This is a genomic window from Micromonospora lacuserhaii (genome assembly GCF_036902735.1).
In the GTDB taxonomy this organism is placed as follows: Bacteria; Actinomycetota; Actinomycetes; order Mycobacteriales; family Micromonosporaceae; genus Micromonospora.
The window spans coordinates 111,032-207,534 of the sequence record NZ_JBAKHO010000006.1 but is presented as its reverse complement, the minus strand read 5'-3'; the positions used below and the strand labels follow the sequence as shown (position 1 = coordinate 207,534).

Here is a 96,503-nt window from a genome sequence, read left to right as displayed (position 1 = left end):
TGGCGGCCAGCGCCGGCCAGCGGCCCGCGCCGAGCCGTACCCGGGCGGCGGGACGGCGGGCGCCGCCGAGCCGGGCGTACCGGGCGCCGCGCCGGCGGGTGGCGGTCTCGCCGGACAGCAGCAGCACGGTGAGCACCACCAGCACGCTGGAGAGCACCAGGGCGCCGGTGCGGTCGAAGCCCAGGTCGAAGGCCACGAAGATGGCCCGGGTGAAGGTGTCGGCGCGCAGGATGGAGACGGCGCCGAAGTCGGCCAGCACGTATAGCGCGACCAGCAGCGCCCCAGCGGCGGTGGCCGGGCGGATCTGGCGCAACGTCACGTCGGTGAAGGTCCGCCAGCCACCCCGCCCCAACGAGCGGGAGACCTCCTCCTGCGCCGGGTCCGCGCCGCGCAGCGCGGCCGCGACGGGCAGGAAGACGTACGGGTACGAGCAGAGGGTGAGCACCAGGGCGGCCGGCCAGAACCCCTCCAGCCGGTCGAGGGTGGACACCCAGGCGAACGCGGCGATGTAGGTCGGCACCGCCAGGGGCAGCGCGGCGAGCACCGCGAAGACCCGCCGGCCGGGCAGGTCGGTGCGGGTGACCAGCCACGCGGCGCCCACCCCGAGCAGCACGCAGGAGACGGTGACCACGGCGGCCAGCCCGAGGCTGCGGACGGCGAGCAGCCCGACCCGCTCGGTCCACAGTTCCGCGGCGATCCGGTCAGCGCCCGCCTCGGCGGTGCGGACCGCGAGGTAGACCAGCGGGATCAGGGCCACGGCGACCGCGACGGTCGAGGCCGCGAGCAGCGCCGGGCGCGGGGCCAGCCGGCGCACCGACCCGGGTACGCCGAAGCGGGCCGGCCCGCGGGGGGCCGACCCGACGTCGGGGGTGGTGGTCGTCATGCTCAGGGGACGAGCCCCGAGTCCTTGATCAGGGTGATCGTGGCGTCCAGGGTGTCCAGGTCGTTGAGGTCGATGTCCGGGGCGTCCAGCTCGGCCAGTGGCGGGACGCCGGCCGGGGCGGCGACGCCGGCCACCACGGGGTACTCGAAGGTCTGCTCGGCGAAGTACCGCTGCGACTCGGGGTTGAGCAGAAAGTCCACGAAGGCCTTCGTGTCCGGGTCCTCGGCGGAGCGCTTGAGCACCCCGACGCCCGCGACGTTGACCAGGGCGCCGGTGTCGCCGCCGGGGAAGAAGTGCAGCTTGGCCTTGAGCCCGTCCGGGGTGGTGCCCTTCTCCTTGGCCACCTCGCCGAGGTAGTAGTGGTTCACCAGGCCGACCGGGATGGCGCCCCGGTCCACGTCCTCGACGATCCGGACGTTGTTGTCCCGGATCTGCGGCTCGTTGGCCTTGAGCCCGGCGAGGAAGTCCTTCGCCTTCTGCTCGCCGTGCTGCACCCGGATCGCCGTGACGAACGCCTGGAAGGAGGCGTTGGTCGGGGCGACGCCGATCTTGCCCTTCCACTTCGGGTCGGTCAGGTCGAAGACCGACTTCGGCAGCTCGGCGGCGGACACCGTGTCGGCGTTGTAGGCGAGCACCCGGGAGCGGGCGCTGACGCCGATCCACTGGCCTTTGCCGGACCGGTACGCCTGCGGCACCTTCGCCAGGTCGGCGGCGGGCAGCGGGGCGAACATGTCGCGCTTGGCGACCGCGCCGAGGGCGCCGGCGTCCTGGGCGAAGAAGGTGTCGGCCGGCGACTTGCCGCCCTCCTCGACCAGCTGGGCGGCGAGCTGGGCGGTGGTGGCGTACCGGGCCTTGACGGTGATCCCGGTCTGCTGGGTGAACTTCTCCAGCAGCGGCTTGACCAGGGTCTCGTTCCGGCCGCTGTAGACGGTGATGGTCTTGTCGCCGGGCTTGCCCGGGTCCGCGGCGTCGTCCTCGCCGGCGCCGCAGGCGACCAGGCCGAGGGAGAGCAGGCCGGCGGCGGTGACGGCCGCGAGGGATCTGCGGGCGGGGACGGGCACGGCGGCGCTCCTTGTCGTCGGTCGACGGCCGTCCGTCGACGGGACAGAAGTTAGCACAGCCTAACCTCAGTGAACCTGTGGGGTTCCGGCCCGGGGAGTCGGCGCGTCCGGACGCGGGGCGCCGGGCAGGATGGGGCCATGACGCTGTCGCTGCCCATCGACCCCGAGGCCAACCGGCTGCTGGAGCGCAACCCCCTGGCGCTGCTCATCGGCATGGTGCTCGACCAGCAGATCCCCATGGAGAAGGCGTTCTCCTCGCCGTACGTGCTGGCCCAGCGGCTGGGCCACAAGCCCGATGCCCGCGAGCTGGCCGGCTACGACCCGGAGGCGCTGGTCGAGGTCTTCGCCCGCCCGCCGGCCCTGCACCGGTTTCCGAAGGCGATGGCGGGCCGGGTCCAGGAGGTCTGCCGGGCGCTGGTCGACCGGTACGACGGCGACGCCGCCGGCCTCTGGACCGACGTGGCCGACGGCCGGGAACTGCTGCGCCGCGTCGGTGACCTGCCCGGCTTCGGCAGGCAGAAAACGCAGATCTTCGTCGCCCTGCTCGGCAAGCGCTACGACGTGCGCCCGGACGGCTGGCGGGAGGCGGCCGGCGACTACGGCGACGCCGCCGCGTACCGGTCGGTCGCCGACATCACCGACCCGGAGTCGCTGCGCCGGGTCCGCGAGTTCAAGCAGGCGGCGAAGGCGGCGGCGAAGGCCGCGAAGGGCTGACGCAACCCGGCCGTACGCCCGCTCGTTGTGATCCGCGACAGCGGCGACGGGCGGGCGATGGCGGACGAGCGGGGCGGGGCGCTGCTACGCGGCGGAATGAGCTCACCCCGGGCCACCTTCCTGGAGCTCTTCTTCGACCTGGTCTTCGTCTTCGCGCTGACCCGGGTCTCGCAACGACTGACCGACGACCTGACGGCCCACGGCCGCGACGTGTTCCGCGAGACCGCCCAGACGGTGGTGCTCTTCCTCGCGCTCTGGATGGTCTGGACGCTGACCGCCTGGGTGACCAGCCGGTACGAGCCGGAGCGGATGGCGATCCAGTTCGTGGTGGTCGCCTCGATGTTCGCCAGCCTGGTGATGGCCGTCGCGATCCCCCGGGCGTTCGCCGAGCGGGCGCTGCCGTTCGCGCTGGGGTACGTCGCGATCCAGGTCGGCCGACCGCTCTTCCTCACCCTGGCCCTGCGCGGGCACCCACGTCGTTCGGTCACCGCCCGGATCCTGTTCTGGACCGCCGTCGGAGCGGTGCCCTGGCTGGTCGGCGCGCTGCTGCCGGAGTGGCGGCCGGTGCTCTGGGTGGCGGCGCTGGCCTGGGATTACACGGGGCTCGCGCTGGGCTGGCCACTGCCCCGGCGCGGTTCGGCGCGGGCCTCCGGCTGGGCGGTAATGGGGGAGCACCTGGTCGAGCGGTACCAGCAGTTCTTCATCATCGCGCTCGGCGAGAACATCCTGGTCATCGGGGTGACCTTCAGCGGCGGCGGCTACTCCGCCGGGGGCGCGCTCGCGTTCACGCTCTCCTTCGTGACCACGGCGCTGCTGTGGCGGATCTACTTCCACCGGGCCGGGCACGTGCTGGTGCAGGCGATCCGGGCGGCCCGCCGGCCGGGCCTGCTCGGCGAGTCGGCCAGCTGGACCCACCTGGTCATCGTGGCCGGCGTGCTGCTCACCGGGGTCGGCTACGAGCTGGTCATCGCCCACCCGTACGGACGGGCGGCGCAGGGGTGGCCGTTCTTCGTGATGGGTGGCCCCGCCCTCTTCCTCGCCGCCCGGGCCCGCTTCGAGTACGAGATCTTCGGCCGGATCTCCCGGACCCGGGTGGCCGGGGTGGCGCTGCTGCTGGCGCTGGTCCCGGTGTCGTCGCGGCTGCCGCCGGTCGCCGCGCTGGCGCTGAGCGCGGTGGTGCTCGCCGGGATCGCGGTCGGCGACGCGGTGCGGGCCCGGGGTCGCCCGCTCGAGCAGCCGGCCTCGCCGCTGTAGCCCGGCGGGTGCACGGGGCCGGCCGGCTCGGTCAGGCGGCCGTCGGGCGGGAGAGCGAGGCCAGCGCCCGGCGCACGTCGGCGAGCGAGACGGTGGCGGAGTCGTCCAGGTCGGCCAGGCCGGCCTCGATCCACTGCCGCATCAGCGTGGTGACGCCGATGCCCCGCGCCTCGGCCGCGGCGCGGACCCGCTCGTAGGTCTCCAGGGGCAGCCGCACCGAACGGCTGACCATCGGCACGTCGGTGTCGGGGGTGGGCAGCTCCAGCGGCTGACTCTCGTCGATCAGCTCGGCGAGCGAGTCGTCGCCGTGGAACCGCTTGGTCGCCTCGTCGTGGTTCATCGCCGGTCGCCTCCTCATCGGCGTGTTCTCCGTACGGCCTCGTCGTAGCGCTTGGCCTCGACGTCGCTCAGCTCGCGGGCGGAGAGGATGTCCCAGTCGTGGTCGATGCCGTCCGCCTCGGCGAGCAGCACGGCCAGCCGTCGGCCGCGACGGTTCGCGGCGTAGACGACCATCACGTCGTCGCCCAGGTGCCGGATCACCCGACGGGTGCTGTGCAGGGCCTCCCAGACTTCCCCGGGCGTGACGTCGTAGACCCGCAGGTTGCCCAACGCCTCGTCGGTGAAGCTGAAACGGCTGCCCACGCGCGCAGCGTACCACGTATGTAACACGTCACCGGTACGCGTCGATTCTCGCTGATCACACCCGAGCAGTGACAGGATGGGGGCAATCCCCTCGAGGAGGTCCGTGGTGAAGCGTCAGGCGTACGAGCCGATTCTGATCACCGACGCCTCGCGCAGCCAGGACGACCAGCTCACCAGCCGGCAGAAGCGTTACGTGCTGATGATGGGCATTCGGGTGGCCTGCGTGATCGTCGGCGCGATCCTGGTTGGCACGAAGGCTCCCCTGCTCTGGCTCTGGCTGCCCATGGTCGGCCTCGGCATGATCCTCATCCCCTGGCTAGCCGTGCTGCTGGCCAACGACCGTCCGCCCAAGGAAGAGCACCGGCTCTCCGGCCGGTTCCAGCCGCGCGCCCGGGACGAGTCACCGCCGATGAGCCTCACCGCCGAGGAGCGCCCGCACAAGGTCATCGACGCCGAACCCTGACCGGCCCCGTTGGCCGGGAGCTGTGGGCTCCCGGCCGACGTCCGCTCAGCCCGCCGGTCGGGCGCCCACCGTCGAGACCGCCAGCGCCCCCAGGTCACCCGCCCGGGTCAGCGCCGCCCGCGGGTCGGCCCCGGCGACCCAGGCCGTCAGCAGCCCCGCCGCGAACGCGTCACCGGCGCCGGTGACGTCCACCACCGCCACCCGCCGCCGCGGCGCCACCCCGACCGTCGCGCTCCGGTCCACCCAGATCGCGCCGGCCTCGCCGCGCTTGACCACCACCCGCCGCGCCGAGGCCGACAGCGCCCGCGCCTGCGCCGCCGGGTCCAGCCCACCGGCCAGCACGGCCGCCTCATCGGCGTTGACCAGCAGCAGGTCGACGTCGCGTACCCAGGACAGGAAGGCCGCCGCGCCGGCCCGCCGCAGCGGCGCCGCGGAGGCCGCGTCGACGCTGGTGGTGAGCCCGCGCTCGCGCGCCACGGCGAGCGCCCGCAGCCCGGCCGGTCGCGACGCGGCGTCCAGCAGGGGGTACGCGGACAGGTGCAGATGGGTCGCGTCGGGCGCCGCCGCGACGGCCCGCTCGACGTGCCCGGCGGTCAGTCGCAGGTTGGCGCCCCGCTCGGTGACCATCGTCCGTTCCCCGTCGGTGGCGAGCACGATCACGGTGCCGGTGGTGGTCCCCGGATGCCGCTCGACCACGCAGTCCACGCCGGCGCGTTCCAGCTCGGCCACCCGGTCGCCGGCCGCGCCGTCGTCGCCGACCGCGCCGACCAAGGTCACGGGCACCTTCTGCGCGGCGATCCAGGCGGCGGTGTTGGCGGCCTGACCGCCGCCGCAGACCTGGATGGTCGCCGGGGTGTCCGAGCCGGTGGCCAGCGGCCCGGCCAGCACCGCCACCACGTCGGTGATCAGATCACCGACGACGATCAGCCGGGACGGCGCGGTCATGCCGGCCGGTCGGTACGTCGGGCGGCCGCCGCGACCGCGATCCGGGCCGCCAGGTCGGCGTTGCGCAGGATGATCCGCACGTTCACCGCCAGGCTCGCCCCCTCGGTGGCCGAGTGGAAGTGGGCCAGCAGGAACGGCGTCACCGCCTTGCCGGTCACCCCGTCGCGGGCCAGCAGGGCCAGCCCGGCCGCGAGGGTCCGGTCGTGCAGCTCCGGGTCGAGCTGCTCGTCGACCGGGAGCGGATTGGCCACGATCAGCCCGCCGCCGTGCACGCCCTGCTGCTCCCGGGCGGCCAGCACGTCCGCCACCTGCTCCGCGGTGTCCACCGACCAGTCCAGGTCGAAGCCGGCGTCGCTGAGATAGAAGCCGGGGAAGCGGCGGGTGCGGTAGCCGACCACGCCGACCCCGAGGGTCTCCAGCCGCTCCAGGGTGGCGCCCACGTCGAGGATCGACTTGACCCCGGCGCAGACCACCGCGATCGGCGTCCGGGCCAGGGTGACCAGGTCGGCCGACTCGTCGAAGGTCTGCGCCGCCTCCCGGTGCACCCCGCCGAGCCCACCGGTGGCGAAGACCCCGATCCCGGCGGCGGCGGCCACCGCGCTGGTCGCGGCGACCGTGGTGGCGCCGTCCGCGCCGGTCGCGGCGGCCACGGCCAGGTCGCGGACGGAGAGCTTGCTCACCCCGTCGACCGTGGCGAGCCGGGTCAGCTCGGCGTCGTCCAGGCCGACGACGAGCTCGCCGCCGACCATGCCGATGGTGGCCGGGACGGCGCCCGCGGCGCGTACCGTCTGCTCGATCTCGCGGGCCACCCGCAGGTTGTCGGGTCGGGGCAGGCCGTGCGAGACGATGGTGCTCTCCAGGGCGACGACGGGACGGCCGTCGCGGAGGGCGTCGGCGACCTCGGCGCCGGGACGGATGTGAAAGTTGGTCACCTCGGTTACCGTACGTCCCGCCGTCGGGCAGGGCTGCGGTGGACCCGGCCCGCCCGACCTGCCAGACTGGAAAGTTGGAGGTGGAGAAGTGAGCACAGAGGTTCTCGAGCGCCCGGAGCTGAAGGACGCCGACACCGGTCCGGAGATGTTCCACTACGTCCGCAAGGAGAAGATCGCCGAGAGTGCCGTCATGGGCACCTACGTCGTGGCGCTCTGCGGCGAGACGTTCCCGGTGACCAAGGCCGCCAAGCCCGGCTCGCCGGTCTGCCCGAAGTGCAAGGAGATCTACGACTCGTACCGCGACTGAGTCGGGGCGGTCGGGTCGGCCGCCCACGTAATCTTCGGCGGTGTGAACACCTCCACCGCCCTGCTCTTCGCCGATCTGACCGGAGTGGCCGTCTTCGCCGCCTCCGGGGCCTCCGCGGCGGTGGCCAAACGGCTCGACCTCTTCGGCGTCGTGTTCGTCGGCTTCGTGGCCGCGCTCGGCGGCGGCATCTTCCGGGACGTGGTCATCGACGAGGTCCCACCGTTGGCCTTCGGTGACTGGCGGTACGCCACCACCGCCGCGGTCACCGCCGCCGCCGTCTTCTGGCTGCACCCGCAGCTCGCCCGCCTGCGCACCACCGTGCTGGTGCTCGACGCGGCGGGGCTGGGACTGTTCACCGTCACCGGCACGCTCAAGGCGCTCGACGCCGGCATGCCACCGGTCGGCGCGATCGTGATCGGCATGCTCACCGCGATCGGCGGCGGGCTCGGCCGGGACCTGCTCACCGCCGAGATCCCGGTGGTGCTGCGCCGGGAGATCTACGCGGTGGCCGCGCTGGTCGGATCGATCATGGTGGTGCTGCTGGAGGCCATCGGTCGCGCCGGGGCTGCCGGCCTGACCGCGGCGGCTGCGCTGGTCTTCGTACTCCGGCTGGTGGCGCTGCGACGGCGCTGGTCGGCCCCGGTCGCCACGCTGCGCCCGCCGAAGACCGGGGTCCGCGGGCCGCAGGGCTGACCCGGCGAAGGTGGTCACGACGCCCGCGCCGGTGACCCGGCGGGGGTGGCGGATGTGACCAGCGTGGCGTCGAGTGGGGCGACGGGCCCGGGCTGGTTATGCTGAGTCGGCCTTCGCGGCAGCTTCTGCGCGGAGGCGTTTTCATGGGCGGCGGTACCGTGGCCCTCGGCCCCGGTCCGCCGTCGTGCGGTCGGAGAGGAGCCTTCGCGTGGCAGCCCGGACGCCGGCGCTCGAGACGTTCCCACCCCTGCGCGCGTGGCAACGCAAGGCGTTGGTGGAGTACCTGCGTCGTCGGTCCGAGGACTTCACCGCGGTCGCCACCCCGGGCGCGGGCAAGACCACCTTCGCCCTGCGGATCGCCGCCGAGCTGCTCGCCGACGGCACCGTCGAGGCGGTCACCGTGGTGGCCCCGACCGAGCACCTGAAGACCCAGTGGTCCCAGGCGGCGGCCCGGGTCGGCATCCAGCTCGACGCCGCCTTCCGCAACGCCGACGTGCACTCCTCGGCCGACTTCCACGGCGCGGTCGTCACCTACGCCCAGGTCGGCATGGCCCCGCAGGTGCACCGGCGGCGCACCATGACCCGGCGCACCCTGGTCATCCTCGACGAGATCCACCACGCCGGTGACTCCCGCACCTGGGGAGACGGGGTCAAGGCGGCCTTCGAGCCCGCCGTACGCCGGCTGATGCTGACCGGCACGCCGTTCCGCTCCGACGACAACCCCATCCCGTTCGTCAGCTACGAGCGGGGCGGGGACGGGCTGCTGCGCTCCCGCGCCGACTCGGTCTACGGATACTCCGACGCGCTGCGCGACGGCGTCGTCCGCCCGGTGCTCTTCCTGGCGTACTCGGGGGAGACCCGGTGGCGCACCAGCGCCGGGGACGAGCTGGCGGCGCGGCTGGGCGAGCCGATGACCCAGGACCTCGTCGCGCAGGCCTGGCGGACCGCCCTGGACCCGGCCGGCGACTGGATGCCGCAGGTGCTGCGCGCCGCCGACGCCCGCCTCACCGTGCTGCGCAACGCCGGGATGGCCGACGCGGGCGGCCTGGTGATCGCCAGCGACCAGCAGAACGCCCGCTCGTACGCCAAGCTGATCGAGCAGGCGACCGGCGAGAAGGCCGCCGTGGTGCTCTCCGACGACCAGGGCGCCTCGGCCCGGATCGCGACGTTCGCGGTGTCCGAGCAGCGGTGGCTGGTCGCGGTCCGGATGGTCTCCGAGGGCGTGGACATCCCCCGGCTGGCGGTCGGCGTGTACGCCACCAGCGCCAGCACCCCGCTCTACTTCGCCCAGGCCATCGGCCGGTTCGTCCGGGCCCGCCGGCCGGGGGAGACCGCCTCGGTCTTCGTGCCGAGCGTGCCGCACCTGCTCGGGCTCGCCAGCGAGATGGAGGCCGAGCGGGACCACGTGCTCGGCAAGCCCAAGGACCGTGAGGGCTTCGACGACGACCTGCTGGAGCGCGCCCAGCGCGACGAGCAGGCCAGCGGCGAGCTGGAGAAGCGGTTCACCGCGCTCTCCGCCACCGCCGAGCTGGATCAGGTGATCTTCGACGGCACCTCCTTCGGCACCGCTGCCCAGTCGGGCACGCCCGAGGAGGAGGAGTACCTCGGCCTGCCGGGTCTGCTCACCGCCGACCAGGTCTCCCTGCTGCTCACCAAGCGGCAGGCCGAGCAGCTGGCGGCCCAGCGCCGCCGGACGGCCGACAAGGCCACTGAGCCGGCCGCTGCGGCGACGCAAGCTCCGCCGGCACCGATGAGCGCGGCCCAGCGCCGGGTGGCGCTACGGCGGCAGCTGAACGCCCTGGTGGCCGCCCGGCACCACCGCACCGGCCAGCCCCACGGCAAGATCCACGCCGAGCTGCGCCGGCTCTGCGGCGGGCCGCCCAGCGCCCAGGCGACCATCGAGCAGCTCGAGGAACGCATCGCCACCGTGCAGACCCTCTGACCCGACCGTCCCACCGGCCCCGGCGGACGTCTGCGTCGAGATCGCGGGCACTGGGGGGCGCAAAAAAGTCGACCGGAGGGACCCGTTGGGTCCCTCCGGTCGACTATGTCGTCGGCTTACGGTTGCGGAATCAGTTCGCCATCAGATCGGCGCCACGCCAGCTGAACTCCGGGTCCGTCGCGTACCGCACGGTGATCTTGACGAGATCCTCCGCGTACTTGTTCGCGTGGTGCCCACAGAACACCAGCTCGCTCCCACCCGCCAGAGTGATCCGGAGCTTGCCGGCAGCATTGCAGCGGTCGCACCGTTCATCGGCGGCTGGGGGGGCCACCGTCTCGGGCGGCGGCGTGAGGGTCGGGGTCATCGCCTTCCTCCTCTGGTCGTCACCGATGAACAATCTCTTCGGTCGTTGCTCACCTATCGTCTAACACCCTTGTCGGGCCCTGCCTTCCCCGTGTGCCCGCGGGGGACCGAGGTCACACCTGACAGGGGGACAGTGTGCCGTGCACCAAGGGTGCCACGTCAACGATCACAAACGAGCAACCGACCGATCACCTTTGAGTGTTCTACGGCTGGTGATCAAACCGACACGCTTGGTTGACGTGACGGGTCAGTCCAGGTAGTCGCGGAGCACCTGGGAGCGCGACGGGTGCCGCAGCTTGGACATGGTCTTCGACTCGATCTGCCGGATCCGCTCCCGGGTCACCCCGTAGACCTGGCCGATCTCGTCGAGGGTACGCGGCTGACCGTCGGTGAGGCCGAAGCGCAGGCGTACCACGCCCGCCTCACGCTCGGAGAGCGTCTGCAGCACCTGCTGGAGCTGATCCTGCAGCAGCGAGAAGGAGACCGCGTCGACCGCGACGACGGCTTCCGAGTCCTCGATGAAGTCACCGAGCTGGCTGTCGCCCTCGTCGCCGATGGTCTGGTCCAGCGAGATGGGCTCCCGGGCGTACTGCTGGATCTCCAGCACCTTCTCGGGTGTGATGTCCATCTCCTTGGCCAGCTCCTCCGGGGTGGGCTCGCGGCCCAGGTCCTGGAGCAGCTCGCGCTGGATGCGGCCGAGCTTGTTGATGACCTCGACCATGTGCACCGGGATGCGGATGGTGCGGGCCTGGTCGGCCATCGCCCGGGTGATCGCCTGCCGGATCCACCAGGTGGCGTAGGTGGAGAACTTGTAGCCCTTGGTGTAGTCGAACTTCTCGACCGCCCGGATCAGGCCGAGGTTGCCCTCCTGGATCAGGTCGAGGAAGGCCATGCCGCGGCCGGTGTAGCGCTTGGCCAGCGAGACGACCAGCCGGAGGTTGGCCTCCAGCAGGTGGTTCTTGGCGCGCTCGCCGTCACGGGAGATCCAGCCCAGGTCCCGCTGCATCTCGCGGGTGAGCTTCTCCTCACCCTCCTCGGCCGCGCGCAGCCGCTCGGCGGCGTAGAGCCCGGCCTCGATCCGCTTGGCGAGCTCCACCTCCTGCTCGGCGTTGAGCAGCGGGACCTTGCCGATCTGCTTGAGGTAGGCCCGGACCGAGTCGGCAGAAGCGGTCAGCTCGGCGTCCCGGCGCGCTTGCTTGAGCGCCTCGGACTCCTCGTCGTCCCACTCGAAGTCGTTGTCGGTCGCGGAGGCGGCGGCGTCGGTCGCGGCGGCCTGGGCCAGCTCGGCCGGCTCCTCGACCACCACGTCCTCGATCGTGGCGGCGAGCTCCTCGGGGTCGATCTCGCCCTCGGCGCCCTCGCCCTTGGCCTTGCCGGCCGCGGTCTTGGTCGCACCGGCGGCGGCCACGGTCGCCTTGGTTGCCCGGGTCGACTTGGTCGCCTTGGCGGCCGGCGCGGCGGCCTTGGCGGCCACCCCGGCGGTCGTGGCGGCGGCCTTGCGCGGGGCCGCCTTGCGCGGGGCGGGTGCCGGAGCCTCGTCGGCGGCGGGCGCCTGCTTCGGCGCCGGCGCGGCGGCCTTCTTGGTGGTCTTGGCGGTGGTGGCCCGGGAGGCCGGGGTGGCGGACCGGGCGGCGGCGACCCGACGGCGGGTGCTGGCCGAGCCGTCCACGACCACCGTCACTCCCGCTTCGGAGAGCGCCCGGAGGATCTTCTTGGCCTGGGCCGGGGTCACCTCAGCGGACTCGACGGTGCGCGCGAGCTGGGCCGACGTCAACTGACCGCCGGCGCTCTGCGCGTGCGCGATCAGGGTGTCGGTGAGCGAGCGAACGTCGGCGCCGTTCTGGCGGGGTTCTGTCACGAATGACCTTCCGGAGGCGAAGAGCGAGCACGGGCCGGGTCGTCCGACGCAGCGCGGGGCACCGTGCCGGGCGATGTCGTTGAGGGGACCCCCGTGTCCCCGGTCCGGCCGTTCGGCGGTCCGTGGCGCGTGGGCAGGGTGAATTGTAACGCCGTCCGCGCCGATCATCCTGCGGCGCACGGGGCACCGGCGGGCGGGGACCGCCAATTGGCCGCAGTTGTGGACTTTGTAAGGATGATACCCGCGCGCGGCCCCGGAGGTACCAGTCGTGCGGGAAGGGGACGAACCAGATGACTCGGTACGCGCCGACGCCGGAGGAACTGCTCGAGATCGCCACCGGTGTCGCCCGGGACGCGGCGGCCACGGCGTACCGGATGCGGGCCGAGGGCGTAGCGGTCGCCGCGACCAAGAGCACGGTCACCGACGTGGTCACCGCCGCCGACCGGGCCGTCGAGCGGCAGGTCCTCGAGGCCCTGGCCAAGCTCCGCCCGGACGACGCGGTGCTCGGCGAGGAGTACGGCGCCGGGGAGCCCACGGCGGCGGCCAGCGGGGTGCGGTGGGTCCTCGACCCGATCGACGGGACGGTCAACTACCTCTACGGCCTGCCGCACTGCGCGGTGTCGCTGGCCGCCGAGGTGGACGGCGAGGTGGTCGCCGGAGTGGTGCGCAACCTGGTCACCGGCGAGGAGTGGACCGCCACCGCCGGGGGCGGCGCCTGGCGCGACGGGCAGCGGCTGCGCTGCTCGGACGAGTCCGACCTGGGGCAGGCGCTGGTGGCCACCGGGTTCGGCTACGACGCCGCGCGCCGCGCCCACCAGGCCCGGGTGGTCGCCGAGTTGATCCCGCACGTACGGGACATCCGCCGGTTCGGGGCCGCCGCGCTGGACCTCTGCCTGGCCGCCGAGGGGCGGGTCGACGCCTACTACGAGAAGGGGCTGGCCGCCTGGGACCAGGCCGCGGGCGGGCTGGTCGCCGCCGAGGCGGGCCTGCGGGTCACCGGCCTGCGCGGCCGACCGGCCGGCCCGGACCTGGTGCTCGCCGCCCCACCGGCGCTGTTCCAGGCGCTGCACGACCGGCTCGCCGACCTGGACGCCTCCGGCGGCCCGTGAGCGAGAAGGGCGGTGCCCCCGGCTCGGGGACACCGCCCTTTCGGCGACGAGAACCGGCGCTTCGTCGCGCCGAGTGGTCCGGACGGGTGACTACTTCACCGGCATCGGGCAGGAGCCTTCCGGTGCGGTCGGCGCGCCCAGGTCACCGAGGGACTGGTTGACCTCGGTGGTGGTGGCCAGCTGCTGGAAGCCGTTGCCGAGCACGACGTCGACCGTGTCGTCCTTGCGCTTCGGGTCGTAGTCCCGGTCGGCGTTGTTGAGGAAGTACGCCCGCAGCAGATGCGCCGAGCCCGCACCCCTCGGGCCGAAGCGCAGCACCGCGACGCCGTCGACGCGCTTGGGGGCGTTGCCCTCCTTTTTCACCTGGAACTTGCGGTTGCGGAAGTCGTCCGCGACGTTGCCGGCCAGGCCGGGCTGGTTGGTCGCGTTGTAGACGTTGATCTTCACGTCCTTGGTCTCGCGCAGCCTGACGTCGGCGAGCGGCCAGCCGTCCGGGCAGCCCCCGGCCGTGCCGGCCTTGCCCTGGGTGTCCTTCACCAGCGCGACGACCACGAAGACCAGGGCGACGACCGCCAGAAGACCGACGACAACGAGTGCTCGCACTCGCGCAAAACTCATCTGGGCGCTCCCGGACAGAGGGTGGTGGTGGCGGCCGTTGGCGGTCGGGCCGCCCCGTCGGCCGTCGAGTACGCCGCTGAGGTTAACGGTTGTCCGACGGTCGCGTGGAAACAGTCCGACATGCCGGCGCGCCATCCGGGAACCGGGTAGTACTACCCCTATCTTCGTGTCGCCTGAGTCACATTGGGAACAACTCAGGGCGCAGGGGCGTACATCTCTGCCGCGAGGGCGGTATACATGCCTCGCCCGGGAGGGGGGTAAGGTACCGCGCTCGCTGGGGGAGTTTCCCTGGCGGTGCCGGCCCGAACGGCCGTCGGGTCGGGTGACCGACAGAAATGGTGGCCGGCCAGTGGGAACCGAAACAACGTCGTCCGGCGTTACCACCGGAAGCGACAATATCGATATGGGAGAGTGAAACCGATGGCCACCGACTACGACGCCCCGCGTCGCGACGAGGTCGACCTCGGCGAGGACAGCCTGGAAGAGCTCAAGGCCCGGCGGGTCGACTCACAGTCGGGCGCCGTGGACGTCGACGAGGCCGAGGTGGCCGAGAGCTTCGAGCTGCCCGGCGCCGACCTCGCCGACGAGGAGCTGACCGTCAAGGTCCTCCCGATGCAGCAGGACGAGTTCCGGTGCGGCCGGTGCTTCCTGGTCCACCACCGCAGCCAGCTGGCGGTCGAGCGCAACGGCGACCTGATCTGCCGCGAGTGCGTCTGACGCACCAACCCACCGGCGGCGGCCTCCTCCGTGGGGTCGCCGCTGCCCGAGCTGCCGTGCGGGTGCGGCGCGGAGCTGCTTGACTCGTAACACGCAGTTTCCACGCCGACGCAGGCACGGGAGGTCGGGCGCATGAACGAGCACGGCGAACGGAGCGACGGGTCCGGGGGGACCGTTCCGCACACCGGTGCCGGGCCGTACTCCGGTGTCCGTCCGGACGCGTCCGCGCGTCCGGACGCCGCCGGCGGGCCGGAGGTTCCGGCGCGCCCCCAGGCGGGGCACCACGACCCGGCCAGCGGCGCCCACCCGGCCGGGGCGGCGATCGTCGGGGGTGACCCCGCCGACCGGGCCGGCGACGAGCTGGGCGAGACCGTGGCGGCGCTGACCGCCGACGACATCGAACCGGCCCGCCGGCGGCAGCTGCTCACCCGGCTGGCCGGGCAGGCCCGCGCCCGTGGGCTGGGCGGCCTGTTCAAGCCGAGATCCGCGGTGCGCTGGATGACCGAGACGGTCGCCGACGTCGCGCCGCACGTACCCGTCCGGGACCTGGCCACCCTGCGCCGGCACTTCCCCGGGCTGGACGACGAGGCGCTCGCCGAGCGGCTTGTCCGCAACGCCGCCCGGGCCACCGCCGGGGTCGGCGCGGCCGGCGGGGGTGTGGCTGCCGTCGAGTGGGTGGTCACCCCGACCCTGCTCTCCGCGCCCGTGCTGCTGGCCGCCGAGACGGTCACCGTGGTGGCGATCGAGCTGAAGCTGATCGGCGAGCTGCACGAGGTCTATCGCACGCCGCTGCCCACCGGCGGCACCCAGCGGGCGGTCGCCCTGGTGCAGTCCTGGGCCAGCCAGCGCGGGATCAACCCGATGATGCCCGGCGTCGGGGTGAGCGCCGTGCTCGGCACCGCGGCCCGCAAGGAGCTGCGGGACACCCTGCTCAAGCGGTTCGGCCGCAACCTCACCACGCTCGGCCCGTTCCTCACCGGTGCCGCCGTGGCCAGCTACCTCAACCGCCGGGCCACCAGGACCCTGGCCGACCAGCTCCGGCGCGACCTGCGCCGGCAGCGCGACGCGCTGCCCGGCGGTCGGCGGGCGCTGCCCTGACCCCGTCGCCGCCCTCAGGCGGTGTCGCGGCTCAGGCGGTGTCGGTTGCCCTCAGGCGGTGTCGGGGGCCTTCACGGCGGCGTCGCGGGCCGTCAGGAGCGCGTTCGCCAGCTCGACCGGGTGCCGGCTGCTCACCACCCAGAACGGGGTCGGGTCGGCCGGGTCGGCCAGCACCACCTGCACCGCGCCGCCGATCCACGGCCGCTGCACCACGAAAGCCAGCGGATCCGCGCCCACCCCGAGCACCTCACGACGCCCGGCGGCGTCCAGCGGGACCGCGTCGGCCACGAACCGGACCGGCAGATGGGCGTCGTCCACCCACAGCTCGCCGTCGCGGACCGCGACCCGGACCCGGCCGAGCCGCCACAGGCCGACCGCCGTCGCCGGGATCAGCAGCACGAAGGGCAGCCAGGCCCGCACCCCGGACCCGCCCATCCAGATCTCGGCGGCGGCGAATGCGGCCAGCGCCAGCCCGGACAGCCAGAACCACCAGGGAAGGCCGAGCCGCTCGGAGTACGCCGCGACGGCCGCGGGAGGCGGGGCCGACGGCGACGGGGAAGGCGACAGGCTCACTCCTGCCAGGGTACGGCGCACGGCGGCCGGTCGACCCGGCAGGATGGCAGGGTCACCCCGCGAACGCCGATGGAAGAGGGAGACCGTGACCCACGTGGTACCCGTGCCCGTACGGCAGCTCGATCCGGAGCTGCCGTTGCCCGCGTACGCCCATCCCGGCGACGCCGGGGCCGACCTGGTCGCCGCCGCGGACGTCGAACTGCCCCCCGGCGGCCGGGCCCTGGTCCCCACCGGCGTGGCGCTGGCGCTGCCCGAGGGGTACGTGGGCCTGGTCCATCCGCGCTCCGGGCTGGCCGCCAGGCTCGGCGTGACGGTGCTCAACGCGCCCGGTACGGTCGACGCCGGCTACCGGGGTGAGATCCTGGTCAACCTGATCAACCATGATCGGGAGGTGCCGGCGAAGATCTCCCGTGGCGATCGCATCGCGCAGCTCGTTGTGCAGCGGGTGGAGCGGGTCGAGTTCCAGCCGGTGGCCGAGCTGCCCGAGTCGCGGCGCGGGGCCGGTGGGCACGGTTCCACCGGCGGGCACGTCGGGCTGGTGCCGGCGCCCGGTGGGCCGGCCGGAGAGGCCGGCCCGGACCGGGTCGGTGGGCGGACGGAAGAGGTGGCAGGGTGAGTGCGAACAGCGGAGGGTGGACGCAGTGATCTTCAGCCGTAAGCGGGCCGATGGCGGGCGGCACGCCCGTGACGAGCGGGCCGCCGAGGTCCTCGAGTCGTACGACGCCGAGGAGGCGACGGGACCGTCGCGCGGCCCGTACGACATCAGCGAGGTGTCGGACGACCTGGAGCGGCTCGACCTGGGCAGCCTGCACATCCCGGCGGTGCCCGAGGTCGAGGTGCGGGTGCAGGCCGACCCGCAGGGCGTGATCCAGCAGGTCGTGCTGGTGCACGGCGAGAGCGCGCTCCAGCTCGGCGTCTTTGCCGCGCCCCGCTCCGAGGGCATCTGGGACGAGGTGCGCGAGGAGATCCGGCAGTCCCTGTTCGCCGACGGCGCCGCCGCCCAGGAGGTCCAGGGCGAGTACGGCACCGAGCTGCACGCCCGGGTCCGTACCCCGGACGGCCTGACCGACCTGCGCTTCGTCGGCGTCGACGGGCCGCGCTGGATGGTCCGGGGCGTCTACCAGGGCGCCGCGGCGACCAACCCGGCCGCGGCCGGCCCGCTGTCGGTGTGCCTGGACGAACTGGTGGTCGACCGGGGGCAGGAGGCGAAGCCGGTCCGGGAGCCGCTGCCGCTGCGCCTGCCCCGCGAGGCCGGCGATCAGGCCGGCGAGCAGGCCGGCGGCGACGCCGCCCCGGCACCCGCCCCGCGCGAGGCCTGAGCTACCGCACCGGGCCCGGCAACCGACGCTTACGTCGGTGCCGGGCCCGGTCCGTGTCCGGGGCCGCCCGGGCTTCGGCGTGCCCTCTTGCACGGTGTCGCGGGCGTCCCCGGTCGGACCGGGTGCCGGACCCGACCAAGCGGCGGTCCGGCGTACGCTGGCGGGGCGGTTCCGGCATTCCGGGGCCGCGGCGGAGCCGGCACGAGCCGGCCGGCGTGGAGAGGTGACTCGGAGGTCATGTCGACCGACCAGGGCCGGGTGTCGCTGCGGCGCATCCTGCAACGGCTCACCGCGAGCGAGGCCGAGATCGAGGCGCAGGAACTCCAGCGGGAGAGCGCCCAGTGCGGCGGCGTGCCGGCCCGGCAGTGCACGCGCGGCCAGGTGGTCTCGGTCACCGGGCGGCTGCGCACCGTGGTCTACACGCCGCGGACCAACCTGCCCACGCTCGAGGCCGACCTCTACGACGGCAGCGACGTGGTGACCCTGGTCTGGCTGGGCCGGCGGCACATCGCCGGGATCGAGCCGGGCCGCCACCTCACCGCGCGCGGCCGGGTGGCCCTCCGGGACGACCGCAAGGTCATCTACAACCCGTACTACGAGCTGGAGTCGCCGAAGTGACGACGGGACAGCACCCGGCCACCGAGCCGGTCACCGGCCCCCAGGACGACGAGCGGCTGCCCAGCCTCGCCGAGCAGATGGCCGACCAGCTCGGCGGCTGGCGGGGCCTGGTCGAGTCGAGCGTCCCGGTGGTGGTCTTCGTCCTGGCCAACGTGCTCGGCGAGCTGCGCCCGGCGGTGATCGCCTCGGTCGGCGTGGCGCTGCTGATCGCCGTGGTCCGGCTGGCCCAGCGCCGTCCGGTCCGGCACGCGGTCAACGGGCTCCTGGGCATCGGCATCGGCGCGGCCATCGCCTGGCGTACCGGCGACGAGCGGGACTTCTACCTCCCCGGCATCCTCTACGGCATCGGCTACGGGGTGGCGCTGCTGGTGTCGGCGGCGATCCGCCAGCCCCTGGTGGGCTGGATCTGGTCGGTGCTGGTCGCCAAGGGGCGCGCCGAGTGGCGGGACGACCCGCGCCTGGTGCGCACCTTCACCCAGCTCACCGTGCTCTGGGGCGTGGTCTGGCTGGCCAAGGTCGGCGTGCAGGCCGCCCTCTACCTGGCCCACCAGGACACCGCGCTGGGCGTGGCCCGACTCGCCCTGGGCTACCCGCCGTACGCGCTGCTGCTGCTGATCACGGTCTGGACGGTCCGCCGGGTCACCCGGGAGACCGCGCCGCAGCCGCTGCCCGGCGCCTGACCCCCCGCCCGCCGGCCGGGTGGCCGGCGGGACCTTCCGGTGGCGTCCGGCTCAGCCGGCGCCTCGGGTCCGCTCGACGCTGTCCGGGCCGAGGATCACCGCGCGGACCTCGTCCTCGACCGCGGCGGTGCACACGAAGATCAGCTCGTCGCCCGCCTCGATCGGGTCGTCCGGGCTGGGCACCAGCACCCGCTTACCCCGCAGAATCGCCACCAGCGCCGCGTCCCGGGGGATCGGCACCGCGTGGATCGGCTGGCCGACGTAGGGCGCCGTCGGCGGCAGGGTGATCTCCACCAGGTTCGCCTCGCCCTGCCGGAAGGTCATCAGCCGGACCAGGTCGCCGACGGTCACCGCCTCCTCGACCAGGGCGGCCATCACCCGCGGCTTGCTGACCGAGACGTCGACGCCCCACTGCTCGGTGAAGAGCCACTCGTTCTCGGCCCGGTTGACCCGGGCCACCACCCGGGGCACGGCGAACTCGGTCTTGGCCAGCAGCGACACCACCAGGTTGACCTTGTCGTCCCCGGTCGCCGCGACCACCACGTCGCAGCCGGCGACGTTCGCCTCCTCCAGGCTGGCCAGCTCGCACGCGTCGGCCAGCACCCAGTCGGCGGCGGGGACCCGGTCCGGCCGGAGCATCTTGGGCTGGCGCTCGATCAGCATCACCTGGTGGCCGTTGTCGATCAGTTCCTGGGCGATCGAGCGGCCCACGTTGCCGGCGCCGGCGATGGCGATCCGCATGGCTCAGTGCCCTCCTTCGGGCGGCGTCGCGGCCACCGTGGTGACCGAGGCGACGATGTCATCGGTGACCAGCACGTAGAGCTGGTCACCCTCCTGCACCACGGTGGACGCGGTGGGCAGCGTGCCGATGCCGAACCGGGTCAGGTACGCCACCCGGGCGCCGGTGGCCTCCTCCAACTGGTGCAGCGGCCGGCCGACCCACTCCTTGTGCACCGGAATTTCCATGATCGAGACCGTGCTGGTCGGATCCCGGAAGATCTCCACGTTGCCCTCGGGGACCAGGTGCCGCAGCATCCGGTCGGCCGTCCAGCGGACGGTGGCCACGGTGGGGATGCCGAGCCGCTCGTAGACCTGGGCGCGGCGCTGGTCGTAGATGCGCGCGGCGACCCGGGAGACGCCGAACGTCTCGCGGGCCAGCCGGGCCGAGATGATGTTGGAGTTGTCGCCGCTGGAGACGGCCGCGAAGGCGTCCGCCCGCTCGATTCCGGCCTGCCGCAGCACCTCGCCGTCGAAACCGGCGCCGGTCACCGTGATGCCGGCGAAGTCGGGGCCGAGCCGGCGGAAGGCGTCGGCGTCCTGGTCGATCACGGCCACCGAGTGACCCCGGGCCTCCAGGCTGTGGGCCAGGGTCGAGCCGACCCGACCACAGCCCATGATCACGACATGCACGGTGCCCCTCCCAAGGTGCCGCCCGTCACCGGCGGGCCTGTCGTCTGCGAGCCTGCCACGTCCGGCGGGCCGGCGGGGGACCGACGGTACCCCGCGGGTGGGGGAGGGGGTGATCAGGCACCCCCACCGCGCGACGGGGGGTGGTCGTACCCTTAGCGCTTGTGGCCAGTCCCACCTCGCTGCTGAAGCGACTCCTCGTCGGTCGACCGTTCCGGTCCGACCGGCTCCAGCACACCCTCCTGCCCAAGCGGATCGCCCTGCCGGTCTTCGCCTCCGACGCCCTCTCCAGCGTCGCGTACGCGCCCGACGAGATCCTGCTGACGCTCTCCATCGCCGGGGCGTCGGCCTTCTTCTTCTCCCCGTGGATCGCCCTCGCGGTCGTCGTGGTGATGCTGACCGTGGTGGCCAGCTACCGGCAGAACGTGCACGCCTACCCCTCGGGGGGCGGCGACTACGAGGTGGCGACGGTCAACCTGGGGCCCCGGGCGGGGCTCGCGGTGGCCAGCGCGTTGCTGGTCGACTACGTGCTCACCGTCGCGGTGTCGGTCTCCTCCGGGGTGGCGAATCTCGGCTCGGTGGTGCCCTTCGTGGCCACCCACAAGGTGCTGATCGCGGTGACCGCGGTGGTGCTGCTCACCGCGATGAATCTGCGCGGCCTGCGCGAGTCCGGCACCGCGTTCGCCATCCCGACGTACGGCTTCGTGATCGTGATCGGCGGGATGATCCTCACCGGCCTGGTCCGGTACTTCATCCTCGGCGACGACCTGCGCGCGCCGAGCGCCGGGCTGGAGATCCAGGCGGAGCACAGCGTCACCGGCTTCGCGCTGATCTTCCTGCTGCTGCGCACCTTCTCCTCCGGCTGCGCCGCGCTCACCGGTGTCGAGGCGATCTCCAACGGGGTGCCGGCGTTCAAGGCGCCGAAGAGCCGCAACGCGGCGACCACCCTGCTGCTGCTCGGCACGATCTCGGTGAGCATGCTGGTCGGCATCATCTGGCTGGCCCGGCTGACCGGCCTCCAGTTCGTCGAGGACCCGGCCCGGCAGATCATCTCCGGCCCCGACGGGTACGTGCAGAAGACCGTCACCACCCAGCTCGGCGAGACGGTCTTCGGTTCCGGTTCGGGGCTGCTCTACGTGGTCGCCGGGATGACCGCGCTGATCCTCTTCCTGGCCGCGAACACCGCGTTCAACGGCTTCCCGGTGCTCGGCTCGATCCTGGCCCAGGACCGCTACCTGCCCCGGCAGTTCCACACCCGCGGCGACCGGCTGGCCTTCTCCAACGGGATCGTCTTCCTCGCCGTCTTCGCGATCGTGCTGATCGTCGGCTTCCAGGCCGAGGTGACCCGGCTGATCCAGCTCTACATCGTCGGCGTCTTCGTCTCCTTCACGCTCTCCCAGGCCGGCATGATCCGGCACTGGAACCGGCACCTGCGTACCGAGCGGGACCCGGAGGCCCGGCACCGGATGATCCGCTCCCGGGCGATCAACACCTTCGGCATGGCGATGACCGGCATCGTGCTGATCATCGTGCTGATCACCAAGTTCCTGCTCGGCGCCTGGATCGCCATCGCCGCGATGGCGGTGATCTACCTGCTGATGCTGGCCATCCGTCGGCACTACGACCGGGTCGCCGCCGAGCTGGAGCCGACCGAGGTCCGGGGCGTGCTGCCCGCCCGCAACCACGCCATCGTGCTGGTCAGCAAGCTGCACCAGCCGACCCTGCGGGCGATCGCGTACGCCCGGGCCACCCGGCCGGACACGCTCACCGCGGTGACCGTCAACGTCGACGACAAGGACACCCGGTATCTGCAGGAGGAGTGGGAGCGGCGGGAACTGCCCGTCCCGCTGACCGTGGTCGACTCGCCGTACCGGGAGATCACCCGGCCGATCCTCAACTTCGTCGCCTCCACCCGCCGGGCGTCGCCCCGGGACGTGGTCACGGTCTTCATCCCCGAGTACGTGGTGGGCCGTTGGTGGGAGAACCTGCTGCACAACCAGAGCGCGTTGCGCCTCAAGGGGCGGCTGCTCTTCGAGCCGGGCGTGATGGTGACCAGCGTGCCGTGGCAGCTCGCCTCCACGGCCAGCAAGAATCTCCAACGATTGGACGAGACATTGAGCCGTACCCCGGCCCGTGGGCCCCGGGTGGCGCCGCGCAGCACCCTGCCACCGAGTGTCCCGCCGGTGGTCTCCACCCCGCCGGGCGACGGCGGCCCGACCGGCGACCGTTCGTGACCGTCCCGTCGCGCGCCGACGCCGGCGCGGAGCAGCGGCGCGGGCTGGAGGAGGCCGAGCGGGTCGAACTGACCGTCGACGCGGTCGCCCCCGGCGGGCACTGCGTGGCCCGGGTCGACGGCCAGGTGGTCTTCGTCCGGCACGCGCTGCCCGGCGAGCGGGTGGTCGCCGAGGTGACCGAGCTGTCCAAGGGCTTCGCCCGGGCCGACGCGGTGGAGATCCTCGATCCGTCGCCGGACCGGGTCGAGCCGCCCTGCCCGTGGGCGAAGCCGGACCGGTGCGGCGGCTGCGACCTCCAGCACGTCGCTCCCGAGGCCCAGCTGGCCTGGAAGGTCGCCGTGGTCCGCGAGCAGCTCACCCGGCTCGGCGGGCTCACCGACACCGAGATCGACGCGCTCGGCGTCACCGTCGAGGCGCTGCCGGGCGGGCCGCTCGGCTGGCGCTCCCGGGTCCGCTACGCGGTGGACGCCGCCGGCCGGGCCGGGCTGCTCAAGCACCGCTCGCACGAGGTCGTCCCGATCGACTACTGCCGGATCGCCCACCCGGCGATCCAGGAGCTGCCGGTGCTCACCCCGTCGGGCGCGCGCTGGCCGGACGCCGAGGCGGTCGAGACGGTCGCCTCCACCGGCGGGGACGTCAGCGTCACCACGGTCACCGAGGGGGTGCCCGCCACCGTCAGCGGCCCGGAGACGGTTCGCGAGCGCGCCGCCGGCCGGGATTGGGTCCTGCCCGCTGCCACCTTCTGGCAGGTCCACCCGGCCGCCGCCGACGTCCTCGTCGGCGCGGTCCTCGACCTGCTCTCCCCGCAGCCCGGCGAGAGCGCCTGGGACCTGTACGGCGGGGCCGGCCTCTTCGCCGCCGCGCTCGCCGGCCGGGTCGGGCCGGACGCCCGGGTCACCCTCGTCGAGTCCTCGGCGCAGGGCGTCGCCGCCGCCCGGCAGAACCTGGCCGACCTGCCCCGGGTGGAGGTGGTCGCCGCCCGGGTGGAGACCGCCCTGGCCCGCCGCCGGATCACCGGCCCGGTGAACCTGGTGGTGCTCGACCCGCCGCGCTCCGGCGCCGGCGCCGACGTGGTCCGCGACGTGCTGGCCGCCGGGCCGCGCGCGGTCGCGTACGTGGCCTGTGACCCGGCCGCCTTCGCCCGGGACGTACGCACCTTCACCGGGGCCGGCTGGCGGCTGGCGGGGCTGCGCGGGTACGACCTGTTCCCGATGACCCAGCACGTGGAGCTGGTCGGCCTGTTCCTGCCGCCGGCCTGACCGGCCCCGCAACGATCGGGGCCGACGCCGCACCGGAGCCGAGCGCCGTCGTCGAGGGCGGCGACGGTGCCGGTCCGGGCCCTGGGAGCCGAGGGTGTCTCTCGGCGGCTTTGCTCTGCTGCACTCCACGCAACACCTGGCGTCCGGTATCCGGACATCCGGTGTTGCCGTCGCTGCAGCAGAGCAAAGCGTGCGGTGAAGGGTGCCGGCGTGGCGGCTAGCCTGGCCGGGTGAAGATCGTTGGGCTGATGTCGGGGACGTCGTACGACGGAGTGGACGTGGTGGCCGCCGAGTTCACCCTCGACGGGGAGACGCTGGCGCTGCGCCCGCTCGGGCACCACAGCCTCGATTACGACGACGGGCTGCGGGCGCAGATCGCGGCGCTGTTGCCGCCCGCCGGCACCACCATCGAGGCCGTCTGCCGGCTCGACAACCGGCTCGGGGAGGTCTTCGCCGAGGCGGCGGCGGTCGGCGTCGAGCTGGCCGGCGGTGCGGCCGATGCGGTCGTGTCGCCGGGGCAGACCGTCTTCCACTGGGTCGAGCAGGGCCGGGCGTGCGGCACCCTGCAGCTCGGCGCGCCGGCGCGGGTGGCCGAGCGGGTCCGCGTACCGGTGCTCAGTGACCTGCGGTCCGCGGATGTCGCGGCCGGCGGGCAGGGGGCGCCGCTGGTGCCGGTCTTCGACGCTCTGCTGCTCGACGCGGCCGTCGGGCCGCGCGCGGCACTCAATCTCGGCGGCATCGCCAACCTCACCGTGGTCGCGCCGGGCGTCCCGGTCCTCGGGTACGACGTGGGCCCGGCCAACGCGCTGCTCGACGCGGCGGCCCGGCGGCTGCTGGGCCGCCCCTGCGACCTCGACGGGGCCCGGGCGGCGGCCGGCCGGGTGCACCTGGGCCTGCTGGACCTGCTGCTCGCCGAGCCGTACTACGCCGCCCCGCCGCCCAAGTCCACCGGCAAGGAGCTCTTCCACGCCGGCTACCTCGACGACCGGCTGGCCGCGCTGGCCGAGCCGGTGGCCCCGGACGACGTGCTGGCCACGCTGACCGAGCTGACCGCCCGGACGGTGGCCGCCGAGTGCGACCGGCACCGCGTGACGGAGGTCATCGCGGCCGGCGGCGGGGTGCGCAACCCCACCCTGCTGGGTCGGCTGGCCGCCCTCGGCGCGGGCCGGTGGCGGCTGCGGGTCACCGACGAGCTGGGCATCCCGGCGCAGGCCAAGGAGGCGTACGCGTTCGCCCTGCTCGGCTGGCTCTCCTGGCACGGCCTGCCGGGGGCCGTCCCGTCGGTGACCGGCGCCCGCCGGGCCGCCGTGCTGGGCTCCTGGACCCCCGCCGGGCCGCCGCACGACCGGACCCCGGCGACACCCCCGCGCCGGCTGGTCGTGGCGGTGTGATCCACGGCCGAGCTGCGGCCTCGTGGGCGGCCGATAGACTCTCTCGTCATGAGTGTTGAAGAGGACACGGCCCACCACCACGGTCGGCTGCTGGGCGCCGTCCGCGGCCCGCAGGACGTGAAGCGGATGACCGGCGAGCAGCTGGACATCCTCGCCGCCGAGATCCGTGACTTCCTGATCGCCAAGGTCTCCCGCACCGGTGGGCACGTCGGCCCCAACCTGGGTGTGGTGGAGCTGACCCTGGCCATGCACCGGGTCTTCGACTCCCCGCGCGACCGGCTCCTGTTCGACACCGGCCACCAGTCGTACGTGCACAAGATCCTCACCGGCCGGCAGGACGGCTTCGACAAGCTCCGCCAGCGCGGCGGCCTCTCCGGCTACCCGAGCCAGGCCGAGAGCGAGCACGACCTGATCGAGAACTCGCACGCCTCCACCGCCCTGTCGTACGCCGACGGGCTGGCCAAGGCGTACGCGCTGCGCGGCGAGCAGCGCAGCGTGGTCGCGGTCGTCGGCGACGGCGCGCTGACCGGCGGCATGTGCTGGGAGGCGCTGAACAACATCGCCACCGCCGGCAACCCCCTCGTCATCGTGGTCAACGACAACGGCCGGTCATACTCGCCGACCATCGGCGGCCTCGCCGACCACCTCTCCTCGCTGCGGCTCAACCCCGGCTACGAGAAGGTCCTCGACACGGTCAAGGACGCCCTCGGCAACACCCCGTTCGTCGGCAAGCCGATGTACGAGGTGCTGCACGCGGTCAAGAAGGGCATTAAGGACGCGGTCGCCCCGCAGGCCATGTTCGAGGACCTCGGCATCAAGTACGTCGGCCCGGTCGACGGGCACGACATCGCCGCCGTCGAGTCGGCGCTGCGCGCCGCGAAGAACTTCGGCGGCCCGGTGATCGTGCACGCGGTCACCCGCAAGGGCTACGGCTACCGCCCGGCCGAGGAGGACGAGGCGGACTGCCTGCACGGCCCGGGCGCCTTCGACGCCGAGACCGGCCGGCTGCTCGCCGCCCCGTCGGTGAAGTGGACCCAGGTCTTCGCCGAGGAGCTGGTCGCGGTCGCCGACGAGCGCCCCGACGTGGTGGGCATCACCGCCGCGATGGCCGAGCCGACCGGCATCGCCGCGCTGGCCCGCAAGCACCCCGACCGGGTGTACGACGTCGGCATCGCCGAGCAGCACGCCGCGACCTCGGCGGCCGGCCTGGCGATGGGCGGCCTGCACCCGGTGGTGGCGGTCTACGCGACCTTCCTCAACCGCGCCTTCGACCAGGTCCTGCTGGACGTGGCGATGCACAAGCTGCCGGTGACCTTCGTGCTGGACCGGGCCGGCATCACCGGCCCGGACGGACCGAGCCACTACGGCATCTGGGACATGTCGGTCTTCGGCGTGGTGCCCGGCCTGCGGATCGCCGCGCCCCGCGACGCCAGCACCCTCCGCGAGGAGCTGCGCGAGGCGGTCGCCGTCGACGACGGCCCGACCATCGTCCGCTTCCCGACCGGCACCGTCGCCGCCGACCTGCCGGCGCTGCGCCGGGTCGGCACCGTCGACGTGCTCTCCGAGGCGGCGCGGACCGACGTGCTGCTGGTCGCGGTGGGCTCCTTCGGCCAGCTGGGCATGGAGGTCGCCGCGCGCCTCGCCGAGCAGGGCTACGGGGTGACCGTGGTCGACCCGCGCTGGGTCCGCCCGGTCCCGGCCGAACTGGTCGAGCTGGCCGCCGGGCACCGGCTCGTGGTCACCGTCGAGGACGGCGTCCGGGTCGGCGGCGTGGGTGACGCCCTCGCCCAGGCGATGCGGGACGCCGACGTCCGGGTTCCGCTGCGTGACCTGGGCGTGCCGGCCGACTGGCACCCGCACGGCACCCGCGCGCAGATCCTCGCCGACCTGCGGCTGACCGCCCAGGACGTGGCCCGGGACGTCACCGGCTGGATCTCCGGTCTCGACTCCGAGCCGGTGGAGCCGGTCCGGCTGCCCGCCCGGGACGTCAGCGCCAACTGATCCCGTACGCCCGACGGGCGGTCCCGGTTCTCCGGGGCCGCCCGTCGGGCGTACGCCCCGCGTCCCGACGGTCAGCGACCGCCGGCGGAGCGGTAGTAGGTCTTCTCCGCGGTGGCCAGGCTGAACGTCTGCTTCGCGGCCGGCATCGGCACCACCACCAGGCCCGGGCGGTCCACCAGCCGGGGCGTGCCCGGGGGCACCGAGAGCGAGGCGTCCCGGCTGGCGCGCCAGCTCAGCACCACCAGGGGCTGCCCGGGCACCGGCAACACGTACGTCTGCAACGGGTTGGACCGGTCGGCCGGCGACACCACCGGGTCGCCGTCGCCGGCCGGCCGGTAGACCACCGAGGTCATCGTGCCCGACGCGGTCTCCCAGGTGAGCTGTTCCAGGTCCCCGGGGGCATCCCCGCCGCCCAGCGCCATCTCGCCGATGCCCCGGACCGTCAGCTTCTCCAGCGGCCACGACTCCGGCACCGAGCGGGGTGCGTCCCGGTCGCCGATGCGGCGCGGGATGCTGCCGAAGGGTCCCAGGTCGCCGGTGAGCACGCAGGTGTCCAGCCCGTCGAGGGCCCGTCGGCCGGAGCCGGTCTCGTCCCGCACCAGCGGGTAGCGGGGGCCGGTGGTGGCGGTGCCCAGGTCGAGCAGCCGGTCCGCCGCGCGACCCCGGGGCAGCGACTCGGTGGCCCGCAGCGTCGCGGTGACCGGCACCGCCGTGCAGGGCGGCACGGCCACCTTCGCGGTGAGCCCGTCGGTCACCAGCAACGCCCGGCCGTCCGGGCCGAGCAGCCGCACGACCCGGCCGGAGGTGAGGTAGCGGCGGCCGTCGTCGAGCTGCACCGGGAGCACGTCGGCGTAGGCCAGGTAACCGGGGTCGGTGTACTCGGTGGCCCGGTTGACCGCGTACCGGCCGTCGGAGCCGGTGAGCTGGAGCAGCCAGGAGGCGGCCTCACCCGGCACGTCGGCGGCGACCAGGGCCAGCGGGGTGCCGTCCACCTCCCCGGACCAGAGGATGCCGGAGGAGGGCAGGTGCGCCCGGTCGTCGATCGGCGAGCGCCAGGCGCGCACCGCCGCGCTCACGGCCTCCGTCGCCGCGGCGTCGCCGACCAGCGCGCCGCGCGGCGGCCACACCTTGAGGGTGCCGTCCAGGCTGTCGTAGCCGACCCGCAGCTCCCGGGCCTCGCGCTCGGCGACCGGCCCACAGGCCGTCGCGGTCAGCGCCACCGCCAGCAGCGCGGCGGTGATCCCGCCCCGGCGCGCTGGTGCCACCCGTCCGCCCCCGATTCGCCTCGCCGTCCTGTCGGAAGCTGACATGGTACGCAACCGCCGGGGCCGCCCGGGGGTCGGCACGCCCGGCGGCCACAAGGGACACCAGCGTGGATTTCGGACCAATCTCCGACTCGGGTAGACTCCGCCGACTGTGACGTCTGCCGAGCCCCGTGGCGAATCCGCACCGGACCCCGACGACTCCCGGGGTTCCGGCCACGCCGCCACGGCGACCGTCACCGCACCTCCGCCCGCCCCGGCCAGGATCGCCCCGCCCGTGACCCCCTCCGCCGTACCGGAGACGCCGTCGCGCGTACCCGGGAAGGAGCCGGCGGCGGCCGCGCGGACCCGGCGGTGGCGGTGGACCCCGCGGCGCAAGGACCTGGTGGTGTACGGGATCTTCCTGCTCGCCGCGCTCTGGGTGACCAGCCAGCTCTGGGTCGACCCGGCCGACCGGGTGGCCGCCCTCTACAGCGGCGACCCCGCCCAGGTGCAGTTCTTCCTCGCCCACTCGGTGCGGGTGGTGCTGCACGGCGAGTTCCCGTTCTACACCGACCAGTTCAACTACCCCGACGGCGTCAACCTGATGGCCAACACGGCCGTGCTGGCGCTGGGCATCCCGATGGTGCCGGTCACCCTGCTCTTCGGACCCGCGGTGTCCTTCGTGGCGCTGATCACCCTCGGCCTCACCGGCACCGCCGCGGCCTGGTACCACGTCTTCTCCCGGCACCTCGTCCGCCGGCGGCTGGCCGCCGCCGTCGGCGCCTGGTTCTGCGGGTTCTCGCCGGCGATGCTCTCGCACGCCAACTGGCACCCCAACATCATCTCCCAGTTCCTGCTGCCGTTCATCGTGTGGCGGGTGCTGGTGCTCACCCGGTCGGCCCGCCCGCTGCGGGACGGGGTGCTGCTCGCCCTGCTGGTCACCGCGCAGGCGTTCATCAACGAGGAGATCCTGCTCTTCACCGCGCTGGCCTGCGGCGTCTTCCTGACCGCGATGGTGGTGCAGCGGCCGGCGCTCGGGCGGGGAGCCGCGCGGCCACTGGTGGTGGGGCTCTCCGCGTGCGCGGTGCTGGCCGGGGCGCTGCTGGCCTACCCGCTCTACATCCAGTTCGCCGGGCCGATGGCCTACCACGGCCTGACCGATGCGGTCCGCGACTACGGCAACGACATCGCCGCCTTCTTCGCCCCCGGCTCGCCCACCTTCGGCGGCAACGAGCGGGCCAACGTCAACCTCGCCCCGAACTACTCCGAGGAGAACGCCTTCTTCGGCTGGAGCCTGTCCCTGATCGCCGTCGGCGTGGTGATCTGGCTGCGCCGGGAGGTGATGGTCCGGGCGCTCGCCGCGACCGGGCTCTTCTTCGCCGTGCTCTCCCTCGGCGAGCGGGTGTCCTGGTGGGACCGGGACCTGGTCGCCGGCCCGTGGGAGCTGCTGGTCCGGCTGCCGCTGCTGGACGCGGTGGTGCCGACGCGGTTCGCCCTGATCACCTCCGTGGTGATCGGTGTGCTGCTGGCGCTGGCCGTGCAGCGGGCCTGGACGCTGCGCGGCGCCGAGTGGCGGCACGCCCGGACGGTCACCGTCGCCGCGCTGGTGCTGGCGCTGCTGCCGATCGTGCCGATGCCGCTGAAGGTCACCTCCCGCCCGCCGGTGCCGGACTTCATCACCGCCGACCGCTGGCGGGAGTACGTCGGCCCGGACCAGACCCTGGTGCCGGTGCCGGTGCCCAGCATGGGCAACACGCACGGAATGCGCTGGGCGGCGGCCACCAACCTCGGCTTCAAGATGCCGGGCGGCTACTTCCTCGCCCCGCGCAACGGCAACACCGGCGACCCGGGCCGCTTCGGCGGCCGGCCCAGCGGCATCGGCCGGCTGCTCGACCAGGTCGCCACCACCGGGCGCAGCCCGAAGCTGAACGACCGCCAGCGCCGGCGCTGCCTGGACGAGCTGCGGCACTGGAACGCCGCCGTCCTGGTGCTGCCGGTGGGCCAGTCCCACGCCGAGCCGCTGCGCCGCACCGTCGAGCAGCTGGTCGGCCCGGGCCGGCGGGAGCTGGATGTGTGGGTGTGGGACGTCCGGCCGCTCAGCGCCCGCTCCGCCTGACCCGGCCGCCGCGCTCCGCGGCCGGCGGTAGACCCGCTCAGCCGACCAGCGGGCGGACGTCCCAGAGCCACACGTCGTCGACCCGGCGGCCCGGGCCGAGCAGGCCGGTCATCAGCTCGCGCAGCACCGCCTCCCGCGGGTGGGCGCCGAGCACCACCACCGACGCCCGCCAGTAGCGCAGGTCCGCCGCCGCCTGACGGCGATTCTCCTCGGTCAGCGCCGGCACGGTGCCCGAGTCCATGGCGGAGTAGATCAGCGTGCTGGTGGGCCGGAGCGGCGCCCCGAAGACGCCCTCACCGTTGGCGTTCGGGCCGATGAAGTAGCCCCCCGGCACCGGGAACTCGTGCCCGGTCAGCGCGCTCCAGCGCAGCGTCGACAGGCCGTGCACGTTGCTCGGGACCGGCACCGGCACCAGGGTGCGGCCGTCCGGGACGTACGGGCGCCAGCCGCCGGCGGTGATGAAGTGCGGCGGCGGGTCGACGTGCTGCGCGGGCAGTGGGCGGGGCACCAGCGGCAGCACGGCGAGGGTGAGTGCCGCGTACCCGACCGGGCGGACCCAGCGGCGCCGGGCCGGTGCGGCGGACGCCGCCCCGGCGGTGCCGATCGCGTCGTCGGCGGCGGCGCGCGGGGCCGGCACCCGGTGAGCGCGGCCGTAGCCGGCCACCGCGTCCCAGGCCAGCGCGAGCAGGACGCCCACCGCCGCGGCCACCACCAGGGTGAGCCGGGTCGGCATCATCATCTCCACCAGCGGCAGGTCGTCCGGGACGTACGCCCACGGGCCGTCGATCCCGGTCTCCACCCCGTCGAAGCGCACCTTCGGGCCGATCGCCGCGACGCTGAAGACCACCACCAGCACGCCCACGATCCGGGCCGCCGGGCTGCGCCGCCAGAGCAGCACCAGGGCGGCCAGCACGACCAGCACCAGCGGCCAGCCGAACCAGGTGTTCTGCTCGGTCAGGCCGATGGTCCGCTCGACCGCCTCGTCGCCGGCGACCGTGTCCCGGGCGAAGGTGACGAAGGCGACCAGGTCCTCGCCCCAGTTGTGGAAGACCCCGCCCTGCAACCCGCGGTAGGACTGCGGGCCGTTGAACTGGTACCAGATCGGGTAGCCGGTGAGCAGCAGGGCCAGCCCGCCGCCGACGCCGAGCGACGCCAGGAAGCCGCCGGCCCGCTCGCGCGCCGCCCGGGGCCGCTGCACCGCGTACGCGAGGACCACCGCCAGGCAGCCCAGCGCGGTGAGCAGCAGCATCTCCTCGTTGATGAAGATCTGGTACGCCACCAGCAGCCCCAGCGCCACCCCGTCGCGCCGCCACCGGCCCGGCCGGCCCAGCCGCAGCACCCGGGCCACGATCACCGGCAGCAGGAAGTTGGAGACGAAGTTGGGCTGCCCGTTGGCGTGGTGCACGATGCCCGGGGCGAAGCCGAGGAAGGCGCCGCCGACGAAGGCCGCCGCCCGCGAACGCACCAGGTGCCGGGAGAGCATCCAGTACGACGTGCCGGCGGTCGCCGCGAGCGCACCGCCCAGGTAGAGCGCGTACGTCACCTGCGGGCCGAACAGGAGGGTGACCGGGGCCAGCGGCAGGGTCATCCCCAGCAGTGAGGTGTTGGCCATCATGTTCACCCCGTCCGGGGCGTTCTGCCGGGCGCTGAACAGCGGGTTCTCCAGGTGCCGCAGCGAGTACGCGCCGTGCGAGAAGAGCCACTCGAACCAGCTGTGGTCCGTCGGCAGGTGCGAGGAGACCCGGTGCTGCACGTCCACCCAGTAGTTGAGGCACACGAAAACACCGAGCAGCACATAGGCTCCGATGGCCAGGACGTCGGCCCGCGCCGGTCGCCGGCGGGCCCGTCCGATCGGGCCGGCCGTCCCGGGCTCGGCCACGCCGGGCGCGGAGGTCGGGTTCAACGAGGGATCTACCACCGGCACAGCCACGACGCGCCATCGTACAGGCGACGACGGGCCGGACCGGGCGGCCCGGTGGGCGTCCCACGGGCGCTCCCGGCGCGATGACGGCGGTCGGGGAGGCGCGCGTGACGATCATCGAGCTGGGTGAGGTGCGCGACGACGCCGAGCCGGAGCCGCCCCGCCGGCCATCGGGCACCGTGGGCCGGCCGGGCCGGATCGCGCTCGTGCTGGTGCTCGCCCTGGTGGCGGTCGGCGGCGCGGCCCCGCCGCAGCGCCGCGAGCCGTTCACCGTGCCGGCCCGGTCCGGCTCCGCCGCGTACCTCACCGGCGACCGGCTCCTGGTCACCGAGCCGGCGGACGCGGCGACCGGCCGCGCCGGCCAGCTCTCCGCGTACGCCGTCCCGGCCGCCGGCGCCGGGCCGCTTTCGCCGCTGTGGCGGGTACCGGTGCCGGCCGCCGGGGGGTACGGCGGCCTCCGGATCTGGAACGGTCTGGTCTTCCTCGTCAGCGGGGCGCAGCGGGACGGGCCGTTCCGGACCTTCGCCTTCGACCTGGCCACCGGCCGCCCGCGCTGGGAGCAGCCGGGTGCCGGCTTCGAGGCGGGGGACGGCCTGCTGATCATCAACGATCTGGCGGGCGAGTCGCGTGGCGTCCGCCTCCTCGACCCGGCCACCGGCCGGCCCCGCTGGACCCTGCCGGTGGTGCCGGGCGCCACCAGCTACCGGTTCCGCTCCGACGGTGTCGACCGGATCGTGCTCACCCCGGCGACCGGGCCGGCGGAGGTCCGGGACGCCCGCACCGGCCTGCTGCTGCGCCGCGCCCCGATCAACTCCGGTGACCTGCCCGTGGTCCAGCAGGCGCAGGTGGTCGACGACCTGCTGCTGGTGGTCCGTGACTACGCCTCCCGGGTCACCGCGTACGGACTCGACGGGCTGGAGCGGCGCTGGGAGCTCCGGCTCGGGCTGATCTCCGGCTTCGCCGACTGCGGGACGGTGATCTGCGCATACGGGCAGACCGGCGGCGTGTGGGGGCTCGACCCGGCGACCGGGACGGTGCGCTGGCGGGCCCCGGGCTGGCGGACGGTCACCGGCGAGCGGGCGGGGCGGCTCCTGGCCAGCTTGCCGGCCTTCGGAGCCCAGGAGGCGTACGCCTTCCTGGACGCGGCGACCGGCCGGCCGATCAGGGAGGTCGGCTCCTGGAACCTGGCCGCCTGGTATCCGCCGGACGGGCGGCTGGTGGGGTTGCGTCCCACCCCCGACGGCCGGCTGGTCGTCGCCGAGCTGGACCTCGACACCGCCCGGGCGCGGGTGCTCGACGTGCTGCCCGGGGTGTCCGGCGAGTGCCAGGCCGGCGGTGACCTGCTGCTCTGCCGTCGGGAGGACGACTCCTACGGGCTGTGGAGGCTGACCGCGTGACCGTCATCGACCTCGGCGAGCTGCGGCACGACGACCAGCCCGCCCCCGAGCCCCGCCGACCTCGCGCCGTCGGTCGTCCACTGCGGGTCGCCGTGGCCGGGCTGCTGGCCCTGCTCTCCCTGGTGGCGGCGGCGCCCCCGCCCGACCGGCCGGTCCGGCTGGTCAGCCGGACCCTCCCCGAACCGGCCTTCCTCGTCGCCGGCGAGCTGCTCGTCCTGGTGGAGAGCACGGGCGGCGGGTCGCTGCCGGCACGCCGGCTGCACGCCCTGGCGCTCGCCGACGGCCGGGAGCGGTGGACCTGGGCGCTGCCGGGCGGCGCGCAGCTCGCCGGGTTCGACACCGTGGCCGACGGCGTCGTGGTCTCGCTCGACACCGGCCGGGGGCAGGAGAGCGTGCTGCTCGACCGGGGCGACGGGCGGGTGCGCTGGCGGCAGCCCGGCGTGGCGGTGCCGACCGGCGACGGCGGGCTGCTGCTGAACACGAACACCACCGGCGAGGTGATCCTGCGCCGGGTGCACCCGGTGTCCGGGGCGGTCCGCTGGACGGCGGCCATGCCGTTCGGGATGGTCATGTACCGGATGGCCGGCCCGCGGATCGCGGCGATCGTGGTGGTCGACGACGGTGGCCGGGTCGAGATCCGGGACCCGGCCACCGGCGTCCGAAGGTTCGCCTTCCGGGTGCCAGCCGCCCGGGACGAGACGTACGAGGTGTCGCAGGTGGTCGGTGACCTGCTGCTGGTCGACGGCGAACCGGGTCAGCTCGACGCGTACGAGCTGGACACCGGGAAGCGGCGCTGGCAGCTGCCGTACGACCGGCCGGCCCCGTTCGCGTACGAATGTGACAGCGCGGTCTGCGTGGGCCGGCCGAACGGGGGGATGCGGGTGCTGGACCCGGCCACCGGGCGGCCCCGGTGGGCGGGCGAACAGTGGGCCCCGGCGTTCCGGGTCGGTGACCGGCTGTTGGCCGCCCGCGCCGGCGAGAGCGATCAGCTCGCCCTGCTCGACCCGGCGACCGGCCGGGTCACCGCCGACCTGGGCCGGTGGCGACTGCTCGGTGGACCGTGGCTCCCACGGCCGCTGCTGCTGACCCGCCCGCTCGCCGGTGATCGCCACCTCGTCGGTGAGCTGGACGCCGAGGGCGCGATCCGGCTCCGGGACGTCGTGCCGGAGGCCGGTGATCTCTGCTCCGCACAGCGGGGGGCGATGGTCTGCTGGGGGCACACCGGCGAGCTGCGACTCTGGCGGCTGACCCGCTGACCCGCTGACCCCTCCGCCCGACCGACCGGTTCGGCCCGACCGCTCGGCGCGCCGGGGTGATCGCGCCGGCCGCGGGGGTGGCCCACCGGTGAGCTTGGCAACCGGCACTAGGTTGTCGGGCAGGTCGGCGAGGAGGTCCGGATGCGGGTGTTGGTGGTCGAGGACGAGCGGAACCTCGCCGACGCGATCGCGCGCGGGTTGCGCAAGCGGGGGATGGCGGTCGACGTGGCGTACGACGGGGACGCCGGCCACGAGGCCGCCTTCGTCACCCGGTACGACGTGGTGGTGCTCGACCGGGACCTGCCCGGGGTGCACGGCGACCAGATCTGCGCCGACCTGGCCGCCTCCGGCACGCTGACCCGGGTGCTGATGCTCACCGCCAGCGACTCGGTCGCCGACCGGGTGGCCGGGCTGGGGTTGGGCGCCGACGACTACCTGCCCAAGCCGTTCGCCTTCGACGAGCTGGTCGCCCGGGTGCAGGCGCTGGGCCGCCGGGCCACCCCGGCCGCCCCGCCGGTGCTGGCGGTCGCCGACGTGGTCATCGACCCGGCCCGGCGGGTGGTCACCCGGGGCGGTGCCCCGGTCGACCTGACCAACAAGGAGTTCGGCGTGCTCTGCGAGCTGGTCAAGGCGCGCGGGGCGGTGGTCTCCAGCGAGGAGCTGCTGGAACGGGTCTGGGACGCCAACACCGATCCGTTCACCACCATCGTCCGGGTCACCGTCATGACGTTGCGCAAGAAGCTCGGCGACCCGCAGCTGATCGAGACGGTGGTCGGCGCCGGCTACCGAACGGTGAACTCGTGAGCGCGCGGCTGCGTCCCACGCTGCGGCTGCGGCTGACCCTGCTCAACGGGGTGCTGCTGGTCGGCGCGGGGGCGATCCTGGTGGGGCTGGCCTGGCTGCTGGTCCGCGACGCGCTGCGGCCCAGCGACGAGCTGCGGCCGGGCACCACCGTGCTGCTGGCCGACGGCCGCTCGCTCGACGCCGCGGTGTGGCAGCGCCAGCTGGTCGACGCCGCGTCGCAGGAACTGCTGCTCAAGGGCCTGGTCGCGCTGCTGGCGATCAGCGTGGTCGGGGTCGCCGGGGCGTACCTGGTGGCGGGCCGGGCCCTGCGCCCGCTGCGCCAGGTCACCGCGACCGCGCGGCGCCTCGGCGAGGCCACCCTCGACCAGCGGATCGGCTGGTCCGGCACGGACGACGAGGTGGCCGAGCTGGCCCGTACCTTCGACGCGATGCTGGACCGGATCGCCGCCGCGTTCGAGGCGCAGCGACGGTTCGTCGCCAACGCCTCGCACGAGCTGCGGACCCCGCTGGCGGTGATGCGGACCGAGATCGACGTGACCCTCAGCGACGACGAGGCGGACACCGCCGAGTACCGCCGGATGGCCACCGTGGTCCGGGACGCCTCCGAGCGGGCCAACGGACTGGTGGACGCGCTGCTGGTGCTGGCCCGCAGCGAGGCGCAGGCCGGCCGGCGGCTGGCCCGCCGGGCCGAGTGCGACCTGGCCACCGGTACGGCCAACGCGCTCTCCGCGGTGGCCCGCGAGGTGGAGCGGATCGGGCTGCGGGTGCAGACGTCGCTCCGGCCGGCCCCGGTGGTCGGCGACCCCGGGCTGCTGGACCGGCTGGCCGGGAACCTGATCGAGAACGCGGTCCGCTACAACCACCTGAACGGGCGGATGTGGGTGCGGACCGGCACCGACGGGCGCAGTTCCTGGCTGGTGGTGGGGAACACCGGCTTCGAGGTCGACCAGGCCGACGTGCCGGGGCTGTTCGAGCCGTTCCGCCGGGGCGGCCGGGAACGGACCGGGGCGCGCGGCTCCGGCCTGGGACTCTCCATCGTCCGGGCGGTCTGTGACGCGCACGGCGGCACCGCGCAGGTGGACGCCCGCAAGGGCGGCGGGCTGGAGGTGACGGTGACCCTGCCGTCGGCAGACGCCACGGTCGCCGCGCCCGCCGGCCGTCCGGGTGCCGTCCCGCCGGTCGCCCGGCCGTAGCCCCGGCGGGCCACTGCGTAGGCTGCTCGGGTGCTCGCCGCCTTCGTACCCATCTGGGTGCTCACCGGGCTCGGCTGGTGGATCGGTCGACGGCGGCTGCTGGGGGCGGAGGCCGAGCGGGTGCTCGGCGCTTTTGTCTTCCGCCTGGCCATGCCGGCGGCGCTGTTCACCACGCTCTCCCGGACCCGGCTGGCGGTGCACCCGAGGGCCCTCGCCGCCTTCGCCGTCAGCACCTTCGTCACCATGGGAGTGGCCTTCGTCCTCGGCGCGGTGCTGCGCCACCGGCCCGTCGGCGAGGCCACGATCGCGGCGATGGCCGCCGGGTACGTCAACTCGGCGAACCTCGGCATCCCGGTGGCGTTGCAGGTGCTCGGCGACGCCGCCTTCCTCACCGAGGTGCTGCTCTTCCAGGTGCTGGTGGTGACCCCGGTGATCCTGGTGCTGCTCGACCGCGGCGCCGGCCGGCCGCTGCGCCCGGGCCGGCTGCTGACCCTGCCGCTGCGCAACCCGGTGATCGCCGGACCGGCCCTCGGCGCGCTCTGCTCCGGCCTGGACTGGCAGCCGCCGCAGCTGGTGGCCGCGCCGCTGGCGCTGCTCGGCGCGGCGGCCGTACCGACCGCGCTGGTCGCGCTCGGGCTGTCGCTGACCGGCGCCGGCCCCCGCCCCGGCGGGAAGGGCGAGGTGGCCGTACTGTCCGGGTTGAAGCTGCTGGCACAGCCGCTGGTCGCCTGGTCGGTGGGGCTGCTGGCCGGGGTCGGCCGGGCCGATCTGCTGGCCCTCGTGGTGTGCGCGGCGCTGCCCACCGCCCAGAACACCTACATCTTCGCCCGGGAGTACGGCGGCGGTCAGGCGGTGGCCCGGGAGACGGTCATCGCGACCACCGCGCTGTCGATGGTCACCCTGGCGGTGGCCGGGGCGCTGCTGAGCTGAACCGGGGCTTGTCAGACGTGACCGGCGGCTGACATGATCGTCCGGTCAGCCCGAGCCGATGAGAGGGGGTGCGGCGATGTCCACCATGACCTGTCCCGCGCCCCGCACCGACCACCGCTGACCATCCGCGGGGCGCCTCCATTCCATTCGGAGGAAACACCGTGACCGCACGGATCAGATGCGTCACCGTCGAATCGGACGACCCCTACACCCTCGCCACCTGGTGGTCCGGGGTGCTCGACCGCCGGCTGCACGACGACGACTTCCCGGGTGACCCGGAGGCCGTCCTGCTCGCGCCGCCCGGCGAGGGCCCGGACCTGCTCTTCGTCCGCGTCGAGGAACGGCACGGCAAGGGCGCGTTCCACCTCGACGTGGAGCCCACCGAGCGAACCCGGGACGCCGAGGTCGAGCGGCTGCTCGGGCACGGCGCGAGCCTGGTGACCGACCGCCGACGGCCGGACGGCACCGGCTGGGTGGTGCTGGCCGACCCGGAGGGCAACGAGTTCTGCGTGTGCCGCGGCGAGGCGGAACGCGCCGCCACGGCCGGCTGACGGGAACGGGCCCCGTCCACCACGGTGGACGGGGCCCGGTTCACGCCGTACGGGTCAGGACCGCTGCTCGATCTGCCCGCGCATGGTGGCGAACTCGGCCTTGGCCGCGTCGGCGGACTTGAAGAACATCACGACCATGCCGAGGCTGCCCTTGTCGGACCAGAGGCACACGCCCAGCGGGACCTGCTCGGTCTTGCCGTCGCCGCAACGGGCCTCGCCGCCGAGCGGACCGGCGTCGACCGCGGTCATGTTGCTGACGGCCAGCTCGGTGGAGAGCCCCTTGACCGCGTCGTCCAGCTCCTTCTTCGGGTCGGCCAGCAGGCCGGACGCGGCGGCGATCATGACCAGGTCCTGCTTGGCCGGGTCGCCGTAGAAGGCGCCGACCGCGCCGCTCTCGTTCTGCACCGAGGACTTCATCTCGGTGACCATCTGGTCGGAGAGCGCCTTCAGCTCCGGGTCGGTGATCTGCTTGCGGCCGGCCAGGGTGGTCGGCGCGACGACCTTGGTGTTGGTCGCGTCGACCGCCTCCTTGACCTCGTCCTTGAAGGCGAACGCGGCGATCGCGGCGCCGCCGACGCAGAGCACCAGCAGCACGGCGAGGACGATCAGCACGATCTTGAGGGCGGACTTCTTCTTGGCCGGCGCGGGCGGCTCCCCGTAGGGCTGGCCGGGCTGGGCCGCGAACGTCGGGTCCTGCGGCGACGGGTGACCGCCGGGCTGCGGGTACGCGCCGCTCTCCGGCTGAGAGGGGTAGGGATTGGCCGGCGGCTGGGACATCAGGTCAGCTCCAGGTCTACGTGACAAAGACCGTGATCTTAGCCAGACCCGCTCTGGTCCCGCCGCCCCGCCCGAGCCGAAGGTGACTCATCCGTCCGGACAGGAGGGTCCCGGCGGCCGGCCTCCACACAGGCCGCCGGGACCGTCCGCCGTCAGGACCGCTTCTCGATTTGACCCCGAATCGTGACGAACTCGGCCTTCGCCTTCCGGGCCGACGAGAAGTACATAATGATCATGCCGACGCTGCCGTGGTCGGCCCAGACGCAGACGCCCAGCGCGATGCCGGCCGCCTTGCCGTCGCCGCACTTCGCCACGCCGCCCAGCGGGCCCGGGCTGATCGCCGTCATCTTCTTGACGGCCAGGGTGGTCTCGAGCCCGTCGATGGCCTCGTCGAGCTCCTGCTCGGGAAGGATGACCGGGCCGGACGCCCCGGCCACCATGACCAGGTTGCGCTTCTCCGCGCTGCCGTAGAAGCCGCTCATCGCGCCGGTCTCGTTGCGGACGGTGGACCTCATGTCCCGGTTCATCTGGTCGGCGAGCCGACGCAGCTCCGGCTCGGTGCTCTTCGCCCGGCCGGCCAGGGTCTTCGGGGTGACCAGCCGGACCCGGCCGAGGGTCTCCTCCGTCTCGCTGGGCGTCGGTGCGGCGGTGGCCGTCTCCGCGGGGGTGGCGCCGCGGCTGGCCGACGGCCCGCCGCTGGCCAGCGGCGCCGGGTCGTCGTCGTCACCGGAGAAGGCGGCGAAGACCAGCCCGCCTCCACCTACGCAGAGCACCAGCAGGCCGGCCAGCGCCAGCGACAGGATCAGCGGCAGCCGGGACTTCTTCGGCGCGGGCGCCGGCGGCGGCCCCACCGGCGCGCCGAACGGCGCGCCCTGGAATCCCGGGTACGCCTGCGTGGCGTCCGGACCGGGGCCGGGGTGACCCGGCGAGGGGTAACCGCCGTACGGCTGCGTGGCGTCCGGACCGGGGCCCGGGTGACCCTGCGAGGGGTAGCCGCCGTACGGCTGGGTGGGGTAGGGGTCGGCGGGGTGACCGCCCGGCGCCGGGGCGGGCCCCCAGCCACCGCCCTGCGGGGTCGGGGTGGTCGGGTACGACGCGGTCGGCCACTCGCCGGACGGCGGCGGCGCGGGCTGCCCGCCGTACGGCTGGGGGTGGGGTGCGTGGGGCGGGCCGTGTTCCGGCTGCGCGGACCACGGATCCACCGGCGGTGAGGACATCAGATCAGCTCCAGGCGAAGAAGAGAACGGGTCAGGGTAGCCAGCCGAGGCCCGGTCCCGCTGCCCCGTTCCCGACCGTAGGCGGCACCCGTAACGACGATCGCGGTGGCCGGGGCGTCCGGTGTGGACGCTCCGACCACCGCGATCGCGGGGGTGTGGAATGGATCAGGCGGGCAGGCTGGCCGCACCGCGCGGCAGGAACCGCCGGCCGGCGACCCGCTCGGAGGTGCCGGTCCGGTCCAGGTACGGCGTGACGCCGCCCAGGTGGAACGGCCAGCCGGCGCCGAGGATCATGCACAGGTCGATGTCCTGCGCCTCGGCGACGACACCCCCGTCGAGCATCAGCCGGATCTCCTGCGCCAGCGCATCGAGCGCGTTCTGGCGCACCTGCTCGGCGGTGAGCGGCTGGTCGCCGACCACGAGCAGCTTGGTCACCTCGTCGTTGACCTGGTCGTCGACGACGATCGGCTGGCCGGACTCGGCGATCCGCTTGAGGTTCTCGCTGACCGCGAACCGGTCCGGGAACGCCTCGTGCAGGGTGCCGCCCACGTGGTACGCGACGGCCGGCCCGACCAGCTGGAGCAGGGCGAGCGGGCGCATCGGCAGGCCCAGCGGGTCCAGCGCGCTGTTCGCCACGTCCAGCGGGGTGCCCGCGTCGACGGCGGCGAAGACCGTGCCGAGGAAGCGGGTCAGCAGCCGGTTGACAACGAACGCCGGGGCGTCCTTGACCAGCACCGAGGACTTCTTCAGCTGCTTGCCGACCGCGAACGCGGTGGCCAGCGTGACGTCGTCGGTCCGCTCGCCGCGGACGATCTCCAGCAGCGGCAGCACGGCGACCGGGTTGAAGAAGTGGAAGCCGACCACCCGCTCGGGGTGCTCCAGCTCCTCGGCCATCGCGGTGATCGACAGCGACGAGGTGTTCGTCGCCAGCACCGCCTCCGGCTTGACGATCTTCTCCAGCTCGGCCCAGACCTGCTTCTTGACGTTCAGGTCCTCGAAGACGGCCTCGATGACGAAGTCGGCGTCGGCGAAGACGGACTTGTCGACCGAGCCGCTGACCAGGCCGTACAGCTTGGCGGCGGTGCCCTTGTCCATCCGGCCCTTGCTGACGGCCTTCTCGATCTGGGTGTGCACGTAGCCGACGCCCTTGTCGACCCGCGACTGGTCCAGGTCGGTCATGACGACCGGCACCTGGAGGCGGCGGGCGAAGAGCAGGGCGAGCTGGCTGGCCATCAGGCCGGCGCCCACGATGCCCACCTTGGTGACCGGCCGGGCCAGGCCCTTGTCCGGCGCGCCGGCCGGCCGCTTGGCCCGCCGCTGCACCAGGTCGAAGGCGTACAGGCCGCTGCGCAGCTCCTCGGAGAAGACCAGATCGGCCAGGGCCTCGTCCTCGGCGGCGGTGCCGGTGGCGAAGTCGGCGTCCTTCGCCGTCTCCAGCAGGTCCAGCGCCTTGTACGCGGCCGGCACCGCACCGTGCAGCCGCTGGTCGAGGGTCTGCCGGGCGAAGTAGAGCACGCCCGCCCACATGTCCTTGTCGACCTCGGGCCGGGTCACGGTGACCTCGCCCCGGACCACACCGGCGGCCCACTCCAGCGACCGCTCCAGGAAGTCGGCCGGCTCGAGCAGCACGTCCGCGATGCCCATCTCGGCAGCCTGCTTCGGCTTGAGCATCTTGTTCTGCATCAGCGGGTTCTGGATGATCACCTGGGTGGCGGCGGGGATGCCGATCAGGTTCGGCAGCAGCTGGGTGCCGCCCCAGCCGGGGACCAGGCCGAGGGAGACCTCGGGCAGGGCCAGCGCCGCCGCGCCGCCGGAGAGCGTCCGGTAGTGGCAGTGCAGGGCCAGCTCCAGGCCGCCGCCCATCGCCGCGCCGTTGACGAAGGCGAAGGTCGGGATCTGGCTGTCCTTGAGCCGGGCGAAGACCCGGTGGCCGAGCCGGCCGACCTCGAGGGCCTGCTCGCGGTCGGCGAGCGCCGGCAGGCCGACGATGTCGGCGCCGACGCAGAAGATGTACGGCTTGCCGGTGACCGCGATGAACGCCGGGTTCGCGGCCAGCGCGGCGGTGATCGCCTCGTCCAGGCTGGTCAGGCCGGCCGGGCCGAAGGTGTTCGGCTTGGTGTGGTCGAAGCCGTTGTCCAGGGTGATCAGGGCGGCGGGGCGGTCCAGCCCCGGTACGTTCACCTGGCGCAGCAGCGCCCGGGTGACGACCTCGTTCGGTGCGGCGAGCGCGCTCACTTGTCTCCACCCTCCCAGTTCGGGTTCTCCCAGATGACCGTGCCGCCCATGCCGATGCCGATGCACATGGCGGTGACGCCGTAGCGGACCTCGGGGTGCTCGGCGAACTGCCGGGCCAGCTGGGTCATCAGCCGAACGCCCGAGGAGGCGAGCGGGTGACCGATGGCGATCGCGCCGCCCCACGGGTTGACCCGGGGGTCGTCGTCGGCGATGCCGAAGTGGTCGAGGAAGGCGAGCACCTGCACGGCGAACGCCTCGTTCAGCTCGAACAGGCCGATGTCGTCGATGGTCAGGCCGGCGATGCGCAGCGCCTTCTCGGTCGACGGAATCGGGCCGATGCCCATCACCTCGGGCTCGACGCCGACGAAGCCGAACGACACCAGCCGCATGGCGATCGGCAGGCCCAGCTCGCGGGCGGTCGCCTCGTCGGCGAGCAGGCTCGCGGTGGCGCCGTCGTTCAGGCCGGCCGCGTTGCCCGCGGTGACCTTGCCGTGCGGGCGGAACGGGGTCTTCAGGCTGCCGAGCTTCTCCAGCGAGGTGTCCCGCGGGGCCTCGTCGACCGTGGCCAGGCCCCAGCCGTTCTCGTCGTCGCGGATGGCGACCGGCACCAGGTCGTCCTGGAGCTTGCCGTTGGCGTACGCCTTGGCGGTCTTCTGCTGCGAGGCGAGCGCGAACGCGTCGGTGCGCTGCTTGGTGATGTGCGGGACCCGGTCGTGCAGGTTCTCCGCCGTGGCGCCCATGACCAGGGCGGACGGGTCGACCAGCTTCTCCGAGATGATCCGCGGGTTGGGGTCGACGCCCTCACCCATCGGGTGGCGGCCCATGTGCTCGACGCCGCCGGCGATGGCGATGTCGTAGGCGCCCATGGCGATGCCGCCGGCGACGGAGGTCACCGCGGTCATCGCGCCGGCGCACATCCGGTCGATGGAGTAGCCGGGAACGGTCTTGGGCAGGCCGGCCAGCAGGGCGGCGGTGCGACCGATGGTGAGGCCCTGGTCGCCGATCTGGGTGGTGGCGGCGATGGCCACCTCCTCGACCCGCTCGGGCGGCAGCTGCGGGTTACGACGCAGCAGCTCGCGGATGCAGCGGATCACCAGGTCGTCGGCGCGGGTGTTGGCGTACATGCCACCCGCCTTGCCGAAGGGGGTACGGACGCCGTCGACGAAGACGACATCCCTGACTTCACGGGGCACTTGGAGCCTCCTAGCCGGCACTGGCATTTGACTCGGATGCTACTCGCCAGTAACCAACCCCGTCACCACCCCCCGTGTGGCCCATCCCACACACGCGACCTGGCGTCCCGGCGGGCGGGACGGGCCGGAGGGCGGTCAGGGAGCGGGGGTGGGGAGGGCGGCGGTGAGGTCCGGGACCAGGAGGGTGAGCTGCCACTCGCGGGCGCCGAAGGTGCGCAGGGTCTCCGCGACCGTGTCCTCGGTGATCTCCTCCGGGGGGACCCAGGCCAGCCGGCGGATCGAGTCCGGGGCGATCAGGTTCTCCGGCGGCAGGTTGTGCTCACCGGCGATCCGGACCACCGCCTCCCGGCAGCGGGCCAGCCGGCCGGCGGCCACCGGGTCCCGCTCCGCCCAGCGGTGCGGCGGCGGGGGCCCCTCGACCGTCGGCGTCGCCGGGAGGGCGTCCTCCGGCAGCTGCCGGGCGTCGTCCAGGGCCGCCAGCCAGGTACGCGCCAGCCGGCGCACCGAGCGGCCGCCGAACCCGGGCAGGGTCAGCAGGGTCCGCTCGTCCTTCGGGTCCAGCTCGGCGGCGGCCACGATCGCCGAGTCCGGCAGCACCCGCCCCGGGGCGGCGTCCCGGCGGGCGGCGATCTGGTCCCGGGCGTACCAGAGGGAACGCACCCGGGCCTGGGCCCGCGCCCCGCGCACCCGGTGGATGCCCGAGGTGCGCCGCCACGGCTCGGCGCGCACCCGGGGCGGGCGGGCGCCGTTGCGCACCAGCGCCGCGAACTCCTCGGCCGCCCACGCCGACTTGCCCTGCCGCTGGAGCTCCTCGTCCAGCGCGTCGCGCAGGTCGACCAGCATCTCCACGTCCAGCGCGGCGTAGGTCAGCCAGGACTCCGGCAGCGGCCGGCTGGACCAGTCCGCCGCCGAGTGGTGCTTCTCCAGGCTGTAGCCGAGCAGCTGCTCGGTGAGCGCGGCCAGGCCGACCCGCTCGAAGCCGGCCAGGCGGGCGGCCAGTTCGGTGTCGAAGAGCCGGCGCGGGCGCAACCCCACCTCGGCCAGGCAGGCCAGATCCTGGCTGGCGGCGTGCAGCACCCACTCGGCCCCGCCGATCGCCTCGTCGAGCACGGTCAGGTCGGCCAGCGGCAACGGGTCGATCAGCGCCGTGCCGGCACCCTCCCGCCGCAGCTGCACCAGGTAGGCGCGCTGGCTGTAGCGGTAGCCGGAGGCGCGCTCGGCGTCCAGGGCCACCGGGCCGGTGCCCGCGGCGAAGCGGGCCACGACCTCGTCGAGTTCGCGCGGGGTGGCCACCGGCTGGGGCGTGCCGTCGCGGGGAGCGGTCAGCGGTACGGGACCGCCGCTGGGCTGGTCGGTCCCCACGTTCTCCGGCTCCGGCGCGGCCGAGGGCGAGGCGTCTCCCGTACGGCTTTCGGCGGCCCGACGGCGCAGGGGTGGTTCGTCGGTCACCTGACAACCCTAGTGCGCCGCGCCATCCGGTGTGCGCAGCCGGTCGGGCGCGTGTCGGTCGGGTGGCCGGCGGTCCACCGGACGGCGCCGGACAATCCGGCTGACTCGTCGCGTCGGGGCAGCTCGGCGGCGCTGCTCAGGCCGCGCCGGCCGGCCTGCGCTCGGGCAGCGCGGTCACCCCGGGCGGGGGCAGCCCCGCCGTCGACGCGAGCAGCGCGCACCAGGCGAGCAGGTGCGCGGCGAGGTCCGCGCCGAGCGGCGTCCAGGACGCCCGGATCTCGATGTCCCCCGCGGCGGGCGGCCCGGCCAGCTCGCCGAACCGGGTCGACATGGTCTGGGTGATGGTGCCGCCGGCCGCCCGGTAGCCGGCGTCGTGCGCCTCCAGGGCGTCGGTCAGCCAGGTCCAGCCGACCCCCGGCAGCAGTGGATCCGCCGCCAGGTCGACCTCCAGCTCGGCGGTCACGTAGGTGACCAGACGGAGGGTGCCCTGCCAGGCCTCGTGCCCCGCCGGGTCGTGCAGCAGGATCAGCCGCCCGGTGGCCACCTCCTCCTCGTCGCGCAGCACGGTGGCGGAGAGCGCGAAGGCGTACGGGGCGAGGCGCTGCGGAGCGCCCACCTCCTCCAGCACGATCTCCGCCCGGGGGGTGACCGACCGCAGCCCGGCGACCGCGCGGGTGAAGGTCTCCGGGAGCGCGATCGGGGGGGCCATGACCGGCAGCCTATGCCGCCCCACCGACCGCCCGGCGCAACGGCGCGCCGAAGCGCTCCCGCGCCTCCCGCCGGGGCGGCGGTCGGGCGGTCGGGCGGGCGCGGGTCACAAAAGGCGGCGCTGCCCGCTGGCCGCGCCCGACCCCGTGGCACGATTGCCGCGATGAGCACCGAGACCGCGGGCACTGCCGCCCGAGACGGAGAATCCCGCCCCGGCGGGCCGGCCGACTCGCCCTTCGTCCGCGCCTGCCGCCGTGAGACCGTCCCGCACACCCCGGTCTGGTTCATGCGCCAGGCCGGCCGGTCGCTGCCGGAGTACCGGGAGATCCGGACCAACGTCGGGATGCTGGAGTCCTGCCGCCGCCCCGAGCTGGTGGCCGAGATCACCCTCCAGCCGGTCCGCCGGCACGGGGTCGACGCCGCGATCCTGTTCAGCGACATCGTGGTGCCGGTCGCCGCGGCCGGCGTCGACCTGGACATCGTGGCCGGCACCGGCCCGGTGGTGGCCGAGCCGGTGCGCACCGCCGAGGACGTCGAACGGATCCGCCCGATCGGCCGCGACGACGTGTCCTACGTGGACGAGGCGGTCCGGCTGCTCGTCGCCGAGCTGGGCGACACCCCGCTGATCGGCTTCGCCGGCGCCCCCTTCACCCTGGCCAGCTACCTGGTCGAGGGCGGCCCGTCGCGGACCCACGCGAAGACCAAGGCCCTGATGTACGGCCAGCCGGAGCTCTGGCACGCGCTCTGCTCCCGGCTCGCCGAGGTGACCCTGGCCTTCCTGCGGGTGCAGGTCGACGCGGGCGTCTCCGCGGTGCAGCTCTTCGACTCCTGGGCCGGCGCGCTGTCGGAGGCCGACTACCGCCGCTACGTGCTGCCGCACTCGGCCGCCGTGCTGGCCGGGTTGGCCGACGCCGGGGTGCCCCGGATCCACTTCGGGGTGGGCACCGGCGAGCTGCTCGGCGCGATGGGGGAGGCCGGCGCCGACGTGGTCGGCGTGGACTGGCGTACCCCGCTGGACGTGGCCACCGGCCGGATCGGCAAGAGCCGGGCGGTGCAGGGCAACCTCGACCCGGCCGTGCTGCTCTCGCCCTGGTCGGTGGTGGAGGCCGAGGTCCGGCGGATCCTGGAGCAGGGTCGGGCCGCCCCCGGCCACGTGTTCAACCTCGGTCACGGCGTGCTGCCGGAGACCGACCCCGACGTGCTGACCCGGGTGGTCGCGCTGGTGCACGAGGTGTCCGCGCGACCGGCCGACTAGGGAGGACGACGATGCGGCAGCCCTGGCGGATCGCGGTGATCGGTGGCGGGATCACCGGGCTGGCCGCCGCCGTCCGGTTACGCGACCGCGCCCCGGCCGGCACCGAGATCACGGTGTACGAGCAGTCCGGCGCCCTCGGCGGCAAGCTGCGCACCGGTGAGCTGCTGGGCCAGCCGGTGGAGTTCGGCGCCGAGTCGTTCCTGATGCGCGACCCGGCCACCGGTGGCGACTCCGCCGCCGTGACCCTGGCCCACCGGCTGGGCCTGGCCGACGACATCGTCCACCCGACCGTCGGGCAGGCCGCGCTCGCGGTCGATGGCGGGTTGCACCCGATCCCCGGCGGCACGCTGATGGGCGTACCCGGGGACCTGGCGAAGGTGGCGGCGGTCGCGTCGCCGGCGGCGGACGCCGACCGCGACGGTGGCCGCCCGCTGCTCGGCGCGGACTCCGACGTTGCCGTCGGCGCGCTGGTCCGCCCCCGGTTCGGCGACCAGGTGGTGGACCGCCTGGTCGACCCGCTGCTGGGTGGGGTGTACGCCGGCCGCGCGGACGACCTGTCGCTGGTGACGACCATGCCCGCGCTGGCCCGCGCCGCGCGCGTCGAGCACACCCTGACCGCGGCGGTACGGGCGGCGCAGGCCGCCTCGGCCCGGACCGCGCAGGCCGCCGCCGGGACCGGTGGCCCGGCCCGGCCGATCTTCGGCACCGTGGCCGGTGGGCTCAGCCGGCTGGTCGAGGCGGCGGCCACGGCCAGCGGCGCGACGATCCGGCGCGACGCGGCGGTCCGCGAACTGACCCCCGGCGCCGACGGCTGGCGGCTGACCATCGGGCCGACCCGCGACCCGGAGCTGGTCGAGGCCGACGCGGTGGTGCTCGCCGTGCCGGCCCGGCCGACCGCCCGGCTGCTCGCCGACGTCGCCCCCGAGGTCGCCGCGACCGTCGGCGACCTGGACTACGCCAGTGTCGCCCTGATCACCCTGGCCCTGCCGGAGCCCGCCCTGCCGGCGCTCTCCGGCTTCCTGGTGCCGGCCACCGAGGGGCTGCTGATCAAGGCGTCCACCTTCTTCACCACCAAGTGGGGGCACCTGGCCCGGCCGGACGGGATCGCCCTGGTCCGCGCCTCCGTCGGCCGGTACGGCGAGGAGACCTCACTCCAGCTCACCGACGACGACCTGGTCGCCACCGTGCACCGGGAGCTGTCGGCCGTGCTGGGCACCCCGCTGCCCCCGCCGGTCGCCACCCACGTGCAGCGCTGGGGCGGCGCGCTGCCCCAGTACGCCCCCGGTCACCTCGACCGGCTCGCCGCCACCCGGGCGGCGCTGCACGCCAGCCACCCCACGCTGGCCCTGGCCGGGGCCGGTCACGACGGGGTCGGCATCCCGGTCTGCGTCCGCTCCGGCGAGACGGCGGCCGAGCAGATCATCGAAGCACTGGAAGGATCGGGTCAATGACCGAGCAGACCAACGCGGCCCGGCTCAAGGAGCTCAACGCCAGCATCCGCTACACCATGTGGTCGGTGTTCCGGGCCACCAGCCCGCTGCCCGCGCTGCGGGAGAACGTCAGCGGCGAGGTCGAGTCGCTCTTCGAGGAGCTGGCCGGCAAGGACGTCACGGTCCGCGGCGTGTACGACGTGGCCGGCCTGCGCGCCGACGCGGACGTCATGGTGTGGTGGCACTCTCCCTCCAGCGACGCGCTCCAGGACGCCTACCTGCGGTTCCGCCGGACCACGCTGGGTCGGGCGCTCACCCCGGTCTGGTCCCAGATGGCGCTGCACCGGCCGGCCGAGTTCAACAAGAGCCACATCCCGGCGTTCCTCGCCGACGAGGAGCCCCGGCCCTACCTCTGCGTCTACCCATTCGTCCGGTCGTACGAGTGGTACCTGCTGCCCGACGCCGAGCGGCGGGAGCTGCTCTCCGAGCACGGCAAGATGGCCCGCGGCTACCCCGACGTCCGGGCCAACACCGTGGCCTCGTTCGCGCTGGGCGACTACGAGTGGATGCTCGCCTTCGAGGCCGACGAGCTGCACCGGATCGTCGACCTGATGCGGGACCTGCGCGCCTCCGGCGCCCGCCGGCACGTCCGGGAGGAGATCCCGTTCTACACCGGTCGCCGCCGGTCGGTCGCCGACATCGTCAACTGCCTGGTCTAGCCACGCCCGGCGCGGGCCCGCCGGTCGGGCCGGTACGGCGACGGGCCCCGCAGCATCCTCCGGGGCCCGTCGCCGTACGGCGTCACTTCACGACGGCGATCCCGTCCGTCGTGACCCGCGGGCGGCCCGAGGTGCCGACCACCACGACGGAGACGCTGTGCGTGCCGGCGGTGCTCCAGCTCCTGGTCCAGACGGCCTGGCGATGGGCGGTGGTGCCGGATCGCAGGTCGACCGTACCGACCTTCACGCCGTCCACGTAGAGGTAGACCTGGCCGGAGGTGGAGGTGCGGCTGGCGATGAAGGAGACCGACCGGCCGGTGAAGGTCCACTTCAGCGACGCGTTCTTCGCCGTCGAGGTCAACGCGCTGCCACCCAGGTAGGAGCTGCTCGAGGTGGTGGACCAGGTGCCCGCGCGGGTGGCCGAGGCATCGGCGACCAGCACCGGAGTCCGGCTGGTGGCCGCGGTTCCCGCGTTGCCGGCCCAGTCCACCGCGCGCATCGACCAGGTCGTGGCGACGCCGGGCTTGGCGGTCACGGACCAGCTGCGCGTCGTCGTCGCGAAGGTGAGCGGGCTCGGCGCGGTGAGGGACACCGTGCGCAGCGCGACGTTGTCCGCCGGCTGCCAGCTGAGCGTCACCGGTACGCCCGTCGTGTTCACGGTGCCGGTACGCAGGGAGATCTCCGGCGCCCGCGGGAAGGTCGGCAACGTGGTGTCACCGATGACGGTCTGGCCGGCGGTGGTGGCGGTACGCCCCAGGCGGTGCACGCCCCGCACCTGGAGCGTGTGCGTACCCGGGGTGACCGTGACGCCCACCGAGCGGGCGGTGGCCGCCGCGGTCGCCACGACCCGTCCGTCCACCAGCACCTCGAAGCGCGAGATGAGGGCAGTCGGCGTACTCACCGACCAGGAGGCGGTGAATGAGCCCCTGGTGTAGTAGGTGGAACCGGACTTGTTCGCGCTGAGACCGGTGAGGGTCAACCCGGAGACGCTGGCCGCCTTGTTCCGGATGATCGCCAGCTGGCCGTAGAGCGAGTCGCCCGGGCACTCGGTCGCCACGGCGTCCCGGTGGCCGGAGATGCGGTCCATCGTCACGGACTCACCGAGGGCGTACTTGCCGTCGACGCCGGAGATGAGCGTCACCCTGCCGGCCGGGTCGTTGCCGTACTGCCCGAGCTTGTAGGCCGCCACGTGCGCGATGGCGTCCTGGACGACGGCGGGGACGCCGGAGGTGATGTAGGTGCCGAGCACCGCGATCGCCGCGTTGTTGGTGTTGAAGCCGTAGGTGTGCGCCCCGGTCACCGGCTTGTCGATGCCACCCTTGCGACCCTCGAAGACGGTGCCGCACTTGTCGACCAGGAAGTTGTAGCCGATGTCGTTCCAGCCGTTGCTCTTGACGTGGTAGACCTGGATGCCTCGGACGATGGCCGCCGAATCAGCGCAGCTGTAGGTGTTGCCGCCCGCGGTGTGGTGGACGAAGAAGGCATCGACCGTGGTGCCGTACGTCGGCGGGTCCGTGACGATCGACTCGTCAGCCTTCCAATCGGCGCGGCTGGTCACTCTCGGCACCGGGATCGGGTTCACCGCGACCGTCGGGCTCGGCGAGGGCGATGCGGAGGTCGGGTCGGTGCTCGGGGCCGGGGCCGAGGTGGTGGTCGGTGCTGGCGCGGTCGTCTCGGACGGCGCGGGAGCCGTCGTGGTCGGAGCCGTCTCGGTGGGGATCGGCTCGCTCGGGACCGGATCGGTCGGGGTCGGATCGGTGGGGGTGGGATCGGTGGGGGTGGGATCGGTCGGGGTCGGGTCGGTCGGGGTCGGCTCCAGCGCCCGCACGGCGGCGACCGGCTGGAAGCGGCCCGCTTCGCCGCGGCCGGTGCCCGCCGCCCCCGCCTTGCGGCGAGCCGGCTGGCCCGGATCGACCAGTTCCAGGCGCAGACCTGCCGGAAGCCGGTCCGTGCTCCGGCCGGACGCCGTCACGGCCCGCACCTCGACCCCGTTGGACCGGCCGACCCACAACGGGTCGGTCCCGCCGCGGGCCTTGCCGTCCACCGACTCCGCGCCCGGCTCGGGACCGAAGTGGTTGTCGACATCCAGCTTCCGCCAGTCCGACCAGCCGCCGGCAACAGCCCGGGTACGCACGGCGATCGAGCCCTTGAAGTCGGTCTTCGGATCGGCCCAGGTCACGCCCACCATGGCGAAGGGCTCGGTGTCCCGCCGTGGAACGCTCGCCTCCCGGCCGTTCGCGGCCGGAAAGTCGACGGTGTGCAGAGCGGTCTTGACCGGCCCGTCGCCGGCGGCCGCCCACTCGGCGGTGGCGCCGCCGAAGCCCACCGCGACCACCGCGCCGACGCTGGCGACGGCGGTGGCCGCGATGGCAGCCCCGATGCCGGCCGCCCTACGGCTCCAGCGGATCCCCGTTAACTTCAAGGTTCTGGTCCCTCCGATTGATCTCACCGGAGGGCTCAGCGGCATCGATGGCCGAGGCGTTACGTTGGCGACCCGTCAGCGCACCTGGCCGAGCCAGCCGTGCCGGCTCATCGGGACGTGCGGGATGCCGTCCTCGACGTACTCCGGCCCGGTGACCGTGAAGCCGTGCCGGGCGTAGAAGTCGACCAGGTAGGACTGGGCCTCCAGCACGCACGGGCGGTCGCCGACCAGCCGCAGCGCCTCGGTCATCAGCCGCCCGGCGTGCCCGCCGCCGCGGGCCGCCGGCGCCACCACCACCCGGCCGATCCGCGCCACGCCGTCCGGATCGGCCAGGATCCTCAGGTACGCCAGGACGGCCCCGTCGTGCTCGAGCCAGAGGTGGCGGGTGCCCGGTTCGACGTCCCGGCCGTCCAGCTCCGGGTACGGACAGGCCTGCTCGACGACGAACACGTCGATCCGCAGCCGGAGCAGGTCGTGGAAGGTCCGGGCGTCCAGCTCCGCGAAGCGGGCGACGCGCGTGGTGGGCTGCGGCATCCCGCGATGGTAGGGCGGGCCGCGGGCCGGGGTCAGGCCGGGCGGGCGCCGACCGCGTCGCGGATCTCCGCGCCCTGGGCGTCCTCGGCTCGGGCGCAGTGGGCGCAGCAGAAGAACCGGCCGGAGACCTCGACCCCGTGGCCGAGGATCTTGACCTGGCAGTGCTCACAGACCGGCGCCAGCTTCTGCGCCGCGCACTCGAAGCAGTCGAAGGTGTGCACGTCCCCACTGACCGTGCGCACCTCGAACGCCATCCAGTAGTCGTTGCCGCAGACCTCACAGGTAGCCACGATGAAAACCCCCGAATCAGGACAGGTAGCCCCCAGCGTGGGCCATCGCGCGGCCGGTGGGGCGAAAACCCGCGATCCGATCCGGCCGTACGGCGTTTCGCCCCCGGCGTGTCACGCGTTGGGCCTGGTGAACCCGCCTCGATCCCGGAGGACGACGTGATCAAGCGCAACAAGCTCTTCGGCAACCAGACCCGGGTCACCTTCTGCCTGCCCCGGGACGCGCCGCCCGGCACGGTGAGCGTGGTCGGCTGCTTCAACGGCTGGGAGCCCGGCCGGCACGAGCTGGTCACCCGCCGCGACGGCACCCGGACGGTGACCGTCAAGCTCGGCCCGGGCGAGTACCGGTTCCGCTACCTCGCCAGTGGCGGCGTCTGGCTCGACGACGACTCCGCCGACCGGGTCGACGACCGGGGCAGCCTGCTGCTGCTCTGACCGGTCGCCTCCCCGCCGGGCGCGGTCCTACTTCGGCTCGAGCCGGATCGACACCGAGTTGACGCAGTGCCGGGTGTCCTTCGGGGTGAAGCCCTCGCCGTGGAAGACGTGCCCGAGGTGGCTGTCGCACCGGGCGCAGCGGATCTCGGTCCGGCTCATGCCGAGGCTGCGGTCCTCGATCTCCTTGACCCGGCCCGGGATGGCGTCGTCGAAGCTCGGCCAGCCGCAGTGCGAGTCGAACTTGGTGTCGCTGGAGAAGAGCTCCAGGCCGCAGGCGCGGCAGTGGTAGACGCCGCGGGTCTTGGTGTCCACGTACTCGCCGGTCCACGCGGGCTCGGTGCCGGCCTCGCGCAGCACCCGGAACTCCTCCGGGCTCAGCCGGACCCGCCACTCGTCCTCGGTGCGGGGCAGTTCGTTCTCGTCAAGACTCACCCGTCAACGGTACGCCGGACGTCGGAGGCGTCGCATATGGTCGCGGGATGGCAGGCAGCGCGAAAGCGACGGTGACCGAGATCGAGGTGGCCGGGCACACCGTCCGGCTGACCAGCCCGGACCGGGTGATCTTTCCGCAGCGCGGCTTCACCAAGGCCGAGGTCTTCCACTACTACCTCGCCGTCGGCGACGGCATCATGCGGGCGCTGCGGTCCCGGCCGACCACCCTGCAACGCTTCCCGGAGGGCGTCGAGGGGGAGATGTTCTTCCAGAAGCGGATACCCACCCGGGGCGTGCCGCCCTGGGTGCAGACCGCCACGATCACCTTCCCGAGCGGGCGCGGCGCCGACGAGCTCTGCCCGGCGGATCTCGCCCACGTCGCCTGGGCCGCCCAGATGGGCACCGTCGTGTTCCACCCGTGGCCGGTCCGGGCCGCCGACGTCGACCGCCCCGACGAGCTGCGGATCGACCTCGACCCGCAACCGGGCACCGACTTCGCCGACGCGGCGACCGCCGCCGGTGAGCTGCGCGCCCTCCTCGACGAGCTGGGCGCCACCGGCTGGCCGAAGACCTCCGGCGGCCGGGGCCTGCACGTCTACCTGCGGATCCAGCCCCGCTGGACGTTCACCGAGGTGCGCCGGGCCACCATCGCGCTGGCCCGGGAGTTGGCGCGGCGCCGCCCCGAGCTGGTCACCACCGCCTGGTGGAAGGAGGAGCGCGGTCAGCGGGTCTTCGTCGACTACAACCAGATGGCCCGGGACCGCACGATCGCCTGCGCGTACTCGCTGCGGGCCAACGCCCGGGCCACCGTCTCCACCCCGGTCGACTGGGCGGAGCTGCCCGACGTCGACCCGGACGACTTCGACCTGCGCAGCGTCCCGGTCCGGCTCGCCGAGCGCGGCGACCCGCACGCCGGCATCGACGACACCGCCTACGACATCACCCCGCTGCTGGAGTGGGCCGACCGGGACGCCGCCGCCGGGCAGGGCGACCTGCCGTACCCGCCGGACCACCCCAAGATGCCCGGCGAGCCGAAGCGGGTGCAGCCCTCCAAGGACCGCGACCGCCCCCGCTGACCCGGTCCGGCGGGGCCTGCGCCGGAACGAATAACGATCATGTAACGGGCGCGAACCTTTCCGTACCCGCCGGCACTTCTTCTCGTCGTCGGCCCGATCGCGGGCCCGGGGAGGACGTCGGATGAAGCTGGTGTGGAGGCGGGCGCGCGCCGCACGGGGGCTGCTGCTCGCCGCCGTGGTCGCGGCACTGGTGGCGGTCGCGTTGGTCACCGGACTCTCCGACTACAACCGCCGGGCGACCGAGGCCGGGCAACGTGCCCTGCTCGCCTCCGCGCCGGTCGAGGAACGCAGCCTGCTGGTCAGCGGCTCCGCCGGACGTGACCTGGCCGAATTCACCAGCCGTGACCGGGCGGTCCGGGACCGCCTCGCGGGCGGCCTCGGTGGCGCCCCGGTCACCGTGACCACCGCCCGGTACGGCACCGGCCGGGAACTCATCGGCGACCTCGGCCCGGTCACCCGCTCGAACGACGACCCGGCCTTCGCCGGCCTCACCACCCTCGAGGACCTGCCCCGGTACGCGGAGCTGACCGGCGGCTCCTGGCCGGCCGTCGGCGGCGGTGGGCCGCTGCAGGTGACCCTGCCGGAGCGGGTCGCGGCCGGGTTGGGCCTGACCCCGGGGGAGCGGGTGCCGGTACGCGACCGCAGCTCCGGCCGGGACGGCGAGCTGCTGCTGACCGGCACCTGGCGACCCCGCGACCCCGCCGACCCGTACTGGCGGCTGGCGCCCGGGGTGGGCGCCCCGACGGACGCCGGCTCCGACTCGTCGTTCGGGCCGTTCGTGCTGGACCCCGCGGCCTTCGCAACGACCTTCCCCGGCTCGGTCTCCGCCTCCTGGGTGGTGGCCCCGGACCTCACCGCGGTGGAGGCGTCCCGGCTGCCCGAGGTGCGTCGGGCGCTGGCGTCCGCCGCCACCGACGTGCCCGAGGTGGCCGGCCTCGGCTCGTCCGCGCAGACCGTCACGAACATGGACCGGCTGCTCGACCGGATCGGCCGCGCGGACCTCGCCGGCCGCTCCGCGCTGGCCACCCCGCTGCTGCTCGTCGTCGTCCTCGGCGGATACGCCCTGGTGCTGATCGCCGCGCTGCTGCACCAGGACCGGCGGCCGCAGACGGCCCTGCTCCGCGCCCGCGGCGCCGCCCGCGGGCAGTTGGCCGGGCTCGCCGCCCGGGAAGCGAGCCTGGTGGTGGTGCCCGCCGCCGTGTTCGGGCCGCTGCTCGCCGGCGGGGCGCTGCGCCGGTTGGGCGCCGACGGGCCGGTGGACCTCGGCGCGGCCGCGGGCAGCGGGACCCTGGTGTGGGCGGCCGCCGCCGCCACCGCCGCGGGCTGCCTGGTGGTGATGGTCGCCCCCACGCTGCGCGGCGCGGGGACGTACGTGGCGGACATGGCGGCCCGGTCCCGGCCGACCCGGTCCGCCGCCGTGCAGCGGGCCGGCGTCGACCTGGTGCTGGTCGGGTTCGCCGTGCTGGCCTGGGCGCAGCTGCGGCAGTACTCGTCGCCGGTGACCGGCGCCGGCGGCCGGCTCGGGGTGGACCCGCTGCTGGTCGCCGCGCCCACGCTGGGCGTGCTCGCCGGGGCGGTGGTGGCGCTGCGGCTGCTGCCGCCGGCGACCCGGTTCGCCGAGCGGTTCGTCGACCGGCGGCCGTGGACGGCGACCATGTTCGGCATGTGGCAGGCGGGCCGCCGGCCGCACGCCGGGCCGGTGCTGCTGCTCGCGCTGGCCGTCGGCGGCAGCACCCTGGCCTGGTCGCTGATCAGCACCGGCGAGCGGTCCCAGGTCGAACGGGCGGACCACACCGTCGGCGCCGACCTGCGGCTGGTCGAACGCAGCGGCACCGCCCCCGACGACCGGGCCGGACGGCTCGCGGCACTGCCCGGCCTGGACCGGGCCCTGCCGGCGTGGCGGGACGAGATCCGGGTCGGCCGCAACGACCTGCCGGCGACGGTGGTGAGCCTCGACGCGTCCGCGGCGAGCGGTCTGGTCCGGCTCAACGGCCGGCTGGCCGACGAGCCGGTGCCGGCCCTGTTCGACCGGTTGACCCGGGCCCGGGGGGCGCCCGCCGGAGTGGACCTGCCCGCCGGTGCCGCCTCGCTCACCGGCACCGTCCGCACCCCGGTCCGCGGCGCCGTCGTCCCGCACCGGGTCGCGGTGGCGGTCCTGCTCACCCGGGCCGACGGGTTGGCCTTCCGGCTGCCCGTGGCCACCGCCGGCAGCGACGGCACGGCGCTGCCGTTCACCGTCGCCCTGCCCGACGCCGGGCCGGGCGGGCTGCGGCTGGCCGGGTTCGAACTCGACGCCGGGGACGTGCGGGGCCGGGCGTACCGGCTCGAGCTGACCGGCCTGGGAGCCGTCGGCGCGGACGGAACGGTCCAGCCGGTGCGGCTCGGCGACGGCTGGCGCGCGACCGCCGGTGATCCGCAGGAGAAGCTCGCGATGGCGGTCACCGCCACCGGCCTGACCGCGGAGCACACGGTCCCGTACTTCGACGGCGGCCGCTTCGCCAACCAGATCTCGTCCCGCTTCCTGGTGGTGCCGCCCGGTGAGAACCGGCCGGTGCCCGCGCTGATGACGCCGGCGGTCCGCGAGGCGCTGAGCCTGCGCCCCGGGGACGTCGTTTCCCTCAGCCTCTCCGGCGTCACCGTGCCGGTGACCTTCGCCGGCGAGGTCGCCGCCGTGCCCACCACCACCGGGGCGGGCATCCTGCTGGATCTGCCCGCCGCCGTCGACTGGCTGGTGCGCGACCACGGCGTCATCCGTCCCCCGGCCGAGTGGTGGCTCTCCGCCGCCGACGGGGGGCACGCCGAGGCGGCCCGCGCGCTCGGCGAACTGCCCGGCACCACCCTGCTCGACCGGACGGAGGTGGCCGAGCAGGCCGCCGCGGACCCGTACTGGCAGGGCGCCCGCACCGGCCTGCTGGCCGCCGCGCTCGGGTCGGTGCTGCTGGCCCTGGTCGGCCTGATGGTCGACGTCTGGGCCACCGCCCGACACCGGCTCGGTGAGTTCGCGGTGCTGCACACCCTCGGCGCCTCACCGCGGCTGCTGGCCCGGGCGTTGCTGGCCGAGCAGACCTTCCTGGCCGGGATCGGGGTCGGGGTCGGCCTGCTGCTCGGCACGGCGGTCGGCGCGACGATGGCGCCGCTGGTCGTCCTCACCCCGTCGGCCGACCGGCCCGTGCCCGAGGCGGCCTTCGCGCTGCCCTGGGCACCGATCGGGGTGACCGCGGTGGGGCTGCTGCTGGCGGCGCTGGTGTGCAGCGTGTTCATCGCCCTCGGCATCCGGCAGCGGGTGGCGGCGGCGCAGCTGCGGATCGGGGGAGATCGGTGACACCGGACGGTCGGGTACGCGGAGGCGCAGCGGTGGGCGTCGGCGAGGTGGTTCGCCGAATCCGGGCGAACGGCGGGCAGTTCGTGCTGCTCGCGGTGCTGACGATGGTCGCCACGCTGCTGGTCAGCGGGGTGCCGCGGCTGGTGAACCGGCAGGCCGAGCGGGGCCTGCGGGAGTCTTTCGCCGGTCAGCCCGCGCAGGTCCGGGATCTGACGTACTTCTCACCGCGGCTCGTCGCCGCCGGCGGCGGTGGGTCGCTGCTGGCCGACCAGCGGGCGGACCTGGACACCCTGCAGGCGGCCATGCCGGCCGAGGTGCGCTCGGCGGTCGGGTCGCGGTGGTTCACCGCGGACATCCCGCCGAGCCGGGTGAGCGGCCCGGACCTGGCGGCGAAGAACCTCCTGGTCGATCTCGGCCTGCGCACGGTGCCGGGCATCCGGGAGGCTGGCACGCTGGTCGACGGACGCTGGCCGGACGAGGCCACGGCCGCGGACCAGCCCGTGCAGGTGGCGCTGGCCGCCGACGTGGCCCGCCCGCTCAACCTGCGGGTGGGCAGTCGGCTGACCCTCGCGGCGGGCGAGACGCTGCCAGGTGCGCCGGCCCCGACGCAGCTGCGGGTGGTGGGTCTGTTCCAGCCCACCGATCCCGCCGACGGCAGCTGGGACGACCTCTTCTCCCTGCTCCGGATCGTCGAGCCGCAGGGCGACGGCGAGCCGTTCACCGTCGCCGCGGTGATCAGTGGCACGGCCCTGGACCGGCAGGCCGCCGCGGGCCGGCCGGTGCAGTTCAGCTGGCGGTATCGGGTGGACGCCACCCGGTTCGACGTCCGCGAGCTGACCCCGCTCGTCGACGGCGTACGGCGGATGTCCCGAGAGACCGGGGGTCGGACGTTCTACCAGCGGTTGGACATCCCGCTGGGGGAGTTCGTGGACGGGATGGCGGCCGCCCGCACCCTGCTCGCGGTGATCGGGGCGGGGGTGCTGGCGACCCTGGCCGGGCTGGTCGTGCTGGCCACCGGCTCCGCGGTCCGCCGCCGGCGCAGCGAGTTCACCCTGCTGCGCGCCCGCGGCGGCACGGTCGGCGCGGGCGTCCGGCGCAGCCTCGCCGAGTCGCTGCTGGTGGCGCCGCCGGCCGCCGTGCTGGGTTGGCTGCTCGGGACGCTGGTCCCCGGGCCGCCCGGGGACGTCGTGGCGCTGGCGGGGCTGTTCACCGTCCTGGTCACGCTGGCCCTGCCGGTGGCGACGGCCGCGGCGCCGACCGGGGTCGTCGGGCGGCGGAGCGGGACGCGCTCGCGGCCCTCGGCCCACCGGGTCACCGTCGAACTGGGCGTCCTGCTGCTCGCCGTGCTGGGGGTGGTGCTGCTGCGCCGCCGGGGACTCACCCTCGGCGAGGTCGACCCGCTGCTGGTGGGGGTGCCGGTGCTGCTGGCCGTCGCGGCGGCGGTGGTCGTGATCCGGCTCTATCCGTGGCCGCTGCGGCTGGCCGGCCGGCTCGCGGCCCGGGCGCGGGGCAGCGTGGCATTCCTGGGCACCGCCCGGGCCGACGCCGCCGTGGTCACCGCGCCGCTGGTGGTGGTCGTGCTGGCGATCGGGACCGCCGGCTTCTGTGCCGTCGTGGCCACCGGGGTCGAGGCCGGCCGGGACGCGGTCGCCGACGGTCGGGTGCCCGCCGACGCGCTCGTCCGGGGTGAGCGGTTCGCCCCGGACACCGGTGCGCGGCTGGTGGAACTGCCCGGGGTCCGGTCGGCGGCGCCGCTGCTCGCCGAGCCGGCGCAGCGGCTGGCGAAGGACAGCGACGGCGTCGCCGCTGCGATCCGCGACGTCAGCGTTCTGCTGGTCGACGGGCCGGCCCTGGCACGGACGGCCCGGGAGGCCGGGCGGGACGTGCGGGTGCCCGCCGCGCTCCTGGCCCCCGCCGGGACGGCCGGACCGCTGCCCGCGGTGGTGTCCCCGGCGGTCGCCGCCGACCTGGCCGCCGCCGGCCTGGACAGCTCCGCCTTCGTCACCGTGCAGGGCCAGCGGTACGAGTTCCGGGTGGCCGACCGGGCGGACGCCTTCCCCATGCTGGAGACGGCCAACGGCCGGTTCATCGTGCTGCCCTGGCAGGCGCTGCCCCACCGGGATCACGCCGTCGTGCCCACCGGTTACCTGGTCGCCGGGGACGACCTCGACGCGGCGACGCTGCGTCGGGCCGGCGACGAGGGGCAGGCGCGGTTCCAGCGCAGCGGGGCGGTCGTCGGCAAGGATCGACCACTCGGCGTGCGGGTGGTCACCTGGACGCAGATCCGCCGGGAGTTGGGCGAGGGCGGGGTGAACGGGGTGCTCGCGTTCGGCTTCGCCGCGGGAGCCGGTGCCGGCGCGGTCCTGGGGCTGCTGGCGATCGCGTTCACCGTGCTGGCCGGGGCGCGGTCGCGGGGTCAGATGCTGTCCCGCCTGCGCACCCTGGGCCTGTCCCGCCGGCAGTGGCGGGGGATGCTGCTGGTGGAGCTGGCCCCGCTGGTGGGCGCCGCGGTGCTCACCGGCGCGCTGGTCGGTGCGTTGCTGCCGCTGCTGCTCATCCCCGTGCTCGGTCTGTCCGCCTTCACCAGTGGCGCCCCCGTGCGGGTGGCGTTCTCGCCCGGCCTGGTCGCGGCGGTGGTCGCGCTCGGCGCGGTCGCCCTCGGCTTCGCGGTGGCGGTGGAGGCCCTGAACAACCGCCGGTTGCGCCTCGGTGAGGTGCTTCGGCTCGGAGAGGAGAGCTGACATGACCGCTACCGCGGAGAGTTCCGTCGTACCCGATCTGGCCGACCTGCAACGGCGGGCGGCCCGGCGGGCCGCCGAGCGGGCCGGCGGCCAGGACCGGCTGCGCGGTCACATCGTCTGCGACGGCCTGGTCCGGATCTTCAAGACCGAGGGTGTCGAGGTGGTGGCCCTTCAGGGGCTGGACCTGGTCATCGACCGGGGCGAGCTGGTGGCGATCGTCGGGGCCTCGGGTTCGGGCAAGTCGACGCTGCTCAACATCCTCTCCGGGCTGGACACGCCGACCGCCGGGATCGCCCGGGTGGGGGAGTACGACCTGCTCAACCTCACCAACCGCCGTCGGTTGAGCTACCGGCGGCGGATGGTCGGCTTCGTCTGGCAGCAGACCGGCCGCAACCTGCTGCCGTACCTGAGCGCGCGGGAGAACGTGGAGCTGCCGATGCGGCTGGCCGGCCGGGGTGGCGGGGGCCGGGCCCGCCGGCAGCGGGCGGAGGAGCTGCTCGACCTGGTCGGGGTGGGGTACTGCGCCGACCGGCGGCCGGGGCAGCTCAGCGGTGGCGAGCAGCAGCGCTGCGCGGTGGCGGTGGCGGTCGCCAACGACCCGGAGGTGCTCTTCGCCGACGAGCCGACCGGCGAGCTGGACGAGGCGACCGGCGCCGAGGTGTTCACCGCCCTGCGGACCATCAACGCCGAGCTGGGGGTGACCGTGGTGGTGGTCACCCACGACCAGGCCGTGGCCGGGCAGGTCCGCCGGACCGTCGCGATCCGCGACGGCCGGACCGCCTCCGAGGTGCACCGGACCGCGCGGCTCGGCGCCGACGGCAGCACCGAGCTGGTCAGCGAGGAATACGCGGTGCTCGACCGCGGCGGCCGGATGCAGCTGCCGGCGCCCTTCGTGGACGCCCTGGCGCTGCGCGACCGGGTCCGGCTGAACCTCGAACCGGATCACGTGCAGGTCCGCCCCGGTGACCGTACGCCGGAGATGAACGGGAGTGACGCATGAGTGAGCAGGTCTCGGTCCGCCCCGGTGCGGCGGCGGTGCGCGACGAGGTGGTCCGGGTCGAGGCGGTGAGCCGGACCTTCGGGCGGGGCGCGCGGGCGGTGCACGCCGTGCGGGACGTGTCGTTCACCGCCGGGCGGGGCGAGCTGGTGGCGGTGCGCGGCCGCTCCGGCGCCGGCAAGACGACCCTGCTGAACCTGGTGGGTGGGCTGGACCGGCCCGACACCGGCCGGGTCCGGGTGGCCGGGCACGACGTGACGGGCGCGGGGGAGGCGGAGCTGCTGCGGCTGCGCCGGGGCACCGTGGGCTTCGTGTTCCAGACCTTCGGGCTGGTGCCGATCCTGTCGGCGGCCGAGAACGTCGGCGTACCGCTGCGGCTGGCCCGGGTGCCGGCGAAGGAGCGGGAGGAGCGGGTGGCGGTGCTGCTGGAGCTGGTCGGGCTGGGTGGGCACGCCGCGCAGCGGCCGTACGAGCTCTCCGGCGGCCAGCAGCAGCGGGTGGCGGTGGCCCGGGCGCTGGCCAACGAGCCGGACCTGCTGATCGCCGACGAGCCGACCGGGCAGCTCGACTCGGAGACCGGGCGGTCCATCATGGACCTGCTCCGGGCGGTCGTGCACGCCCGGGGGATGACCGCGCTGGTGGCGACGCACGACGCCGGCCTGATCGAGCTGGCCGACCGCAGCCTGACCCTGCGCGACGGCCAGCTCGTCGACGACTGACCGGCGGGGGGCGGGGACGGGCCTTCGGGGGGCTCGGTACGGGTGCTCGGACGCTACGAACTTGATGCCGTTGACGGCATCGCCGAGGACGGGCCTACCGTGCCGGCTGATTCGTTCGCGTCATCAGGTTTGTAGCGTCCGACCGGCAGGTCCGCCGCCCGGCCGGGCGATGCCCGGTTCACAGGTGCAGCTTCATGCCCTCGTGGCTCGCCTCGAACCCGAGGTTCCGATAGAACCGGTGCGCGTCCTCCCGGCTCTTGTCGGTGGTGAGCTGCACCAGAGCGCAGCCCCGCTCCCGCGCCCGGTCGACGGCCCACTCCATCATCCGCCGGCCCAGGCCCTGACCGCGCTGGTCGGCGCGGACCCGCACCGACTCGATCAGGGCGCGCTCCGCGCCGTGCCGGCCGAGCCCCGGGATGTAGGTGATCTGGAGGCAGCCGACCAGCTCACCGGCCCGCTCGGCGACGATCTCCTCGTTGCGCGGGTCGGCGGTGATGTCCGCGAAGGCCCGCTCGTACGCCTCGTCCACCTCGGTGTGGTCCCGGGCCTTGCCCAGCACGTCGTCGGCGACCAGGGCGAGGATGGCGGGCAGGTCCGCCCGGACCGCCTCCCGGAAGATCACATCGCTCATGGTCGGCAGCCTGCCACAGCGACACCGGGCGATGTCCCCCCACCGGTTGCCTCCACCGGGCAGCATGGTGCGGCATGGAGATCCTGCTGCTGCCCTTCCGGTGGGTCTACCGCGGGCTGGTGTGGTTCGCGAACTCACCGCGCACGCTGATCACGTCGTACCTGTTGATGATCGTGGTGGCCGGGGTGATCTACGGCGAGGTGGAGAACCGCAGCCCCGCCGACGCGGTCTGGTGGGCGGTGGTCACCGCCTCCACCGTCGGCTACGGCGACATCTCCCCGACCACCTGGGCGGGGCGCACCCTCGCCGCGCTGCTGATCTCCACCATGGTGCTGCTGGTCATCCCACTGATCACCGCGCACTTCGCCAGCCGCCTCATCGTCGACGACGACGCCTTCGAGCATGCCGAGCAGGAGGAACTGAAGCGGGACGTGCGGCGGATGCGGATGCTGCTGGAGGAGTTGACGGCCCGGCAGGGCATCGAGCTGCCCGAACCGGAGCCGCATCGGCCGCTCAACGGGCCGGACAGCGAAGCCCCGGTCTGGGAACGATCAAGGAGATCAAATAGGCGTCCACGGCGTCGGTGACGCAGGCCGTCTGCGGGTAGGCGGTGTGCCCCTCGCCCTCCCAGGTCAGCACCCGCCCCACGCCCAGCATCGAGGCCAGCCGCGCCGTCTGCTCGTACGGCGTGGCCGGGTCGCCGGTGGTGCCGACCACCACGATCGGCGGGGCGCCCACCGCCTTACCGGTCGGGTACGGGTCCCGCTGGCCCGGCCACTCCACGCAACCGAGCATCCCGACGGCCAGGGACGGCCCGAACAGCGGGTACTTCTGCCGCCACTGCGACTGCAACTGGCGGATCTGCTCCCGGCTGGGCTTCTCGGTCTCGTCGGCGCAGTTGATCGCCAGGTTGGCGTCGAAGAGGTTCGAGTAGTGCCCGTCCTCGCCGCGCCCGGCGTACGCGTCGGCTAGCTTGAACACCTCGGTCGGGTCGCCCCCCTCCAGCCGGTCGATCGCCCGGGCCAGCTCCTCCCAGCCGGACTCGGTGTAGAGCGACGAGATCACCGCGTAGAAGACCCAGCCGGAGGTGGCCTCCCGCCCGTCGGCGCCCTTCGCCGGCGAGACCCTCGCCTTGTCGATCGCCGAGGTCACCGCGGCCCGGGCGTCCGGGGCGATCGGGCAGCGGCCGGCGTTGGCCGCGCACCACCGGGCGAAGTTGCCGAAGGCGCGCTCGAAGCCCTTGGCCTGACTCTCCGAGCCGGCGATCAGCTTCTGCTGCGGGTCCACCGCGCCGTCGAGCACCAGCGCGCGGACCCGCTGCGGGTAGAGCTGCGCGTAGGTGGCGCCGAGCAGGGTGCCGTAGGAGTAGCCCAGGTAGGTGAGCTTGTCGTCGCCGACCGCCGCGCGGACCGCGTCCATGTCCCGGGCGGCCTGCTCGGTGCCGTAGAGCGGGAGCTGGTCGCCGTACCGGTTGCCGCAGCCGCGCCCGACCTTCCGGTTCAGCGCGACGTAGTCGTCGAAGGACTCCTGGCCGCGCGGGTCGGGGTCGTAACCGAAGCTGGTGTCGAGGTCGGCGTCGGAGATGCACTTGACCGGGCTGGACCGGGACACCCCGCGCGGGTCGAAGCCGACGATGTCGAACCGGTCGGTGATCGAGGCGGGCAGCCCACCGAAGGCCGAGCCGAAGGAGAGGTAGACCGCGGTGTCCACCCCGGACCCGCCCGGCCCGCCCGGGTTGATCACCAGCGAGCCGATCCGACCCCGCTGCTTCGACGAGCGGGCCCGCAGCAACGCGATCTCGAAGGTCTCCCCGCTACCCGGGCCGGCCGTCGCGCCGCTGGCGGCGCCGGAACCCCAGTTCCGGGGTACGGAGATCTTGGCGCACTGGTACCGCATCCCCGAGGCGCCCCGGCCCACCAGGTCCTCCGCCACCTCCGGGCAGTCCCGCCAGTCGGGGGCGCTGCCCGGCGCGGCGGCGGTGCCCTCGCCCTCGGTGCGCGGCGCGAACGCCGGCATCGTGCAACCGGCGCCGAGCAGGGCGGCCGCGACGAACCCGGCCAGGGTGAGCCGGACCCGACGGATCCGGTGGGTAGAGCAGGTCACCAGCACGCCTCCGTGATCGTGTGCCCGGCCAGGCTACGCCGGGCCGGCGGCGGCCGGCGCGACGGTCGCCGCGGGATCGCCGCGCAGGACCTGGTCCACATCGAACCGGATCGGCCGGTCGAGCTGGTCGTAGCGGCAGGAGCGGGGATCGCGGTCGGGCCGCCAGCGGACGAACCGCGCGGTGTGCCGGAACCGTTCACCTTCCATCGCGTCGTAGGCCACCTCGACCACCAGCTCGGGCCGGAGCGGCTCCCACTCCAGGTTCTTGGTGCCGGTCCACCGGCTCACCCCGCCCGGAATGCGCTGGCCGCGCTCGTGGTCGCCGTGCACCCACGGGTGCTCGCCGCCGGTGTCCCGGTAGGGCGCCAGCTCTTCCAGCAGCTCCTGCCGGCGGGTCATGGTGAACGACGCGCTCACCCCGACGTGGTGCAGCACGCCCGCGTCGTCGTAGAGGCCGAGCAGGAGCGAGCCGACCACCGGGCCGGACTTGTGCCAGCGGAAGCCGGCCACCACCACGTCGGCCGTCCGGGCGTGCTTGACCTTGGACATCAGCCGCTTGCCCGGCTGGTACGGCAGGTCCGCCGGCTTGACGATCAGCCCGTCCAGCCCGGCGCCCTCGAACACCTCGAACCAGCGGCGGGCGACCTCCGGGTCGGTGGTCACCTGGGTGACGTGCACCGGCGGGCGGACCCCGGCCAGCGCCTCCTCCAGCCGGGCCCGCCGGACCGGGTAGGGCTCGTCGGTCAGCAGCTCGTTGCCGAGGGCGAGCAGGTCGAAGGCGACGAAGTCGGCCGGCGTCGTCTCGGCCAGCAGCTTCACCCGGGAGGCGGCCGGGTGGATGCGCTGGGCGAGCAGCTCGAAGTCGAGCCGGGGCTGACCGCTCGGGCCGTCCCGCCGGATCACGATCAGCTCGCCGTCGACCACGCAGCGCGCCGGCAGCTGCCGGCGGGCCTGCTCGACCACCTCGGGGAAGTAGCGCGTCATCGACTTGCCGCCCCGGCTGGCCAGCTCGACCTCGTCGCCGTCGCGGAACACGATGCACCGGAAGCCGTCCCACTTCGGCTCGTACGTCAGACCGGGGTCGGTGGGCAGTCGGGCCACGCTCTTTGCCAGCATCGGTTCGACCGGCGGATTGATCGGCAGGTCCACGGCGACCAGTCAACCAGACGGCACCGACAACCGTGAGGCAGATCACCGCCGGTGGCGCGGCGGCGTGTCCCCGACCGTCCCCCTCGTCACCCCCCGCCCGGATCACGTTTCCGCAGCTCAGAGCTACCGTCGCCGGGTGGAGTGGGTGTGCGACTGCTGCGGCCGCTGGCGGGTCACCGTCGAGCTGGTACGCGGCCGGCAGCGCTACCGGCTGGTGCGCCGCTACCCGGCCCGCTTCGGCGGCGGCAAGGACGTCCTCGGCGAGGTCGGCACCGTCGCCGAGCTGGAGGAACTGCTGCGCCGGCGTACCCCGCTCAGCCTGGCCGACCTGCGCGAAGCCGCCTGAGGCCGACCGCGCTCCGCGCCCGCCGACCGACCCTGCCCCCCCTGGCCGCGCCCCGGGTGGTCGACCCACCGCCGACCGCCCGGCGGATGGCCCCGTCACGTTCCGCGCGGCAGCGTCGTCCCCGTGGGGCGGCGGTCCGCGCCGCCGCACGGCACCAACGGGGAGGACAGCATGCGGTTCACCACGTCGACCGAGATCGCTGCCGACATCGACCGGGTGTGGGCGGTGCAGACCGACGTCGAGCGCTGGCCGGAGTGGACCGCGTCGGTCCGCGCCGCCCGCCGGGGCGAGCCCGGCCCGTTCACGCTGGGGTCCACCGCCCGCCTCGAACAGCCCTGGCTGCGTCCGGCGGTCTGGCGGGTAACCGAGTTCGACCCGCCCCGCTTCTTCGCCTGGGAGTCGGACAGCCCGGGCGTGCACAACCGGGGCGAGCACCGGATCGTGCCGCTGCCCGACGGCCGGGTGCGGGTCGAGCTGACCGTGGTGCAGACCGGCCCGCTCGCTCCCCTGACCGGCCTGCTCGGCGGCCGGGCGCTGCGACGTTACCTGCGGATGGAGGCGGACGGGCTCAGGCGTCGCTGCGAGCGGGGCTGACCGGGCCGGGGCCGTCCCGCCGTCGGCGGGGGGCGGGCGCACGCCGGGCGGAGCCGGGCCGCTCGCCCTAGGCTGGACGGCGTGTCCGAGCTGACGTACCCGGAGGTGGGCGCCACCCGGCAGGGCGCGCTGCCGGCCGGCTGGCACCACCTGCGGCACCGCTACCGGCTGCCCGACGGGTGCTACCCCGTCGCGGCCGAGGCGGTGCTGAGCTGGCGGCTGCACCGGGCCGCCGGGGTGGTGATGCGCACCGACGCGCCGCGCGCCGAGCCCGGCGTCCGGGTCACCCCGGGCCTGGGGGTCGGTCCGCTGCGGCTCTGGGGGCCGTGCGAGGTGGTCTGGGCCGAGTCCGGCGAGCGGCGGGCCGGCTGGGGCTACGGCACCCTGCCCGGGCATCCGGAGCGCGGCGAGGAGGCGTTCCTGGTCCACCGGGAGGCGGACGGGGTCTTCTTCGAGGTGCTGGCGTTCAGCCTCCCGGCCCGCTGGTACGTGCGGGCGGCCGGACCGGTGACGCGGGCCTTCCAGCACGCGTACGCCTGGTGGCTGGGGCGGACCCTGCGCCGGCTCTGCGCCGGCGGCTGACCGGCGACCGTCCGGCGTCGACCTGCCGCCGGGATCAGAACCGGGCGAAGGAGCGGATCGGGGCCCGCGGCCCGAACTTCGGTGCCTGGATGCCGGCGGCCTCCAGCAGCCGGCAGACCCGGCCCCGGTGGCCGCGGAACGGCTCCAGCAGGGCCAGCATCCGGGCGTCGTCGCCGCGGGCCTCGCCGGCCAGCGCCCAGGCCACCGTGTTCGGGATGTGGTAGTCGCCGACGCTCACCGCGTCCGGGTCACCGTAGGCGACCCGGACCACCTCGGCGGCGGTCCACGGGCCGATGCCGGCGATCGCGGTCAACCGGCGGGTGGCCTCGGCGCTGTCCGCGCAGCGTTCCAGCCGCTCGGCGACCGCCGCCGCCCGGCGCAGCGTCTCCGCCCGGCGCTGCTCCACGCCGAACGGGTGGAAGATCCAGTACGGCGCCGCCGCGATCGCGGCCGGATCGGGCGGCAGCAGCAGCGGCTGCAACGGCCCGGGCGCCGGCTCACCGAAGTGCCGCACGGTCGCCGCGTACGCCCGGTAAGCCTCCTTGCCGGTGACCTTCTGCTCGAAGACCGCCCGCAGCACCCGGGGGAAGACCTGGCCGGTCGTCGGCATCCGCAGCCCGTGGTGCCGCCGGGCCAGCTCGGCCACCAGCGGGTGCTCGGCGGCCAGCTCGGCGAATCCGGTCAGGTCGTCGCGCAGCCCGGCGACCGCGTCGGCCCGCTCTACCACCCAGGCGGCGCCCGGGCCGTACCCCTCGGCGACCAGCTCCCCGCCGGCGGGACGCAGCGCCAGGGTGGCCGGACCGGCGGGGGTGCGGGTGGCCCACCAGAACGTGCCGGCCGCGATCCGGGCGCAGGGGTCGTACGGGCTGAAGGTGAGCGCCCGGACGGTCGCGCCCAGCCGGTGCTCGGCCGGGGGGCACAGCACCCGGCTGGCGGCGGGCTCGTGGGTCACCCCGACACTCTGCCACGCCACACCCCCGTGACGGACGACACCGCCGACGCCCTGCACGTCGGCGGTGCCTCCATCCCCGGGTCGGACCGGCCGCCCGAGCGGCCGTGGGGGAGCAGGTCCGGGGGAACCTCGGCGGGTGCGCCTGCTGGCGTCGACGCGCCCACCGCCCGCGTCCGTTCCCGGAGGGCTCAGGGGTCCGGCACCGGAATCGCGGCGCCGGCCCACGGGCCGGCGCCGCGATCCCGGGCGCGCGACGTTGCCGGTACGCCGGCGTCCGGATCCGTGACGGTGGCCGGCCGCGCCCTCCCCGGCTGCGACCGGCCACCGTGTCCCCGGTGGCGACTGGCTCAGTACGAGTAGCCGGAGTCGCCGCTGCCCGAGTCGCTCGACGCCGGCGGGGCGACCGCCTTCGGCGTGCCGGTCGGCAGGCAGGTCAGGTTCTTCTTGCCGTTCGGGTCCACCACGAACCAGGTGCCACCGACGCCCTGGCCCTTCCACTGGCCCGGCTTCTTGTCACCGATGTACCGATACACCGGCCAGCCGCCGATGGTGATCTGCCGGGTGCCGTCCTGGCGGGTGACGGTGCCGACCTTGTCGTCGGAGACGCCCTGCAGCTGCGGGTTGCCGTCGGTCAGCGCCGGCGGCCAGACCTGCGCGCACTTGTCGACGCAGTTCGACGACGGCGGGTCGGCCGAGTCCTTGTCGAAGCGGTAGAGGATCCAGCCGTCCTGGTCCATCACGACGTTGCCCATCCGGGCCACCTTCTTGCCGACCAGCTGGTCGGTGAGCCGGACGTCGGCGGGCGGGGGCGCCTGCTCGGCGGCGGGCGCCTCGGCGGAGGCGCTGGCCTCCGGTTCGACGGCCGCGGTGGGCTCGGCCGCGGCGACGGCGACCGGCTCGGCGGCGCTGGAGTTCGCTCCGTCGTAACCCGCGGGAGCGCAGGCCGTTAGTGCGACCATCGCGCTCGCGACGATGACGGTCCGCTTCATCTGTGCCACGTGCCCTCCTCATTCTTGGCAGTTCACCGAGTAGTACGGAGGGTCCACTGTCAAGGTTGAACGGTTGAGAGTGGTCAATTTCACTCGGTGGCCGTTGAACCGATCCGGTCGGCCGTACGTGGGCAGGCACACCGGGGCCCGTCACCGGGTACGCCGAATCGGCGCCGGCCCCCGCGCGAGGGGCCGACGCCGATCCGGTACGGCGCGGGTCAGGGCGTGACGGTGACCAGCGGGCTGGCGACCCCGTTCGAATCCACCGACTGCACCTGGAGCTTGGCGATGTCGTTGCGCGGCGCCGAGGTGGACGCCTCCAGCTGGAGATCCTGCGGATTGGTGTTGGTGCCGTAGCCGGTGCCCGGCACCGCCCAGGTGGAGACCACCTCGGTGGTGTCGTTCTTGCGGACCACCACCAGCCGGCAGGTGCGCGGACCGGGCAGCTTCGTCAGGTTGAACCCGATCCAGGTGCCGAACTCCTTGTTCGCCAGCCACATGGTGGCCTTCACCCCGGTGCTGCCGTCGGTGGCGTCGAACTGGTCGCCCTCGATCTCGTTGGGGCCACCGGCGCCGGGCCCGGAACGGGTCGGCTGCGGGTTGACCGTCGGGACCACCGGCACGGTCACCGTCGGCTCCGCGATCACCTGGTCGTTCCCGCCGCCGTCGAGGGCGGCCACGCCGATGCCGCTGAGCGCGCCGACCGCCACCACCGCCGCCGCGGTCGCGAAGACCTGCCGGATCCGCGCGCGCCGCCGATGGGCCCGCACCGCGCCGAGGGTACGGTCCAACAGGGCCGGATCCGTGGCGGTGTGCTCCATCGCCATCATCGTCTCGCCGTCGATGTCGGAGAGCAGCCCCACCACCGGGACCATCGTCTCCAGTTCGGCGGCGCAGGCCCAGCACGTCGCGAGGTGCTCCTCGAACCGTTCGGTGTCCTGCTCGTCCAGCACGCCGAGCGCGTACGCGGCGACGTCCATGTGGTCTGCCCGGCTCATTCCGTCACCCCCCTCTCCTGCAGAGCCGTGCGCAGGGCGCGCAGCGCGTAGTAGACCCGCGACTTGGCGGTGCCGAGCGGAAGGCCCAGCTCCTCGGCCGCCTCCGGCACCGTCCGCCCCCGGAAGTACGTCGCCACCAGGATCTCCCGGTGCGACTGGCTCAGCGTACGCAGGGCGTCGGCGACCGTCATGGTGCGCAGCACCCGGTCGGTGCTGTCCGCCTCGGCGAACGCCGTCAGATCCCGGTCGTACGTCTCCGCCGGCCGGGCCTGCTCGCTGCGGTGCTCGTCGATGGCGATCCTCCGGGCCACGGTGACCAGCCACGGCCGCAACGAGCCCTGGCCCTGAACGCCCAGCCGGTGCGCGTTGCGCCAGGCCCGCAGCAGGGTCTCCTGCACGATGTCCTCGGCGCGCTGCCGGTCACCCCCGGTCAGCCGCATCACGAACATCAGCAGCGGACCGGCGTGTTCGGCGTAGAGAAGCCGGACCAGCTGGTCGGAGTGGCTGGCCTCCGGGGAGGCCGCCTGGTGGCGTCCGGGCGCCGGTCGCGGCGTCACCGGGCCATTCTGGCGACCGGGGGGATCGGCGTCGACCCCCCGTCCCGCCCTGGTGGCCCGGGGCTGGGGCTGGGCGCGGGCGAACATCCACCCTGGCCTGGCCATCTCGCCCTGCCAGCCGGCCGCGACCGCGTGCATGAGACCTCCTGGTGTCCAATGACATCAGCCGGCCCATTCGGGGAGGGCCGTCCGATGATACGGACGGCTCTCCTCAGCGGATCAACGGCGGACCGAGAAAATTCCCGGCGGCGGTGGGGTGGAGTCGGTGGCGTCGGCATCGTGGACCACCGGGGCGCCGCCGGCGAACCGGTCCAGCTCGTCGCCGGCCAGCACCCGACCGGGGAACCAGTCCCCGGCCGCGCGTCGGGTCAGCTCCGGCACCGGCGGCTCGGCCCGGCCCGCCATCAGCACCAGGTTGCCGTAGCGCCGCCCGCGCAGCACCCCCGCGTCGCCGACCAGGCAGGCCCGGGGCAGTACCGAGCGGACGGTGGCGACCTGGGCGCGGGCGTGCCGCAGCGGTGGGCCGTCGGCGACGTTGGCCAGGTACCAGCCCGTCGGGGCCAGCACCCGGGTCACCTCGGCGGCGTACTCCACACTGGTCAGATGAGCGGGGGTGCGGGCGCCCGCGAAGACGTCGGCGACCACCACGTCGTAGGCGGCGTCCCGGGTGGACGCCAGGGTGGCCCGGGCGTCGGCGACCCGGACCTTCAGCCGGGGGTCGGCCGGCCAGGGCAGCTCGCGGCGGACCAGCTCGACCAGCGCACCGTCCACCTCGGACACCCGCTGGGTCGAGCCCGGCCGCGTGGCCTGCACGTAGCGCGGCAGGGTCAACGCCCCGCCCCCGAGGTGCAGCACCCGCAGCGGCGCGCCGGCCGGGGCGAGCAGGTCCAGCGCGGCGCCGAGCCGGCGGACGTACTCGAACTCCAGGTGGGTGGGGTCGGCGAGGTCCACGTGCGACTGCGGCGCGCCGTCGAGCAGCAGCGTCCAGGACCGGGGCCGGTCGGCGTCCGGCACCAGCTCGGCCTGGCCGGTGTCGACCGGCGCGACGATCCGGTCGTCGCCACGGCGGCGGCCCATCAGCGGCGCGCCCCGCCGGCACGGGTGGCCATGGTCAGCGCCCGGTGCAGCAGCCGGGCGTCGCCGAGCAGCCCGCGCAGCCGCCGTTCCAGCCCGGCGATCGGGACCAGGTTCTGCGGGGCCCGCGGGTCCTTGTACGGCGACGAGGCGAACCGGGGCAGGGTGACCAGCGACAGGTCGGCCAGCCCGATCGCCTCCTCCGGCGGCAGTTCCGCCGAGCACTCCAGCCGGACGATGCCGGCCCACGGCGCTCCCGGCGCCACCGGCAGTCGCAGGTACCACGACCAGCCGCCCCAGGCGGTGCCGAGCCGGAACACCGGGGACCGCTCACCCGGGGCGAGCCCGGTGACCACGGCGGTGAGCCGGGCGTCCAGGTACTGGCTGTGCTGGGTCTTGATGTAGCCGAGGGTGCGCGGCAGCTGGCGCCGGCTGCGCAGCGGGCCGTCGACCACCAGCAGGTCGTCGTCGGCGCGGGCGGCGTCGGAGACGGCCACCTCCAGCGCGGTCAGCGGCCCCTGCACCGCCGCCGGCAGCTTGCTCAGCTCGCCCGTCCCGCCGACCCGGTGCACCGGGTAGCGGATCCGGCCGCAGACCACCTCCTCGGCGGACGGGCTGGCGGTGAAGAGCCCCCGGCCGACCTGCGCCCCGGCCAGCTCTGCCGCGCCGCGCTCCAGGTCGCAGCGGACCACCCCGGCCGCGTACGAGGCGGCGATGCCCGGGAACGAGGCGCCGTCGTCCTCGGCCGTCCAGACGCTGGCGTCGATCCGGCGTACCCCGTCGACGAGCAGCACCACGTCGGGCGCGCGCAGCCCCGGCCGGGGCCCGATCGCCCGCCAGTCCACCGCCGGCAGCTCGACGTCGGCCTCGACCTGGGCGCTGCTCGGCGCGGCCGGCCCGCCCACGGAGGCCTCGAACGACGCGCCGTACGCCGGGTCCCAGGCGTCGACGAAGAGCCGCGGCCCGGTCACGCCGCCCCCGCCGCGCAGTGTCCGTGCCCGACCGCCGCACTCCTCGCGCTCACAGGCCGGTCCGTTCGACGCGGGCGGTGCGGGCGTCCTTGCGGACCTCGTAGCGGACCGGGATCCGCTCGGCCAGCGCCGGTACGTGGGTCACCACGCCGACCATCCGGTCACCCCGGGCGGCCAGGCTCTCCAGGGTGGCGGCGACCGTGTCCAGGGTGGCCGCGTCGAGGGTGCCGAAGCCCTCGTCCAGCACGATCGACTCCAGGCTGGCGGCGGTGGTGGACATCCCGGCGAGCTGCTCGGACAGGGCCAGCGCCAGGGCCAGCGACGCCTGGAAGGTCTCCCCGCCGGAGAGGGTGCGCACCCCCCGGCGCAGCCCCGCGTCGTGGTGGTCGACCACGAAGAACTCGCCCTTGTCGTGGACCAGGTCGTACTGGCCCTGGGAGAGTTCGCGCAGGATCCCGGAGGCGCCGTCGACCAGCAGGTCCAGCGCCTCGGCCAGGAGCCAGCGCTCGAAGTTGTTGGCCCGCAGGTGCCCGGCCAGCGCCCGGGCCACCCGGGACTCCCGCTCGTGGCCGGCCCGCTGACCGCGCAGCTCGGCGGCCTGCTCGCGCCGCTCGACCAGCCGGCGCAGCTCGGCCTCGGCGCGTTCCGCCGCCACCGCGGCGGCCCGGCCCGGGTCGTCGTCGGCGACGCCCAGCCCGGCGGCGGTGAAGTGGGCGGCGATCCGTTCCTCGACCTCGCCCGCCGCCGCCTGGGCTGCGGTGACCGAGCCGACCAGCCCGGCGCGGTCGGCCCGCCGCCGGTCGGCCTCGCCGCCGGCCCAGCCGGCCAGCGTGGCCCAGGCGGCGGCCACGTCGTCGCGATCGATCGCGGGCGGTCCGAACCGGGCGAGCCGGTCCCGGGCCGTGTCGAAGTCCCGCCACGCCCGGCGCAGCCGCTCCTCGGCGGCGTCCAGCGCGCCCCGGGCCCGCCGCGCGGCGTCCCGTCCGGCGCGTACCGCGGTCGCCGCCTCCTCCAGCACCCGGCGCAGCCGGGCGTGCTCGTCCAGCGCCGCCCGCAGCGCGGCCGGGGCGGCGGCGTCGGCGACCTGGTCGTCCAGCTCGGCCAGTCGGGCCCGGAGCTGGTCGTGCTGGGCGCGGGCCCGCAACAGCACCCGCTCCAGGTCGCGGGCGGCGGCGTCGCGTTCCTGCACCGTCCGCTTCGCCGTCTCGCTGGCCGCCCGCGCGGCCTTCCCGGCGGCGAGGGCGGCGGGCACGGCCGACCCGGCCGGCACCGCCGGCACGCCGGTCACCACCTGTTCGCAGACCGGGCAGGGCGCGCCGTCGACCAGGTGCGCCCGCAGCGCCACGGCCTGGTCGGTGGCCTTCGCCTCCTCGTGCGCCCGGAACGCCGCCTCCAGCTCCGCGTCGGCCCGCTCGGCTGCCGCCCTTGCCGTGGCCAGGGCCCCGGCCGCCGCGTCGTGCTCGGCCTGCGCCGCGGTCACCGCCGCCCGGACGGTGTCCGCCTCGCCGGTCAGCCGGTCCCGGTCGGCGTACGCCTTGAGCTGCAGGCGCAGCGCGCTCTCGTCGCCGGCAGCGGCCAGCTCGCCGCGCAGCTTCTCCTCCCGCTCCTCGGCCAACCCCACCGCGGCGGCCGCCTCGTCAACCGCCGCCCGGGCGGCGGTGACCGCTCGGGCCAGCTCGGCGATCCCGTCGGGGGCGCGCACCGCGGCCAGCACCTTCAGCTCGGCGTCGAGACCGGCCAGCGCCCCGGTCGCCTCCCGCGCCGTCGCCCGGGCCCGCTCCAGCTCCGGTACGGCCACCGCGACCGCCGCGCCCAGCTCGCGCATCCGGTCGACCTGTGCCTGCGCCCCGGACACCGCCTCGTCGTCGACGTCGGCGAGCCCGCCGAGCATCCGGTCGACCGCCTCCAGCTTCGCCTCGGCCTGGCCGGCGCGTTCGGTGGCCCGCTTCTGCACACCCTCGTAGACCCCGAGGCCGAGCAGGTTGACCAGGATCTGCTGCCGGGTGGCCGGCTTGGCGTGCAGGAAGTCGGCGAACTGGCCCTGCGGCAGCACCACGCAGGAGGTGAACTGCTCGTACGGCAGCCCGACCGCCTCCAGCACCGCGGCCTCCATCTCGGCCGGGGTGCCGGCGACCACCTCGCCGAGATCCTCCGGGCTCAGCCCGGTGTCCAACTTGGTCACGTCGAAGCCGGCCGGCATGAGCTGGAGCCCGGCGTTGGCCGTCTTGACGGCGCCCCGACCGTCACGCCGGACCACCCGGGTGGCCACGTAACGGGACCCGGCCGACTCGAAGACCAGCCGGACGCGGGCCTCGGTGGCCGACGGCGCCAGCGCGTTGGCCAGGCCGCGGGTGCCGCCCCAGCGGGGGACCGTGCCGTAGAGCGCGAAGCAGATCGCGTCCAGCACCGTGGACTTGCCCGAGCCGGTCGGGCCGACCAGGACGAAGAAGTCCGCGTCGGTGAAGTCGACGGTGGTCTCGTCGCGGAAGACGGTGAAGCCCGCCATGTCCAGCCGCATCGGGCGCATCAGCGATCGACCTCCTCGAGGAGCTCGTCGAAGAGCTCCCGCACCCCGTCGTCGTCGTGGCCCTTGCTGTCCAGGTAGTCGGCGAAGAGTTCGCGGGGGGAACGCCCGGCGCGCTGGGCCGTCCGGGTGCCGCTGCCGGGGGTGGGAACCAGCTCCGGGTCGATCCGGATCTCCAGCGCGCGGGGGAGCAGCTCCTGCACCTCCTCGCGCAGGCCGGCCCGGGGCTGCTCGCGGACGAACACCCGCAGCCAGCCCTCCGGCGGGGTGATCTCGGCGAGCTGGGCGAGGGTGCCGCGGACGGTGCGCAGCGGCACCGCCGCCGGCACCGGCACCTCGCGGATCTGGGCGGCCGTCCGGGCGGTGACCTCGACCAGGGTGACCGAGGGGACGTTCTCCTGCTCGCCGAAGTCGACCGCGAGCGGGCTCCCGCTGTAGCGGACCGGGCAGGGGCCGATCACCCGCTGGGCACGGTGCAGGTGGCCGAGCGCCACGTAGTGGGCGGTGCCCGGGAAGACCGTCGCCGGGACCGCGTAGCCGAGCACGGTGTGCGCGTCCCGCTCGCCGCCGCCGGTGCTCGCCCCGACCACGGTGACGTGCGCGGTGACCAGGTGCACCCGGTCGGGCTCGGTGAAGCCCTCGGTGAGCCGGGCGAGGACCCGGCCGAGGTGGTCGGCGTACGTCTGGGTCGCCTCGGCGGCGGTCAGCTCGTACATCTCCACCGCGCGGACCGCGAACCGCTGGGAGAGGAAGGGCAGCGCGGCGAGCTGCCAGCGCTCGCCGTCGCGGGTGACGCCGTCGATGACGTGCTCGGCCGGATTGTCCCGGACGCCGCCGCGCAGGGTGATGCCCGCGGCGTCGGCCCAGGGCCGCAGCGCGTCGAGGGCCTGACCGTTGTCGTGGTTGCCGCCGATCGCCACCACATCCGCGCCGGTGCGGCGCAGCGCGGTCAGCGCCCGGGTGACCAGCCGGGTCGCCTCGGCGGTCGGCGCGGCGGTGTCGTAGAGGTCGCCGGCGACGATGACCAGGTCGGGACGCTCGGCGGCGGCGATCTCGATGACGCCGGCGAGCACCTGCTTGTGCTCGTCGAGGCGGGGCTGCCCCTTGAGCACCTTGCCGACGTGCCAGTCGGAGGTGTGCAGGATCTTCACGGGTGGGGAGCCCCCTCTAGAACGGGATGTCGTCGTCGCCGGAGCCGGAGCCGACCACCGCGAACGGGTCGGCGGACTGGGTGATCGAGCGCAGGGTCTGCGAGGGCGGACGCCCCGCCTCGGAGACCCGGGTCGCCCAGGCGGGGAAGGGAAACTCCAGGCAGAGCGGGACGGGGATGTCCGGCTGGTTGACGAACATGGTGCCCGGCTTGGCCAGCAGCGCCCGCTGCCGTTGGGCCGGCGGGAGGAAGCCGTACTCCGGGCGGGACGCCTCGGCCGGGTCGAGCCGGCCGACCACCCGGATCGCCGAGTTGGTGACGATCCGCCGCTCGACCTCGCTGGCGGTCTGCTGGGCGCCGATCAGAATCACCCCGAGCGAGCGGCCCCGCTCGGCGATGTCCAGCAGCACCTCCTTGATCGGGGAGGAGCCCTCGCGCGGTGCGTATTTGTTGAGCTCGTCGAGGACGACGAAGAGCAGCGGCTTCGCGGTGCCGGACTTCTCCTTGCGCTCGAACTCGCTCTTGAGGGTCACGCCGACCACGAACCGCTGCGCGCGGTCCGGCAGGTTGTGCAGGTCGACGACGGTGACCTGGGCGCTCTCCGCCGTGTTGATCGAGTGCGGGCGGCGGGTGGCCAGGTCGCCCCGGATCAGCCGGCCGAGGTCCTTCTTGCTGCCGATCAGCCGGCGGGCGAACGCGTTGACCGTGCCCAGGCCGACCGCGCTGCCCGCCCAGTCGCTGCGGGTCTCGTCGTCGTTGAGCTGCTCGACGATGTGGTCGACCAGGTCGCCGTACGACCCGAGCCGGACCCCGTCGATGCTGACCCCGCCGTCGGCGGGCTGGGCGTAGCGGGCCAGGTGGGCGGCGACCGAGTGGACCACCATCGTGTACTGCTGGCGCTCGTCGTCGGCGTCGGCGAAGACGTAGGGCAGCAGGCGGTCGGCGCAGAACTCGCTCAGCGTCCAGTAGAAGCTGTCGACGCCGGTGAGCCGGCTGCTCACGTCGGGGGTGCCGGACGAGTCGCCGACCCGGGGCGGGGCGTAGACCCGCACGTCCGGGAAGGCCCCGGCGTCCAGGCCGAGCTTCGCGTACGCGGCCCGGGTCGGGTCGTCGAGCCGGGCGTTGGGGTGGTCGAGGAAGAGCAGGTCCTCGCCCTTGACGTTGAAGATCAGCGCCTTGGCGTTGACCGCGTCGCCGCCGAGCACGCCGGAGCGGAAGACCGAGTAGAGCAGGAAGGTGGCGAAGCTGGTCTTGGTGGCCACCCCCGAGATGCCGGAAATGGAGACGTGCGCGCCCCGGCTGCCGTCGAGGAAGTCGGCGTTGAGGTAGACCGGCACCCCGTCGCGTCCCATCCCCATCGGGATCCGCCGCTCCATCCGGTCGAAGTGCAGCGCCCGGGCCCGGGCGTCGCCTTCGGCCCGGTAGACCGCCGCGCCCGGCGAGGGGGGGACGTAGAACTCCGGGTCGACCCGGGTGGTGGTGATCTCGGCGGCCTCCTGCACCTGGGCCGGGAGGGTGCCGTCGGCGATGGCGAAGACGTCCGAGTCGAACTGGGCGCCCTCGTGCCGGGCCCGGACCTGGGTGACCACCCCGGCGATCGTCACCGGTTCCCGGTCGGGCAGCTCGCGGCGGGTCACCACCACGTCGTCGAGCTGGAGGTAGCTGTCCGGGGAGACGGCCGTCCAGAACTGCAGCGGGGTGGCGTCGGCGGTGCCGAGCACCCGGCCCACCGGCTGGCCGGGGCCCTCGCGCAGGTCGTCGGTCATCGGCGGGCTCCGGTCAGCTGGTCGTTCCGGTCACGGCACACGTGGTGCATCCTGCCCGAGGAGTACGACAGGTTGCCACGCGACGCGGCGGACGCCACGCCGGGCGACAGGGCGTCCGCCGGAGCGTCACCGGCGGGGCACGCAGCGTCGCCCTCCCCGGACCCGTCCGCGGTCACCGGGTGTTCGGCTCGCCACCATGCCGCGCAGCCGGTCATCGGTGCACCGGTGTGGCCTCCCGGCCGCCCCGGGTCGCCCGCCGCCACCACGAAATCCGTACTTCCGGCGCGGTCCGGCTGGTTCGGCGGGCTCCTCGGAGCCGCATTGAACTGGGCGGATGACATCTCGTGGTGAACAGGGTGCGAAAAGTCGTGGAAAAAATCTTGCTCAGAAGTCGTGACAGACAAGGGACACCAGGGTCTTAAATATGCAACAAGCATCTCGAGGATCTTTCCTCCGTCGATCCCCGGGTGCCCTGTCGTGGCCCGTGACCTGCGGGACCTCGACCGATCCGTCGTGCATCAACGACGGATCACGTCGGTCGGTACCCCCCCGACCGGCAGACCTAGTGAAGGCGAGATCTTCATGCGTCGTACCACCCTCCTGAGCGGCCTCGCCACGGCCGCTCTGCTGGCCACGGCCGCCACCGTGCCGACCGCGGCCGCCGCCGCGCCCGGCGTCTCCGGTGACGCGTTCACCCGGGCGGTCGCCCAGCTCAAGGCGCACTCGGGCGCCGGGCTGGCCGCCGACGGCCAGTCGTTCACCCTCCGGAACGTCGCCACCGACGCCGACGGCACGGAGCACGTCCGGCTCAACCGCTACTCCGACGGCCTGCCGGTGCTCGGCGGCGACGTCGTGGTGCACCTGGGCAAGGGCAACTCGTGGCGCGGCGCCAGCCAGAGCCTCGCCGCCGCCCCGCAGCGCACCCCGAAGGCGAAGGTCAGCAAGGCCGCCGCCGGCCGGGTCGCGCTGGGCGCGTCGACCGCCGCCGGGCGTACCGTCTCCGGCACCCAGCTGGTCTTCGACGCCGACAACGCGTCCACCACCCTGGCGTACGAGGTCGTCGTGGGCGGCACCTACGCCGACGGCACCCCGAGCGAGCTGCACGTGCTGGTGGACGCCACCACCGGCAAGGTGCGCGACTCGTGGGAGGGCGTGGTCCGCGAGGGCACCGGCAACACCTACCACTCCGGTTCGGTCTCCGTCGGCAGCGTGCTCTCCGGCGGCACCTACCAGCTCAACGACCCCAACCGGGGCAGCAGCAAGACCTACGACCTCAACGGTGGCACCTCCGGCACCGGCACCCTGGTCACCTCCGCGTCGAACGTCTTCGGCGACGGCACCCTGGGCAACCGGCAGACCACCGCCGCCGACGCCGCCTACGGCGCCGCGACGACCTGGGACTACTTCAAGAACACCCACGGTCGCAACGGCATCCGCAACGACGGCGTGGCCGCGTACAGCCGGGTGCACTACAGCACCAACTACGTCAACGCGTTCTGGAGCGACTCCTGCTTCTGCATGACGTACGGCGACGGCGACCTCTCCCAGGGCTGGGAGCCGCTGACCTCGCTGGACATCGCCGGGCACGAGATGAGCCACGGCGTCACCGCCAACACCGCCGGCCTGCGCTACAGCGGTGAGTCCGGCGGTCTCAACGAGGCCACCAGCGACATCTTCGGCACCCTGGTGGAGTTCTCCGCCAACAACGCCAAGGACCCGGGCGACTACCTGATCGGCATCGAGGTCAAGACCAACGGCGTGCCGCTGCGGTACATGGACAAGCCCTCCAAGGACGGCAGGTCCGCGGACTGCTGGAGCAGCTCGGTCGGGCGCCTGGACGTGCACTACTCCTCCGGGCCGGCGAACCACTTCTTCTACCTGCTCGCCGTGGGCAGCGGCTCCTCGTCGTACGGCAACAGCCCGACGTGCAACGGCAGCACCGTCGCCGGCATCGGCAACGCCAAGGCCGGGGCCATCTGGTACCGGGCGCTGACCACCTACATGACCTCGCGGACCAGCTACGCCGGAGCGCGCACCGCGACCCTGTCGGCCGCCAAGGACCTGTACGGCGCCGGCAGCACCGAGTACAACACGGTCGCCGCCGCCTGGTCGGCCGTGAGCGTCAACTGATCCACTGATCCGCGGGCCGGCGGCTTCCTCCTCCGCCGGCTCGCGGAGCACGGCTCGCGTCACGGGCGCGGGTACGCCGACCGGCGTACCCGCGCCCGTCGCCGTGCCCGGGGTGGACGGTCCGCGTACCCGAGGCCGGCCGGTCAGCCGGCGGGCGCGGCCCCCGCGGAGGCCGCCGCGTCGTGCCGGGCGTACCGCAGCATCAGCACCCCGTCGTCGGCGGCGAGCACGTGCCGCAGTGGCAGCTCCCGCGGGGCGCTCGGGTCACCCGCGGTGATCCGGCCCGGGCCGGCGCCGGCGAGCAGCGGGGCGACGGTCAGGCAGAGCTCGTCGACCAGGTCGGCCGCGGTGAGCGCGCCGAAGAGGTGCGGGCCCCCCTCGCAGAGCACCTGGTCCAGTCCGCGCCGGCGCAGCTCGGCCAGGCCCTCGGCGAGGTCGACGGTCTCCGGACCGCAGCGGACCAGGTCGGCCACGTCGGTCAGCCCCGGTGGCGGGGTGGCGGCGTCGGTGGTGAGTACGATCGGCCGCACCGGCGCGTCGGCGAAGGCCCCCTGGGCCGGGTCCAGGTCCAGTGAGCCGGAGACCACCGCCAGGGTCGGGTACTCGGCCAGCCCCCGCTCGCGTCGCCAGGCCCGGCGCGGCTCGCTGAGCCGGACCGCGCGGTAGCCCTCGTGTCGCAGCGTGCCGGCGGCCACCAGCAGCCCGTCGCAGAGCATCCGGAGCAGCCCGAAGATCCGCTTGTCGGGCTCGCCGGAGAGCCCGGCGGAGTAGCCGTCCAGGGTCACCGCCCCGTCCACGCTGGAGACGAAGTTGACCCGCAGGTGCGGGCGGTCGGCCCGCGCGTAGAGGGCGGTCAGCTCCGCATCGTCGAGCGGCCCGGCGGCTGGCGTCGGCCAGACCCGGGAGATCGGCGTCGGGGCGTTCATTCGCCGGCCGGGCCGGTGACCGGAGGGGTGGGCTCGGGGGCACGGTGCTGGCAGTCGCACCACTTCCGGCCGGGGCAGTCGGCGTGCCGTCGTTCCCGGCAGGCTCGGCAGATCATGTCGGCAGCCTATGCGTTGGGGGTGCGGGGGTGGCGTGGCGCGGCGGATCCGCCCGCCGCGCCGGTGCTGCGGCATCCCGACCGGGCGTCCGGCAAACGCGTCGGCGGTAACGATCTGGGATCGCTCCCATAGGTCTATTGACACCTCTGATACCTCGCGGCAATCTCATGGGAGCGTTCCCAAGGACGTGGCGTGGATCACCCGCGTCGCCTCCGGCCGACCGGCAGCCGACGCCGATCCGGCCCGGGAACGTGACAGCACCCCCCACCACACCCACCCAGCCTCACCATCGAAAGAGGGGTCAGGATGAGCGTCACCTCACGTCGCCGCTTCGCGGCGATCGCGCTCGCATCCGTCGCCGTGCTCGCCACGGCGACCGCCTGCGGCGACGACTCGTCGTCGGAAGCGGGCGACGGCAACGTCACCCTGGTCGTCGACGTCTTCGGCGACCAGGGCTTCGGGTACGAGGAGCTCTACAACCAGTACGAGCAGGAGCACCCGAACGTCAAGATCCAGGAGCGCGGCAAGGGCCTGGGTCTGGGCGACTACAACACCCGGTTGACCCAGCAGATCACCGCCGGCGCGGGCGCCGGTGACGTCGTCGCTCTCGAAGAGGGCACGATCGTGCAGTTCTACGCGCAGGCCGACAAGTTCGTGAACCTCGCCGACCACGGTGCGAACGACCTCAAGGGCAACTTCCTGCCCTGGAAGTGGGAGCAGGGGATCACGCCGGACGGCAAGGTCCTCGGCCTCGGCACCGACATCGGGTCGATGGCCGTCTGCTACCGCACCGACCTGTTCAAGGCCGCCGGCCTGCCGACCGACCGGGAGCAGGTCGGCGCGCTCTGGCCGACCTGGAACGACTTCATCGCCCAGGGGCAGAAGTTCGCCGCCGCCGACAAGAAGCACAAGTTCGTCGACTCGGCCACCAACTTCTACAACGTGGTGCTGATGCAGACGGCCGGCGCCGGCAGCGGTTACACCTACTTCGACAAGAGCAACCAGCTGGTCATCGACAAGAACCCGGACGTGAAGGCCGCGTTCGACCTGACCACCAAGATGGTCAGCGGGGGTCTGTCGAACAACCTCAAGAGCTTCTCCAACGAGTGGAACGCCGGTTTCAAGAACGGCACCTTCGCCACCATCGCCTGCCCGGCCTGGATGACCGGCGTGATCAAGGGGCAGGCGGGTGACTCGGCCGCCGGCAAGTGGGACATCGCCAAGGCGCCCGGCGCCGGTGGCAACTGGGGTGGCTCCTTCCTGGCGGTGCCGAAGTCCAGCAAGCACGCCAAGGAGGCCGCCGAGCTGGCCAAGTTCCTGACCACCGCCAAGTCGCAGACCGAGGCGTTCAAGAAGGTCGGCAACCTGCCGTCGTCGCCGCAGGCGCTCAGCGACCCGGCGGTCGCCGAGGCCACCAACGACTACTTCAGCAAGGCGCCGGTCGGCAAGATCTTCGCCGCCGGGGCGAGCGAGCTGAAGCCGGTCTACTTCGGCCCGAAGAACCAGGCGGTCCGGGACGCGGTCGAGAACGCGCTGCGCAGCGTCGAGCAGGGCAAGGCCGCCGACGCCGCCTGGCAGGACGCGGTGAAGAACGGCGAGGCAGCCGGCAAGTAACCGGCGCAGGTCGCGCTCACGGGTGGTGCCGAGGTCCGGCACCACCCGTGAACCCGCGTCGGACCGCCCTGCCGCGGTGCCCATGGCGGCGCCGCCGACTGTGAAGGACCGCTCATGAGCTCTCTGGAAACCACCGTCCCGCCGGGCCCCGAGGTACGCCGGACGCCGCCCGCGCCGCGCCACGTGGCCCCGCGCTCCAGGCTGCTGAACCGGCTGGACCTCCGGCTCACGCCGTACCTGTTCGTCCTGCCGTTCTTCGTGCTCTTCGGAATCTTCGGGGTCTACCCGATCATCTACACGTTCTGGATCGCGATGACCGACCGGTCACCGCTCAACGCCTCGATCAGCTTCGTCGGCCTGGACAACTTCGTCGAACTGCTGACGAACGACCCGCAGTTCTGGAACGCGGTGGTCAACACCCTCGGGATGTTCGTTCTCTCCACCGTGCCGCAGCTGCTGCTCGCCCTGATGCTGGCCAACGCGCTGAACCGGCGCATCCGGGGCCAGATGTTCTTCCGGCTCGCCATCGCGATGCCGATCATCACCTCCACCGCGGTGGTGGCGCTGATCTTCTCGATGATCTACGCCCGGGAGTTCGGCCTGGTGAACTGGCTGCTCGATCTGGTCGGCGTCGACCCGATCGACTGGCGGGCCAACCGCTTCGCGTCCTGGTTCGCCATCTCCACGATGGTCGACTGGCGGTGGGTCGGCTACAACGCCCTGATCTACCTCGCCGCGATGCAGTCGATCAGCAAGGACATGTACGAGGCGGCCTCCCTCGACGGTGCCTCCCGGCGCCGGCAGTTCTGGTCGATCACCATTCCCCAGCTGCGTCCCACCATCATCTTCACGCTCATCATCTCGACCATCGGCGGCCTCCAGCTCTTCACCGAGCCGCTGATGTTCACCAGCGGCGCGGGTGCGCTCTCCGGCGGCACGGAGGGGCAGTTCCAGACCATCACCATGTACCTGCTGGACGTGATGAACCAGCGGTTCCGCTGGGGGTACGCGGGCGCCGTCGCGCTGGTGCTGTTCCTGCTGATCGCGTCCGTCTCGTTCATCAACTACCTGCTGGCCCGCCGAATCAGCTCGGACAAGTGAGGGTGGCGCACCAATGACCAGTACGACTCTGCGACCACCGGCGGTCCGGCCGCCGGCCGGTCGCCCCGGTCTCCGTCACCAGGCGGAGAAGCTCTGGACGGCCAGCCCGCTCACCTGGTTCGGGCTCGTCCTCGGCGTGATCCTCTCGCTCTTCCCCTTCTATTGGATGATCGTCATCGCCTCGCGGACGAGCGACGCGGCGAACTCCTGGCCGCCGCCCTTCCTGCCCGGGGGAAAGCTGGGCGAGAACATCCAGCGGGTCCTCGCCAACGGTGACGCCAACATCGTCAAGGGCCTGTTGAACTCGTTCCTGGTCTCCGGCACGATCACGGTGGCGACGGTCTTCTTCGGCTCACTCGCCGGATTCGCCTTCGCGAAGCTACGCTTCCGCGGCAAGAACGCGCTGCTGCTGATCATCCTCGCCTCGATGATGATTCCCATTCAGCTCGGCGTGCTCCCGCTGTACATCCTCATGGCCAAGCTGGAATGGCTGAACACCATGCCGTCGGTGACCGTGCCGTTCCTCATCGGCGGCTTCGGGATCTTCATGATGCGCCAGTACGCCGAGCAGGCGGTGCCGAACGAGCTGATCGAGGCGGCCCGGGTCGACGGCTGCTCCACCTGGCGGGTCTACTGGCACGTGGTGGTGCCGGCGCTGCGGCCCGCCGCGGCGGTGCTCGGCCTGCTCACGTTCATGGAGCAGTGGAACCAGTTCTTCTGGCCCTTCGTGGTGCTGGCGGATCCGGCCAATCCGACCGTGCAGATCTCTTTGCGCAGCCTCAACACCGCATACTTCGCGGACAATTCTCAGATCTTCGCGGGTACGCTGATCGCGACCCTTCCGTTGTTCGTCGTGTTCGTCCTGTTCGGCCGCCAGATCATTGGCGGGATCATGGAAGGTGCCGTCAAGTCGTGAGCAACCCAGCACACCGGCCCGCGGTCGGCGTACTCGACCAGGGGCCGGAACTTGTCTTCCCGCCCGGCTTCCTGTGGGGCGCGGCGACCGCCGCGTACCAGATCGAGGGGGCGGCCACCGAGGGCGGCCGTACCCCGTCGATCTGGGACACGTTCAGTCACACCGAGGGGCGGGTGGTCGCCGGGCACACCGGCGACGTGGCCTGCGACCACTACCACCGGATGCCAGACGACGTCCGGCTGATGGCCGAGCTGGGCCTGAAGTCGTACCGGTTCTCGGTCTCCTGGCCCCGGGTGCAGCCCGGCGGCTCCGGCGCCGCGAACCAGCAGGGCCTGGACTTCTACCGGCGGCTCGTCGACGAGCTGCTCGGGCACGGGATCGAGCCGTGGCTGACGCTCTACCACTGGGACCTGCCCCAGCCGCTGGAGGACGCCGGCGGCTGGCCGGCCCGGGACACCGCCGCCCGGTTCGCCGACTACGCCCAGCTCGTCGGGGACGCCCTCGGCGACCGGGTGCGGTACTGGACGACACTGAACGAGCCCTGGTGCTCGGCCTTCCTCGGCTACGGCTCCGGCGTGCACGCCCCCGGCCGCTCCGACGGGGCCGACGCCGTCCGGGCGGGGCACCACCTGATGCTCGGGCACGGGCTTGCCGTGCAGGCGCTCCGGGCGTCCCGGCCGCAGGCGCAGCTCGGCATCACCGTCAACCTCTACCCGGTCACCCCGGCCACCGACGCGCCGGCCGACGTCGACGCCGCCCGGCGGATCGACGGGCTGGCCAACCGGTTCTTCCTCGACCCGGTGCTGCGCGGGTCGTACCCGGCCGACCTCGTCGCCGACCTGCGCGAGGTGACCGACTTCGGGCACGTCCACGACGGTGACCTGGCCACCATCTCCAACCCGCTGGACGTGGTGGGGGTGAACTACTACAGCCGGCACGTGGTCGCCGCGCCCGTCGAGGGGGCCGAGCCGGAGAAGTACTGGCGGGCACCGTCGTGCTGGCCGGGCAGCGAGGACGTCCGGTTCGTCACCCGGGGCGTGCCGGTCACCGACATGGACTGGGAGATCGACGCCCCCGGCCTGGTGGAGACGCTGCGCCGGGTGCACGAGGAGTACACCGACCTGCCGTTGTACGTCACCGAGAACGGTTCGGCGTTCGTCGACACGGTGGTGGACGGGCAGGTCGACGACGTCGATCGGCTCGGCTACTTCGACGCCCACCTGCGTGCCGCGCACGAGGCGATCACCGCCGGGGTGCCCCTGCGGGGCTACTTCGCCTGGTCGCTGATGGATAATTTCGAATGGGCCTGGGGTTACACCAAGCGTTTCGGGATGGTCCGGGTCGACTACGACACCCAGGCCCGTATCCCCAAGTCCAGTGCCAGGTGGTACGCCGAGGTGATCCGACGCAACGGTCTGGCCGCACAATAGGCGAAGGCCAGCCATCTTCCGGGCGGCCCCGGCCGCCACCCCGTCCCCGGGGTAGCGGCGGGTCCGCCCGATGTCGGAGGAGCAGACGATGACAACGCAGCGCACCCGGTCGCTCGGGCGCCCGACCCTCGACGCGGTCGCCGCCCGGGCGGGCGTCGGGCGCGGCACGGTGTCCCGGGTGGTGAACGGGTCGCCCCAGGTCAGTCCGGAGGCCCGGGCCGCGGTCCAGCAGGCCATCGCCGAGCTGGGGTACGTCCCGAACCGGGCGGCCCGGGCGCTGGTCACCCAGCGGACCGACTCGGTCGCCCTGGTGGTCTCCGAGTCCGGGGAGCGGGTCTTCACCGAGCCGTTCTTCGCCGGCATCGTCCGCGGCGTCTCCTCCGGCCTGCTGGAGACGCCGTTGCAGCTCTGGCTCGCCATGGTGCAGTCGCCGATCGAGCGGGAACGGGTCGAGCACCACCTGACCAACCAGCACGTCGACGGGGTGCTGCTGCTGTCGCTGCACGACTCCGACCCGCTGCCCACCCTGCTGGAGGAGCGCGACCTGCCGACGGTGCTCGGTGGCCGGCCGGCCCGGATGCTGCAACCCGGCGCCCAGCCGTCCTGGTTCGTCGACGTGGACAACATCGGCGGGGCCCGGCAGGCCGTGGAGTACCTGGCCGGCAAGGGGAGGCGGCGGATCGCGCACATCGCCGGCCCGCAGGACATGGGCGCCGGGGTGGACCGGCTCACCGGCTACCGGCAGGCCGTCCAGGCCAATGGCGCGGGCGCCGACCCGCGGATGATCGCGTACGGCGACTTCAGTGAGGGCAGCGGCGCCGCCGGGATGCGCCAGCTGCTGGAGGCCTGCCCCGACCTGGACGCCGTCTTCGTCGCCTCGGACCTGATGGCCTTCGGCGCGCTGCGGACGCTGCGCGAGGCGGGCCGTCGGGTCCCCGAGGACGTCGCGGTGATCGGCTTCGACGACGCGCCGATCGCCCAGCAGTCCGACCCGCCGCTCACCACGGTCTTCCAGCCGGTGGAGGAGATGGGCCGGCAGATGGCCCGGCTGCTGGTGGCCCGGATCCGCGGCGACGAGATCCCCACCCCCCACATCCTCCTGGACACCAAACTGATCCACCGCACCTCCGCCTGACCCCCCAAGATCCACGCACCCTCACGGAAAGAGTGGCCATTCACGCGAATGGCCACTCTTTCCCGTGCAAGAGCGCTCACGGGGGTGGGGGGTGTCAGGGGTTGCGGAGGGTGTGGAGGCCCTGGTGGGTCAGCGGCGCCACCATGTCGCCGATTCGGTCGAAGCCGGCGCCGAGGGTCTGGCCGAGGGTGTGCCGGTAGTGGATGCCCTCGCAGATCACCGCGAGCTTGAAACAGCCGAGCGCGATGTGCCAGTGCAGCGGCCCGACGTCGACGTCGCTGCGGCCGGTGTACCGGTCGATCAGCTCGGCGCCGGTGGGGAACCCGGCGCGCGGGCCGATCCCGTCGGCCACCGGGTTGCCCTCGGCCAGCTCGCTGTCGCCGAGCACGTCCCAGTACGTCAGCAGCAGGCCAAGGTCGGCCAGCGGGTCGCCGAGGGTGGCCATCTCCCAGTCGAGCACCGCCCGCACCGAGACCGGGTCGACGGTGGTGAGGAGGTTGTCCAGCCGGTAGTCCCCGTGCACGATCCGCCCGGCGTTGGTGCCCTCGGGTACCGAGGCGGCGAGCAGGTCGCGCAGCTCGTCGATGTCGGGCAGGTCACGGCTGCGGGACCGGTCGAGCTGACCGGCCCAGCGGCGCACCTGGCGGCCGAGGTAGCCCTCGGGGCGGCCGAAGTCGGCCAGCCCCACTTCGGCGGGCTCGACGGCGTGCAGCGCGGCGAGGGTGTCCATCATCGCGTACGCCAGCTCCCGCCGCCGGTCGGCGCCGAGCGGGTCGGTCTGCGCGCGGCTGCGGAACACCTCGCCGCGGACCCGCTCCATCAGGTAGAACGGCGCCCCGATCACCTCGGGGTCGTCGCACAGCAGCAGCGCCGCCGGGACCGGCACCGCGGTGGGGGCGAGCGCGGAGATCACCCGGAACTCGCGGGCCATGTCGTGCGCGGTGGCCAGCACGTGCCCCAGCGGCGGCCGGCGCAGCACCAGCTCCTGCTCGCCCGCCCGCACCAGGTAGGTCAGGTTCGACTTGCCGCCGGCGATCAGCGTGGCCGTCAGCGGGGCGCCGGCCAGCTCCGGCCGGTGCACGGCCAGGTGGGCGGCGAGCCGGTCGAGGTCGAGGCCCTTCGGCGACCGGGTGGTGGCCGGGCCGGTCGGGGCCGCGGCGGCCTGGGACGCGTCGACGGCCGGTTCGGTCATCCGAATAGTTGATGGCAGCTCAGCTTTCTTGTCAAGGTCGGATTTTCCGGGCGGGACATGCCGCTGCAACAGGGGCGAAATGGTCAACCGGCAGGCTGGTGCCCAGCCTGCCGGCCGCGACGGCCGGCCCGCCGAGCGGAGGACAGACATGTTGCTGAGAGTTCGGGTGACCCTGCCGGACCGACCCGGGACGCTCGGCCAGGTGGCCCGGACACTCGGCGTCTCCGGTGCCGACATCGTGCAGGTGGTGGTCCTGGAACGGCTCGGCGGGCGGGCCGTGGACGACTTCACGGTGGTCTGGCCGGGCGCCGCCCGGGTGGAGCGGCTGATGGCTGGCCTCGCCGCCATCCCCGGCGTACGCGTCGACGGCGTGTGGCGGGCGATCGGCGCCCCGACCACCACCGGCCAGGACGCCGAGCTGCTGGCCCAGATCGCGGCGAACCCGACCGACGGGGTGGCCACCCTGGTCGACGCCGTACCGGGGCTGGTCGCCGCCGACTGGGCGGTCGCCGCGGTGGTCCCGCTGGACTGGGCCTCCCGCAGCGGTGGCGGGACGCCGGTGATCGGCCACGCCAGCTGGCGGGTGCCCGAGCCGCCCCTGCTGCCCGAGGTGACCCCACTGCGGGCCCGGGCGCTGACCGGCGCGGACGGCTCGCACTACGCCGTCGCCCCGTTCGGCCGGGCCGGGCTGGTGCTGGTGGTGGCCCGGGAGCACACCGAGCCGCTCACCGCCGCCGCCTTCCACTCCACCGAGGTGGACCGGCTGGCTCAGCTCGTCCGGGCCAGCGCGGTGATCCTCGGCGACCGGCTGGACCTGGTCGGCGCCCCGCCGGTGACCAACGTCACCTGAGCCGGAGCTGCGGTTCCGGCGCTGTCACGGCCGGGCAACGGCACGGCAACAGCGGCCGGGCAGGGTCGTAGCGGGGGAAGGGAGCGAACATGACGCTGTGGCGGATCCGAGCCACCGTGGACGACCGGCCGGGCTACCTGTCGGTGCTCACGGCGAGTCTCGCCTTGCGGGGGGTCAACATCCTCACCGTGCAGGTGCACACCACCGAGGCCGGCGCGGTCGACGACTTCCTCGTCGACGCGCCGGACGGACTCAAGGAGGCGGACCTGGTCGCCGCGGTCGAGCGCGGCCGGGGCCGGGACTGCTGGGTGGCGCGCAGCGAGGCGCGCGGCCTGGCCGACCAGCCGACCCGGGTGCTGGCGCTGGCCGCCAGGCTGGTCCGGGACCCGGACGCGACCGGGGAGGTGCTCCGCGCCCTGCTCGGCGCGGACGAGGTGACCTGGCGGCCGTCGCCGGCCGGCCCGCACGGCGGGGTCGGCCCGTCGACGATGCTGCTGGCCGACCCGACCGGGGGCTCGTTCGCGCTGCACCGGCGGGCGCCCAGCTTCACCCCGGCCGAGTACGCCCGGGCGCAGGCGCTGGCCGAGCTGGCTGCGGCCGTCGCCCGCCGGGACGCCGACCGGGTCACCCTGGTCCTGCCCGACGGGGCGGAGCTGACCGTACGCCCGGCCACGGCCGACGACCTGCCGGCCGTGGTCGCGCTGCACGATGCCTGCTCGGCGCGGAGCCGGCAGCGGCGCTACCTGGGCGGGGCGGTCTCGCCGGCACCGAGCCGGCTGCGCCGGTTGCTGGCGCCGGCCCACGGGCTGACCCTGCTGGCCACCACGCCCGGTTCGGGCGGGGCGGCGGAATCGGTGGTGGCGATGGCGAACCTGATCGCCGAGGGGGACGAGGCCGAGGCGGCGTTGCTGGTCCGGGACGACTGGCAGCGCCGCGGGCTGGGCAGCGCGCTGCTGCGCCGGCTGCTCGGGCACGCCGACCGGGCCGGCTGCGCGGCGGTGGTGCTGCACACCCAGGCGGACAACACGGCGATGCTGCGCACGATGGCCCGGCTGGGTCGGCCGACGCAGGTGGAGCGGGACGGCTCGGTGCTCACCGTCACGGTGCCGCTGGTCGCCCCGACCGCCGGGGGCGCGGCCGGCGCCCGGCCCGGGATACCGGGGCAGGTCAGCCGCACCGGGCCGGCGCGCTGACCGTGATTCGAGACGACCGCCCGGCTCCGGGTGGGGGTGCCCCGCCCGGAGCGCAGGCCGACCTCCGGTGCGGGGGACGGTGAAACGGCAGGGCCCCCGATGCGGGGGCCCTGCCCAGGTCCGGGACCGGCCGACGGCGGACCACCCGCTCCGGACCGGCCGCCGCGATCAGGTGGCCGGGTAGCTGCTGTAGTCCGGGAAGTTGCCGTAGAGCCGGTCGTCGCCGCCCTGGGTGACCGCCTGCACCAGCAGGTCGCCGCCGACGAACGCGCCCTTCCAGGAGGCACCCCGGCCGCCGAACGGCTCGTCCCGGTCACCCCGCGAGCGGGGCTTGTTGATGCCCACCTTGAACGCCTGGAGGTCGACCGCGAGCTTGGCCGCCTCGTCGGTGTCGTCGCAGGCCAGCGAGGCGACCAGCGCCCCGTTGGAGGCGTTCATCGCGGCGAGCAGCTCGTCGGTGGTGTCCACCACGACGATGGTGTCCACCGGGCCGAACGGCTCGGCGTGCATCAGCCGGGACCGGCCGGGCGGGGCGAGCAGCACCGCCGGCGCCACGTACGCGGAGGTGTCCTGCCCGTCGAGGAAGGGCGCACCGTCGAGCTTGCCGCGGTGCAGCGGCACCGCGCCGCCGCGTACCGCCTCGTCGACCTTGCGGCGCAGCTCGTCGGCCTTGGCGGCGCTGATCAGCGGGCCGAAGTCCAGCTCGGGCAGCGGGTCGCCGGCCCGCCAGGTCTCGTCGACCGCGAGTGGATGCCCGAATCGGATCGAGGAAACCACGGGCAGGTACATGTCGAGGAACTCGTCGACCAGGTCACGCTGGACCACGAACCGGGGGTACGCGGTGCAGCGCTGCTTGCCGTACTCGAAGCCCTTCTTGAGGTGCGCGGCGAGCAGGTCCCACTGGGAGAAGTTCCAGACGCCCCAGGCGTTGAGCCCCTCCTGCTCGATGAAGTGCCGCTTGTCGGTGTCGAGCAGGGCGGCGGCCACCTTGCCGCCGTTGGAGCGTCCACCGACGAAGGCGACGGCTCCGATCTCGGGCGCCCGGACCAGCACCTCGGAGAGCTCCTCGCCGCTGCCGGAGAGCAGCGTGGCGGGCAGCCCGGCCCGGCGCATCAACGCGTGCGCCACGGTCAGGCAGACCGCCCCGCCCTGGGACGGGGTCTTGGCGATGACCGCGTTGCCGGCGAGGAGCTGGACCAGTTCGGCGTGGACCAGCACGCTCATCGGGTAGTTCCACGACGCGATGTTGCTCACCGGGCCGGGCAGCGGCTCGCGGCCGTCGGCCAGCATCCGGTCGATCTCGCCGACGTACCACCGGACGCCGTCCAGGGCGCGGTCGACGTCGGCGCAGGCGAGCCGCCAGGGCTTGCCGATCTCCCAGACCAGCAGCATGGCGAGCAGGTCGCGGTGGGCGGTGAGGGCGTCCAGCGCGTCGTCGACCCGGGCCTTGCGCTCGGCGAGCGGGGTCGCCGCCCAGTCGCGGTGCGCGGTGGCCGCGTGGGCGACCGCGGCGCGTGCGGTCTGGGCGTCCAGCCGGGGCAGGTTGACCAGCAGGGTGTTGTCGATCGGGGTGCGCACCGGACCGGGCGTACCGACCGCCCGCCACTCGCCGGAGACCAGGTTGTGCAGCGTGGTGACGCCGTCGGTTTCGGGCCCGAAGGCCTCCGGGGCGGCGGCCACCGCGCGGGCGAGAGTGTCGGACCAGGCGGTCCCGTCGGCGAGTCGTAGAGCCATCGCAATCTCCTCAGGGTCGACCGGGGGAGCGGCGGCGTCGATGGCACCGCTGGTGTGGCGTACTGTCCCGCGCCGGTCAGCGCGCGGGCAACCGTACGTTCGTATGCCAGGACGCGCGTCCGTCGCCGCAGGCCCGGTCGGGCGGTTCACCGCCCGACCCGCCCGCTCATGAGCTGGGAGTACGCGACTATAGCATCGACGCGTACCGATGATGTGACGAATCCCCGGGCTACGTCGACCGGGTTACCCGTCAGTACGGATCACGCGCCCGGACAGATCAATCCCGGCCTCGTTCCACTCGACGGCGGGGCACCCGCGGGCCCCGGGAGGACGAAACCGGCCGCCGGGCAGATGCCCGACGGCCGGTTCGGTCCGCTGTGGAGCGGTCAGCTGGTGAAGGTGATCTTGTCGCGACGACGACGCAGCACGGTCAGGGCGACGCCCCCACCGATCAGCACGAGGCCGGTCAGCGCGGTGCTGGTGGCCGCCACGCCGGTCAGCGGCAGCGAGCCGCTGCCCTCACCGCCGCCGGCACCGCCGGGCGCGCCGGGGCTGGTCGACCCACCGGGGCTGGTCGACTCGCCCGGGCTGGTCGGCGTGTCGGGGCTGGTCGGCGTCGACGGGCTCTGCGACGGCGACTCGGTGGAGCTGGCGCACGGCTGGAGCCAGAACACCTTGTGCTTTTCGTCGGACGACTGGCCGTCGGTGAGGTCCACGTCGAGCTTGATGTGGTAGCCCTGCTGCGCGTTGACCTTGAGGCCCTTGAGGTCGAGATCGTCGGCCGAGAGCCGGATGACCTCGTCGTGGTCGTTCTCCGCGCCCGACGCCGCGTCCTTGCTGATCACGTAGTTCTTGACGGACCAGACGATCTTGTCCTTCGGCGCGCTCGACGGCGGCTGCGACCAGAGCGTGATGTCCGCCGCCTGGTTGGTGTCGAAGTTGAAGAACTCAAGCTCGAAGTCGCAGGTGACGTGCGGCTGGTTGTCGACCTCGTCCTCGAACTCCTTGCCGTCGATCTTGACCGTGCCGTTGTCGCCGTTCGGGTTGTGCGGTGCCCCCTGGGAGAGGGCGGCGCCCGCCCACGCCGGGCTGGCGAAGGCGAGGCAGGCCGTGGCGGCGGTCGCGGCAAGAGCCGCGCGCGCCACGTACCGACGCTGTGGCATGGGGAATCCTCCGGAGTGGGTATAGGAGACGGCACATGATCCCATGGACGGCATCCGAGCGCGACATCGGACGATCGGCCTGAGCTGGGACGGCGTGTCGGTGGAAGCCGCAAATCGACGAATCGGCAACGGATTCGCGGCGTGTCGCTGTAACGCGATCGGAACGCCCGGCGCTGTACCCCGGTTTTCGCGGCGCCGGTGGCGGCCTTCACAAAAGGACGACACCCGGATTACATTGTCGTTCATCCATGGGAGCGCTCCCGCGACTCCCGCGGCCATCCCACCACCCGCCGCCGGCGAGCTGCCGTGGCATGCGCGTCACCACGCGCACCCTGGTCACCGTGACCGCTGGGCTGGTGAACGGGTATCTGGGGGCGCGGTCGCGTCGACTCGGTTGACGCCGCCGACCAGCCGGCTGATCTCCGCAGCGGCCTGGTGTTCCGGCGCGACGGTCAGAAAGCGTCGCAGGACGCGTTCGGCCTCGGCGGGGCGGCTGGTGCGCTCGGCCAGTCCCAGCACGAGAAGTCCGTCGGGCGAGTCCGGGGCGTGGGCTAGCACCTGTCGTGCCGCCCCCGTCGCCCCGGCCGTGTCTCCCGCTTGCAGGAGCACGAAGGCGAGCCGGAGCTGGACGGCGTCATCGGGCCGCTCCCGCAGTGCTTCCCGGTACATCCGCGCAGCGGCGTCGTACCGGTGTTGCGCCTCCAGGTCACGGGCCAGTTGCACGGCGACGGCGATGGGGTCGGCCGGTGCCGCCGCCTGTCGGGCCGGCCGGTCGAGGTGGTAGGTGGCGACCGCCACCGACGCCACGAGAGCGAACAATCCGACGGACATCGCCCGCCAGGCCCGGCCGGCCGTCCGGGCGTTCGGGGCCGCGGCCGCAGTCACCACGGGTGCGACCCGGGGCGCGCGGGGACGCAGCGTCCGCAGGGCCGCGTACCCGCCGCCCAGTAGGGCCGCCAGGGGTACGCCCCAGAGCAGCAGTTCCGTTCTGCGAGCCGGCGCATCGGTGAGCACGTCCGCGCCGTAGCGTTGGACGAACCACCGGCGGATCTCGTCGCGGTCCCGCCCCTGGGCGAGCTGATCGGCCACCACCTGCCGCATAGCGGCCGCGATCGGCGAGCGCGAGTCTGCCACGGACTCGCCCTGGCAGGCCGGGCAGCGCAGCCCGGCGGCGACTGCGCGGACCGGGTCCTGCCCGGGGGAGTCGCCGGCGGACCGGGCAAGCCCCGCACCGGCCGCGACGACCAGCGCGGTGAGGGCGAGCGCCGTGAGGGCGCCCCGCCACTTCACCCGGCCAGCAGCGGGGCCACCCGCTGCTCCAGCCACTGCCGCGTGACGACGCCTCGCTGGCGGTCGATGATGCCGCCGTCCCGGTCCACCAGGAAGGTCTCCGGCACGCCGCGGACGCCCCAGCCGATCGCCCGGGTGCCGTCCGGGTCCCGCAGCACGGTCAGCGCGGTCGCGCCGGTCTCGTCGAGTAGAGCCCGTACCGCCTCGGTGCCGTCGCGGATGTTCAGCCCGACCAGCCGGAGTCCCCGGGGTGCCCAGCGCCGTTCGGCGTCGACCAGCAGCGGCAGCTCGTCGCGACAGGGACCGCACCAGGAGGCGAAGACGTTGACCAGCACCACGTGTCCGCGGGCGGCGGCCAGGTCGAAGCGGCCACCGTCCAGGGTGACGCCGGACAGGGCCGGGGCGGGTACCGGGGTCCCGGCGGCGATGTCGCCGGCCGTCGATGTCGCGGGTGGGCGCAGGCCGAGAGCGACCAGCGTGCCGACGGCCACGGTGAGCGCCAGCACCACGGCAGGTCCGGCTCGCAGCCAGTCCGGTCGCCGGAGCGTCCGGCGGGTCATCGGACACCTCCGGATCCGAGGGCGGCGGGCCTGGCCGGGCGGTGCGTCGGCACGGGCGGGCGGTGCCGGCGGCGGGTCGCGCCGAGCGCCGCGAGGAGGCCGCCCAGGGCGGTCAGCCCACCACCGGCCCAGAGCAGCCCGACGAGCGGGTTCACTGCCAGCCGGACTGTCGCGCTGCCGTTGTCCGGAGCGACCGCGATCAGCGTGACGTAGGTGTCGCGCAGCAGGCCGGTGTCGATCGCGGGCAGGGCGACGGCAGTGTCCCGGGCGGGGTGATAGCGCAGGGCCGGCGTGGCGGTCCGCGCCGCACCGTCGGGCGCGGTCA

At 74.1% G+C, this 96,503-nt stretch carries 88 protein-coding genes (1 of these 88 cut by a window edge); 45 read left to right on the top strand and 43 right to left on the bottom strand.

All coding sequences use genetic code 11. The features are described from left to right. Together V6U81_RS06745 and V6U81_RS06740 are read right to left on the bottom strand one after the other, a co-directional pair. Positions 1 to 814, bottom strand: an 814-nt coding sequence (locus tag V6U81_RS06745) for an ABC transporter permease (RefSeq protein ID WP_334485569.1), incomplete at its 3' end; no start/stop codon positions are given. Between the two features lie 71 nt (positions 815 to 885). Further along, on the bottom strand, positions 886 to 1,944 hold the full coding sequence (locus V6U81_RS06740) for an iron ABC transporter substrate-binding protein (protein ID WP_334485539.1): 1,059 nt from the start codon (positions 1,942 to 1,944) through the stop codon (positions 886 to 888). Positions 1,945 to 2,082: 138 nt separating this feature from the next. On the opposite strand from V6U81_RS06740, the gene V6U81_RS06735 reads away from it, so the two are divergent. Beyond that, positions 2,083 to 2,658, top strand: coding sequence for an HhH-GPD-type base excision DNA repair protein (locus V6U81_RS06735; protein ID WP_334485537.1), 576 nt, complete (start codon positions 2,083 to 2,085; stop codon positions 2,656 to 2,658). A gap of 27 nt (positions 2,659 to 2,685) precedes the next feature. Then, on the top strand, positions 2,686 to 3,912 hold the full coding sequence (locus V6U81_RS06730) for a low temperature requirement protein A (protein ID WP_334485535.1): 1,227 nt from the start codon (positions 2,686 to 2,688) through the stop codon (positions 3,910 to 3,912). A 31-nt stretch (positions 3,913 to 3,943) separates the two neighbouring features. Here V6U81_RS06730 and V6U81_RS06725 read toward each other — a convergent pair whose 3' ends face one another. Together V6U81_RS06725 and V6U81_RS06720 are read right to left on the bottom strand one after the other, a co-directional pair. Further along, positions 3,944 to 4,270 carry a CopG family antitoxin gene (locus tag V6U81_RS06725; protein ID WP_334485533.1) on the bottom strand — a complete coding sequence of 109 codons (327 nt, stop codon included), beginning with the start codon at positions 4,268 to 4,270 and terminating at the stop codon, positions 3,944 to 3,946. Beyond that, positions 4,267 to 4,554 carry a hypothetical protein gene (locus V6U81_RS06720; RefSeq protein ID WP_334485531.1) on the bottom strand — a complete coding sequence of 96 codons (288 nt, stop codon included), beginning with the start codon at positions 4,552 to 4,554 and terminating at the stop codon, positions 4,267 to 4,269. The genes V6U81_RS06725 and V6U81_RS06720 overlap by 4 nt, the downstream gene beginning before the upstream one ends. Before the next feature lie 106 nt (positions 4,555 to 4,660). Here V6U81_RS06720 and V6U81_RS06715 point away from each other — a divergent pair, with 106 nt between their 5' ends. Next, entirely contained in the window at positions 4,661 to 5,017 is a 357-nt protein-coding gene (locus V6U81_RS06715) for a DUF3099 domain-containing protein (protein WP_334485567.1), read from the top strand. Positions 5,018 to 5,062: 45 nt separating this feature from the next. On the opposite strand, the gene V6U81_RS06710 is transcribed toward V6U81_RS06715, so the two are convergent. Both V6U81_RS06710 and V6U81_RS06705 read right to left on the bottom strand, forming a co-directional pair. Beyond that, positions 5,063 to 5,962: a carbohydrate kinase family protein gene (locus V6U81_RS06710; RefSeq protein ID WP_334485529.1), complete on the bottom strand. Its 900-nt coding sequence runs from the start codon at positions 5,960 to 5,962 to the stop codon at positions 5,063 to 5,065. Next, complete coding sequence (locus V6U81_RS06705) at positions 5,959 to 6,894, bottom strand: pseudouridine-5'-phosphate glycosidase (RefSeq protein WP_334485527.1); 936 nt, start codon at positions 6,892 to 6,894, stop codon at positions 5,959 to 5,961. The genes V6U81_RS06710 and V6U81_RS06705 overlap by 4 nt, the downstream gene beginning before the upstream one ends. An 88-nt stretch (positions 6,895 to 6,982) precedes the next feature. On the opposite strand from V6U81_RS06705, the gene V6U81_RS06700 reads away from it, so the two are divergent. From V6U81_RS06700 to V6U81_RS06690, 3 genes are all read left to right on the top strand, one after another. Further along, entirely contained in the window at positions 6,983 to 7,201 is a 219-nt protein-coding gene (locus V6U81_RS06700; protein ID WP_322439187.1) for a DUF3039 domain-containing protein, read from the top strand. A 42-nt stretch (positions 7,202 to 7,243) separates the two neighbouring features. Continuing rightward, positions 7,244 to 7,894 carry a trimeric intracellular cation channel family protein gene (locus V6U81_RS06695; RefSeq protein WP_334485525.1) on the top strand — a complete coding sequence of 217 codons (651 nt, stop codon included), beginning with the start codon at positions 7,244 to 7,246 and terminating at the stop codon, positions 7,892 to 7,894. Positions 7,895 to 8,102: 208 nt separating this feature from the next. Further along, positions 8,103 to 9,836: a DEAD/DEAH box helicase gene (locus V6U81_RS06690; RefSeq protein WP_334485523.1), complete on the top strand. Its 1,734-nt coding sequence runs from the start codon at positions 8,103 to 8,105 to the stop codon at positions 9,834 to 9,836. 130 nt (positions 9,837 to 9,966) lie between these two features. On the opposite strand, the gene V6U81_RS06685 is transcribed toward V6U81_RS06690, so the two are convergent. Together V6U81_RS06685 and V6U81_RS06680 are read right to left on the bottom strand one after the other, a co-directional pair. Further along, a complete protein-coding gene (locus V6U81_RS06685) occupies positions 9,967 to 10,200 on the bottom strand; it encodes a DUF7455 domain-containing protein (protein WP_036374862.1) in 234 nt (77 codons plus the stop codon). A gap of 246 nt (positions 10,201 to 10,446) precedes the next feature. Beyond that, positions 10,447 to 12,057 (bottom strand): RNA polymerase sigma factor, encoded by a 1,611-nt coding sequence (locus V6U81_RS06680; RefSeq protein WP_334485518.1) that lies wholly within the window; start codon positions 12,055 to 12,057, stop codon positions 10,447 to 10,449. Between the two features lie 290 nt (positions 12,058 to 12,347). Between V6U81_RS06680 and V6U81_RS06675 the strand changes: the two genes are divergently transcribed. Beyond that, positions 12,348 to 13,166, top strand: coding sequence for an inositol monophosphatase family protein (locus V6U81_RS06675; RefSeq protein WP_334485516.1), 819 nt, complete (start codon positions 12,348 to 12,350; stop codon positions 13,164 to 13,166). A gap of 90 nt (positions 13,167 to 13,256) precedes the next feature. Here V6U81_RS06675 and V6U81_RS06670 read toward each other — a convergent pair whose 3' ends face one another. Continuing rightward, entirely contained in the window at positions 13,257 to 13,769 is a 513-nt protein-coding gene (locus tag V6U81_RS06670) for a LytR C-terminal domain-containing protein (RefSeq protein ID WP_334485565.1), read from the bottom strand. A gap of 435 nt (positions 13,770 to 14,204) precedes the next feature. Here V6U81_RS06670 and V6U81_RS06665 point away from each other — a divergent pair, with 435 nt between their 5' ends. Both V6U81_RS06665 and V6U81_RS06660 read left to right on the top strand, forming a co-directional pair. Next, entirely contained in the window at positions 14,205 to 14,501 is a 297-nt protein-coding gene (locus V6U81_RS06665) for a DUF4193 domain-containing protein (protein WP_067315205.1), read from the top strand. A 132-nt stretch (positions 14,502 to 14,633) separates the two neighbouring features. Continuing rightward, complete coding sequence (locus V6U81_RS06660) at positions 14,634 to 15,599, top strand: hypothetical protein (RefSeq protein WP_334485510.1); 966 nt, start codon at positions 14,634 to 14,636, stop codon at positions 15,597 to 15,599. 51 nt (positions 15,600 to 15,650) lie between these two features. Here the strand turns inward: V6U81_RS06660 and V6U81_RS06655 are convergent, their stop codons facing one another. Continuing rightward, positions 15,651 to 16,166 (bottom strand): DUF3093 domain-containing protein, encoded by a 516-nt coding sequence (locus V6U81_RS06655; protein ID WP_334485563.1) that lies wholly within the window; start codon positions 16,164 to 16,166, stop codon positions 15,651 to 15,653. Between the two features lie 49 nt (positions 16,167 to 16,215). Between V6U81_RS06655 and dut the strand changes: the two genes are divergently transcribed. The 4 genes from dut (at position 16,216) to V6U81_RS06635 (ending at position 18,789) form a co-directional block, all read left to right on the top strand. Further along, the gene (gene dut / locus V6U81_RS06650) at positions 16,216 to 16,788 is read left to right on the top strand and encodes a dUTP diphosphatase (RefSeq protein WP_334485508.1); all 573 of its coding nucleotides are present in this window, start codon (positions 16,216 to 16,218) and stop codon (positions 16,786 to 16,788) included. Positions 16,789 to 16,813: 25 nt separating this feature from the next. Further along, complete coding sequence (locus tag V6U81_RS06645) at positions 16,814 to 17,491, top strand: DUF3710 domain-containing protein (protein WP_334485506.1); 678 nt, start codon at positions 16,814 to 16,816, stop codon at positions 17,489 to 17,491. Between the two features lie 237 nt (positions 17,492 to 17,728). Continuing rightward, positions 17,729 to 18,109 (top strand): OB-fold nucleic acid binding domain-containing protein, encoded by a 381-nt coding sequence (locus tag V6U81_RS06640; protein WP_334485504.1) that lies wholly within the window; start codon positions 17,729 to 17,731, stop codon positions 18,107 to 18,109. Then, positions 18,106 to 18,789: a DUF3159 domain-containing protein gene (locus V6U81_RS06635; RefSeq protein WP_334485502.1), complete on the top strand. Its 684-nt coding sequence runs from the start codon at positions 18,106 to 18,108 to the stop codon at positions 18,787 to 18,789. The genes V6U81_RS06640 and V6U81_RS06635 overlap by 4 nt, the downstream gene beginning before the upstream one ends. Before the next feature lie 51 nt (positions 18,790 to 18,840). Here the strand turns inward: V6U81_RS06635 and V6U81_RS06630 are convergent, their stop codons facing one another. Both V6U81_RS06630 and V6U81_RS06625 read right to left on the bottom strand, forming a co-directional pair. Next, a complete protein-coding gene (locus tag V6U81_RS06630) occupies positions 18,841 to 19,530 on the bottom strand; it encodes a potassium channel family protein (protein ID WP_334485500.1) in 690 nt (229 codons plus the stop codon). A 3-nt stretch (positions 19,531 to 19,533) separates the two neighbouring features. Beyond that, entirely contained in the window at positions 19,534 to 20,199 is a 666-nt protein-coding gene (locus V6U81_RS06625) for a potassium channel family protein (protein ID WP_334485498.1), read from the bottom strand. A gap of 161 nt (positions 20,200 to 20,360) precedes the next feature. Between V6U81_RS06625 and V6U81_RS06620 the strand changes: the two genes are divergently transcribed. The 4 genes from V6U81_RS06620 (at position 20,361) to dxs (ending at position 27,081) form a co-directional block, all read left to right on the top strand. Then, the gene (locus tag V6U81_RS06620; protein WP_334485496.1) at positions 20,361 to 22,430 is read left to right on the top strand and encodes an APC family permease; all 2,070 of its coding nucleotides are present in this window, start codon (positions 20,361 to 20,363) and stop codon (positions 22,428 to 22,430) included. Then, a complete protein-coding gene (locus V6U81_RS06615; protein WP_334485494.1) occupies positions 22,427 to 23,689 on the top strand; it encodes a class I SAM-dependent RNA methyltransferase in 1,263 nt (420 codons plus the stop codon). Before V6U81_RS06620 ends, V6U81_RS06615 begins: the two co-directional genes overlap by 4 nt. A 230-nt stretch (positions 23,690 to 23,919) precedes the next feature. Beyond that, entirely contained in the window at positions 23,920 to 25,080 is a 1,161-nt protein-coding gene (locus V6U81_RS06610) for an anhydro-N-acetylmuramic acid kinase (protein ID WP_334485492.1), read from the top strand. 48 nt (positions 25,081 to 25,128) lie between these two features. After that, positions 25,129 to 27,081, top strand: coding sequence for a 1-deoxy-D-xylulose-5-phosphate synthase (dxs, locus tag V6U81_RS06605; protein WP_334485490.1), 1,953 nt, complete (start codon positions 25,129 to 25,131; stop codon positions 27,079 to 27,081). A gap of 71 nt (positions 27,082 to 27,152) precedes the next feature. On the opposite strand, the gene V6U81_RS06600 is transcribed toward dxs, so the two are convergent. Next, positions 27,153 to 28,346: a hypothetical protein gene (locus tag V6U81_RS06600; protein ID WP_334485488.1), complete on the bottom strand. Its 1,194-nt coding sequence runs from the start codon at positions 28,344 to 28,346 to the stop codon at positions 27,153 to 27,155. 274 nt (positions 28,347 to 28,620) lie between these two features. On the opposite strand from V6U81_RS06600, the gene V6U81_RS06595 reads away from it, so the two are divergent. Next, positions 28,621 to 30,441, top strand: a complete 1,821-nt coding sequence (locus tag V6U81_RS06595; RefSeq protein WP_420883983.1) for a DUF6311 domain-containing protein — start codon at positions 28,621 to 28,623, stop codon at positions 30,439 to 30,441. Positions 30,442 to 30,478: 37 nt separating this feature from the next. Here V6U81_RS06595 and V6U81_RS06590 read toward each other — a convergent pair whose 3' ends face one another. Then, the gene (locus tag V6U81_RS06590) at positions 30,479 to 32,320 is read right to left on the bottom strand and encodes a DUF6311 domain-containing protein (protein ID WP_420883986.1); all 1,842 of its coding nucleotides are present in this window, start codon (positions 32,318 to 32,320) and stop codon (positions 30,479 to 30,481) included. Positions 32,321 to 32,469: 149 nt separating this feature from the next. Between V6U81_RS06590 and V6U81_RS06585 the strand changes: the two genes are divergently transcribed. The 6 genes from V6U81_RS06585 to V6U81_RS06560 all read left to right on the top strand — a co-directional run bounded on the left by V6U81_RS06585 (position 32,470) and on the right by V6U81_RS06560 (position 38,493). Further along, on the top strand, positions 32,470 to 33,759 hold the full coding sequence (locus V6U81_RS06585) for an outer membrane protein assembly factor BamB family protein (RefSeq protein ID WP_334485484.1): 1,290 nt from the start codon (positions 32,470 to 32,472) through the stop codon (positions 33,757 to 33,759). After that, the gene (locus tag V6U81_RS06580) at positions 33,756 to 35,015 is read left to right on the top strand and encodes an outer membrane protein assembly factor BamB family protein (RefSeq protein WP_334485482.1); all 1,260 of its coding nucleotides are present in this window, start codon (positions 33,756 to 33,758) and stop codon (positions 35,013 to 35,015) included. The genes V6U81_RS06585 and V6U81_RS06580 overlap by 4 nt, the downstream gene beginning before the upstream one ends. Before the next feature lie 141 nt (positions 35,016 to 35,156). Further along, entirely contained in the window at positions 35,157 to 35,819 is a 663-nt protein-coding gene (locus tag V6U81_RS06575; RefSeq protein ID WP_334485481.1) for a response regulator transcription factor, read from the top strand. Then, positions 35,816 to 37,012 (top strand): sensor histidine kinase, encoded by a 1,197-nt coding sequence (locus tag V6U81_RS06570; RefSeq protein WP_334485479.1) that lies wholly within the window; start codon positions 35,816 to 35,818, stop codon positions 37,010 to 37,012. The genes V6U81_RS06575 and V6U81_RS06570 overlap by 4 nt, the downstream gene beginning before the upstream one ends. 30 nt (positions 37,013 to 37,042) lie before the next feature. Continuing rightward, the gene (locus V6U81_RS06565; RefSeq protein ID WP_334485477.1) at positions 37,043 to 37,942 is read left to right on the top strand and encodes an AEC family transporter; all 900 of its coding nucleotides are present in this window, start codon (positions 37,043 to 37,045) and stop codon (positions 37,940 to 37,942) included. Positions 37,943 to 38,103: 161 nt separating this feature from the next. Continuing rightward, a complete protein-coding gene (locus V6U81_RS06560; protein WP_334485475.1) occupies positions 38,104 to 38,493 on the top strand; it encodes a VOC family protein in 390 nt (129 codons plus the stop codon). A gap of 54 nt (positions 38,494 to 38,547) precedes the next feature. Here V6U81_RS06560 and V6U81_RS06555 read toward each other — a convergent pair whose 3' ends face one another. The 6 genes from V6U81_RS06555 to V6U81_RS06530 form a co-directional block, all read right to left on the bottom strand. After that, complete coding sequence (locus tag V6U81_RS06555) at positions 38,548 to 39,270, bottom strand: hypothetical protein (RefSeq protein ID WP_334485473.1); 723 nt, start codon at positions 39,268 to 39,270, stop codon at positions 38,548 to 38,550. A 152-nt stretch (positions 39,271 to 39,422) separates the two neighbouring features. Continuing rightward, positions 39,423 to 40,487 (bottom strand): hypothetical protein, encoded by a 1,065-nt coding sequence (locus V6U81_RS06550; protein WP_334485471.1) that lies wholly within the window; start codon positions 40,485 to 40,487, stop codon positions 39,423 to 39,425. 165 nt (positions 40,488 to 40,652) lie between these two features. Continuing rightward, positions 40,653 to 42,722: a 3-hydroxyacyl-CoA dehydrogenase NAD-binding domain-containing protein gene (locus V6U81_RS06545; RefSeq protein ID WP_334485470.1), complete on the bottom strand. Its 2,070-nt coding sequence runs from the start codon at positions 42,720 to 42,722 to the stop codon at positions 40,653 to 40,655. After that, on the bottom strand, positions 42,719 to 43,915 hold the full coding sequence (locus V6U81_RS06540; protein WP_334485468.1) for a thiolase family protein: 1,197 nt from the start codon (positions 43,913 to 43,915) through the stop codon (positions 42,719 to 42,721). Before V6U81_RS06540 ends, V6U81_RS06545 begins: the two co-directional genes overlap by 4 nt. Before the next feature lie 135 nt (positions 43,916 to 44,050). Further along, positions 44,051 to 45,364 carry a ribonuclease D gene (locus V6U81_RS06535; protein ID WP_334485465.1) on the bottom strand — a complete coding sequence of 438 codons (1,314 nt, stop codon included), beginning with the start codon at positions 45,362 to 45,364 and terminating at the stop codon, positions 44,051 to 44,053. A 136-nt stretch (positions 45,365 to 45,500) separates the two neighbouring features. Beyond that, entirely contained in the window at positions 45,501 to 46,073 is a 573-nt protein-coding gene (locus V6U81_RS06530) for a DUF3000 domain-containing protein (protein WP_334485463.1), read from the bottom strand. A 162-nt stretch (positions 46,074 to 46,235) separates the two neighbouring features. Here V6U81_RS06530 and hemE point away from each other — a divergent pair, with 162 nt between their 5' ends. Genes hemE through hemQ form a run of 3 tightly spaced genes read left to right on the top strand, consistent with a single transcriptional unit; the run spans position 46,236 to position 49,476 of the window. Then, positions 46,236 to 47,327, top strand: a complete 1,092-nt coding sequence (gene hemE / locus V6U81_RS06525; RefSeq protein ID WP_334485461.1) for a uroporphyrinogen decarboxylase — start codon at positions 46,236 to 46,238, stop codon at positions 47,325 to 47,327. Positions 47,328 to 47,338: 11 nt separating this feature from the next. After that, positions 47,339 to 48,778 carry a protoporphyrinogen oxidase gene (gene hemG, locus V6U81_RS06520; protein WP_334485459.1) on the top strand — a complete coding sequence of 480 codons (1,440 nt, stop codon included), beginning with the start codon at positions 47,339 to 47,341 and terminating at the stop codon, positions 48,776 to 48,778. Then, the gene (hemQ, locus tag V6U81_RS06515) at positions 48,775 to 49,476 is read left to right on the top strand and encodes a hydrogen peroxide-dependent heme synthase (RefSeq protein WP_334485457.1); all 702 of its coding nucleotides are present in this window, start codon (positions 48,775 to 48,777) and stop codon (positions 49,474 to 49,476) included. Before hemG ends, hemQ begins: the two co-directional genes overlap by 4 nt. An 82-nt stretch (positions 49,477 to 49,558) precedes the next feature. Here the strand turns inward: hemQ and V6U81_RS06510 are convergent, their stop codons facing one another. The 3 genes from V6U81_RS06510 to V6U81_RS06500 form a co-directional block, all read right to left on the bottom strand. Continuing rightward, positions 49,559 to 51,898, bottom strand: a complete 2,340-nt coding sequence (locus V6U81_RS06510; protein ID WP_334485454.1) for a peptidoglycan recognition protein family protein — start codon at positions 51,896 to 51,898, stop codon at positions 49,559 to 49,561. Between the two features lie 75 nt (positions 51,899 to 51,973). Then, positions 51,974 to 52,432: a GNAT family N-acetyltransferase gene (locus V6U81_RS06505; RefSeq protein ID WP_334485452.1), complete on the bottom strand. Its 459-nt coding sequence runs from the start codon at positions 52,430 to 52,432 to the stop codon at positions 51,974 to 51,976. Between the two features lie 32 nt (positions 52,433 to 52,464). Then, a complete protein-coding gene (locus tag V6U81_RS06500) occupies positions 52,465 to 52,722 on the bottom strand; it encodes a Prokaryotic metallothionein (protein WP_334485450.1) in 258 nt (85 codons plus the stop codon). A 156-nt stretch (positions 52,723 to 52,878) separates the two neighbouring features. On the opposite strand from V6U81_RS06500, the gene V6U81_RS06495 reads away from it, so the two are divergent. After that, positions 52,879 to 53,154, top strand: a complete 276-nt coding sequence (locus tag V6U81_RS06495; RefSeq protein WP_334485449.1) for an early set domain-containing protein — start codon at positions 52,879 to 52,881, stop codon at positions 53,152 to 53,154. 27 nt (positions 53,155 to 53,181) lie between these two features. Here the strand turns inward: V6U81_RS06495 and msrB are convergent, their stop codons facing one another. Next, positions 53,182 to 53,586: a peptide-methionine (R)-S-oxide reductase MsrB gene (gene msrB, locus V6U81_RS06490; protein WP_334485447.1), complete on the bottom strand. Its 405-nt coding sequence runs from the start codon at positions 53,584 to 53,586 to the stop codon at positions 53,182 to 53,184. A gap of 47 nt (positions 53,587 to 53,633) precedes the next feature. Between msrB and ligD the strand changes: the two genes are divergently transcribed. The 5 genes from ligD (at position 53,634) to V6U81_RS06465 (ending at position 62,441) form a co-directional block, all read left to right on the top strand. Then, the gene (ligD, locus tag V6U81_RS06485) at positions 53,634 to 54,662 is read left to right on the top strand and encodes a non-homologous end-joining DNA ligase (protein ID WP_334485445.1); all 1,029 of its coding nucleotides are present in this window, start codon (positions 53,634 to 53,636) and stop codon (positions 54,660 to 54,662) included. 121 nt (positions 54,663 to 54,783) lie between these two features. Continuing rightward, complete coding sequence (locus V6U81_RS06480) at positions 54,784 to 57,984, top strand: FtsX-like permease family protein (RefSeq protein ID WP_334485443.1); 3,201 nt, start codon at positions 54,784 to 54,786, stop codon at positions 57,982 to 57,984. After that, positions 57,981 to 60,725 (top strand): FtsX-like permease family protein, encoded by a 2,745-nt coding sequence (locus V6U81_RS06475; protein WP_334485441.1) that lies wholly within the window; start codon positions 57,981 to 57,983, stop codon positions 60,723 to 60,725. Before V6U81_RS06480 ends, V6U81_RS06475 begins: the two co-directional genes overlap by 4 nt. Before the next feature lies 1 nt (position 60,726). After that, positions 60,727 to 61,725, top strand: a complete 999-nt coding sequence (locus tag V6U81_RS06470) for an ABC transporter ATP-binding protein (RefSeq protein ID WP_334485439.1) — start codon at positions 60,727 to 60,729, stop codon at positions 61,723 to 61,725. Further along, positions 61,722 to 62,441 (top strand): ABC transporter ATP-binding protein, encoded by a 720-nt coding sequence (locus V6U81_RS06465; RefSeq protein ID WP_334485438.1) that lies wholly within the window; start codon positions 61,722 to 61,724, stop codon positions 62,439 to 62,441. The genes V6U81_RS06470 and V6U81_RS06465 overlap by 4 nt, the downstream gene beginning before the upstream one ends. Positions 62,442 to 62,619: 178 nt before the next feature. On the opposite strand, the gene V6U81_RS06460 is transcribed toward V6U81_RS06465, so the two are convergent. After that, positions 62,620 to 63,072 carry a GNAT family N-acetyltransferase gene (locus V6U81_RS06460; protein WP_334485437.1) on the bottom strand — a complete coding sequence of 151 codons (453 nt, stop codon included), beginning with the start codon at positions 63,070 to 63,072 and terminating at the stop codon, positions 62,620 to 62,622. 74 nt (positions 63,073 to 63,146) lie between these two features. Here V6U81_RS06460 and V6U81_RS06455 point away from each other — a divergent pair, with 74 nt between their 5' ends. Further along, positions 63,147 to 63,659, top strand: coding sequence for a potassium channel family protein (locus tag V6U81_RS06455; RefSeq protein ID WP_334485435.1), 513 nt, complete (start codon positions 63,147 to 63,149; stop codon positions 63,657 to 63,659). Here V6U81_RS06455 and V6U81_RS06450 read toward each other — a convergent pair. Further along, on the bottom strand, positions 63,586 to 65,154 hold the full coding sequence (locus V6U81_RS06450; RefSeq protein WP_334485559.1) for an alpha/beta hydrolase: 1,569 nt from the start codon (positions 65,152 to 65,154) through the stop codon (positions 63,586 to 63,588). The genes V6U81_RS06455 and V6U81_RS06450 overlap by 74 nt on opposite strands. Before the next feature lie 54 nt (positions 65,155 to 65,208). Continuing rightward, positions 65,209 to 66,324 (bottom strand): ATP-dependent DNA ligase, encoded by a 1,116-nt coding sequence (locus V6U81_RS06445; protein WP_334485433.1) that lies wholly within the window; start codon positions 66,322 to 66,324, stop codon positions 65,209 to 65,211. Between the two features lie 136 nt (positions 66,325 to 66,460). On the opposite strand from V6U81_RS06445, the gene V6U81_RS06440 reads away from it, so the two are divergent. The 3 genes from V6U81_RS06440 to V6U81_RS06430 all read left to right on the top strand — a co-directional run bounded on the left by V6U81_RS06440 (position 66,461) and on the right by V6U81_RS06430 (position 67,846). After that, a complete protein-coding gene (locus V6U81_RS06440; RefSeq protein ID WP_334485431.1) occupies positions 66,461 to 66,670 on the top strand; it encodes a hypothetical protein in 210 nt (69 codons plus the stop codon). A gap of 171 nt (positions 66,671 to 66,841) precedes the next feature. After that, positions 66,842 to 67,264 (top strand): SRPBCC family protein, encoded by a 423-nt coding sequence (locus V6U81_RS06435; protein ID WP_334485429.1) that lies wholly within the window; start codon positions 66,842 to 66,844, stop codon positions 67,262 to 67,264. A gap of 81 nt (positions 67,265 to 67,345) precedes the next feature. Beyond that, positions 67,346 to 67,846 (top strand): DUF1990 family protein, encoded by a 501-nt coding sequence (locus tag V6U81_RS06430; RefSeq protein WP_334485427.1) that lies wholly within the window; start codon positions 67,346 to 67,348, stop codon positions 67,844 to 67,846. A gap of 34 nt (positions 67,847 to 67,880) precedes the next feature. Here V6U81_RS06430 and V6U81_RS06425 read toward each other — a convergent pair whose 3' ends face one another. The 9 genes from V6U81_RS06425 to V6U81_RS06385 form a co-directional block, all read right to left on the bottom strand. After that, a complete protein-coding gene (locus V6U81_RS06425) occupies positions 67,881 to 68,798 on the bottom strand; it encodes a DNA-3-methyladenine glycosylase family protein (RefSeq protein ID WP_334485425.1) in 918 nt (305 codons plus the stop codon). A gap of 347 nt (positions 68,799 to 69,145) precedes the next feature. Further along, positions 69,146 to 69,796 carry a COG4315 family predicted lipoprotein gene (locus V6U81_RS06420; protein ID WP_334485423.1) on the bottom strand — a complete coding sequence of 217 codons (651 nt, stop codon included), beginning with the start codon at positions 69,794 to 69,796 and terminating at the stop codon, positions 69,146 to 69,148. Positions 69,797 to 70,005: 209 nt separating this feature from the next. Further along, complete coding sequence (locus V6U81_RS06415) at positions 70,006 to 70,785, bottom strand: anti-sigma factor family protein (protein ID WP_334485420.1); 780 nt, start codon at positions 70,783 to 70,785, stop codon at positions 70,006 to 70,008. Then, the gene (locus V6U81_RS06410) at positions 70,782 to 71,480 is read right to left on the bottom strand and encodes a sigma-70 family RNA polymerase sigma factor (RefSeq protein ID WP_334485418.1); all 699 of its coding nucleotides are present in this window, start codon (positions 71,478 to 71,480) and stop codon (positions 70,782 to 70,784) included. The genes V6U81_RS06415 and V6U81_RS06410 overlap by 4 nt, the downstream gene beginning before the upstream one ends. Positions 71,481 to 71,561: 81 nt before the next feature. Then, positions 71,562 to 72,419 carry a spermidine synthase gene (locus V6U81_RS06405; RefSeq protein WP_334485416.1) on the bottom strand — a complete coding sequence of 286 codons (858 nt, stop codon included), beginning with the start codon at positions 72,417 to 72,419 and terminating at the stop codon, positions 71,562 to 71,564. Next, positions 72,419 to 73,387 (bottom strand): hypothetical protein, encoded by a 969-nt coding sequence (locus tag V6U81_RS06400; protein ID WP_334485414.1) that lies wholly within the window; start codon positions 73,385 to 73,387, stop codon positions 72,419 to 72,421. Before V6U81_RS06400 ends, V6U81_RS06405 begins: the two co-directional genes overlap by 1 nt. A 49-nt stretch (positions 73,388 to 73,436) precedes the next feature. Then, a complete protein-coding gene (locus V6U81_RS06395; protein WP_334485412.1) occupies positions 73,437 to 75,914 on the bottom strand; it encodes an AAA family ATPase in 2,478 nt (825 codons plus the stop codon). Next, positions 75,914 to 77,062 (bottom strand): exonuclease SbcCD subunit D, encoded by a 1,149-nt coding sequence (locus V6U81_RS06390; protein ID WP_334485410.1) that lies wholly within the window; start codon positions 77,060 to 77,062, stop codon positions 75,914 to 75,916. Before V6U81_RS06390 ends, V6U81_RS06395 begins: the two co-directional genes overlap by 1 nt. Before the next feature lie 16 nt (positions 77,063 to 77,078). Next, positions 77,079 to 78,827, bottom strand: a complete 1,749-nt coding sequence (locus tag V6U81_RS06385) for an ATP-binding protein (protein ID WP_334485408.1) — start codon at positions 78,825 to 78,827, stop codon at positions 77,079 to 77,081. A 582-nt stretch (positions 78,828 to 79,409) separates the two neighbouring features. Here V6U81_RS06385 and V6U81_RS06380 point away from each other — a divergent pair. Continuing rightward, positions 79,410 to 80,957 (top strand): M4 family metallopeptidase, encoded by a 1,548-nt coding sequence (locus tag V6U81_RS06380; RefSeq protein WP_334485407.1) that lies wholly within the window; start codon positions 79,410 to 79,412, stop codon positions 80,955 to 80,957. A gap of 143 nt (positions 80,958 to 81,100) precedes the next feature. On the opposite strand, the gene V6U81_RS06375 is transcribed toward V6U81_RS06380, so the two are convergent. After that, positions 81,101 to 81,883 carry a pyrimidine reductase family protein gene (locus tag V6U81_RS06375; protein WP_334485405.1) on the bottom strand — a complete coding sequence of 261 codons (783 nt, stop codon included), beginning with the start codon at positions 81,881 to 81,883 and terminating at the stop codon, positions 81,101 to 81,103. A gap of 423 nt (positions 81,884 to 82,306) precedes the next feature. On the opposite strand from V6U81_RS06375, the gene V6U81_RS06370 reads away from it, so the two are divergent. From V6U81_RS06370 to V6U81_RS06350, 5 genes are all read left to right on the top strand, one after another. Next, entirely contained in the window at positions 82,307 to 83,614 is a 1,308-nt protein-coding gene (locus tag V6U81_RS06370; protein ID WP_334485403.1) for an ABC transporter substrate-binding protein, read from the top strand. A gap of 114 nt (positions 83,615 to 83,728) precedes the next feature. Continuing rightward, entirely contained in the window at positions 83,729 to 84,715 is a 987-nt protein-coding gene (locus tag V6U81_RS06365) for a carbohydrate ABC transporter permease (RefSeq protein WP_334485401.1), read from the top strand. 13 nt (positions 84,716 to 84,728) lie between these two features. Then, on the top strand, positions 84,729 to 85,631 hold the full coding sequence (locus tag V6U81_RS06360) for a carbohydrate ABC transporter permease (RefSeq protein WP_334485399.1): 903 nt from the start codon (positions 84,729 to 84,731) through the stop codon (positions 85,629 to 85,631). Beyond that, positions 85,628 to 87,061 (top strand): GH1 family beta-glucosidase, encoded by a 1,434-nt coding sequence (locus V6U81_RS06355; protein WP_334485398.1) that lies wholly within the window; start codon positions 85,628 to 85,630, stop codon positions 87,059 to 87,061. The genes V6U81_RS06360 and V6U81_RS06355 overlap by 4 nt, the downstream gene beginning before the upstream one ends. A gap of 88 nt (positions 87,062 to 87,149) precedes the next feature. Further along, positions 87,150 to 88,196: a LacI family DNA-binding transcriptional regulator gene (locus V6U81_RS06350; protein ID WP_334485397.1), complete on the top strand. Its 1,047-nt coding sequence runs from the start codon at positions 87,150 to 87,152 to the stop codon at positions 88,194 to 88,196. 94 nt (positions 88,197 to 88,290) lie between these two features. Here V6U81_RS06350 and V6U81_RS06345 read toward each other — a convergent pair whose 3' ends face one another. Beyond that, positions 88,291 to 89,388, bottom strand: coding sequence for a phosphotransferase family protein (locus V6U81_RS06345; RefSeq protein WP_334485395.1), 1,098 nt, complete (start codon positions 89,386 to 89,388; stop codon positions 88,291 to 88,293). Between the two features lie 148 nt (positions 89,389 to 89,536). On the opposite strand from V6U81_RS06345, the gene V6U81_RS06340 reads away from it, so the two are divergent. Then, the gene (locus V6U81_RS06340; protein WP_334485393.1) at positions 89,537 to 90,238 is read left to right on the top strand and encodes an ACT domain-containing protein; all 702 of its coding nucleotides are present in this window, start codon (positions 89,537 to 89,539) and stop codon (positions 90,236 to 90,238) included. A gap of 89 nt (positions 90,239 to 90,327) precedes the next feature. Then, positions 90,328 to 91,431 (top strand): GNAT family N-acetyltransferase, encoded by a 1,104-nt coding sequence (locus tag V6U81_RS06335; protein WP_334485391.1) that lies wholly within the window; start codon positions 90,328 to 90,330, stop codon positions 91,429 to 91,431. Between the two features lie 168 nt (positions 91,432 to 91,599). Here V6U81_RS06335 and V6U81_RS06330 read toward each other — a convergent pair whose 3' ends face one another. The 5 genes from V6U81_RS06330 to V6U81_RS06310 form a co-directional block, all read right to left on the bottom strand. Then, positions 91,600 to 93,165, bottom strand: a complete 1,566-nt coding sequence (locus V6U81_RS06330) for an aldehyde dehydrogenase family protein (RefSeq protein WP_334485389.1) — start codon at positions 93,163 to 93,165, stop codon at positions 91,600 to 91,602. Positions 93,166 to 93,551: 386 nt separating this feature from the next. Beyond that, the gene (locus V6U81_RS06325) at positions 93,552 to 94,328 is read right to left on the bottom strand and encodes an LPXTG cell wall anchor domain-containing protein (RefSeq protein ID WP_334485387.1); all 777 of its coding nucleotides are present in this window, start codon (positions 94,326 to 94,328) and stop codon (positions 93,552 to 93,554) included. Positions 94,329 to 94,664: 336 nt separating this feature from the next. Beyond that, on the bottom strand, positions 94,665 to 95,618 hold the full coding sequence (locus V6U81_RS06320) for a cytochrome c-type biogenesis protein CcmH (RefSeq protein WP_334485385.1): 954 nt from the start codon (positions 95,616 to 95,618) through the stop codon (positions 94,665 to 94,667). Continuing rightward, the gene (locus tag V6U81_RS06315; RefSeq protein ID WP_334485383.1) at positions 95,615 to 96,178 is read right to left on the bottom strand and encodes a TlpA family protein disulfide reductase; all 564 of its coding nucleotides are present in this window, start codon (positions 96,176 to 96,178) and stop codon (positions 95,615 to 95,617) included. The genes V6U81_RS06320 and V6U81_RS06315 overlap by 4 nt, the downstream gene beginning before the upstream one ends. Beyond that, a protein-coding gene (locus V6U81_RS06310) for a heme lyase CcmF/NrfE family subunit (RefSeq protein WP_334485382.1) crosses the window boundary here: on the bottom strand, positions 96,175 to 96,503 show its 3' portion. It continues 1,591 nt past the right edge of the window; 329 of the gene's 1,920 nt are visible here — the last part of the coding sequence; its start codon lies beyond the right edge, outside the window; it ends in the stop codon at positions 96,175 to 96,177. The genes V6U81_RS06315 and V6U81_RS06310 overlap by 4 nt, the downstream gene beginning before the upstream one ends.

Bases quoted from the DNA above. Each gene is read 5' to 3' on its own strand.
- V6U81_RS06370 (WP_334485403.1), top strand. From the start codon at position 82,307: ATGAGCGTCACCTCACGTCGCCGCTTCGCGGCGATCGCGCTCGCATCC.
- V6U81_RS06480 (WP_334485443.1), top strand. From the start codon at position 54,784: ATGAAGCTGGTGTGGAGGCGGGCGCGCGCCGCACGGGGGCTGCTGCTC.
- V6U81_RS06530 (WP_334485463.1), bottom strand. From the start codon at position 46,073: ATGGCCCCCCCGATCGCGCTCCCGGAGACCTTCACCCGCGCGGTCGCC.
- V6U81_RS06375 (WP_334485405.1), bottom strand. From the start codon at position 81,883: ATGAACGCCCCGACGCCGATCTCCCGGGTCTGGCCGACGCCAGCCGCC.
- V6U81_RS06640 (WP_334485504.1), top strand. From the start codon at position 17,729: ATGTCGACCGACCAGGGCCGGGTGTCGCTGCGGCGCATCCTGCAACGG.
- V6U81_RS06315 (WP_334485383.1), bottom strand. From the start codon at position 96,178: ATGACCCGCCGGACGCTCCGGCGACCGGACTGGCTGCGAGCCGGACCT.
- V6U81_RS06435 (WP_334485429.1), top strand. From the start codon at position 66,842: ATGCGGTTCACCACGTCGACCGAGATCGCTGCCGACATCGACCGGGTG.
- ligD (WP_334485445.1), top strand. From the start codon at position 53,634: ATGGCAGGCAGCGCGAAAGCGACGGTGACCGAGATCGAGGTGGCCGGG.
- V6U81_RS06660 (WP_334485510.1), top strand. From the start codon at position 14,634: ATGAACGAGCACGGCGAACGGAGCGACGGGTCCGGGGGGACCGTTCCG.
- hemQ (WP_334485457.1), top strand. From the start codon at position 48,775: ATGACCGAGCAGACCAACGCGGCCCGGCTCAAGGAGCTCAACGCCAGC.
- V6U81_RS06550 (WP_334485471.1), bottom strand. From the start codon at position 40,487: ATGTCCTCACCGCCGGTGGATCCGTGGTCCGCGCAGCCGGAACACGGC.
- V6U81_RS06665 (WP_067315205.1), top strand. From the start codon at position 14,205: ATGGCCACCGACTACGACGCCCCGCGTCGCGACGAGGTCGACCTCGGC.
- V6U81_RS06685 (WP_036374862.1), bottom strand. From the start codon at position 10,200: ATGACCCCGACCCTCACGCCGCCGCCCGAGACGGTGGCCCCCCCAGCC.
- V6U81_RS06330 (WP_334485389.1), bottom strand. From the start codon at position 93,165: ATGGCTCTACGACTCGCCGACGGGACCGCCTGGTCCGACACTCTCGCC.
- V6U81_RS06460 (WP_334485437.1), bottom strand. From the start codon at position 63,072: ATGAGCGATGTGATCTTCCGGGAGGCGGTCCGGGCGGACCTGCCCGCC.
- V6U81_RS06365 (WP_334485401.1), top strand. From the start codon at position 83,729: ATGAGCTCTCTGGAAACCACCGTCCCGCCGGGCCCCGAGGTACGCCGG.
- dut (WP_334485508.1), top strand. From the start codon at position 16,216: ATGGCAGGGTCACCCCGCGAACGCCGATGGAAGAGGGAGACCGTGACC.
- V6U81_RS06335 (WP_334485391.1), top strand. From the start codon at position 90,328: ATGACGCTGTGGCGGATCCGAGCCACCGTGGACGACCGGCCGGGCTAC.
- V6U81_RS06350 (WP_334485397.1), top strand. From the start codon at position 87,150: ATGACAACGCAGCGCACCCGGTCGCTCGGGCGCCCGACCCTCGACGCG.
- V6U81_RS06505 (WP_334485452.1), bottom strand. From the start codon at position 52,432: ATGCCGCAGCCCACCACGCGCGTCGCCCGCTTCGCGGAGCTGGACGCC.
- V6U81_RS06710 (WP_334485529.1), bottom strand. From the start codon at position 5,962: ATGACCGCGCCGTCCCGGCTGATCGTCGTCGGTGATCTGATCACCGAC.
- V6U81_RS06380 (WP_334485407.1), top strand. From the start codon at position 79,410: ATGCGTCGTACCACCCTCCTGAGCGGCCTCGCCACGGCCGCTCTGCTG.
- V6U81_RS06395 (WP_334485412.1), bottom strand. From the start codon at position 75,914: ATGCGCCCGATGCGGCTGGACATGGCGGGCTTCACCGTCTTCCGCGAC.
- V6U81_RS06455 (WP_334485435.1), top strand. From the start codon at position 63,147: ATGGAGATCCTGCTGCTGCCCTTCCGGTGGGTCTACCGCGGGCTGGTG.
- V6U81_RS06465 (WP_334485438.1), top strand. From the start codon at position 61,722: ATGAGTGAGCAGGTCTCGGTCCGCCCCGGTGCGGCGGCGGTGCGCGAC.
- dxs (WP_334485490.1), top strand. From the start codon at position 25,129: ATGAGTGTTGAAGAGGACACGGCCCACCACCACGGTCGGCTGCTGGGC.
- V6U81_RS06345 (WP_334485395.1), bottom strand. From the start codon at position 89,388: ATGACCGAACCGGCCGTCGACGCGTCCCAGGCCGCCGCGGCCCCGACC.
- V6U81_RS06725 (WP_334485533.1), bottom strand. From the start codon at position 4,270: ATGAGGAGGCGACCGGCGATGAACCACGACGAGGCGACCAAGCGGTTC.
- V6U81_RS06630 (WP_334485500.1), bottom strand. From the start codon at position 19,530: ATGCGGATCGCCATCGCCGGCGCCGGCAACGTGGGCCGCTCGATCGCC.
- V6U81_RS06555 (WP_334485473.1), bottom strand. From the start codon at position 39,270: ATGTCCCAGCCGCCGGCCAATCCCTACCCCTCTCAGCCGGAGAGCGGC.
- V6U81_RS06470 (WP_334485439.1), top strand. From the start codon at position 60,727: ATGACCGCTACCGCGGAGAGTTCCGTCGTACCCGATCTGGCCGACCTG.
- V6U81_RS06360 (WP_334485399.1), top strand. From the start codon at position 84,729: ATGACCAGTACGACTCTGCGACCACCGGCGGTCCGGCCGCCGGCCGGT.
- V6U81_RS06325 (WP_334485387.1), bottom strand. From the start codon at position 94,328: ATGCCACAGCGTCGGTACGTGGCGCGCGCGGCTCTTGCCGCGACCGCC.
- V6U81_RS06575 (WP_334485481.1), top strand. From the start codon at position 35,157: ATGCGGGTGTTGGTGGTCGAGGACGAGCGGAACCTCGCCGACGCGATC.
- V6U81_RS06340 (WP_334485393.1), top strand. From the start codon at position 89,537: ATGTTGCTGAGAGTTCGGGTGACCCTGCCGGACCGACCCGGGACGCTC.
- V6U81_RS06415 (WP_334485420.1), bottom strand. From the start codon at position 70,785: ATGAGCCGGGCAGACCACATGGACGTCGCCGCGTACGCGCTCGGCGTG.
- V6U81_RS06405 (WP_334485416.1), bottom strand. From the start codon at position 72,419: ATGGGCCGCCGCCGTGGCGACGACCGGATCGTCGCGCCGGTCGACACC.
- V6U81_RS06735 (WP_334485537.1), top strand. From the start codon at position 2,083: ATGACGCTGTCGCTGCCCATCGACCCCGAGGCCAACCGGCTGCTGGAG.
- hemG (WP_334485459.1), top strand. From the start codon at position 47,339: ATGCGGCAGCCCTGGCGGATCGCGGTGATCGGTGGCGGGATCACCGGG.
- V6U81_RS06675 (WP_334485516.1), top strand. From the start codon at position 12,348: ATGACTCGGTACGCGCCGACGCCGGAGGAACTGCTCGAGATCGCCACC.
- V6U81_RS06385 (WP_334485408.1), bottom strand. From the start codon at position 78,827: ATGACCGACGACCTGCGCGAGGGCCCCGGCCAGCCGGTGGGCCGGGTG.
- hemE (WP_334485461.1), top strand. From the start codon at position 46,236: ATGAGCACCGAGACCGCGGGCACTGCCGCCCGAGACGGAGAATCCCGC.
- V6U81_RS06410 (WP_334485418.1), bottom strand. From the start codon at position 71,480: ATGCACGCGGTCGCGGCCGGCTGGCAGGGCGAGATGGCCAGGCCAGGG.